Annotated in this window: 108 protein-coding genes, 7 tRNA genes, 2 pseudogenes and 1 riboswitch (2 of these 118 running past the window's edge); of the genes and pseudogenes, 83 read left to right on the forward strand and 34 right to left on the reverse strand. The window is 55.3% G+C overall.

All coding sequences use genetic code 11. From position 1 onward, the window contains the following. From nagB to AC1RKC_RS16530, 12 genes are all read left to right on the forward strand, one after another. Window positions 1-350, forward strand: partial view of a glucosamine-6-phosphate deaminase gene (gene nagB, locus AC1RKC_RS16475; protein ID WP_020825640.1) — the final stretch only. The gene continues 451 nt to the left of window position 1, outside the view; only the last 350 of its 801 coding nucleotides appear in the window; its start codon lies off the left edge, out of view; its stop codon occupies window positions 348-350. Window positions 351-368: 18 nt separating this feature from the next. Continuing rightward, a complete protein-coding gene (gene nagA, locus AC1RKC_RS16480) occupies window positions 369-1508 on the forward strand; it encodes an N-acetylglucosamine-6-phosphate deacetylase (protein WP_020825639.1) in 1140 nt (379 codons plus the stop codon). 27 nt (window positions 1509-1535) lie between these two features. Continuing rightward, window positions 1536-2756, forward strand: coding sequence for a DNA-binding transcriptional regulator NagC (gene nagC / locus AC1RKC_RS16485; RefSeq protein ID WP_020825638.1), 1221 nt, complete (start codon window positions 1536-1538; stop codon window positions 2754-2756). Window positions 2757-2823: 67 nt separating this feature from the next. Next, a complete protein-coding gene (locus AC1RKC_RS16490; RefSeq protein WP_020825637.1) occupies window positions 2824-3576 on the forward strand; it encodes an HAD-IIA family hydrolase in 753 nt (250 codons plus the stop codon). Window positions 3577-3755: 179 nt separating this feature from the next. Next, window positions 3756-5210, forward strand: a complete 1455-nt coding sequence (chiC, locus tag AC1RKC_RS16495) for a chitinase ChiC (protein ID WP_493092541.1) — start codon at window positions 3756-3758, stop codon at window positions 5208-5210. Window positions 5211-5614: 404 nt separating this feature from the next. Then, window positions 5615-7279, forward strand: coding sequence for an asparagine synthase B (gene asnB / locus AC1RKC_RS16500; RefSeq protein WP_261135024.1), 1665 nt, complete (start codon window positions 5615-5617; stop codon window positions 7277-7279). 221 nt (window positions 7280-7500) lie between these two features. Beyond that, window positions 7501-7577, forward strand: a tRNA-Met gene (locus tag AC1RKC_RS16505). Window positions 7578-7585: 8 nt separating this feature from the next. Then, window positions 7586-7670: transfer RNA gene (locus tag AC1RKC_RS16510), tRNA-Leu, on the forward strand. 29 nt (window positions 7671-7699) lie between these two features. Next, window positions 7700-7774, forward strand: a tRNA-Gln gene (locus tag AC1RKC_RS16515). Window positions 7775-7819: 45 nt separating this feature from the next. After that, window positions 7820-7894, forward strand: a tRNA-Gln gene (locus tag AC1RKC_RS16520). A 40-nt stretch (window positions 7895-7934) separates the two neighbouring features. Further along, a tRNA-Met gene (locus AC1RKC_RS16525) sits at window positions 7935-8011 on the forward strand. 19 nt (window positions 8012-8030) lie between these two features. Then, window positions 8031-8105 (forward strand) — tRNA-Gln (locus AC1RKC_RS16530). Between the two features lie 104 nt (window positions 8106-8209). Here the strand turns inward: AC1RKC_RS16530 and ubiF are convergent. Further along, window positions 8210-9391 carry a 3-demethoxyubiquinol 3-hydroxylase gene (ubiF, locus tag AC1RKC_RS16535; RefSeq protein WP_046374283.1) on the reverse strand — a complete coding sequence of 394 codons (1182 nt, stop codon included), beginning with the start codon at window positions 9389-9391 and terminating at the stop codon, window positions 8210-8212. 196 nt (window positions 9392-9587) lie between these two features. Between ubiF and miaB the strand changes: the two genes are divergently transcribed. The 12 genes from miaB (at window position 9588) to AC1RKC_RS16595 (ending at window position 21274) form a co-directional block, all read left to right on the forward strand. Further along, entirely contained in the window at window positions 9588-11012 is a 1425-nt protein-coding gene (gene miaB / locus AC1RKC_RS16540; protein ID WP_046374284.1) for a tRNA (N6-isopentenyl adenosine(37)-C2)-methylthiotransferase MiaB, read from the forward strand. 133 nt (window positions 11013-11145) lie between these two features. Next, window positions 11146-11481 carry a zinc ribbon domain-containing protein YjdM gene (locus AC1RKC_RS16545; RefSeq protein ID WP_020825632.1) on the forward strand — a complete coding sequence of 112 codons (336 nt, stop codon included), beginning with the start codon at window positions 11146-11148 and terminating at the stop codon, window positions 11479-11481. A gap of 215 nt (window positions 11482-11696) precedes the next feature. Next, window positions 11697-12752: a PhoH family protein gene (locus AC1RKC_RS16550; protein ID WP_046374285.1), complete on the forward strand. Its 1056-nt coding sequence runs from the start codon at window positions 11697-11699 to the stop codon at window positions 12750-12752. Next, window positions 12749-13222, forward strand: coding sequence for an rRNA maturation RNase YbeY (gene ybeY / locus AC1RKC_RS16555; RefSeq protein ID WP_020825630.1), 474 nt, complete (start codon window positions 12749-12751; stop codon window positions 13220-13222). Before AC1RKC_RS16550 ends, ybeY begins: the two co-directional genes overlap by 4 nt. An 84-nt stretch (window positions 13223-13306) precedes the next feature. After that, on the forward strand, window positions 13307-14185 hold the full coding sequence (gene corC, locus AC1RKC_RS16560) for a CNNM family magnesium/cobalt transport protein CorC (RefSeq protein ID WP_012005653.1): 879 nt from the start codon (window positions 13307-13309) through the stop codon (window positions 14183-14185). Window positions 14186-14192: 7 nt separating this feature from the next. Further along, complete coding sequence (gene lnt / locus AC1RKC_RS16565; RefSeq protein WP_046374286.1) at window positions 14193-15722, forward strand: apolipoprotein N-acyltransferase; 1530 nt, start codon at window positions 14193-14195, stop codon at window positions 15720-15722. A 415-nt stretch (window positions 15723-16137) separates the two neighbouring features. Continuing rightward, on the forward strand, window positions 16138-17034 hold the full coding sequence (locus AC1RKC_RS16570) for an amino acid ABC transporter substrate-binding protein (RefSeq protein WP_020825628.1): 897 nt from the start codon (window positions 16138-16140) through the stop codon (window positions 17032-17034). A gap of 211 nt (window positions 17035-17245) precedes the next feature. Continuing rightward, complete coding sequence (locus AC1RKC_RS16575; protein ID WP_017891917.1) at window positions 17246-17986, forward strand: amino acid ABC transporter permease; 741 nt, start codon at window positions 17246-17248, stop codon at window positions 17984-17986. Next, window positions 17986-18660 (forward strand): glutamate/aspartate ABC transporter permease GltK, encoded by a 675-nt coding sequence (gltK, locus tag AC1RKC_RS16580; protein WP_020825627.1) that lies wholly within the window; start codon window positions 17986-17988, stop codon window positions 18658-18660. The genes AC1RKC_RS16575 and gltK overlap by 1 nt, the downstream gene beginning before the upstream one ends. Next, window positions 18660-19385, forward strand: coding sequence for an amino acid ABC transporter ATP-binding protein (locus tag AC1RKC_RS16585; protein WP_020825626.1), 726 nt, complete (start codon window positions 18660-18662; stop codon window positions 19383-19385). The genes gltK and AC1RKC_RS16585 overlap by 1 nt, the downstream gene beginning before the upstream one ends. A gap of 117 nt (window positions 19386-19502) precedes the next feature. Further along, entirely contained in the window at window positions 19503-20435 is a 933-nt protein-coding gene (gene rihA / locus AC1RKC_RS16590; protein WP_308529949.1) for a pyrimidine-specific ribonucleoside hydrolase RihA, read from the forward strand. Between the two features lie 146 nt (window positions 20436-20581). Then, the gene (locus tag AC1RKC_RS16595; protein ID WP_234530528.1) at window positions 20582-21274 is read left to right on the forward strand and encodes an FMN-dependent NADH-azoreductase; all 693 of its coding nucleotides are present in this window, start codon (window positions 20582-20584) and stop codon (window positions 21272-21274) included. Window positions 21275-21328: 54 nt separating this feature from the next. On the opposite strand, the gene AC1RKC_RS16600 is transcribed toward AC1RKC_RS16595, so the two are convergent. Further along, a complete protein-coding gene (locus AC1RKC_RS16600; protein WP_020825623.1) occupies window positions 21329-21811 on the reverse strand; it encodes a zinc ribbon-containing protein in 483 nt (160 codons plus the stop codon). Between the two features lie 388 nt (window positions 21812-22199). On the opposite strand from AC1RKC_RS16600, the gene leuS reads away from it, so the two are divergent. The 13 genes from leuS (at window position 22200) to lipA (ending at window position 35812) form a co-directional block, all read left to right on the forward strand. Continuing rightward, a complete protein-coding gene (gene leuS / locus AC1RKC_RS16605) occupies window positions 22200-24782 on the forward strand; it encodes a leucine--tRNA ligase (RefSeq protein ID WP_493092539.1) in 2583 nt (860 codons plus the stop codon). 14 nt (window positions 24783-24796) lie between these two features. After that, window positions 24797-25357: an LPS assembly lipoprotein LptE gene (gene lptE / locus AC1RKC_RS16610; protein ID WP_046374290.1), complete on the forward strand. Its 561-nt coding sequence runs from the start codon at window positions 24797-24799 to the stop codon at window positions 25355-25357. Next, entirely contained in the window at window positions 25354-26388 is a 1035-nt protein-coding gene (gene holA, locus AC1RKC_RS16615) for a DNA polymerase III subunit delta (RefSeq protein ID WP_130015901.1), read from the forward strand. Before lptE ends, holA begins: the two co-directional genes overlap by 4 nt. After that, complete coding sequence (gene nadD, locus AC1RKC_RS16620) at window positions 26378-27040, forward strand: nicotinate-nucleotide adenylyltransferase (RefSeq protein WP_048759491.1); 663 nt, start codon at window positions 26378-26380, stop codon at window positions 27038-27040. The genes holA and nadD overlap by 11 nt, the downstream gene beginning before the upstream one ends. Window positions 27041-27229: 189 nt before the next feature. Continuing rightward, window positions 27230-27547, forward strand: a complete 318-nt coding sequence (rsfS, locus tag AC1RKC_RS16625) for a ribosome silencing factor (RefSeq protein WP_020825618.1) — start codon at window positions 27230-27232, stop codon at window positions 27545-27547. Between the two features lie 3 nt (window positions 27548-27550). Continuing rightward, window positions 27551-28021 carry a 23S rRNA (pseudouridine(1915)-N(3))-methyltransferase RlmH gene (gene rlmH / locus AC1RKC_RS16630; RefSeq protein ID WP_004949595.1) on the forward strand — a complete coding sequence of 157 codons (471 nt, stop codon included), beginning with the start codon at window positions 27551-27553 and terminating at the stop codon, window positions 28019-28021. Between the two features lie 38 nt (window positions 28022-28059). Next, window positions 28060-29955 (forward strand): peptidoglycan DD-transpeptidase MrdA, encoded by a 1896-nt coding sequence (mrdA, locus tag AC1RKC_RS16635; protein WP_115059646.1) that lies wholly within the window; start codon window positions 28060-28062, stop codon window positions 29953-29955. Between the two features lie 8 nt (window positions 29956-29963). Further along, a complete protein-coding gene (mrdB, locus tag AC1RKC_RS16640) occupies window positions 29964-31076 on the forward strand; it encodes a peptidoglycan glycosyltransferase MrdB (RefSeq protein WP_020825616.1) in 1113 nt (370 codons plus the stop codon). Window positions 31077-31086: 10 nt separating this feature from the next. Beyond that, window positions 31087-32163 (forward strand): endolytic peptidoglycan transglycosylase RlpA, encoded by a 1077-nt coding sequence (gene rlpA / locus AC1RKC_RS16645; RefSeq protein WP_187962438.1) that lies wholly within the window; start codon window positions 31087-31089, stop codon window positions 32161-32163. Between the two features lie 177 nt (window positions 32164-32340). Beyond that, a complete protein-coding gene (gene dacA, locus AC1RKC_RS16650) occupies window positions 32341-33552 on the forward strand; it encodes a D-alanyl-D-alanine carboxypeptidase DacA (protein ID WP_020825614.1) in 1212 nt (403 codons plus the stop codon). A 111-nt stretch (window positions 33553-33663) separates the two neighbouring features. Further along, window positions 33664-33927, forward strand: a complete 264-nt coding sequence (gene ybeD, locus AC1RKC_RS16655; protein ID WP_020825613.1) for a DUF493 family protein YbeD — start codon at window positions 33664-33666, stop codon at window positions 33925-33927. A gap of 258 nt (window positions 33928-34185) precedes the next feature. Beyond that, window positions 34186-34854: a lipoyl(octanoyl) transferase LipB gene (lipB, locus tag AC1RKC_RS16660; protein WP_020825612.1), complete on the forward strand. Its 669-nt coding sequence runs from the start codon at window positions 34186-34188 to the stop codon at window positions 34852-34854. Next, complete coding sequence (gene lipA / locus AC1RKC_RS16665) at window positions 34847-35812, forward strand: lipoyl synthase (protein ID WP_020825611.1); 966 nt, start codon at window positions 34847-34849, stop codon at window positions 35810-35812. The genes lipB and lipA overlap by 8 nt, the downstream gene beginning before the upstream one ends. Window positions 35813-35907: 95 nt before the next feature. On the opposite strand, the gene tatA is transcribed toward lipA, so the two are convergent. Next, on the reverse strand, window positions 35908-36117 hold the full coding sequence (gene tatA, locus AC1RKC_RS16670) for a Sec-independent protein translocase subunit TatA (protein WP_020825610.1): 210 nt from the start codon (window positions 36115-36117) through the stop codon (window positions 35908-35910). Window positions 36118-36366: 249 nt separating this feature from the next. Between tatA and AC1RKC_RS16675 the strand changes: the two genes are divergently transcribed. From AC1RKC_RS16675 to AC1RKC_RS16690, 4 genes are all read left to right on the forward strand, one after another. Then, complete coding sequence (locus AC1RKC_RS16675) at window positions 36367-37428, forward strand: diguanylate cyclase (RefSeq protein ID WP_409324740.1); 1062 nt, start codon at window positions 36367-36369, stop codon at window positions 37426-37428. Between the two features lie 98 nt (window positions 37429-37526). Continuing rightward, window positions 37527-37589, forward strand: a riboswitch (Fluoride riboswitch). A 76-nt stretch (window positions 37590-37665) separates the two neighbouring features. Next, a complete protein-coding gene (gene crcB / locus AC1RKC_RS16680) occupies window positions 37666-38049 on the forward strand; it encodes a fluoride efflux transporter CrcB (RefSeq protein WP_046374295.1) in 384 nt (127 codons plus the stop codon). Between the two features lie 298 nt (window positions 38050-38347). Next, a complete protein-coding gene (locus tag AC1RKC_RS16685; protein ID WP_020825607.1) occupies window positions 38348-38944 on the forward strand; it encodes a TetR/AcrR family transcriptional regulator in 597 nt (198 codons plus the stop codon). Between the two features lie 5 nt (window positions 38945-38949). Further along, complete coding sequence (locus AC1RKC_RS16690; RefSeq protein WP_046374296.1) at window positions 38950-40140, forward strand: multidrug effflux MFS transporter; 1191 nt, start codon at window positions 38950-38952, stop codon at window positions 40138-40140. 67 nt (window positions 40141-40207) lie between these two features. Here AC1RKC_RS16690 and cspE read toward each other — a convergent pair whose 3' ends face one another. Continuing rightward, window positions 40208-40417: a transcription antiterminator/RNA stability regulator CspE gene (gene cspE, locus AC1RKC_RS16695; RefSeq protein ID WP_002210315.1), complete on the reverse strand. Its 210-nt coding sequence runs from the start codon at window positions 40415-40417 to the stop codon at window positions 40208-40210. 346 nt (window positions 40418-40763) lie between these two features. On the opposite strand from cspE, the gene AC1RKC_RS16700 reads away from it, so the two are divergent. The 6 genes from AC1RKC_RS16700 to AC1RKC_RS16725 all read left to right on the forward strand — a co-directional run bounded on the left by AC1RKC_RS16700 (window position 40764) and on the right by AC1RKC_RS16725 (window position 46711). Next, window positions 40764-41927, forward strand: a complete 1164-nt coding sequence (locus tag AC1RKC_RS16700) for a M20 peptidase aminoacylase family protein (protein ID WP_115059652.1) — start codon at window positions 40764-40766, stop codon at window positions 41925-41927. Between the two features lie 184 nt (window positions 41928-42111). Beyond that, on the forward strand, window positions 42112-43437 hold the full coding sequence (locus AC1RKC_RS16705; RefSeq protein WP_020825604.1) for an LLM class flavin-dependent oxidoreductase: 1326 nt from the start codon (window positions 42112-42114) through the stop codon (window positions 43435-43437). A gap of 29 nt (window positions 43438-43466) precedes the next feature. Further along, on the forward strand, window positions 43467-44399 hold the full coding sequence (locus AC1RKC_RS16710; RefSeq protein ID WP_048759511.1) for an ABC transporter substrate-binding protein: 933 nt from the start codon (window positions 43467-43469) through the stop codon (window positions 44397-44399). A 10-nt stretch (window positions 44400-44409) separates the two neighbouring features. Further along, window positions 44410-44937 (forward strand): GNAT family N-acetyltransferase, encoded by a 528-nt coding sequence (locus tag AC1RKC_RS16715; protein WP_046374299.1) that lies wholly within the window; start codon window positions 44410-44412, stop codon window positions 44935-44937. A gap of 49 nt (window positions 44938-44986) precedes the next feature. Next, window positions 44987-45874, forward strand: coding sequence for an amino acid ABC transporter permease (locus AC1RKC_RS16720; RefSeq protein WP_020825601.1), 888 nt, complete (start codon window positions 44987-44989; stop codon window positions 45872-45874). Between the two features lie 9 nt (window positions 45875-45883). Next, complete coding sequence (locus AC1RKC_RS16725; protein ID WP_020825600.1) at window positions 45884-46711, forward strand: amino acid ABC transporter ATP-binding protein; 828 nt, start codon at window positions 45884-45886, stop codon at window positions 46709-46711. A gap of 30 nt (window positions 46712-46741) precedes the next feature. Here AC1RKC_RS16725 and AC1RKC_RS16730 read toward each other — a convergent pair whose 3' ends face one another. Next, the gene (locus AC1RKC_RS16730) at window positions 46742-47251 is read right to left on the reverse strand and encodes a VOC family protein (protein ID WP_046374300.1); all 510 of its coding nucleotides are present in this window, start codon (window positions 47249-47251) and stop codon (window positions 46742-46744) included. A 166-nt stretch (window positions 47252-47417) separates the two neighbouring features. Here AC1RKC_RS16730 and AC1RKC_RS16735 point away from each other — a divergent pair, with 166 nt between their 5' ends. After that, on the forward strand, window positions 47418-47897 hold the full coding sequence (locus tag AC1RKC_RS16735) for a cold-shock protein (RefSeq protein WP_041415242.1): 480 nt from the start codon (window positions 47418-47420) through the stop codon (window positions 47895-47897). Between the two features lie 87 nt (window positions 47898-47984). Further along, window positions 47985-48146, forward strand: coding sequence for a YnfU family zinc-binding protein (locus tag AC1RKC_RS16740; protein WP_020825597.1), 162 nt, complete (start codon window positions 47985-47987; stop codon window positions 48144-48146). Window positions 48147-48151: 5 nt separating this feature from the next. On the opposite strand, the gene AC1RKC_RS16745 is transcribed toward AC1RKC_RS16740, so the two are convergent. The 3 genes from AC1RKC_RS16745 to AC1RKC_RS16755 all read right to left on the reverse strand — a co-directional run bounded on the left by AC1RKC_RS16745 (window position 48152) and on the right by AC1RKC_RS16755 (window position 51857). Further along, window positions 48152-49600: a GGDEF domain-containing protein gene (locus tag AC1RKC_RS16745; RefSeq protein WP_020825596.1), complete on the reverse strand. Its 1449-nt coding sequence runs from the start codon at window positions 49598-49600 to the stop codon at window positions 48152-48154. Between the two features lie 663 nt (window positions 49601-50263). Then, the gene (locus tag AC1RKC_RS16750) at window positions 50264-50815 is read right to left on the reverse strand and encodes a flavodoxin family protein (RefSeq protein ID WP_020825595.1); all 552 of its coding nucleotides are present in this window, start codon (window positions 50813-50815) and stop codon (window positions 50264-50266) included. Between the two features lie 148 nt (window positions 50816-50963). Further along, window positions 50964-51857: a LysR family transcriptional regulator gene (locus tag AC1RKC_RS16755; protein WP_046374301.1), complete on the reverse strand. Its 894-nt coding sequence runs from the start codon at window positions 51855-51857 to the stop codon at window positions 50964-50966. Window positions 51858-51953: 96 nt separating this feature from the next. Between AC1RKC_RS16755 and AC1RKC_RS16760 the strand changes: the two genes are divergently transcribed. Beyond that, window positions 51954-53015 carry an aldo/keto reductase gene (locus AC1RKC_RS16760; protein ID WP_493092538.1) on the forward strand — a complete coding sequence of 354 codons (1062 nt, stop codon included), beginning with the start codon at window positions 51954-51956 and terminating at the stop codon, window positions 53013-53015. A 315-nt stretch (window positions 53016-53330) separates the two neighbouring features. Continuing rightward, window positions 53331-53492: a YnfU family zinc-binding protein gene (locus AC1RKC_RS16765; RefSeq protein WP_216641657.1), complete on the forward strand. Its 162-nt coding sequence runs from the start codon at window positions 53331-53333 to the stop codon at window positions 53490-53492. Window positions 53493-53536: 44 nt separating this feature from the next. On the opposite strand, the gene AC1RKC_RS16770 is transcribed toward AC1RKC_RS16765, so the two are convergent. From AC1RKC_RS16770 to AC1RKC_RS16780, 3 genes are all read right to left on the reverse strand, one after another. Next, window positions 53537-54901: an MFS transporter gene (locus tag AC1RKC_RS16770; protein WP_176983650.1), complete on the reverse strand. Its 1365-nt coding sequence runs from the start codon at window positions 54899-54901 to the stop codon at window positions 53537-53539. Window positions 54902-54973: 72 nt separating this feature from the next. Then, window positions 54974-56446, reverse strand: coding sequence for a 2-hydroxymuconic semialdehyde dehydrogenase (locus AC1RKC_RS16775; protein WP_235437180.1), 1473 nt, complete (start codon window positions 56444-56446; stop codon window positions 54974-54976). Between the two features lie 150 nt (window positions 56447-56596). After that, window positions 56597-57586, reverse strand: a complete 990-nt coding sequence (locus AC1RKC_RS16780) for a LysR substrate-binding domain-containing protein (protein WP_046374304.1) — start codon at window positions 57584-57586, stop codon at window positions 56597-56599. A gap of 297 nt (window positions 57587-57883) precedes the next feature. Here AC1RKC_RS16780 and AC1RKC_RS16785 point away from each other — a divergent pair, with 297 nt between their 5' ends. Genes AC1RKC_RS16785 through AC1RKC_RS16815 form a run of 7 tightly spaced genes read left to right on the forward strand, consistent with a single transcriptional unit; the run spans window position 57884 to window position 63431 of the window. After that, window positions 57884-58654, forward strand: a complete 771-nt coding sequence (locus AC1RKC_RS16785; protein ID WP_493092553.1) for a 2-keto-4-pentenoate hydratase — start codon at window positions 57884-57886, stop codon at window positions 58652-58654. Next, the gene (locus tag AC1RKC_RS16790) at window positions 58651-59598 is read left to right on the forward strand and encodes an acetaldehyde dehydrogenase (acetylating) (RefSeq protein WP_493092537.1); all 948 of its coding nucleotides are present in this window, start codon (window positions 58651-58653) and stop codon (window positions 59596-59598) included. Before AC1RKC_RS16785 ends, AC1RKC_RS16790 begins: the two co-directional genes overlap by 4 nt. After that, window positions 59595-60632 carry a 4-hydroxy-2-oxovalerate aldolase gene (gene dmpG, locus AC1RKC_RS16795; RefSeq protein WP_046374306.1) on the forward strand — a complete coding sequence of 346 codons (1038 nt, stop codon included), beginning with the start codon at window positions 59595-59597 and terminating at the stop codon, window positions 60630-60632. The genes AC1RKC_RS16790 and dmpG overlap by 4 nt, the downstream gene beginning before the upstream one ends. Next, a complete protein-coding gene (locus tag AC1RKC_RS16800; protein ID WP_020825586.1) occupies window positions 60629-61411 on the forward strand; it encodes a 2-keto-4-pentenoate hydratase in 783 nt (260 codons plus the stop codon). The genes dmpG and AC1RKC_RS16800 overlap by 4 nt, the downstream gene beginning before the upstream one ends. After that, the gene (locus tag AC1RKC_RS16805) at window positions 61408-61827 is read left to right on the forward strand and encodes a RidA family protein (protein WP_020825585.1); all 420 of its coding nucleotides are present in this window, start codon (window positions 61408-61410) and stop codon (window positions 61825-61827) included. Before AC1RKC_RS16800 ends, AC1RKC_RS16805 begins: the two co-directional genes overlap by 4 nt. 39 nt (window positions 61828-61866) lie before the next feature. Then, on the forward strand, window positions 61867-62439 hold the full coding sequence (locus tag AC1RKC_RS16810) for a 3-hydroxyanthranilate 3,4-dioxygenase (protein WP_046374308.1): 573 nt from the start codon (window positions 61867-61869) through the stop codon (window positions 62437-62439). Then, a complete protein-coding gene (locus tag AC1RKC_RS16815) occupies window positions 62436-63431 on the forward strand; it encodes an amidohydrolase family protein (RefSeq protein WP_258090322.1) in 996 nt (331 codons plus the stop codon). Before AC1RKC_RS16810 ends, AC1RKC_RS16815 begins: the two co-directional genes overlap by 4 nt. Before the next feature lie 56 nt (window positions 63432-63487). On the opposite strand, the gene AC1RKC_RS16820 is transcribed toward AC1RKC_RS16815, so the two are convergent. After that, a complete protein-coding gene (locus AC1RKC_RS16820; protein WP_041414293.1) occupies window positions 63488-63814 on the reverse strand; it encodes a gamma-glutamylcyclotransferase family protein in 327 nt (108 codons plus the stop codon). Between the two features lie 205 nt (window positions 63815-64019). Beyond that, a complete protein-coding gene (locus AC1RKC_RS16825) occupies window positions 64020-64907 on the reverse strand; it encodes a LysR family transcriptional regulator (RefSeq protein ID WP_234529959.1) in 888 nt (295 codons plus the stop codon). A 96-nt stretch (window positions 64908-65003) separates the two neighbouring features. On the opposite strand from AC1RKC_RS16825, the gene AC1RKC_RS16830 reads away from it, so the two are divergent. From AC1RKC_RS16830 to AC1RKC_RS16845, 4 genes are all read left to right on the forward strand, one after another. Next, window positions 65004-65939, forward strand: coding sequence for an NADP-dependent oxidoreductase (locus AC1RKC_RS16830; protein ID WP_046374310.1), 936 nt, complete (start codon window positions 65004-65006; stop codon window positions 65937-65939). 92 nt (window positions 65940-66031) lie between these two features. After that, window positions 66032-67021 (forward strand): zinc-dependent alcohol dehydrogenase family protein, encoded by a 990-nt coding sequence (locus AC1RKC_RS16835; protein ID WP_493092536.1) that lies wholly within the window; start codon window positions 66032-66034, stop codon window positions 67019-67021. Between the two features lie 41 nt (window positions 67022-67062). Continuing rightward, a complete protein-coding gene (locus AC1RKC_RS16840) occupies window positions 67063-67947 on the forward strand; it encodes an SDR family NAD(P)-dependent oxidoreductase (RefSeq protein ID WP_493092535.1) in 885 nt (294 codons plus the stop codon). 200 nt (window positions 67948-68147) lie between these two features. Beyond that, window positions 68148-68567, forward strand: a complete 420-nt coding sequence (locus AC1RKC_RS16845) for a DoxX family protein (RefSeq protein WP_020825577.1) — start codon at window positions 68148-68150, stop codon at window positions 68565-68567. 1455 nt (window positions 68568-70022) lie between these two features. Here the strand turns inward: AC1RKC_RS16845 and AC1RKC_RS16850 are convergent. Beyond that, entirely contained in the window at window positions 70023-70277 is a 255-nt protein-coding gene (locus AC1RKC_RS16850; protein ID WP_493092534.1) for a hypothetical protein, read from the reverse strand. A gap of 149 nt (window positions 70278-70426) precedes the next feature. Beyond that, a complete protein-coding gene (locus tag AC1RKC_RS16855) occupies window positions 70427-70585 on the reverse strand; it encodes a hypothetical protein (RefSeq protein ID WP_493092533.1) in 159 nt (52 codons plus the stop codon). 536 nt (window positions 70586-71121) lie between these two features. Between AC1RKC_RS16855 and AC1RKC_RS16860 the strand changes: the two are divergent. Next, window positions 71122-71244 (forward strand): annotated as a pseudogene (locus AC1RKC_RS16860) (IS3-like element ISKpn37 family transposase); the annotation flags it as partial. A 98-nt stretch (window positions 71245-71342) separates the two neighbouring features. Here AC1RKC_RS16860 and AC1RKC_RS16865 read toward each other — a convergent pair. Then, window positions 71343-72644: a M20 family metallopeptidase gene (locus AC1RKC_RS16865; protein ID WP_046374315.1), complete on the reverse strand. Its 1302-nt coding sequence runs from the start codon at window positions 72642-72644 to the stop codon at window positions 71343-71345. Window positions 72645-72718: 74 nt separating this feature from the next. Then, a pseudogene (locus AC1RKC_RS16870) lies at window positions 72719-73082 on the reverse strand (DDE-type integrase/transposase/recombinase); the annotation flags it as partial. A gap of 222 nt (window positions 73083-73304) precedes the next feature. Between AC1RKC_RS16870 and AC1RKC_RS16875 the strand changes: the two are divergent. Together AC1RKC_RS16875 and AC1RKC_RS16880 are read left to right on the forward strand one after the other, a co-directional pair. Next, window positions 73305-74300 (forward strand): zinc-dependent alcohol dehydrogenase family protein, encoded by a 996-nt coding sequence (locus AC1RKC_RS16875; RefSeq protein ID WP_046374317.1) that lies wholly within the window; start codon window positions 73305-73307, stop codon window positions 74298-74300. Next, window positions 74290-75309, forward strand: a complete 1020-nt coding sequence (locus tag AC1RKC_RS16880; protein WP_129940030.1) for a zinc-dependent alcohol dehydrogenase family protein — start codon at window positions 74290-74292, stop codon at window positions 75307-75309. The genes AC1RKC_RS16875 and AC1RKC_RS16880 overlap by 11 nt, the downstream gene beginning before the upstream one ends. Window positions 75310-75336: 27 nt before the next feature. Here the strand turns inward: AC1RKC_RS16880 and AC1RKC_RS16885 are convergent, their stop codons facing one another. Further along, window positions 75337-76236, reverse strand: coding sequence for a LysR family transcriptional regulator (locus tag AC1RKC_RS16885; RefSeq protein WP_493092532.1), 900 nt, complete (start codon window positions 76234-76236; stop codon window positions 75337-75339). A 186-nt stretch (window positions 76237-76422) separates the two neighbouring features. Here AC1RKC_RS16885 and AC1RKC_RS16890 point away from each other — a divergent pair, with 186 nt between their 5' ends. Beyond that, complete coding sequence (locus tag AC1RKC_RS16890) at window positions 76423-76497, forward strand: ParE family toxin-like protein (RefSeq protein WP_455710787.1); 75 nt, start codon at window positions 76423-76425, stop codon at window positions 76495-76497. A gap of 31 nt (window positions 76498-76528) precedes the next feature. Further along, window positions 76529-77742 (forward strand): IS3 family transposase gene (locus AC1RKC_RS16895; protein WP_493092531.1). Its coding sequence is split into 2 segments (ribosomal slippage): window positions 76529-76823 and window positions 76823-77742, totalling 1215 coding nucleotides; the frame shifts between segments, so codons are not numbered across the junction. Between the two features lie 203 nt (window positions 77743-77945). On the opposite strand, the gene AC1RKC_RS16900 is transcribed toward AC1RKC_RS16895, so the two are convergent. Together AC1RKC_RS16900 and AC1RKC_RS16905 are read right to left on the reverse strand one after the other, a co-directional pair. After that, window positions 77946-78022: transfer RNA gene (locus tag AC1RKC_RS16900), tRNA-Arg, on the reverse strand. A 145-nt stretch (window positions 78023-78167) separates the two neighbouring features. Next, window positions 78168-78464 (reverse strand): hypothetical protein, encoded by a 297-nt coding sequence (locus AC1RKC_RS16905; RefSeq protein WP_261138668.1) that lies wholly within the window; start codon window positions 78462-78464, stop codon window positions 78168-78170. Window positions 78465-78878: 414 nt separating this feature from the next. Between AC1RKC_RS16905 and folD the strand changes: the two genes are divergently transcribed. Beyond that, window positions 78879-79745 carry a bifunctional methylenetetrahydrofolate dehydrogenase/methenyltetrahydrofolate cyclohydrolase FolD gene (gene folD, locus AC1RKC_RS16910; RefSeq protein WP_020825565.1) on the forward strand — a complete coding sequence of 289 codons (867 nt, stop codon included), beginning with the start codon at window positions 78879-78881 and terminating at the stop codon, window positions 79743-79745. 10 nt (window positions 79746-79755) lie between these two features. After that, window positions 79756-79968: a ribosome-associated protein YbcJ gene (gene ybcJ, locus AC1RKC_RS16915; RefSeq protein ID WP_012005606.1), complete on the forward strand. Its 213-nt coding sequence runs from the start codon at window positions 79756-79758 to the stop codon at window positions 79966-79968. A gap of 68 nt (window positions 79969-80036) precedes the next feature. On the opposite strand, the gene cysS is transcribed toward ybcJ, so the two are convergent. Next, on the reverse strand, window positions 80037-81422 hold the full coding sequence (cysS, locus tag AC1RKC_RS16920) for a cysteine--tRNA ligase (RefSeq protein WP_046374321.1): 1386 nt from the start codon (window positions 81420-81422) through the stop codon (window positions 80037-80039). Between the two features lie 309 nt (window positions 81423-81731). On the opposite strand from cysS, the gene ppiB reads away from it, so the two are divergent. The 4 genes from ppiB (at window position 81732) to purK (ending at window position 84714) form a co-directional block, all read left to right on the forward strand. Next, window positions 81732-82226 carry a peptidylprolyl isomerase B gene (ppiB, locus tag AC1RKC_RS16925; protein WP_020825563.1) on the forward strand — a complete coding sequence of 165 codons (495 nt, stop codon included), beginning with the start codon at window positions 81732-81734 and terminating at the stop codon, window positions 82224-82226. 10 nt (window positions 82227-82236) lie between these two features. Next, complete coding sequence (gene lpxH / locus AC1RKC_RS16930; RefSeq protein ID WP_198639715.1) at window positions 82237-82959, forward strand: UDP-2,3-diacylglucosamine diphosphatase; 723 nt, start codon at window positions 82237-82239, stop codon at window positions 82957-82959. Window positions 82960-83125: 166 nt separating this feature from the next. Further along, complete coding sequence (gene purE / locus AC1RKC_RS16935; protein WP_261138672.1) at window positions 83126-83650, forward strand: 5-(carboxyamino)imidazole ribonucleotide mutase; 525 nt, start codon at window positions 83126-83128, stop codon at window positions 83648-83650. Further along, on the forward strand, window positions 83647-84714 hold the full coding sequence (gene purK, locus AC1RKC_RS16940; RefSeq protein WP_197820172.1) for a 5-(carboxyamino)imidazole ribonucleotide synthase: 1068 nt from the start codon (window positions 83647-83649) through the stop codon (window positions 84712-84714). The genes purE and purK overlap by 4 nt, the downstream gene beginning before the upstream one ends. A gap of 65 nt (window positions 84715-84779) precedes the next feature. On the opposite strand, the gene galE is transcribed toward purK, so the two are convergent. From galE to ybbA, 4 genes are all read right to left on the reverse strand, one after another. Further along, the gene (gene galE, locus AC1RKC_RS16945) at window positions 84780-85796 is read right to left on the reverse strand and encodes a UDP-glucose 4-epimerase GalE (protein WP_261138676.1); all 1017 of its coding nucleotides are present in this window, start codon (window positions 85794-85796) and stop codon (window positions 84780-84782) included. 73 nt (window positions 85797-85869) lie between these two features. Beyond that, on the reverse strand, window positions 85870-87276 hold the full coding sequence (locus tag AC1RKC_RS16950; RefSeq protein WP_020825558.1) for a sugar porter family MFS transporter: 1407 nt from the start codon (window positions 87274-87276) through the stop codon (window positions 85870-85872). A 406-nt stretch (window positions 87277-87682) separates the two neighbouring features. Next, window positions 87683-90115 (reverse strand): putative ABC transporter permease subunit YbbP, encoded by a 2433-nt coding sequence (ybbP, locus tag AC1RKC_RS16955; RefSeq protein WP_046374325.1) that lies wholly within the window; start codon window positions 90113-90115, stop codon window positions 87683-87685. Beyond that, window positions 90112-90798, reverse strand: coding sequence for a putative ABC transporter ATP-binding protein YbbA (gene ybbA / locus AC1RKC_RS16960; protein ID WP_116691039.1), 687 nt, complete (start codon window positions 90796-90798; stop codon window positions 90112-90114). The genes ybbP and ybbA overlap by 4 nt, the downstream gene beginning before the upstream one ends. On the opposite strand from ybbA, the gene tesA reads away from it, so the two are divergent. The 3 genes from tesA to AC1RKC_RS16975 all read left to right on the forward strand — a co-directional run bounded on the left by tesA (window position 90769) and on the right by AC1RKC_RS16975 (window position 93142). Next, a complete protein-coding gene (tesA, locus tag AC1RKC_RS16965) occupies window positions 90769-91407 on the forward strand; it encodes a multifunctional acyl-CoA thioesterase I/protease I/lysophospholipase L1 (protein ID WP_044548763.1) in 639 nt (212 codons plus the stop codon). The two genes, ybbA and tesA, sit on opposite strands and share 30 nt — an antisense overlap. Window positions 91408-91432: 25 nt before the next feature. Continuing rightward, window positions 91433-92209 (forward strand): SDR family oxidoreductase, encoded by a 777-nt coding sequence (locus tag AC1RKC_RS16970; protein WP_020825554.1) that lies wholly within the window; start codon window positions 91433-91435, stop codon window positions 92207-92209. A 78-nt stretch (window positions 92210-92287) separates the two neighbouring features. Continuing rightward, window positions 92288-93142 (forward strand): co-chaperone YbbN, encoded by an 855-nt coding sequence (locus AC1RKC_RS16975; RefSeq protein ID WP_041414284.1) that lies wholly within the window; start codon window positions 92288-92290, stop codon window positions 93140-93142. Between the two features lie 271 nt (window positions 93143-93413). On the opposite strand, the gene cfa is transcribed toward AC1RKC_RS16975, so the two are convergent. Beyond that, window positions 93414-94565 carry a cyclopropane fatty acyl phospholipid synthase gene (gene cfa / locus AC1RKC_RS16980; RefSeq protein WP_046374327.1) on the reverse strand — a complete coding sequence of 384 codons (1152 nt, stop codon included), beginning with the start codon at window positions 94563-94565 and terminating at the stop codon, window positions 93414-93416. A gap of 242 nt (window positions 94566-94807) precedes the next feature. Between cfa and AC1RKC_RS16985 the strand changes: the two genes are divergently transcribed. Together AC1RKC_RS16985 and AC1RKC_RS16990 are read left to right on the forward strand one after the other, a co-directional pair. Continuing rightward, a complete protein-coding gene (locus tag AC1RKC_RS16985; protein WP_020825551.1) occupies window positions 94808-95713 on the forward strand; it encodes an SPFH domain-containing protein in 906 nt (301 codons plus the stop codon). 2 nt (window positions 95714-95715) lie between these two features. Next, a complete protein-coding gene (locus AC1RKC_RS16990; RefSeq protein WP_020825550.1) occupies window positions 95716-96177 on the forward strand; it encodes an NfeD family protein in 462 nt (153 codons plus the stop codon). On the opposite strand, the gene cueR is transcribed toward AC1RKC_RS16990, so the two are convergent. After that, on the reverse strand, window positions 96174-96575 hold the full coding sequence (gene cueR, locus AC1RKC_RS16995; protein ID WP_020825549.1) for a Cu(I)-responsive transcriptional regulator: 402 nt from the start codon (window positions 96573-96575) through the stop codon (window positions 96174-96176). The two genes, AC1RKC_RS16990 and cueR, sit on opposite strands and share 4 nt — an antisense overlap. 107 nt (window positions 96576-96682) lie before the next feature. Here cueR and copA point away from each other — a divergent pair, with 107 nt between their 5' ends. The 3 genes from copA to ybaK all read left to right on the forward strand — a co-directional run bounded on the left by copA (window position 96683) and on the right by ybaK (window position 101061). Continuing rightward, entirely contained in the window at window positions 96683-99403 is a 2721-nt protein-coding gene (copA, locus tag AC1RKC_RS17000; RefSeq protein ID WP_046374328.1) for a copper-exporting P-type ATPase CopA, read from the forward strand. A gap of 149 nt (window positions 99404-99552) precedes the next feature. Then, the gene (locus AC1RKC_RS17005; RefSeq protein ID WP_046374329.1) at window positions 99553-100356 is read left to right on the forward strand and encodes a TraB/GumN family protein; all 804 of its coding nucleotides are present in this window, start codon (window positions 99553-99555) and stop codon (window positions 100354-100356) included. Window positions 100357-100581: 225 nt separating this feature from the next. Next, window positions 100582-101061 (forward strand): Cys-tRNA(Pro)/Cys-tRNA(Cys) deacylase YbaK, encoded by a 480-nt coding sequence (gene ybaK, locus AC1RKC_RS17010; protein ID WP_020825546.1) that lies wholly within the window; start codon window positions 100582-100584, stop codon window positions 101059-101061. 47 nt (window positions 101062-101108) lie between these two features. Here the strand turns inward: ybaK and AC1RKC_RS17015 are convergent, their stop codons facing one another. Both AC1RKC_RS17015 and ushA read right to left on the reverse strand, forming a co-directional pair. After that, window positions 101109-101849, reverse strand: coding sequence for a methyltransferase family protein (locus AC1RKC_RS17015; protein WP_493092530.1), 741 nt, complete (start codon window positions 101847-101849; stop codon window positions 101109-101111). A gap of 236 nt (window positions 101850-102085) precedes the next feature. Next, window positions 102086-103738: a bifunctional UDP-sugar hydrolase/5'-nucleotidase UshA gene (ushA, locus tag AC1RKC_RS17020; RefSeq protein ID WP_020825544.1), complete on the reverse strand. Its 1653-nt coding sequence runs from the start codon at window positions 103736-103738 to the stop codon at window positions 102086-102088. Between the two features lie 180 nt (window positions 103739-103918). On the opposite strand from ushA, the gene AC1RKC_RS17025 reads away from it, so the two are divergent. Further along, window positions 103919-105136, forward strand: coding sequence for an MFS transporter (locus AC1RKC_RS17025; RefSeq protein ID WP_493092529.1), 1218 nt, complete (start codon window positions 103919-103921; stop codon window positions 105134-105136). A gap of 247 nt (window positions 105137-105383) precedes the next feature. Beyond that, window positions 105384-107075 (forward strand): YbaL family putative K(+) efflux transporter, encoded by a 1692-nt coding sequence (gene ybaL / locus AC1RKC_RS17030; RefSeq protein ID WP_041414282.1) that lies wholly within the window; start codon window positions 105384-105386, stop codon window positions 107073-107075. A gap of 48 nt (window positions 107076-107123) precedes the next feature. Here ybaL and AC1RKC_RS17035 read toward each other — a convergent pair whose 3' ends face one another. The 5 genes from AC1RKC_RS17035 to AC1RKC_RS17055 form a co-directional block, all read right to left on the reverse strand. Then, the gene (locus tag AC1RKC_RS17035; protein WP_020825541.1) at window positions 107124-108428 is read right to left on the reverse strand and encodes an inosine/guanosine kinase; all 1305 of its coding nucleotides are present in this window, start codon (window positions 108426-108428) and stop codon (window positions 107124-107126) included. Window positions 108429-108519: 91 nt separating this feature from the next. After that, window positions 108520-109482 carry a ferrochelatase gene (hemH, locus tag AC1RKC_RS17040; protein ID WP_020825540.1) on the reverse strand — a complete coding sequence of 321 codons (963 nt, stop codon included), beginning with the start codon at window positions 109480-109482 and terminating at the stop codon, window positions 108520-108522. Between the two features lie 146 nt (window positions 109483-109628). Further along, complete coding sequence (locus tag AC1RKC_RS17045; RefSeq protein WP_129983108.1) at window positions 109629-110777, reverse strand: glycerate kinase; 1149 nt, start codon at window positions 110775-110777, stop codon at window positions 109629-109631. A 9-nt stretch (window positions 110778-110786) separates the two neighbouring features. After that, complete coding sequence (locus tag AC1RKC_RS17050) at window positions 110787-112052, reverse strand: GntP family permease (protein WP_020825538.1); 1266 nt, start codon at window positions 112050-112052, stop codon at window positions 110787-110789. A gap of 118 nt (window positions 112053-112170) precedes the next feature. Further along, window positions 112171-112725, reverse strand: the final stretch of a protein-coding gene (locus AC1RKC_RS17055) for a sugar diacid recognition domain-containing protein (RefSeq protein ID WP_020825537.1). It continues 579 nt past the right edge of the window; 555 of the gene's 1134 nt are visible here — the last part of the coding sequence; its start codon lies beyond the right edge, outside the window; the stop codon is at window positions 112171-112173.

The following is a 112725-nucleotide window of genomic DNA, read 5'->3' on the forward strand; positions in this document are numbered from 1 at the left end:
CATCTCTGGCCTCGCGCACTCGCATCAAAACCCTGACCGAAGATACCCGCATCGCCAACTCCCGCTTCTTTGGCGGCGACGTTAGCCTGGTACCGAAGTTTGCACTGACCGTGGGCGTGGGCACGCTGCTCGACGCTGAGGAAGTGATGATTTTGGTGACCGGCCACGCCAAGGCTCAGGCGCTGGAAGCCGCTGTGGAGGGCAACATCAACCACATGTGGACCATCAGTTGCCTGCAGTTGCATGCCAAAGCCGTTGTGGTGTGCGATGAGCCATCCACCATGGAGCTGAAAGTCAAAACCGTTAAGTATTTCCGCGAATTAGAAGCGGAAAGCGTGAAGAGTCTTTAATTCCTGCAGGGGGCTACGATGTTCGCTTTAACCCACGGCCGTATTTTTACCGGCCACGACGTACTTGACGACCATGCAGTGGTAATCGCTGATGGGCTGATTGAACGAGTTTGCCCGCTGGCTGAACTGCCGGCCGGCATTGAAACGCGCGATCTGGGTGGCGCTATCCTGGCCCCCGGTTTGATCGACGTGCAGCTTAACGGCTGCGGCGGCGTGCAATTTAACGATTCGCTGGACGCCATTTCGGAAGAGACGCTGGAAATTATGCAGCGTGCCAACGAAAAATCCGGCTGCACCAGCTATCTGCCGACGCTGATCACCAGCAGCGACGAATTTATGAAGCACAGCATCGAAGTGATGCGCGCTTATCTGAAAAAACACCAGAATCAGGCGTTGGGTCTGCACCTTGAAGGGCCGTACCTTAGCCCGTTGAAAAAAGGCACCCATAACCCGGCGTTTATCCGCAAGCCAACCAGCGAGATGATCGATTACCTGTGCGCGAATGCCGATGTGATCACCAAGGTGACGCTGGCGCCGGAAATGGTAGAGCCACACTTTATCAAGCAACTGACCGACGCCGGCATCGTGGTGTCCGCCGGTCACTCGAATGCGACTTACGAACAGGCCCGCACCGGTTTTGCTGCCGGCATCACTTTCGCCACGCACCTGTATAACGCCATGCCGTATATCACCGGGCGCGAACCGGGGCTGATGGGGGCAATTTTCGACACGCCTGAAGTCTACACCGGCATTATCGCCGACGGCCATCACGTGGCCTGGGCGAGTATCCGTAACGCCAAACGCATGAAAGGTGATAAATTGGTGCTGGTCACCGACGCCACCGCCCCGGCGGGTGCCGATATTGACCAATTTATTTTTGCCGGTAAAACAATATACTATCGCGATGGGCTGTGCGTGGACGAGAACGGCACCCTGAGCGGCTCTGCGCTGACCATGATTGACGCGTTGAAAAACAGCGTTGAACACGTCGGCATCGCGTTGGATGAAGCGCTGCGTATGGCGACACTCTATCCGGCGCGTGCTATCGGCGTGGACGATCGTTTAGGCACGATCGAAGCCGGTAAGGTGGCAAACCTGACCGCGTTTACCCGCGACTTTAGCATCACCAAAACGCTCGTTAACGGTAACGAGGTTTAATTTCATGAACAGCGAGTAAAATTATTGATGAGTACTGGCGGACAGGCACAGATAGGGAACGTTGACTTAGTCAAACAACTCAACGGCGCGGCAGTTTACCGCCTGATCGACCAACAGGGTCCGATCTCGCGCATTCAAATAGCCGAACTGAGCCAGCTAGCGCCCGCCAGCGTCACTAAAATTACTCGCCAGCTGTTGGAGCGCGGGCTGATCAAAGAAGTCGATCAGCAAGCCTCCACCGGCGGCCGCCGCGCCATTTCCATTGTCTCCGAAACCCGGCATTTCCACACCGTGGCCGTTCGCCTCGGGCGTCATGATGCCACCATCACCCTGTACGACATGAGCGGAAAATCGCTCGGTGAAGAGCACTATCCGCTGCCGGAAAGAACCCAGGAAACACTGGAAAATGCGTTGTTCACCGCCATTGCGCAATTTATCGAAGACTACCAGCGCAAGCTGCGCGAACTGATCGCCATCGCGGTGATCCTGCCAGGTCTGGTTGACCCGGCGCTCGGTGTGGTGCGCTATATGCCACACATCAGCGTCAGCAACTGGCCGCTGGTAGACAACCTGCAGCAACGTTTTAACGTCACCAGCTTTGTCGGCCATGACATCCGCAGCCTGGCTTTGGCCGAGCACTATTTTGGCGCCACACGCGACTGCGAAGACTCCATTCTGGTGCGTCTGCACCGCGGCACCGGCGCCGGCATTATCGTCAACGGTCAGATTTTCCTGGGTAATAACGGCAACGTCGGCGAAATCGGCCATATTCAAATCGACCCGCTGGGTGAACGCTGCCACTGCGGCAACTTCGGCTGTCTGGAAACCGTCGCCGCCAATGCCGCGATTGAACACCGCGTGCGCCAGTTACTGACTCAGGGCTACCCGAGCAAGCTGACACTCGACGACTGCAGCATCTCCGCCATCTGCAAGGCCGCCAACCGCGGCGATCTGCTGGCCAGCGAAGTGATCGAACACGTCGGCCGCTACCTCGGCAAAGCCGTGGCCATTGCCATTAACCTGTTTAATCCGCAGAAAGTGGTGATCGCCGGTGAAATTACCGAGGCGGAAAAAGTGCTGCTGCCGGCAATCCAAAGCTGCATCAATACTCAGGTGCTGAAGGACTTCCGCAAGAACCTGCCGGTGGTCACCTCCGAACTCAATCATCGCTCGGCGATCGGGGCTTTCGCCCTGGCCAAGCGAGCAATGCTCAACGGCGTGCTATTGCAGCGATTGCTGGAAAGCTGATCCGCCGCCTAAGGCAGGTGTGTTATCTTCGCGTTTTGCCTGCCGCCAATCATGAGAAACAGCAACAATGACAATCAAAAACGTTATATGTGATATCGACGGCGTGCTGCTGCATGACAACACGCCAGTTCCCGGCGCCGATCTTTTCCTGGCGCGGATTCAGGAACAGGGCATGCCGCTGGTGGTGCTGACCAACTACCCATCGCAGACGGCGCAGGATCTGGCGAACCGCTTCTCCGCCGCCGGGCTTGAAGTCCCGGAAAGCGCGTTTTATACCTCCGCCATGGCCACCGCCGATTTCCTGCGCCGTCAGGAAGGCAAAAAGGCCTACGTGGTGGGCGAAGGCGCGCTGATCCATGAATTGTATAAAGCCGGTTTCACCATTACCGACATCAACCCGGACTTCGTGATTGTCGGGGAAACCCGCTCCTACAACTGGGACATGATGCATAAGGCCGCCTACTTCGTGAATAACGGTGCGCGCTTTATCGCGACCAACCCGGATACTCACGGCCATGGCTTTGTGCCTGCCTGCGGCGCGCTGTGCGCCCCGATCGAGAAAATCACCGGCCGCAAGCCATTCTACGTCGGCAAACCCAGCCCGTGGATCATCCGCGCCGCGCTCAACAAAATGCAGGCGCATTCGGAAGAAACGGTGATCGTCGGCGACAACCTGCGCACCGATATCCTGGCGGGCTTCCAGGCCGGTCTGGAAACCGTGCTGGTGTTGTCCGGCGTCTCGACGTTGAACGACGTGGAAACCATGCCGTTCCGCCCGAGCTACATCTTCCCTTCCGTTGCCGATATCAATATTTTCTAATCGCTGAGGTGGCCATCGCGGCCACCCTTATTTTCGCGCCAATTTGAATTTAATTTATTATTGTCGCGAAAAGGTTTCACCCCGCCCTCGTTAAAAATCCGCACTATGTATTTACGCCCCGCCAATAATCCCTATTGACGGCGTGTGGAATTAATCTTACCTAAAATAACGAGGTTACTATGAGCTCCGATAACATTATCAATGCACAAGTTGCAGATGACGCAGCCGCCATGCCGGATATGTCGAATAAAAAAATCATGATGGGTTTTTGGCACAACTGGGCCGCCGGCGCCAGTGACGGTTATCAACAGGGCCAATTCGCCAATATGAACCTGACCGACATCCCGGCCGAATATAACGTAGTGGCCGTAGCCTTTATGAAGGGCGTGGGTATCCCAACCTTCAAGCCTTACAACCTGTCCGATGCCGAGTTCCGTCGCCAGGTCGGCGTTCTGAACAGTCAGGGCCGCGCGGTACTGATTTCTCTGGGCGGCGCCGACGCGCATATCGAATTGAAAACCGGCGACGAAGACAAACTGAGCAATGAAATTATCCGTCTGGTGGAAACCTACGGTTTTGACGGTCTGGATATCGATCTGGAACAGGCGGCTATCGGTGCAGCCAATAATAAAACCGTTTTGCCTGCCGCACTGAAAAAAGTAAAAGCGCATTATGCCGCCGAAGGTAAAAACTTTATTGTCAGCATGGCGCCAGAATTCCCTTATTTGCGGACTAATGGGACTTACCTGGATTATATTACCGCTCTCGAAGGGTTTTATGACTTTATTGCACCGCAATATTATAACCAGGGCGGTGACGGTATTTGGGTCGATGAAGCCAATGGCGGCAAAGGCGCCTGGATCACCCAGAATAATGACGCGATGAAAGAAGACTTTCTGTATTACCTGACCGAAAGCCTGGTTACCGGCACCCGCGGCTACACCAAAATCCCGACATCCAAATTTGTGATCGGTTTACCTACCAACAATGATGCCGCCGCCACCGGTTATGTGGTCGACAAACAGGCGGTCTATAACGCTTTCGCGCGCCTTGACGCCAAAAACTTGTCGATCAAGGGCCTGATGACCTGGTCGGTGAACTGGGACAATGGCAAGAGTAAGGCTGGCGTGGCCTATAACTGGGAATTCAAAACTCGTTATGCCGCGCTTATTCAGGGAGGAGTCACCCCGCCGCCGGGAAAGCCTGAAGCGCCTACCGCGCTGAACGCCAGTGCGATTACCGCAACGTCGCTGACGTTGAACTGGGCTGCGGCAAGCAGCGTCAAACCGATTAGCCATTATACGGTTTACCGTAACGGCAGCGCCATTGGCCAAACCGGTGGCCTGTCGCTGCAGGACAGCGGCCTGATGGCAGCCACTCAGTACAGCTATTTTGTCACCGCCACCGACAACCAAGGCAATACGTCGCTGCCAAGCAGTGCGCTGGCAGTTAAAACCTCGGACGGCGGTACGCCTCCCGATCCGGGCGTGGCCGAGTGGCAGAACAACCACAGCTATAAGGCCGGTGACGTGGTGACGTATAAAGGCAAGAAATACACCTGCCTGCAGGCGCACACCTCCAATGCGGGATGGACGCCGGATGTGGCCTTCACCCTGTGGCAGTTGATCGCCTGATAGTCGGCAATGAGTTGCCGGTAAAATTACCCGGCAACTCATCCATTGATATAAAAAATGAATATTCATCAATTTTTATATCATTTAACTGAACATCCGCTAATTTTCGACCTCCCCCAAACAACTATTTTTCGGCGCAGCGCTAAAACGCTTGCATCCCCTGCCGGTTTTGACGCATTTTCATAAACACAACGCAGCAAAACCGCGCCATCGCTGATGCAGCGGCCATGCTGCCTATAACAGCAAATACAACATCACAGTCTATGCCCAAAATAATTCGAGTTGCTTGTAGGCGGCAACTGAGCGAAGCCCCAGGAGCTTACTCAAGGGGTGAGTGAAGGCAGCCAACACCCAAGCCACTTGAAGTATGACAGGTATAAAAAAGTCGTTAGGAGAGTCGGTATATGTGTTCTATTTTCGGTGTGCTCGATCTGAAGTCCGATCCCGTTGAATTGCGTAAGAAAGCGCTGGAGCTGTCCCGTCTGATGCGCCACCGCGGCCCGGATTGGTCCGGTGTTTACGCCAGCGATAAAGCCATCCTGGTGCATGAGCGCCTGTCGATTGTCGACGTCAACAATGGCGCCCAACCGCTGTACAACGCTGCGCACACCCACGTTCTGGCCGTTAACGGCGAGATCTACAACCATCAGGCGCTGCGCCAGCAGTTTAGCGATCGCTACCAATTCCAGACCGGCTCCGACTGTGAAGTGATTCTGGCGATGTACCAGGAGAAAGGCCCTGACTTCCTCGACGAACTGCAAGGGATGTTCGCCTTCGCGCTGTACGATTCAGAGAAAGACGCTTACCTGATTGGCCGCGACCATCTGGGCATTATCCCGCTGTACATGGGCCATGACGAATTCGGCAACCTGTATGTCGCCTCTGAAATGAAAGCGTTGGTGCCGGTTTGCCGCACCATTAAAGAATTCCCGGCGGGCAGCTACCTGTGGAGCCAGAACGGCGAGATCCGCGAATATTATCAACGTGACTGGTTCGATTACGACAACGTTAAAGACAACGTGACCGACGCCAATGCCCTGCGCAACGCGCTGGAAGACTCGGTGAAAAGCCACCTGATGTCCGACGTACCCTATGGCGTCCTGCTGTCCGGCGGCCTGGATTCTTCGGTGATCTCCGCCATTACCAAAAAGTACGCGGCACGCCGTGTCGAAGATCAAGAGCGCAGCGAAGCCTGGTGGCCACAGCTGCACTCCTTCGCCGTGGGTCTGGAAGGTTCACCGGATCTGCGCGCCGCGCAGGAAGTGGCAAACCACCTGGGCACCGTGCACCATGAGATCCACTTCACCGTACAGGAAGGTCTGGACGCCATTCGCGACGTGATTTATCACATCGAAACCTATGACGTTACCACCATTCGCGCTTCCACCCCGATGTACCTGATGTCACGCAAGATCAAGGCGATGGGCATCAAGATGGTGCTGTCCGGCGAAGGCGCGGACGAAGTGTTCGGCGGCTACCTGTACTTCCATAAAGCGCCGGATGCCCGTGAGTTCCACGACGAAACCGTACGTAAACTGTTAGCACTGCATATGTTTGACTGCGCGCGTGCCAACAAGGCGATGTCCGCCTGGGGTGTGGAAGCCCGTGTGCCCTTCCTGGATAAAAAATTCCTCGACGTGGCTATGCGCATCAACCCCAAGGACAAAATGTGCGGCAATGGCAAAATGGAAAAACATATCCTGCGCGAATGTTTTGAATCCTATCTGCCGGCCAGCGTCGCCTGGCGCCAGAAAGAGCAGTTCTCCGACGGTGTGGGTTACAGCTGGATTGACACGCTGAAAGAGGTCGCTGCCAAGCAGATCAGCGATCAACAGCTCGAAACCGCACGTTTCCGTTTCCCGTACAACACGCCGAGCTCCAAAGAAGGCTACCTGTATCGCGAAATTTTCGAAGAGCTGTTCCCGCTGCCAAGCGCGGCAGAATGCGTGCCTGGCGGCCCGTCAGTGGCCTGTTCCTCAGCCAAAGCCATCGAATGGGACGAGTCATTCAAGAAAATGGACGATCCTTCTGGTCGTGCAGTCGGCGTTCACCAGTCCGCCTACAAATAATCACGCCGGGTTTTCTCCCCAAGGCGGGCCTCCGGGCCCGCCTTTTTGCTGATGTTTTCAACCATTAATTGCCTGAACTGATGCTTTTATCGCCATACTGTTCACAACCCAGACAAACGACACATCCAGCCGCTTTTTCGGGAAAAAACTTGTTGACGCAAAACGGCCATATACGCATAATGCGCCCCGCAACGCCGATGAAGGTTGCGCGAAAAAAGATGGGCTACGTAGCTCAGCTGGTTAGAGCACATCACTCATAATGATGGGGTCACAGGTTCAAATCCCGTCGTAGCCACCATCTTTTTTGCGGGAGTGGCGAAATTGGTAGACGCACTAGATTTAGGTTCTAGCGCCGCAAGGTGTGCGAGTTCAAGTCTCGCCTCCCGCACCATTTCTTTTCATCGAGTTGCAGGCAACAGGTGGGGTATCGCCAAGCGGTAAGGCACCGGTTTTTGATACCGGCATTCCCTGGTTCGAATCCAGGTACCCCAGCCATCTTTTTTAGGATGGGGATGTTGCAAAAAAAGTTAAACGTGTTGATGGGGTATCGCCAAGCGGTAAGGCACTGGTTTTTGATACCAGCATTCCCTGGTTCGAATCCAGGTACCCCAGCCATACCAATGCTGTTGACTTTTAAAGTAAAATATCGAAAAATGGCTACGTAGCTCAGCTGGTTAGAGCACATCACTCATAATGATGGGGTCACAGGTTCAAATCCCGTCGTAGCCACCATATTTTACTGTTACACCATTGGGGTGTCGCCAAGCGGTAAGGCTCTGGTTTCTGATACCAGCATACCCAGGTTCGAATCCTGGCACCCCAGCCACATTTAGAAAAGCCCGCTTCGGCGGGCTTTTTGCTATCTGGAATTTGGCGAGACCGGATGAATAAGGGCGCGACATTGAACTGCGCCCTTGTAGGAAGGGCCGCCTACAGCCCCAGCGCGTATTTCAGCGCATGTTCCTTCAACTTGCCCGCCCGCTGGGCCGCCATCAACGCAATATTGCGCGCCACGCAAAGCGGCGACAAATTATTGCTGAAAGCGGTATAAAACAGATCCATACCACTTTGCATCAGCAAGTTATCGGTGCGACGGCGACGCTGATAACGCATCAGCACCGCTTCGCTGCTCCAGTCTTCACCCAACTCGCGTGCATCACACAAAACCGCCAGCAAGGCTTCTACGTCACGATACCCCAGGTTTACTCCCTGCCCGGCTAACGGGTTGATGGTATGTGCCGCGTCACCGAGCAACACCAACCCCGGCAACACATAGCGTTGCGCATGGCGGCGCGCTAACGGGAAAGATCCGGCCGCATGCACCTTCACTTCCCCTAAGCGGGCAGGAAAGGCTTCGGCGATCTCTTTCTCAAGCTGCGCTGGCGGCATCGCCTGCAGCTGGCGGATGCGCTGCGGGCTGTCGTACCACACCAGCGAGGCCCATTGATCATACAACGGCAGGAAAGCCCGGGGACCGGAAGGGAAAAACTGCTGCCAGGTCGTATCTTGCTGTGGCTCGCCGGTATCGACGGTGATCAGCATGCAGGACTGGCGGTACTGCCAGCCGCTGGTGCCGATAGCGGCCAAATTGCGCACCTGCGAGTTGGCTCCATCGGCCCCCACTACCAAACGCGCTTGTAGCGTCTGTGAAGAGTCCAGCGTCACTTGCCAGTGGTCGTCATTCCGCTGCAGCGAACGCAGCCTGGCGGGGCAATAGAGCGTCAGATTTTCGCACTGCTCCAGCTGTTGCCAGAGCGCCAGTTGCAAAATACGGTTTTCTACCATAAAACCCAGCTCCGGCAGGCCGAGCGAGGCGGCGTCAAACGCTACCCGTGAAGAGGCCCACTCCCAGGTTTCCAATCGGCGGTAAGGCGCCGAGCGCATCGCTTGCACCGCCGGCCAGGCGCCGAGTTGTTTCAGCAACCCCACCGAGGTGCAGCCGATGGCGGAAATACGCAGATCCGGCGGGCTTTGCGCATCGAACGCCTGCGGCGCCTGATGTTCCAGCAAGGCCACCGACCAACCGGCCTGCGCCAGCCCCAATGCGGCGGCCGCGCCGACCATTCCGCCGCCTACCACCACGGCGTCATACCGTTTTTGAGATACGTTCATATTGGCTATGTTTTCTTAGTGAATTATCGCCATTCCCACCGGCATGGCGTTTGGCTCCAGTGTAACGGATTTTTAATTTGGCTTCAGGTCGCATGGTGTTTTCCCCGCGCTGGTCACAACGGCGTCAAATGTTTACAATAAGCGCCCTGCATGTCGCGTATCGCAACTTTCGTCCGCACTGAGTAATGGCAAGTCAATGACCAAAAAACTACATATCAAAACCTGGGGCTGCCAGATGAATGAATATGATTCATCGAAAATGGCGGACTTACTGGGAAGCACACACGGTTACCAATGGACCGACAACGCTGAAGAAGCGGACGTGCTGCTGCTGAATACCTGCTCGATCCGCGAGAAAGCGCAGGAAAAAGTTTTCGCCATGTTAGGGCGTTGGAAACTGCTGAAAGAAAAGAACCCGGCGCTGATCATCGGCGTCGGTGGCTGTGTGGCCTCACAGGAAGGCGAACACATTCGCAGCCGCGCGCCTTGCGTCGACGTCGTGTTCGGGCCGCAGACCCTGCACCGCCTGCCGGAAATGCTCAACCACGTGCAGGGCACCCGCAGCCCCATCGTCGACATCAGCTTTCCGGAAATCGAAAAATTCGATCGCCTGCCGGAACCGCGTGCCGAAGGCCCTACCGCCTTCGTCTCCATCATGGAAGGCTGCAACAAGTACTGTACCTTCTGCGTGGTGCCTTATACCCGCGGTGAAGAAGTCAGCCGCCCAAGCGATGACGTCCTGTTTGAAGTCGCCCAACTGGCGGCGCAGGGCGTACGCGAAGTCAACCTGCTCGGCCAGAACGTCAACGCCTATCGCGGCGCGACTTACGACGGCGAAATTTGCTCGTTTGCCGAACTGCTGCGCCTGGTGGCGGCCATCGACGGTATCGACCGCATCCGTTTCACCACCAGCCATCCGATTGAATTCACCGACGATATCATCGCGGTTTATGAAGACACGCCGGAGCTGGTGAGCTTCCTGCATCTGCCGGTACAAAGCGGCTCAGACCGTATACTGACCATGATGAAGCGCGCGCATACCGCGTTGGAATACAAAGCGATCATTCGCAAGCTGCGCAAGGCGCGGCCGGACATCCAGCTCAGCTCCGATTTTATTATCGGCTTCCCGGGTGAAACCCAGGCCGATTTCGAACAGACCATGAATCTGATTGCCGAGATCAACTTTGATACCAGCTTCAGCTTTATCTACTCGTCTCGCCCTGGCACACCGGCGGCCGATATGGTCGATGACGTCAGCGAAGACGAAAAGAAACAGCGTCTGTATATCCTGCAGGATCGCATCAACCAGCAGGTGCTGCAGTTCAGCCGCCGGATGCTCGGAACCGTACAGCGTATTTTGGTGGAAGGCACTTCCCGCAAAAGCGTGATGGAACTGGCGGGCCGGACAGCCTGCAACCGCGTGGTGAACTTTGAAGGCACGCCGGATATGATCGGTCAGTTTGTTGATGTGGAAATCACCGAGGTTTTGACCAACACACTGCGTGGCGCAGTGGTGCGTACCGAACAGCAGATGGACCTGCGCGTGCATGAATCCCCGCAGTCAGTCATCGCCCGAACCCGAAAAGAGAACGCGCTGGGCGTCGGCATTTATCAGCCCTGACGCCCTCTCCGCAGTGTTGTAAGCCGTGGCGCCCGACGCCACGTCAGCGATTATCCTTATGACTTATCAGCCGGGTCTCGATGCCCGGCTATTTTCTTTTTTTTTTATTTTTTTGATTAAGAGGCGACATAACATGCAACTCCCACACTGCCCAAAGTGCAACTCCGAATACACCTACCAGGATAACAACCTGTTTATCTGCCCTGAGTGCGCCCACGAGTGGAGCGACAGCGCGCCGGCAGACGACAGCGATACGCTGATTGTCAAAGACGCCAACGGCAACCTGCTGGCCGACGGCGACGCCGTGACCGTAGTGAAAGACCTCAAGGTCAAAGGCAGCTCTTCCATGCTGAAAATCGGCACCAAAGTGAAGAACATCCGCCTGGTGGAAGGCGACCACAACATCGACTGCAAGATCGATGGCTTTGGCCCGATGAAGCTGAAATCCGAATTCGTGAAAAAGAACTGATCGCCAGCCCTGAATCTCCAAAGCATTACGCGGCTGTTTTGGCCGCGTTTTTCCTCCTTCGGCCCTTGAATTTTGCCGCCGACGCACAGATAGATCATGGGTAAACTTGCGCCAGTGCGGCGCACCATGAATAATTCAAGGTAGAGAGTTCAGGCTTGGCCCTGGACGCGCGTACCGAAAACCAACCAGGCCCGATATGAGCCTTGAGGAATAGTTTGAACGTCGCAACACAAGAAATTTTGTTAGAGCCGGCAGACAATAAGCGATTGCTCAGCCTGTGCGGCCCGTTTGATGACAATATCAAACAACTCGAACGCCGGTTGGGCATTGAGATCAACCGCCGTGACAACCGTTTCAAGCTGGTCGGCAAGAACCCGTGCGTGGTTGCCGCCGCCGATATCTTGCGCCATCTGTATGTGGACACCGCCCCCATTCGCGGCGTGATCCCGGATATCGACCCGGAGCAGATCCATTTAGCGATCAAAGAAAGCCGGGTGCTGGAACAGGTTGCCGACAGCGTGCCGGATTACGGCAAGGCGGTGACCATCAAAACCAAACGCGGCATGGTGAAACCGCGCACGCCGAATCAGGCGCAATACATTGCCAATATTCTCGATCACGACATCACCTTCGGCATCGGCCCGGCCGGTACCGGCAAGACCTACCTGGCGGTCGCCGCTGCGGTGGACGCATTGGAACGCCAGGAGATCCGCCGCATTCTGCTGACCCGTCCAGCGGTTGAAGCCGGTGAAAAACTGGGCTTCCTGCCGGGGGATCTGAGCCAGAAGGTCGATCCTTACCTGCGCCCGCTGTATGACGCCCTGTTCGAAATGCTGGGCTTTGAGCGCGTGGAGAAGCTGATCGAACGTAACGTGATAGAAGTCGCGCCGCTGGCCTATATGCGCGGCCGTACGTTGAACGACGCGTTTATCATCCTCGACGAGAGCCAGAACACCACCATCGAACAGATGAAGATGTTCCTGACACGTATTGGCTTCAACTCCAAGGCGGTCATCACCGGTGACGTGACGCAGATAGACCTGCCGCGCAACCAAAAATCCGGCCTGCGCCACGCGGTGGAAGTGCTGTCTGACGTCGAAGAACTGAGCTTCAATTTCTTCCATAGCGAAGACGTGGTACGCCATCCGGTGGTGGCCCGCGTGGTCATCGCTTATGAAGCCTGGGAAGCCGCCGAACAAAAACGCAAAGATGCGATTGCCGAACAACGTAAACGCGAGGCGAGCATCGCCTCCGAGCAGGAGACACCATGAGTCAGGTGATTTTGGATCTGCAGATTGCCTGTGCAGACAGCAACGGCCTGCCGGATGAAGCCACCTTCCAGCGCTGGCTGGAAGGCGTGCTGCCGCAGTTTCAGGAGGAGGCCGAGGTCACCATTCGCCTGGTGGATGAAGCGGAAAGTAACGAGTTGAACCTGACCTATCGCGGCAAGGACAAACCGACCAACGTGCTGTCTTTCCCGTTCGAAGCTCCCCCGGGTATCGAGCTACCGCTGCTGGGCGATCTGATCATCTGCCGTCAGGTGGTTGAACAGGAAGCCGTCGAGCAAGAGAAGGCGCTGGAGGCCCACTGGGCGCATATGGTTGTCCATGGCAGCCTTCATCTGCTAGGGTATGACCACATCGAAGACGATGAAGCCGAAGAAATGGAGTCTTTGGAAACCGAAATCATGCACGGACTGGGTTACCCGGACCCGTACCTGGCGGAAAAAGACCCCCTCTGACGTCAGCTGATTTCCCCGCAGCCCCCGTATGGGGCTGCCGCTGACTCCCCTAACTCTGACATGAGTGATATTAACTAAAACGCCATGAGCGACGACCATTCACAAAGCAATGACAGCCCCAGTCCCAAGAAGGGGTTCTTTACTCTTATCCTTAACCAGCTGTTCCACGGCGAACCCAAAAACCGTGGCGATCTGGTAGAGCTGATCCGTGATTCCGAGCAAAACGACCTGATCGATCCCGATACCCGAGACATGCTGGAAGGCGTGATGGATATCGCCGAGCAGCGCGTGCGCGATATCATGATCCCGCGCTCCCAGATGGTGACGCTCAAGCGTAACCAAACGCTGGAAGAGTGCCTGGACGTGATCATTGAATCCGCCCACTCGCGCTTCCCGGTGATCAGCGAAGATAAAGATCACATCGAAGGCATTCTGATGGCCAAGGATCTGCTGCCGTTTATGCGCGCGGAATCCGAGGAATTCAGCATCGACAAGGTGCTGCGCACCGCCGTGGTGGTGCCTGAAAGCAAGCGAGTAGACCGGATGCTGAAGGAGTTCCGCTCCCAGCGTTATCACATGGCGATTGTCATTGACGAGTTCGGCGGCGTGTCCGGCCTGGTCACCATCGAAGATATTCTGGAACTGATTGTCGGCGAAATCGAAGACGAATATGACGACGAAGACGATCTGGATATCCGCCAGCTCAGCCGCCATATGTATACCGTGCGAGCGCTGGCGCCGATTGAAGACTTCAACGAAGCCTTCGGCACCCACTTCAGCGACGACGAGGTCGACACCATCGGCGGCCTGGTGATGCAAGCCTTCGGTCACCTGCCTGCACGCGGGGAAACCATTGAAATCGAAGGTTACCTATTTAAAGTTGCGATGGCGGACAGTCGACGTATCATCCAGGTTCATGTAAAAATTCCGGACGATTCTCCGCAACCGAAACTGGAAGAATAAATCAAACATGGCTAAAGCCTCTTTCCTTGAACGCCAGTGGGTTCGCGCCCTGCTGGCGCTGTTGACCGGCGCCAGCGGCACGCTGGCGTTTTCTCCTTACGATATCTGGCCGGCGGCCCTTGTCTCTCTGTTCGGCCTGTTGGCCGTAACCCTGAACCGCACCACCAAACAGTCTGCCTTGCTCGGTTTTTGCTGGGGTTTCGGTCTGTTCGGGACGGGAATCAACTGGGTTTACGTCAGCATTGCCGACTTCGGCGGCATGCCTTTCTCCATCAACATTTTCCTGGTTGTGCTGCTGGCGGCTTACCTGTCGCTGTATACCGGGCTGTTCGCCGGGTTACTGGCACGTCTGTGGCCGACCACCAGTTGGTACCGTTTAGCGATTGCCGCCCCCGTGTTGTGGCAAGTCACCGAGTTTTTACGTGGCTGGGTGCTGACCGGTTTCCCCTGGCTGCAGTTTGGTTACAGCCAGATTAACGGCCCGCTGAAAGGCGTGGCGCCGTTGCTCGGGGTAGATACCATCACCTTTATGCTGATGGCGATCGCCGGGCTGTTGGTGTACGCCGTCAATCAGCGTCGGATCGCCGCGGCTGGGGTTGCCGTCGCACTACTGTTGCTGCCGTGGCCGTTGCGCCAGCTGCACTGGTTTACCCCGCAACCGGACAAGGCGGTCAACGTCGCGATGGTGCAGGGCAATATCGCTCAGTCGATGAAGTGGGATCCGAAAGCGTTGGTCAGCACCTTGCAAACCTATTTGGACGAAACGCGTCCTTATATGGGCAAAGCGCCGATCATCATCTGGCCGGAGTCTGCCATTCCGGATTACGAAGCCAGCCAGAACGGCTTCCTGACCATGATGGATGACCTGATGCGCGCCAAAAACAGCAGCCTGATCACCGGTATCGTTGATGTGCGTGCCACGCCGCAGGGCCAGCAAATCTACAACAGCGCCATCGTGCTGGGCGAGCCGACGCCTTACGTTTATCCGGCCAAGGACCGCTATAACAAGCACCATCTGGTGCCGTTTGGCGAGTTTGTACCGCTGGAAACGCTGCTGCGCCCGCTGGCACCGTTCTTCGATTTACCGATGTCTTCATTCAGTCGTGGCGACTACGTCCAGCCACAGCTCAGCGTGAAAGGCTATAACCTGACGGCGGCGATCTGTTATGAGATTGTTCTCGGCCAGCAGGTTCGCGACAACTTCCGGCCGGACACCAACTTCCTGCTGACCATCTCCAACGACGCCTGGTTCGGCCATTCCATCGGCCCATGGCAGCACTTCCAGATGGCGCGCATGCGTGCTCTGGAGCTGGGTCGCCCTCTGTTGCGCAGCACCAATAACGGCGTCACCGCCGCGGTAGACGCCAACGGTGAGGTGATCGCAGAGATCCCTCAGTTCACCCGCAAGGTGCTGGAGGTGAAAGTCACACCAACCACCGGCATAACGCCTTATGCCCGTTTTGGCGCCACGCCGTTGTGGATAATCACCCTGCTGCTTGGCGGCCTGGCGTTGATCCTCGGCCTGCGCCGTAAATAAGCCCCCGGGGTGCTGCCCGTCAGCGCCCCGCTTCCCTCATCCACCATGCAGCTTGCCACGCCGCACTCTCCCACGCGGCTAGCATAAAGCGTCGCCAAATCAATGCTTCTGGCACACTCCTTGCTTTAATTACTCTGTTATAGAGAGCCGATTTACTTTTACTGACGTTTTGTCGCACCTGTGCACAACTCAAGAGCATGACCGGCACCACAAAGGTGCATTGGGGTTTTGTTGCATTAATTTGGTGCGCGTGGCGTCTCAAAAAAAGAAACATTTTAGTTTCAATCCATTCACAATCGGCTATTTTCTAACGGTTATGTGTTCTAAGACTATCTTTATACTTGAGCAATAAATCTCCATTTAGAATCTGATGCTCTTTGAATTTGAGCCACCACAACAGCAAAGGAGTTGGACCATGCAAATGCGTAAATTGGCGTTATCGTTACTGCTGATCGGTATGGCAGGTAACGTAGCCCATGCGGAAGAACTGACCGGTACGCTGAAGAAAATCAAAGACAACGGCGTGATCGTTGTCGGCCACCGCGAATCGTCAGTGCCGTTCTCCTACTACGACAACCAGCAAAAAGTTGTGGGTTACTCCCAGGACTACTCCAACCAAATCGTTGAAGCGGTTAAGAAAAAATTGAACGCTCCTGATCTGCAGGTCAAAATGCTGCCGATCACCTCACAGAACCGTATCCCGCTGCTGCAAAACGGCACTTTTGACTTCGAATGCGGCTCGACCACCAACAACCTCGAACGCCAAAAACAGGCGGCCTTCTCCGATACCATCTTCGTGGTCGGTACCCGTCTGCTGGTGAAAAAAGGCTCTGACGTCAAAGACTTCAAGGATCTGGCGGGCAAACCGGTCGTGGTGACCTCAGGCACCACCTCTGAAGTGCTGCTCAATAAACTGAACGACAGCGGCAAGATGAACATGCGCATCATCAGCGCCAAAGACCACGGCGACTCCTTCCGTACCCTGGAAAGCGGTCGTGCAGTAGCCTTTATGATGGATGACGCCCTGCTGGCGGGTGAACGCGCGAAAGCGAAGAAGCCGGACCAATGGGAAATTCTGGGCACACCGCAGTCGAAAGAAGCCTACGGCTGTATGCTGCGTAAAGACGATCCTGAGTTCAAGAAACTGGTCGATGACACCATCGCTCAGGCTCAAACTTCAGGCGAAGCAACAAAATGGTTTGATAAGTGGTTCAAACAGCCTATTCCACCGAAGAACCTCAACATGAACTTCGAACTGTCCGACGACATGAAGCAACTGTTCAAAGAGCCTAACGATAAAGCATTGAACTAATAGAACAAGAGCTGGGGCGGCCGCCAGGCCAAACCAGCCCTGTTGATGGCTGGGACAGACAGGAATACGGGAGGCCGTTCCCCTCCCGTATTTTTCCCATAACGCATTACCGATGCCCGCACACATAAGTCAGCCCGACTGGCCGCGGCGCCCTCGGCGTTGAATAGTCATCAATCTTTAGGCGCTCTGCGCCCGCTTAACGGAGTTTGTTATGTCAATAGATTGGAACTGGGGTATCTTCCTGCAGCAGGCCCCGTTTGGGAATACCACCTACCTCGGCTGGATTTGGTCCGGCTTTCAGGTCACGGTAGCCCTCTCCGTCTGTGCATGGATTATCGCTTTCTTTGTCGGTTCGCTATTCGGTATTTTGCGTACCGTGCCCAACCGCTTTCTTTCCACGCTCGGTACCTGTTACGTCGAACTGTTCCGTAATGTGCCGCTGATCGTCCAATTCTTTACCTGGTATCTGGTGATCCCGGAACTGCTGCCGGCGAATATCGGCATGTGGTTCAAAACCGAACTCGACCCTAACGTGCAATTCTTTGTTTCCTCGATGCTGTGCCTCGGGCTGTTTACCGCCGCTCGCGTCTGCGAGCAGGTACGTGCTGCCATTCAGTCACTGCCACGCGGTCAAAGAGCGGCCGGGTTGGCGATGGGTCTGACGCTGCCGCAAACCTACCGCTACGTGCTGTTGCCGAATGCCTACCGGGTGATTGTGCCGCCGATGACCTCGGAAATGCTCAACCTGGTCAAAAACTCTGCCATCGCTTCCACTATCGGGTTGGTCGACATGGCTGCCCAGGCCGGCAAACTGCTGGACTACTCTGCGCATGCCTATGAATCCTTTACCGCGATTACGCTGGCCTATATCGCCATCAACGCCGTGATCATGCTGTTTATGCGGTTGGTTGAGAGAAAAGTGCAGTTGCCCGGCAACTTGGGGAGTAAATAATGTACGAATTTGACTGGGCATCGATTGTCCCAAGTTTCCCTTATCTGCTGCAGGGCCTGTTGATCACGCTGAAGATCACCGTGACCGCCATCGTCGTCGGTATTCTGTGGGGAACCGTTCTGGCGGTAATGCGCTTGTCGCCCATCAAACCGATCAGCTGGTTCGCTGCCGTTTACGTCAACCTGTTCCGCTCCGTCCCGCTGGTGATGGTGCTGCTGTGGTTCTATCTGGTGGTTCCAAGCTTATTACAACAGGTTCTAGGGCTGTCGCCGAAAACCGATATTCGCCTGATCTCGGCTATGGTAGCCTTTTCCCTGTTTGAAGCGGCTTATTACTCGGAAATTATCCGCGCCGGTATCATCAGCATCTCACGCGGCCAGTCCTCCGCCGCGCTGGCACTGGGCATGACCCAATGGCAGTCAATGAAGCTGGTGATCCTGCCGCAGGCGTTCCGCGCCATGGTGCCGCTGCTGCTGACCCAGGGCATCGTACTGTTCCAGGATACCTCCCTGGTGTACGTACTGAGCCTGGCTGACTTCTTCCGTACCGCCTCGACCATTGGCGAGCGCGACGGCACCCAGGTTGAAATGATCCTGTTTGCCGGCTTTGTCTACTTTGTTATCAGTCTCGCCGCCTCGGCGCTGGTAAGCTATTTGAAGAAAAGGACTGTTTGATGATATCCCTGAAAAATGTTTCTAAGTGGTACGGTCACTTTCAGGTTCTGACCGATTGCACCACCGAAGTAAAAAAAGGCGAGGTGGTGGTGGTCTGCGGTCCTTCAGGCTCGGGCAAGTCTACCCTGATCAAAACCGTCAACGGTCTGGAGCCGATCCAGCAGGGCAATATCCTGGTGAACGGTACCCCGGTCAACGACAAGAAAACCAATCTGGCGCAGCTGCGTTCCAAGGTCGGTATGGTATTCCAACACTTCGAGCTTTTTCCACACCTGTCGATCATCGATAACCTGACGCTGGCGCAGGTGAAAGTGCTCAAACGCGACAAAGACGCCTCGCGCGAGAAAGGCCTGAAACTGCTGGAGCGCGTCGGCCTGACCGCACACGCCAACAAGTTCCCCGGCCAGCTTTCCGGCGGCCAGCAGCAACGCGTGGCTATCGCCCGAGCGCTGTGCATGGATCCTATCGCCATGCTGTTCGATGAGCCCACTTCGGCGCTCGATCCGGAAATGATCAACGAAGTGCTGGACGTTATGGTCGAACTGGCCAATGAAGGCATGACCATGATGGTGGTAACCCACGAGATGGGCTTTGCCCGTAAAGTGGCGAACCGGGTGATCTTTATGGATGAAGGCAAAATCGTCGAAGACCGCAATAAAGACGACTTCTTCAACAATCCGGAGTCCGAACGCGCGAAGGACTTCCTGGCGAAAATCCTGCACTGATCCCTCGCCTGCGCCCCGCCCGGGGCGCAGTTTCATTCCCTCTTTCCGGCACTAAAAGCACTTGTTTCTCTCCGATTTTGATCCGATGCTCACTGGATAACAAATAAGGAGATAAACATGCCCCGCCCTATCATTATCGATTGCGACCCTGGTCTGGACGATGCCATCGCCCTTGCCATGGCGCTGAGTTCACCAGAATTGGACGTTAAAGCCATTACCACCTCCGCCGGTAACCAGACGCCGGAAAAAACCCTGCACAATGCGCTGGGTCTGTTGACGTTGATGAAGCGTGAAGATATTCCCGTCGCTGCCGGTGCTGCCGCGCCGTTGATGCGAGACCTAGTGATTGCCGACTACGTTCACGGCAAAACCGGCATGGGCAATACCCATCTGCCAACGCCCGCCATCCAGCCGGTGGCGCAAACTGCCGTAGAGCTGATCGCCAGCCTGCTACGCAGCAGTCCGCAGCCGATCACGCTGGTGGTCACCGGCCCCATGACCAATATCGCGCTGCTGCTGGCCCAACACCCAGAGCTGAAAGGTAACATTGAACGCATCGTGTTTATGGGGGGAGGTATGAATGCCGGCAACACCACCCCGGTGGCAGAGTTCAACATCTTTGTCGATCCCGAAGCCGCCGAAATGGTGCTCAAATCCGGCGTACCGCTGACCATGGCCGGGCTGAACGTAACCCACCAGGCGCTGGTGCTGCCACAGGATATCGAACGCATCCGCCAGATAAACAACCCGGTGGCGCAGGCGGTGGCCGAAATGCTCGACTTCTACCTGCCGCTGTACCTTAGCCATCCCCGTGGGATGCCCGGTGCCGCGATGCACGACCCCTGCACCATCGCCTGGCTGCTGGCACCACAGCTGTTTGACAGTATCGAACGCTGGGTCGGCGTGGAAACCAAAGGGGAATATACCCTCGGCATGACCGTGGTGGATATCTTTGGCCAGAACGGCAAGCCGGCCAACGTTGAAGTGCTGACCGATATCGATCGCGAAGGCTTTATCGATCTGTTGGCCGAGCGCGTAGCCCGCTATTGACCACCGGGCGGGAAACCGCCCTAACATTCAATATTTTTGATTTAACTCAGCGAATTTTTACGCTATCACTGGGCCAGGCTTGCCTCTAAGATGCTGTTAAACGCACAGCATCGCTGATACCTTAGACCAAGCCTGGAGATAGCCCAATGAGTCGTATACTGGTCCTGAAATCAAGTATCCTGGGTGATTACTCCCAGTCTGGAAAATTAGTCGATTTTTTTGTTCAACAGTGGCATGAAGCACACCCCAATGACAGCTTTACGGTTCGCGATTTAGCCAACCCGACACTGCCGGAGCTGGATGGTGAAGTGATTGGCGGGTTTAGCGCTGGTGACAAACCTTTAACACCGCATCAGCAAAAGACGCTGGCACTTTCCGATGAACTGATCGCCGAGCTGAAATCGCACGACACCATTATCATCAGCGCGCCGATGTACAACTTCAACATCCCGACGCAGTTGAAAATCTATTTCGATCTGGTGGCGCGCGCTGGCCAAACCTTCCGCTACACCTCTGAAGGCTCTGAAGGTCTGGTCACCGGCAAGAAAGCGATTGTGATCTCGAGCCGCGGCGGTATCCACGCGGATACGCCAACCGATCTGATCACGCCATATCTGAAGCTGTTCCTGGCGTTTATCGGCATTACCGACGTCGAGTTCGTGCTGGCGGAAGGCTTTGCTTACGGCCCTGAAGCAGCAGAAAAAGCCGCTCAGGAAAGCCGGGTTGCGGTGGCACAGAAAGTGCCCGCCAAAATCGAAACAGCCCCGCAGGCTGAAGTGGCTACGGCCTCGGCTGGCGGAAGCTTTCTTGGCAACCTGATGAAAAAACTGTTTGGCTAAGAGCAGCGCCTGCCCTGACCTTTTCTAGCGGAGAGGCCAGGGCGCGCAGCAAGCTTAAGGTTCGAAAGGCCGACGCTGGAACTGGTCATGACCGCATTTCGGGCACAGCGGCAGCACTTCCGGCGTGTAAAACGCCAAATGATGGTGGCATTTTTCGCACACCAGATTACCCAGCCCGACAACCTCACCGCTGTGGTAAACGCCATGGTGGCTGACGTCCTTGAACACCTCGCGCCATTCCAACTGAGTTTTGTCGGTAATATCCGCCAGCTCCTGCCACAGGCTTTCCTTGATAACCCGCATGAAAACGCTGTCGGTGAACTCGTCCCGGCTCTCCTGATAACTGCGAGCGAACTCTTCCAGATCGCGCCGTACCGCCTGTGTAACCTGCTCAACTTCGTCGCGCGTCAGTTCACCCGCTTCGTTTAGCCGTTTTTCTGCGCTCGCGACCAGCGAGTCAATATCACGCTCGCCATTTTTCAGGCGTTCTGTCAGGGATGCCACCAATTCGCGGTAGTACTGAGCAACCTTGTTCATAATCTCTCCTCGATGAACTTACGTGACTGGGCCTACCTCCTAAACTATCCCTTATCATTTTAGCCGTAAATTGCTGATGTCACTTGGCAAGACATGGTTTCCTCAAGATGTGAGTCTTGTCATGGCCGGTATTTTTTAAATACGTCGAGTCGGGCGCTTGGTGTTGTTGCCGGGAGGTCTTATCAGCTATGCTATGCGGATCTATAAGTACTCAACAGAATGCTACAGAAATCCCCCCGATAGGTTTCGAGTCACGGCCAGGCGGCCAGTACGTGAAACCCAAGAGCTTACAAAGGTAAGTGACTGGGTTGAGTGTACGCAGCCAACAACGCTGTGGCTTGAAAGATGAAGGGGGAGCTGTTTTACACCTACAGGACCACCAGCCGCCATGCAAGAGCAATACCGTCCAGAAGACATAGAATCGAACGTACAGCTTCACTGGGAAGAGAAGCAAACTTTCAAAGTTACCGAAGATGCGAGCAAGGAAAAGTATTACTGCCTATCCATGCTGCCGTACCCATCAGGCCGTCTGCACATGGGGCACGTTCGTAACTACACTATCGGCGACGTGATCTCGCGCTACCAGCGCATGCTAGGTAAAAACGTGCTACAGCCTATTGGCTGGGATGCGTTCGGCCTGCCGGCGGAAGGCGCTGCGGTTAAAAACAACACCGCACCGGCTCCGTGGACCTACGACAATATCGAATACATGAAGAACCAGCTGAAACTGCTGGGCTTCGGCTATGACTGGGATCGCGAGATCGCCACCTGCGATCCGGACTACTACCGTTGGGAACAGTGGTTCTTCACCAAGCTGTACGAAAAAGGCCTGGTCTACAAGAAGACTTCCGCGGTGAACTGGTGCCCACACGATCTGACCGTGCTGGCCAACGAACAGGTGATCGACGGCTGCTGCTGGCGCTGCGACACCAAGGTTGAGCGTAAAGAGATCCCACAGTGGTTTATCAAAATCACCGACTACGCCGATCAGCTGCTCAACGATCTGGACACGCTGGAAAGCTGGCCAGAACAGGTGAAAACCATGCAGCGCAACTGGATTGGCCGTTCCGAAGGGGTGGATATCACCTTTGACGTAGCGGGCAGCGACGAAAAGCTGACGGTTTACACCACCCGTCCTGACACCTTTATGGGCGCGACCTACGTGGCCGTAGCCGCAGGTCACCCATTGGCGCAGCAAGGCGCGGTGAACAACCCGGCGCTGGCTGAATTTATCGAAGAGTGCCGCAACACCAAAGTGGCCGAAGCCGAAATGGCGACGATGGAGAAAAAGGGCATGCCGACCGGCCTGTTCGCCATCCATCCGCTGTCCGGCGAACAAGTGCCAATTTGGGTCGCCAACTTTGTGCTGATGGAATACGGTACCGGCGCGGTGATGGCGGTTCCGGCTCACGATCAGCGCGACTGGGAGTTTGCCACCAAATACGGCCTGCCAATCAAACCGGTCGTTCTGGCCCTCGACGGCAGCCAGCCGGATGTACAAGCCGAAGCGATGACCGAGAAAGGCACGCTGTTCAACTCCGGCGAGTTTGACGGTCTGGATCACCAAGACGGTTTCAACGCCATTGCCGAAAAACTGGTCGCCAAAGGCGTTGGTCAGCGCAAGGTTAACTACCGTCTGCGCGACTGGGGCGTTTCCCGCCAACGTTATTGGGGCGCACCAATCCCGATGGTCACGCTGGAAGACGGTACCGTGATGCCAACTCCAGAAGACCAGCTGCCGGTGATCCTGCCGGAAGACGTGGTGATGGACGGCATTACCAGCCCGATCAAAGCCGATCCCGAGTGGGCGAAAACCACCGTTAACGGCCAACCGGCGCTGCGCGAAACCGACACCTTCGACACCTTTATGGAGTCGTCCTGGTACTACGCGCGCTATACCTGCCCGCAGTACGACCAGGGGATGCTGGATCCAGCCGCTGCCAACTACTGGCTGCCGGTCGATCAGTATGTCGGCGGCATCGAACACGCCATCATGCACCTGATGTATTTCCGCTTCTTCCACAAGCTGCTGCGTGACGCTGGCCTGGTCGACTCCGACGAGCCGGCAAAACGCCTGCTGTGCCAGGGCATGGTGCTGGCAGACGCCTTCTATTACACCGGCAACAGCGGCGAACGCGTCTGGGTTTCCCCGGTCGACGCCAACGTTGAACGTGATGACAAAGGCCGCATTATCAAAGCCACCGATCCACAAGGTCGTGAACTGGTCTATGCTGGCATGAGCAAAATGTCGAAGTCGAAAAACAACGGCATCGACCCGCAGGTGATGGTTGAGAAATACGGCGCAGATACCGTCCGTCTGTTCATGATGTTTGCTTCACCGGCAGAAATGACGCTGGAATGGCAGGAATCCGGCGTAGAAGGGGCAAACCGCTTCCTGAAACGCGTGTGGAAACTGGCCTACGAACACCTGGAAAAAGGCGCCGTTCAGCCGCTGAACGTGGCAACGCTGAGCGAAGATCAGAAAGCGCTGCGCCGCGATCTGCACAAAACCATTGCCAAAGTGACCGACGATATCGGCCGTCGTCAGACCTTCAACACCGCGATTGCCGCCGTGATGGAACTGATGAACAAGCTGGCCCGAGCACCGCAAGAGAGCGAGCAAGATCGCGCCCTGCTGCAGGAAGCGCTGTTGGCAGTCGTTCGCATGCTGTATCCGTTCACTCCGCACGTGTGCTTCTCACTGTGGCAGGCGCTGGGCGGTGAAGGCGATGTGGATACCGCAGCCTGGCCGCAAGCCGACGAGCAGGCCATGGTCGAAGACTCCAAGCTGGTGGTGGTGCAGGTCAACGGTAAGGTTCGCGCTAAAATCACCGTGGCTGCCGATGCAACCGAAGAGCAGGTACGTGCGCGTGCCGCTGAGGAGCATCTGGTCGCTAAATATCTGGACGGGGTCACGGTTCGTAAAGTGATCTATGTTCCGGGCAAATTGCTTAACCTGGTTGTGGGTTAACACAAGGAGGCGTTGTGCGACATCGTATTCTGACGTTGTTGCTGGGGTTGGCGGTGCTGGTCACCGCCGGCTGCGGTTTTCACCTGCGTGGTACCACGCAGGTCCCTTCGGAAATGAAGACGCTGCTGCTGGACAGCTCGGACCCTTATGGTCCGCTGACCCGCGCGGTGCGTGAGCAGTTACGTCTCAGCGACGTGACCATCGTCAAGGATGCCAAGCGTAAGGATCTCCCTTCCCTGCGCATCATTGGCGCCACGGAGAGCCAGGATACCGCCTCTATCTTCCAGGACGGTAAAACCGCTGAGTACCAAATGGTACTGACCGTTCAGGCACAGGTGCTGATCCCGGGTCACGATCTGTATCCGCTAAACGTTAAAGTTTTCCGTTCGTTCTTCGATAACCCGTTGACCGCATTGGCAAAAGATTCCGAACAGGAAATTATTCGCCAGGAAATGCGCGAGCAGGCCGCCCAACAGCTGGTACGTAAGCTGCTGACGGTGCACGCTGCGGAAGAAGAAACCCAACAGAAAGCCGCTGCCGCCGGTGAAAAAGCGGCCAGTCGCGTAGATCAATGATTCGTATTTACCCTGAACAACTTGCCGCGCAGCTCCGAGAGGGGCTGCGCGCTTGTTATTTATTGACTGGCAACGAGCCGCTGCTGCTGCAGGAAAGCCAGGATCTTATCCGCCACGCGGCCCAAGAGCAGCAGTTCACCGAGCATTACAGCATTTCGCTCGACGCCCATACCGATTGGGATGCCATCTTCAGCATCTGTCAGGCCATGAGCCTGTTCGCCAGCCGTCAGACGCTGCTGCTGATCTTCCCTGAGAACGGGCCGACGGCACCGATCGGCGAACAGCTGATCAAACTGGCCGCACTGCTGCATGACGACATTTTGCTGATGCTGCGTGGGCCACGCCTGACCAAAGCGCAAGAAAACAGTGCCTGGTTCAAGGCGCTCAGCCCGCACGGCGCTTACGTCAGTTGCCAGACGCCGGAACAGGCGCAGCTCCCCCGCTGGGTCGCTCAACGAGCCAAAACCCTGAAGCTGGAACTGGACGACGCGGCAAACCAACTGCTGTGTTACTGCTACGAAGGCAACCTGCTGGCGCTGTCGCAGGCGCTGGAGCGGCTGTCGTTGCTGCATCCGGATGGCAAACTCACGCTGCCGCGCGTTGAACTGGCGGTAAATGATGCAGCCCACTTCACGCCATTCCACTGGCTGGACGCCCTGTTGGCCGGAAAAAGCAAACGCGCCTGGCATATCCTGCAGCAGATGCAGCAGGAAGATGTCGAGCCGGTGATCCTGCTGCGAACCCTGCAACGGGAACTGCTGCAGTTGCTCAACCTGCAACGCCGCATGGCGACAGTGCCTTTGCGTACGCTGTTCGACCAATACAAGGTTTGGCAAAACCGCCGTAACCTGGTAACTCAGGCATTGCAACGGCTGTCCGGCGCCCAGCTGCGGCAAGCGGTTCATCTGCTGGCGCAGATAGAAATCACCCTTAAGCAGGATTACGGCCAGTCGGTCTGGTCTGAATTGGAAACCCTGTCGATGCTGTTGTGCGGCAAACCTCTGGCCACGAGTTTTTCAGATGTCCACTAATCCGCAAGGCACTCCCGTCCTGCACGCCCTGTTTGGCGGCACCTTCGACCCTATCCATTACGGGCATCTGCGGCCGGTGGAAGCGCTGGCCGCAGAGGTTGGTCTGAACCGGGTCACGCTGCTGCCGAACCATGTTCCGCCGCACCGCCCTCAGCCCGAAGCGAACGCTCAGCAACGGTTGAAAATGGTGGAATTGGCCATTGCCGGTAACCCGCTGTTTGCTGTTGACGATCGTGAACTGCATCGCACCACCCCTTCCTATACCATCGAGACGCTGGAAGCCATTCGTAAAGAACGTGGCGCCGCCTTGCCTCTGGCGTTTATCATTGGCCAGGACTCGCTGTTGACGCTGCACAAATGGCACCGCTGGCAGTCGCTGCTGGATACCTGTCATCTGCTGGTGCTCGCTCGCCCTGGTTACAACGATCGCATGGATACGCCTGAGCTACAGCAGTGGCTGGAGCAACATCAGGTGAGCGATCCCGCCCAGCTCAGCCGGCATCCTCACGGATTTATTTATCTGGCCGATACGCCACAGCTGGAGATTTCGGCCACGGAAATTCGTCAGCGCCGCCATCAGGGACTCAACTGTGACGACCTGTTGCCGCGTTCAGTACAGCGCTATATCGAGTTACAGGGTTTATATCGCTAGCAACAGCCGCGTGATATACTGCGCCGCTATTTTTCAGGTATTCGCTGAAAACCCCGGAATCCTTAGCTGGCCGGGCAGTCACCAGCTGGCTTTCAGCGGCATCCTGCCGACTTATCATTGATTCAGGCCGCAAAACGGGCAAGTTGCCCGCCGCAGTCGAATGAACAGAACACACCCGAGGGGGAACCTTTGCAAGGTAAAGCGCTCCAAGATTTCGTCATCGATAAAATTGATGACCTGAAAGGCCAAGACATTATCGCTCTGGATGTACAAGACAAATCCAGCATCACCGATTGCATGATCATCTGCACCGGGACCTCTACCCGTCACGTGATGTCGATCGCCAACCACCTGGTGCAGGAAGCCCGCACCGCCGGTATGGAACTGTTCGGCATGAAAGGCCAGGAAGCCTCCGACTGGATCGTTGTCGACCTGGGTGACGTGATCGTTCACGTGATGCAGGAAGAGAGCCGTCAGTTGTACGAGCTGGAAAAACTCTGGAGCTAAGCGGTGAAACTGCAACTGGTAGCCGTCGGCACTAAAATGCCAGACTGGGTGCAGACCGGCTTTATGGATTATCTGCACCGCTTTCCGAAAGACATGCCGTTTGAGCTGACCGAAATCCCGGCGGGCAAGCGCGGCAAGAATGCCGATATCAAACGCATTCTGGAAAAGGAAGGCGAGCAGATGCTGGCTGCGGTAGGCAAAGGCAATCGCATTGTCACGCTGGATATTCCCGGTACGCCGTGGGAAACGCCGCAGTTGGCGCAACAACTCGAACGCTGGAAGCAGGACGGCCGCAACGTCAGCCTGCTGATTGGCGGCCCGGAAGGGCTGGCCCCGGCGTGTAAGGCCGCCGCCGAACAGAGTTGGTCGCTCTCACCGTTGACATTACCGCATCCTTTAGTGCGCGTGCTGGTGGCTGAAAGCCTCTATCGCGCCTGGAGCATTACAACAAATCATCCTTACCACCGGGAATAACCGGTGGTAATAGTGACAGAGTGAAATAAAGCAGCGGGATGAAAATAGAACGTAACCCTTTTCGCGACTATACGGCCGAATCCGCCCTGTTTGTACGCCGCGCCCTGGTGGCGTTCTTGGTCATCCTGGTGCTGACCGGCACCCTCATCGCCAATCTGTATAACCTGCAAATCGTCCGCTTTGAGGATTACCGCACCCGCTCCAACGAAAACCGCATCAAACTGGTGCCGATCGCGCCCAGCCGCGGCATTATTTACGATCGCAACGGCACTCCGCTGGCGCTCAACCGCACCATCTACCAACTGGAGTTGATGCCGGAAAAGGTCGATGACCTGAAAGCCACGCTACAGGCGCTGCGTTCAGTGGTCGATTTGACCGATGATGACATCACCAACTTCGAAAAAGAGCGCAAGCGCTCGCGCCGTTTCGTCTCTATCCCGGTGAAAACCGCCCTGAGTGAAGTGCAGGTGGCGCGTTTTGCGGTTAACCAGTTCCGCTTCCCCGGCGTAGAGGTCAAAGGCTACCAGCGTCGCTATTACCCTTATGGTTCCGCCCTGACCCATGTGATCGGCTACGTGTCGAAGATCAACGACCGTGACGTCGAACGCCTGGATAAAGACGGCAAGCTGGCCAACTACGCTGCGACGCATGACATCGGCAAGCTGGGCATCGAACGCTATTACGAAGAAACCCTGCATGGCAAAACCGGCTACGAAGAGGTTGAAGTCAACAACCGTGGCCGGGTGATCCGCCAATTGCATGAGCAACCGCCTTCCGCCGGCAAAGACGTCTATCTGACGCTGGATCTCAACCTGCAGCGCTATATCGAGCAGTTGCTGGTGGGCAGCCGTGCGGCAGTGGTGGTGAGCGATCCGCGCACCGGCGGCATTCTGGCTATGGTGTCCAACCCCAGCTATGACCCGAACCTGTTCGTCGACGGTATCTCCAGCAAGGATTATCAGGGGCTGCTCAACGATCCGAACCGGCCGCTGATCAACCGTGCCACGCAAGGGCTCTACCCACCTGCCTCCACGGTGAAGCCGTATATTTCCGTTTCGGCGCTCAGCGCCGGGGTGATTACCAAGAACACCGTCGTCTTCGATCCCGGCTGGTGGCAATTGCCCGGCTCGGAAAAACGCTTCCGCGACTGGAAAAAATGGGGCCACGGCCGCCTGAACGTCACCAAAGCGTTGGAAGAGTCCGCGGATACCTTCTTCTATCAGGTCGCTTACGACATGGGCATCGATCGCCTTTCAACCTGGCTGACCAAGTTCGGTTACGGCGAATATACCGGCATCGATCTGTCGGAAGAGCGTTCCGGCCTGATGCCGACTCGTGACTGGAAATTCAAGCGCTATAAAAAACCCTGGTATCAGGGGGACACCATTCCGGTAGGTATCGGCCAGGGTTATTGGACGGCGACGCCGATCCAGATGGCCAAGGCGCTGACCACCCTGATTAACGACGGCAACGTCAAAACGCCGCACCTGCTGCAGAGCACCCGTATCAATGGCGTGCTGGTGCCTTTCCAGCAGGAAGAGAGCACGCAGATCGGCGATATTCATTCCGGCTTCTGGGAAATTGCCAAAGACGGCATGTATGGCGTGGCCAACCGCCCAAATGGAACGGCACGCAAGTACTTTGCAGGTACGCCATACAAAGCCGCGGCGAAATCGGGGACCGCACAGGTATTCGGTTACGAAACCTATAACGCCCACAAACTCGCAGAGCACCTGCGTGACCACAAACTGATGACGGCCTTCGCTCCCTTCGATAATCCGACGGTTTCGGTCGCCATCATTCTGGAAAACGGCGGTGCCGGTCCAGCGGTCGGGACGATCACTCGTCAGATCCTCGACCATATCTTGCTGGGCGACAACAATACGCAATTACCGGACGCGGCTCCGCTGCCGCCTGGTGTAGAAGGTGATTAAGGTAGAACATGACTGAAAGCCAACAAAAAGCGTCGATCTGGACCAAAATCCATATCGACCCCACATTCCTGCTGTTAATTCTGGCCCTGCTGGTCTACAGCGCTTTCGTGATGTGGAGCGCCAGCGGCCAGGACATCGGCATGATGGAGCGCAAGATCGGCCAGATTGTCATGGGGTTGATCGTCATGGCCGTCATGGCGCAAATCCCGCCGCGGGTCTATGAAAGCTGGGCACCGTATCTGTATATTTTCTGCGTGATACTGCTGATTTTGGTGGATGCTTTCGGCCAGATCAGTAAAGGCGCCCAGCGCTGGCTGGATCTCGGCTTCGTGCGTTTCCAGCCGTCAGAGATCGCCAAAATCGCGGTACCGCTGATGGTAGCGCGCTTTATGAACCGCGACGTCTGCCCCCCTTCGCTGAAGAATACGGCGATTGCGCTGGTACTGATTTTCCTGCCTACGCTGCTGGTTGCCGCACAGCCGGATTTGGGTACCTCGATTCTGATCGCCGCCTCCGGCCTGTTCGTGCTATTCCTGTCCGGCATGAGCTGGAAGCTGATCGCCGTAGCCGCCGTGCTGCTGGCAGCCTTTATCCCGGTGCTGTGGTTCTTCCTGATGCACGGCTATCAGCGCGACCGCGTTATGATGCTGCTCGATCCGGAAACCGACCCCCTTGGCGCCGGCTACCACATTATTCAGTCGAAAATTGCCATCGGCTCAGGCGGTCTGTCCGGTAAAGGCTGGCTGCATGGCACTCAGTCACAGCTGGAATTTCTGCCGGAACGCCACACCGACTTTATCTTTGCGGTGCTGGCCGAGGAGCTGGGGCTGGTCGGAGTACTGGTGCTGCTGGCGCTATACCTGCTGGTGATCATCCGCGGTTTGATGATCGCCGCCAAGGCGCAAACCACCTTCGGCCGAGTGATGGTCGGCGGGCTGATGCTGATTTTGTTCGTTTATGTGTTTGTTAACATTGGTATGGTCAGTGGTATTTTACCGGTAGTTGGCGTACCTTTGCCTCTGGTCAGTTACGGGGGTTCGGCGCTGATTGTGCTTATGGCTGGGTTCGGCATTATCATGTCGATCCACACGCATCGGAAAATGATGTCTAAAAGTTTATAAGAGGTGAGTAATGCGTAAGGAATGGCTTTGGGTCGGCGTAGTCGCGGTATTGCTTTCCGCCTGTACCGCCCCGACCACGGAACAGCAAGCGCCGCCGCAGCAGCCGTATAACGGACCGGTGGTGGAAATCGGTGGCGTAGAGCCTCAATATGAACCCTATAACCCTAATAACCTGCAGGATTATAAGGTTAATGGCGACACTTACCGCATTGTAAAAGATCCTCAGAACTTCTCGCAGACCGGTCTGGCCAGTTCCTATGGCGAAGAAGCCAGGGGGAATACCACCGCGCTGGGGGAACAGTTTGATCCTAACGGCCTGACCGCCGCACACCCGACGCTGCCGATCCCAAGCTACGTACGCGTGACCAACCTGGCCAACGGTCGCCAACTGGTAGTGCGTGTTAACGATCGCGGGCCTTACACCAAAGGTCGCATCATTGATTTGTCGCGAGCCGTCGCCGATCGTCTGAACCTGTCCAACAACACCAAGGTCAAGGTTGATTTCATCAACGTTGCCCCGGATGGCACCCTCAGTGGCCCTGGCACCATCGGCACTACCGTCGCCAAACAAAGCTATGCCCTGCCCGCTCGCCCGGATCTGGGCTCCAGCAGCATGGGAACTCCCATCCAACAGGACGTCCCAGTAGCCAGCGGTGCCGCAGTACGCCCGATTGACAACAGCAGCCTGAACACCGGCGACGCGGCTCCGGCAAGCAGCGCCGGCAATAGCCGCAGCGGCTTCCTCGGCGCGCCAAGCGCCGTACCGGCCGGCGTGTTGGAAGGCTCAGAACCGGAACCCGCCGCCATTGCCGCACCGGTCGCCGCGACCGCCGCCGTTGCAGCAAGCAGTACCTCTTCAACAGGCGGCTATGTGGTGCAGGTCGGCGCGCTGAGCAGTGCCGAGCGCGCGCAAAGCTGGCAGCAAAGCCTGAGCCAAAAATTCGGCGTACCGGGTAAGGTTGCCGCCAACGGCAGCGTCTACCGCGTACAGCTCGGCCCGTTCAGCGACCGTCAGCAAGCAGCTCAGCTGCAGCAGCGTCTGGCCACTGAAGCGCAGCAACAATCTTTTGTCACTGCCGCACCCTAAACATAGACCGGCGGGCAATCGCGACCGATAAGCTGATTTTTAGCTGAAACATTTTCTTTCAGCAAAAGCTTGTAAAGCGTGATAAGTCAGAGGATTGACTAATGCCTGCCAGGATCTCATCTGTTATAGTGTGGCTCGTTTTTTAACTTTACCCTCATGGATGTTGTAGTCTCGATCATGAAACAAGTAACTTCTTTTCGCTTAATCAAGAGCATAGCGCTCGGCACCGTTATCGCGATGAGTGCAACCACCGTTGCGCATGCCGATGACGTTAATATCAAGACCATGATCCCAGGCGTGCCGCAGATCGATGCGGAATCCTACGTCCTGATTGATTACAATTCCGGTAAAGTTTTGGCGGAAATGAACGCCGATGCGCGCCGTGATCCTGCCAGCCTGACAAAAATGATGACCAGCTACGTCATCGGTCAAGCGCTGAAAGCAGGCAAAATCGGCCAGGAAGATCTGGTGACCGTAGGTCAAGACGCCTGGGCAACCGGCAACCCGGTATTCAAAGGCTCTTCCCTGATGTTCCTCAAGCCTGGCGACCGCGTACCGGTCTCCAAGCTGACCCGCGGCATCAACCTGCAGTCAGGTAACGACGCCTGTGTGGCCATGGCCGACTACGTGGCCGGCAGCCAGGACGCATTCGTTAACCTGATGAACACCTACGTCAGCAAGCTGGGCCTGCAGAACACCCACTTCCAAACGGTACACGGCCTGGACGCACAGGGTCAGTACAGCTCCGCACGCGATATGGCGTTGATCGGCCAGGCGCTGATCCGCGACGTGCCGGACGAATACGCGATTTATAAAGAAAAAGAGTTCACCTTCAACAATATCCGCCAGATGAACCGTAACGGTCTGCTGTGGGATACCAGCCTGAACGTGGACGGCATCAAAACCGGCCATACCGACGCCGCGGGCTATAACCTGGTGGCTTCTGCGACCGAAGGCCAGATGCGTCTGATCTCCGCAGTGCTGGGCGGTCGTACTTACAAGGGCCGCGAAACCGAGAGCAAGAAACTGCTGACCTGGGGCTTCCGCTTCTTCGAAACCGTTGCGCCACTGAAAGTAGGCAAAGAGTTTGCGTCTGAGCCAGTCTGGTTCGGCGATGCAGATCGCGTTGAGTTGGGCGTAGACAAAGACGTTTACCTGACCATCCCACGCGGCCGCATGAAAGATCTTAAAGCCAGCTACGTGCTGAACACCCCGGAAATTCATGCGCCACTGGCTAAAAACCAGGTTGTCGGCAGCATCAACTTCCAGCTGGACGGTAAAACCATCGACCAGCGTCCGCTGGTAGTGATGAACGAAGTGAAAGAAGGCGGTTTCTTCAGCCGTATCGTCGATTACATCAAACTGATGTTCCACCACTGGTTCGGTTAACAGTTGAAATGGGCAAAATTGCCCCCATATACTGATTAACATTAACTCCCGCTCCGGCGGGAGTTATAATTTATAGACTCGCTATATCGATAGCCGCACTCTGGAGCGCACATGAAAACTAAACTGAACGAACTGCTCGAATTCCCTTGCTCATTTACCTACAAGGTAATGGGCCTGGCACAACCCGAGCTGGTAGACCAGGTGGTTGAAGTGGTGCAGCGCCACGCTCCTGGGGACTATAACCCGCAGGTTAAACCTAGCAGCAAAGGCAATTACCACTCCGTGTCCATCACCATCAATGCCACCCATATTGACCAGGTGGAAACCTTATATGATGAGTTGGGCAACCTTGAAATTGTCCGCATGGTGCTGTAATTCCAGCACAATCCTCTGCTTTTCAACCCGGGCCAGAGCATCCTCTGCCCGGGTTGCGCATTTTGGGTCAGCTATCCCAAAATGATTGGAGCTGCATCAAGGCGGCAAGCGGCCGAATCCCGCTGAGCTTACTTAAGTAAGTGATTCGGGTGAGAAAGCGTGGCCAACACAGAGGCAGCTTCAAGCATGAAGGGTATAAATGCTGGTCGCGGGCCAGAGCGCCCGGTATAATGGCTTTACCACTTCTGTAACCTGACGATGACTCTTTTGCAACCAGACAAGATCATTTTGCGTCAGCTGGGGTTGCAGCCCTACGAGCCTGTATCCCAAGCCATGCACAACTTCACCGATCGCCGAACCGAAGCCACGCCCGATGAGCTGTGGTTGGTTCAGCATCAGCCCGTATTTACTCAGGGCCAGGCCGGTAAAGCGGAGCATCTGTTAATGCCGGGTGACATTCCGGTGATCCAGAGCGATCGCGGTGGCCAGGTAACCTACCACGGGCCGGGGCAACAGGTGATGTACGTGATGGTCGATCTGAAACGCAGCAAGGTTGGCGTTCGCCAACTGGTCACGGCTATCGAAGATACCGTTATTAATACCCTCGCCCACTTTCACATTGAATCGCGTGCCCGTCCGGATGCGCCCGGTGTTTACGTGGGGGAGCAAAAGATCTGTTCGTTGGGTTTGCGGATCCGCAAAGGCAGTTCATTCCACGGCCTGGCCCTGAATGTGGCCATGGATCTCACCCCTTTCCAGCGTATCAACCCTTGCGGTTACGCCGGCATGCAGATGGCGCAGGTCAGCGCGCTGGCGCCCGGCGTCGGCATAGAAGACGTACACCCCGTCCTGGTACAGGAATTTGTTCATTTACTCGGCTACCCGAAGGTCGAGCTTCGTAACTGGAACCTGCACGATTATGAGTAAACCAATTCAGATGGAACGCGGCGTCAAATACCGCGATGCAGACAAAATGGCGTTGATCCCGATTAAAACGGTGGTCACCGAACGGCAGGAGCTGTTGCGTAAACCCGAGTGGATGAAAATCAAACTCCCTGCCGACTCTACGCGCATTCAGGGCATTAAAGCCGCAATGCGTAAAAACGGTCTGCATTCGGTGTGCGAAGAAGCTTCCTGCCCGAACCTGTCTGAGTGTTTCAACCACGGCACCGCGACCTTTATGATCCTGGGCGCAATCTGTACTCGTCGCTGCCCGTTCTGCGACGTAGCGCACGGTCGTCCGGTAGCCCCGGATGCCAACGAGCCGGAGAAACTGGCTCAGACCATCGCCGATATGGGCCTGCGCTATGTGGTGATCACCTCGGTTGACCGCGACGACCTGCGTGACGGCGGTGCCCAGCACTTTGCCGACTGCATCGCTGCCATCCGCGCGAAAAACCCAACCATCAAGATTGAAACCCTGGTGCCTGACTTCCGCGGCCGTATGGATCGCGCACTGGAAATTCTGACCGAAACGCCGCCGGATGTGTTTAACCACAATCTGGAAAACGTGCCGCGTGTTTATCGCCAGGTGCGTCCGGGCGCTAACTACGAGTGGTCACTGAAGCTGCTGGAGCGGTTCAAGGAAGCGCATCCGCATATCCCAACCAAGTCTGGCCTGATGGTCGGCCTGGGGGAAACCAATGCGGAAATCGTTGAGGTCATGCGCGATCTGCGTCGCCATGGCGTCACCATGTTGACCTTAGGCCAGTATTTGCAGCCAAGCCGTCATCACCTGCCGGTGCAGCGTTACGTCAGCCCTGCCGAATTCGATGAAATGAAAGAAGAAGCGATGGCAATGGGCTTTACCCATGCAGCCTGCGGTCCGTTTGTTCGTTCCTCCTACCATGCCGATTTGCAGGCAAAAGGGATGGAAGTGAAGTAATCGCAGCAATGATTTGTTACGTTTCCCTCGGCGGAAACGGCAAAAAACGGATGTCCTCGCGGCATCCGTTTTTTATTGCCTGGCAGAAAGCGTGATTAAACGTCTTTCTTTTCGACGCTCTGCGGGTTGGCCTGGCTTTCTGCGGTGTTGGCTGGCGGTGGGGTGGTATCGTCGCCCACGGCCTTTTTAAAGCCCTTCAGCGCCGCACCTAAATCCGCGCCCAACGTGCGCAGTTTGCTGGTACCGAACAGCAAGATGATCAACACCGCAATCACCAGAAGTTTGGTAATACTGATCCCTTCCATACTCACCTTCTTATTCATATAGCGCTGCGAATGCAGCGAGAAAATTCATATAGCGCTGCGAATGCAGCGAGAAAACAAACCTTGCCTGCGGGTATTTACCTACTTTCTCTGGAGCAAGACAACAGCAACATGTAACAGAGTAAGATCCCCACCACGGCTCGATTTTATCCGCATTGGGCGTTAATCAGACTATTCTGAGTTTAGAAGCCGCGTGGTACGCTGTCACCCTGCTCATTATGGAGTTGCCGGATGTACAAGCCATCAGTCATAGATACCCGAAAATCCGGCCTTAGCTTTGCCAGACGCACCTATCTGCCGCGCATCGTCGGCCTGGGCATAGGTTCTCTGTGCGTATTTTCAGTTTTCTACACCCAAAACACCGCCCCATGGTTGTGGGTCCTGCTGATTTTGCACGGCTTTATCTGGCCACACCTCGCCTATCAATGGGCACGACGATCCTCCCAGCCGTTCAAGGCCGAAATCCGTAATCTGCTGATCGATTCGTTTTTCGGCGGCCTGTGGGTGGCGATGATGGCCTTCAACGCCTTGCCGTCGGTAGTAATCTTATCGATGATGGGAATGAACAACATAGCCGCTGCGGGTAAGCCGCTGTTCTTCAAAGGCCTGGGGGCACAGCTGGCCGGCGCTCTGACGATCGGCGCCCTGATGGGCTTTCCCTTTCAGCCGGAAAGTACGGCGTCGCAGGTCTACCTGTGCCTGCCAATGATCTACCTCTATCCGATACTGCTGGGGTTAGTCACCTACCGCACCGCCAAACGGCTGGCGGAAAAGAAACAGGAGCTGCTGCGCATCAGCATGCGTGACGGGCTTACCGGGTTGTACAACCGCCGCCACTGGGAGCATTTGCTGCATCATCAATTTGACAGCTGTCGCCGTTATCAGCACACCGCAACCCTGATCCTGATGGATATCGATCGCTTTAAAACCATCAACGACACCTTCGGCCATGCGTTGGGAGACGAAGCGCTGGCGGTGCTGGCGGAAGAACTGTTAATTGGTCTGCGCGCCGTAGATATTGTCGGACGCTACGGCGGCGACGAATTTGGCGCAGTGCTGCCCAACACCAGCGCCGAGCAGGCCAGCATTGCGTTATTGCGCATTCAGGAACGGCTCAATGAAGTCATTTTTCGCGAAGCCCCGCAACTGCGACTCAACATCAGCGCCGGCATTGCGGATTATCACGGCGAGATGAGCGGCTATCTGGACTGGCTGAAAGCCGCAGACAATGCGTTGTACCGCGCCAAGAACAACGGCCGCAATCGCCTGGAGCTGGCCGTACCCGGCCATTGACGCCCAGAGTGACGACTTCCGCTTTTTCTGTCACTTTTGCTACTACAAAACGGGCTGCGCTGGGTGTAACATCCCCTATGCACAGCCAAACAGCCGTGCCGAACAACGGAGATGACATTCCTCCATAACCGCCCTCACAGGCTGATGATGTCTACGTAACCTCTCAGAGGGGTGCGTAGCGTTACGCCTGAACCTTTCTGAGTTTTATTTCCCCTTGAATGAAAGGTAGTTTCGACCATGTTGAGTTCTTTACTGGCAGTTTTTATTGGCGGCGGTCTCGGCAGCGTGCTGCGCTGGGCCATTAGCATGAAGATGAACCCGCTAAACGCACACATCCCGCTGGGTACGCTGGCGGTGAACCTGCTGGGCGGTTTTATCATCGGCCTGGCTATGGCAATATTCACCCGGATGACACACCTGGATCCGACCTGGAAACTGCTGATCACCACCGGTTTTTGCGGCGGCCTGACCACCTTTTCCACCTTTTCTCTGGAAGTGGTGTATTTGCTGCAGGATGGTCGTTTCGCCTGGGCGTTGGGCAATATGCTGCTCAACCTGGCGGGATCGCTGGCGATGACCCTGTTGGCGTTTATGCTGGTCATCTGGATCAACGGGCAATAAGTGATTTCGTTGCCTTAATGTTTCCTTAATCTCCCGTGCGCATAATCTCATCCAGTCACCCCAACTGGATGAGAACTCAGATGCCAAGCCTGCCAAGAACCGTCACTGAAGTTGCCGCAACCCTGCTGTGCCTGCTGGTTGTTGTCGCCTTTATCAAGGTATATCTGTTCGCCTAAACCACAGCGCTTCCCCACCTTTACCCTTGCCCTATTGCCTATTGCCGTTGTTGCATTACAATTGAGAATGAACGTTCACACCCAGAAGATGAACAACACATTTCTTGGCAAAGGATCGGGACATGATATCCACCAGCGACAGCAAGCAGGCTAAAGTACAGGCCCGCCGCGATCAGATTGTCGACGCCGCAAAACTCTGCTTTCGCCAGCACGGTTTCCACGCCGCCAGTATGGCGGAAATCGCGCATGCCTCGCAGCTGAGCGTTGGCCAGATCTACCGCTATTTCGACAATAAAGACGCCATCATCGAAGAGATCGTCAACCGCATCATCGCCAGTAAAATGCGCCGCCTGGAAGATCTCGGCGACCATATCAACCTGATCGCCGGCACTCTGGCGGCACGCAGCCTGTTTCAGCAGCCGGGCGAAACTGAAACCGATCACATGCTGATGCTGGAAGTGACCGCTGAAGCCACCCGTAACCCGACGGTGGCGAAAATGCTCAGCGATGCGGAAACGCGCTTGTTTCATCATGTTTGCCAAAGCCTGCGTCGGCTCTACCCGTATTTCAGCGAGCAGGAAATTGCCGCCAGGGTGGAATTTATTGCCGTATTAAGCGAAGGCACCGGCTATCGCATACTCACCACACAAAAAGCCGACGTCAGCTTGCTGAACGGCTTATACCAACAAGCTATCTCTCACCTGTTCAGGAAACCTTAATCCTTATGACCAGACCATTAGCCAGACAACGTCTGGTGTACGCGCTCGTGCTTGGCCTGCTCGCCTCACTGGGGCCGCTGTGCATCGATCTCTACCTGCCCGCTCTGCCGGAGATGGCCGGAGAGCTGAATACCTCTACCGCCACGGCACAGCTCAGCCTGACCGCCGGCCTGCTGGGGTTAGGCGTCGGCCAGCTGATTTTCGGCCCTTACAGCGACAAGCTCGGCCGTATGCGTCCGCTGCTGGTGTCGTTAGCGCTGCTGCTGTTCGCGTCACTGTGGTGCGCGTTGGCGCCGAATATCGACCAGTTGTTGATTGCCCGCCTGTTGCAAGGGCTGGCCGGTGCCGGTGGTGCCGTCATTTCGCGCGCTATAGCCCGCGATCTCTATTCCGGGCATGAACTGACACGGTTCTTCGCCCTGCTGATGTTGGTTAACGGCCTGGCGCCGATCGTTGCGCCAGTGCTGGGGGGAGCCATGTTGCAGTTCATGGACTGGCGAGGAATTTTCGGCGTACTGGCAGGTATCGCAGTGCTGCTGTTTACGCTAGCCAGTCTGAAGCTCAGCGAGTCACTGCCCGCGGAACGTCGCAGCCAGGGCGGGATTTTGGCGATGTTGCAGTCGCTGGGCGGCTTGCTGACCCAACGCCAATTTATGGGCCTGTGTCTGACGCAAGGTTTCGTCATGGCCGGGATGTTCGCCTACATCGGCGCCTCTCCTTTCGTGCTGCAACAGATTTACGGCCTCAGCCCGCAGATGTTCAGCCTGTGCTTCGCCATCAACGGCGTCGGGCTGATTATTTCGGCGCAAATCTCCAGTCGCCTGAGCATACATTGGGGAGAAAGAAAGGTGTTGAAAGGCGGCTTAACGCTGGCTGCGGTTTCCTCGCTGCTGCTGTTGCTGGCTGCCAGCCTGCACGCCCCGCTGGTGCTATTGCTGGTGCCGCTGTTCTTCTCGGTAGCGGTGATCGGCATCGTGGGCCCTACGGCGTCATCTTTGGCGATGCAAAGCCAAGGGGACAAAGCCGGCAGCGCCTCCGCATTGATTGGCGTGAGCATGTTTGCTCTGGGTGCCTGCAGCGTGCCGCTTACCGGCCTGGGCGGTACCTCCAGCGTGTCGATGGCGCTAACCATCGTCGGCTGTTATGCCATCGCCATCGTGCTGTTTAAGCTGCTGGTACGTAAACCGCAGGCGTAAATCGTCGTAAAAAGGCAATAAAAAACCCGCTCTGAGAGCGGGTTTTAAGAATTTCGGCTACTGTAGCTTAGATAGCGATAACGTTAGCAGCAGATGGCCCTTTGGCACCGTTCGTGATTTCAAATTCTACACGCTGGCCTTCAGCAAGAGTTTTGAAACCATTGCTAGCGATGGCAGAGAAGTGAACGAAAACGTCCTTGCTACCATCTTCCGGAGTAATGAAGCCGAAGCCTTTGGATTCATTAAACCACTTAACGCTACCTTTAATCTTAGACATCAAACTTACCTTTAACGTGAATGTAAGACACAAAACGTGTGTCCAGTACAGTACAGCAATTAGACGGGATTTTGTCCACAACCTGGATCACATAAAAACGATAAAAAGTGAAAAAATCCGTCTCCGACGCTGTAAACCGCCTCCCCCCTTGGCCATTGCCGCCACGGGCAGTCCAATCCTCTCTAAACCCCAGCGAACAGCGGTCGAACGCCTGTTTGATGGGACGTCAACGCGTATTGACGGCGTGATGCAGACACAATCGCTATGAAATATAACCATATAGTCTTTTTGCTTCCGGCCGCGCTGCACTAGGGTTAAAACTTGTTAACCACTGTGAGCCAAGACTATGACCAGCCAACTGGCCGAAAAAATCATCGCCTATCGCCGTGAACTGCATCAGAACCCTGAGCTGTCCAACCATGAGTTTGCCACGACCGCCCGCCTCACCCGTTGGCTGGAAGAGGCCGGTATCCGTATTTTGCCGCTCGGGCTGAAGACTGGCGTAGTGGCCGAAATCGGCAGTGGCAAGGGGCCGATCATTGCGCTGCGTGGCGATATTGACGCCTTGCCGATCGAAGAAATTTCCGGCGTGCCGTTCAGCTCGCAAAACAGCGGCGTGATGCACGCCTGCGGACATGATTTTCACACGTCGGTCATGCTCGGCGCCGCGCACTTGTTGAAAGCGCGTGAGGCGACTCTGCCCGGTACGGTGCGTATTTTCTTCCAGCCAGCAGAAGAAACCTTCAACGGTGCCCAACACCTGATCGACGCCGGTGCGCTGGATAACGTGGCGGCAGTGTTCGGTTTGCACAATGCCCCCGAATTGCCGACCGGCACCTTTGCCACCCGAGCAGGCCCGTTTTACGCCAACGTCGATCGTTTCCAAATTCTGATCACCGGCAAGGGCGCGCACGCTGCCAAGCCGGAGCAAGGGGTCGACACCATCGTCACCGCCAGCCAGATCGTTACCGCATTGCAAACCCTGCCCAGCCGCAGCTTCAGTTCGCTGGAATCCCTGGTGGTGAGCGTCACGCGTATCGAGGGCGGCAATACCTGGAACGTTCTGCCGCAGACCGTAGAGCTGGAGGGCACGGTGCGCACCCACAGTGATGCGGTTCGCCGTCAGGTACCGGATAAAATCCGCCAGGTGATTAACGGCGTGGCCGCCTCGCTTGGCGCAGAAGCAGAATTGCGCTGGCAGGCTGGGCCACCGGCGGTCATCAACGACCCACGCTGGGCAGCGTTCAGCAAAACAGTCGCCGCCGAAGCGGGTTACCGGGTGGAAGAAGCCGAGTTACAAATGGGCGGCGAAGACTTCGCGCTTTATCTGCATCATGTCCCGGGCGTGTTCGTCAGCATCGGTTCGGCAAGCGAGTTCGGCCTGCACCATCCGCGTTTCAATCCGGATGAACAGGCGATTTTCCCCGCTTCGCAATATTTCGAACTGTTGGCGGAGCGCACGCTGCAACAATTAACCACGGTGCCGGAAAAAGCCACCAGCAACGTGTAAACCTGTCTGATTATTATTTCGCGGCGTAGAGTATTCTGCGCTGCGATTTATTATTTCCCTCACCGTTATATTTGCTATTTTCAACATTTGAATATGCTGTTTTGTTGTTTTACATCCTGATGACGCTAATCAATAGTGGAGCTCTAAAGAGAGCGCCACACCGGCATTTAACAGGGTGAAAGCAATGAGCAACAGTGCGAATAATCAACGGCAATTGCGTCTCGGCGCCATTTTGCATGGCGCGTCGGGAAATATGTCTGCCTGGCGGCATCCGGATGCCACCGCCGACGCCAGTATTAATCTCGATTTTAATATTGCCACGGCAAAAAAAGCCGAACAGGGTAAATTGGATTTCGTGTTTGTTGCCGACGGCTTATATATCAATGAGAAGTCCATCCCGCACTTTCTCAATCGTTTTGAACCGCTAACCCTGCTTGCCGCCCTGTCCGCAGCGACCGACAAAATCGGCCTGGTGGGCACATTATCCACCTCCTACAGCGATCCCTTTACCGTGGCTCGCCAGTTCGCCAGCCTCGATCATCTGAGCAAAGGCCGGGCGGGCTGGAACGTTGTCACCTCGCCGTTAGAAGGTTCCGCGAAAAATTTCTCGCGCGCCGAACATCCGGAACACAGCCTGCGTTACCGCATTGCCAGCGAATACCTCGACGTAACCAAAGGGCTGTGGGACTCGTGGGAAGCCGACGCCTTCGTGCGCAACAAGCAGAGCGGCGAATTTTTCAGCGCCGGAAAACTGCATACCCTAAACCATCAGGGAGAGTTCTTCTCTGTTCAGGGGCCACTGAATATTGGCCGTACGCCGCAGGGCCGTCCGATCCTGTTCCAGGCGGGCGCTTCGGAAGACGGCAAGCAATTGGCGGCCAAACACGCCGATGCCATCTTCACTCATCATGAATCGCAACAACAGGCACAAGCATTTTATCAGGACGTCAAAAAACAGTTGGTGGAACAAGGGCGCGAACCGGATGACCTGCGGATCTTCCAGGGCGTCAGCGTGATCGTCGGTGACGATAATGAAGACGTGGAGCGTCAGTATTGGGAAACCGCGCGCCTGGTCAGCATCGAAAATGCGCTCAATTATCTGGGCCGCTACTTTGAGCACTATGACTTTTCGCGTCACCCGCTGGATGAACCCTTCCCAGACATTGGCGACCTGGGGCAAAACAGCTTTCGCAGCACCACCGACGCCATCAAACGCAACGCCCGTGAGCGCAATCTGACGCTGCGTGAAGTGGCGCTGGAGGCGGCCTCACCACGTCCGGTATTCGGCGGTACGCCGGAAGCGGTGGCCGACGGCCTGCAAAACTGGTTCGATACCCAGGCCGCCGACGGTTTCATCATCAGCGGCGGTACGCCAAATTCTTTCAGCCACTTTGTCGACCGCGTAGTGCCCATTTTGCAACAACGCGGCCTGTTCCGCAGCGATTACAACGGCGACACGCTGCGCGATCACCTTGGCTTGAAGCAGCCACTGAACCAATTTACCCAATAACAATAATATTATTTTCAGGGATAGCTGCTATGCGAAACACCTTTACCGTCACCGCCGTTGCCGCACTCCTGGCTTCGTTAAGCCTGGCCGGCACGGCGCTGGCAGCCGGCACCGGCATCGATTTAAAAGCCAATGAAACCCGCATTCATGTGGCTAAAAACCCGCAGGCGATCGCCAAACTGCCGCAAGGTTTCCATTTCGTGCAACCGGGCAAGTTCACCGTGGCGATTGCCGCGCTCAATACCCCGCCGCTGGCGCTGTTCGCCTCGGACAATAAAACGTTGATTGGCAGCGAATCCGACATCGCACAGTTGGTCGCCGACAGTCTGGGCCTGGAACTGAACGTGGTGCAAACCTCGTGGGAAGACTGGCCGCTGGGCGTCGCCTCTGGCAAATACGACGCCGCCATCACCAACGTCACCGTGACCAAAGAGCGTAAGACACGCTTTGATTTCGCCACCTATCGCATCGATTCCCTCGGCTTCTACGTGAAATCGGGCGGCAAGATCACTTCGATTAAAGAGGCCAAAGACATCGCCGGGTTGAAGATCATCGTCGGCTCAGGCACTAACCAGGAAGCCATCCTGCTGGACTGGGACAAACAGAACCAACAACAAGGGCTGAAACCGCTGCAGCCTGTCTACGTCACCGATGATGCAGCCGCCACACTGGCTCTCCAGTCCGGCCGCGCCGACGCTTATTTCGGTCCCAATGTGATGGGGGCCTACAAGGCTGCGCTCAATGGCCGTACCAAACTGGCGGGCACGGTAGACGGCGGCTGGCCAAAAGTGGCGCACATTGCCGTCACCACCAAAAAAGGCAATGGCCTGGTGTACGCAGTGAACGAAGCGCTGAACGGGGTGATCCAGGGGGGGCAATACGATCAGGTATTGAATCGTTGGGGTGAGAGCGTCGAACGTATTCCGCACTCGGAGATCAACCCACAGGGCTTGGGCGATTAGGAGCATACAGATGGCAAATGACGTTTTTATCCAAACGCTGCCGGACGATCCGCTGATCGAACCGGTGATCGCAGGGTTGTTCGACGAGTACCGCCGACGCTACGGCAACTATTTTGGTGACCAGGAGCAGGAAACGCTGGATCTGTACGCCCCACCACAGGGTGCCTTTATCGTGCTGCTGCGGGCCGGAGAGCCCATCGCCATGGGGGCTTTCAAACGCTACGATCCGCAAACTGCCGAGCTCAAGCGTATCTGGACCCGAACAGACCTGCGCCGACAGGGGCTGGCGCAGCGGGTATTGCAACAGTTGGAAACGCTGGCGCTGGAACAGGGTTATCGTCAGCTCTATCTGACCACCGGCTTTCGCCAGCCGGAGGCCGTGGGCCTGTATTTGAGCAACGGCTATCAGCCACAGTTCGATCCCAGCGTCGACAGTGAGGTCTACAGCCGCCCGCCCTACGACGGCCGACTGCCGTTTCGCAAAAGCCTGACAACAGCGGACGCACTCTGTTGCGCGCCGGAAAGGAAGATTGCCTAGGGGGCAGCCCCCTTCTTAACCCTTTTTTATCTGTTTCAGGAGATCTGCAATGTCCAAACAAGAAGTGTTAAAAGTGGTTCCCGCACGCTACCCGCTACGGCTGGTGGGCGCGCTGTTTTCAGTCTTTATTCTGGCGGCCATCGTCCAGTCGGTGGCGGCTAACGAACGTTGGGAATGGGGCGTATTCGCCGAGTGGTTCTTTGCACCGGCGGTGCTGTCGGGGTTGGGGCAGACCCTGCTGCTGACGCTGCTTGGCACCCTGTTCAGCATCATCTTCGGCACCCTGCTGGCGCTGGCGCGGCTGTCACGCTCTTATCTGCTGGCCTCGCTGGCGTGGGGGTATATCTGGCTGTTCCGCTCACTGCCGCTGATTCTGGTGCTGATTATTTTGTATAACTTTTCATACCTGTACGATGCGATTTCGTTAGGTATTCCCTTTACTTCGGTGGTGTTCGCCAGCTATCCGACCATCGATATTCTCAGCCAGTTCTCCGTGGCGGTGCTGGGGCTGACGCTGGTGCAATCGGCCTATACCGCAGAAATCATCCGCGGCGGCATTCTCGGCGTGGAATACGGCCAGCATGAGGCCGCGGCGGCGCTCGGTCTGCCGGGTTATCGGCGCACCTTTCGTATCATTCTGCCGCAGGCGCTGCGCTCCATCGTTCCGACCGGTTTCAACGAAATCATCAGCCTGGCGAAAGGCACTTCCATCGTTTACGTATTGGCGCTGCCTGAGCTGTTTTACACCATTCAGGTGATCTATAACCGCACTCAGCAGGTGATCCCACTGCTGATGGTCGCCACGATTTGGTACCTGTTCATCACCACCGCACTGTCGGTCATTCAGTATTACATTGAGCGCTATTTCGCCCGGGGCGCGGTCCGCGAACTGCCGCCAACGCCATGGCAGAAACTGGCCGGCTGGTTAAAACGTTAGGAGGATCCCATGTCCGAAGCCATTGATTATTATGCCCTGCGCGAAGCGCCGGTGCGCAACATTGTCCCGGTACCGGCCCGCGGCCTGATTGAGATCAGCAACGTGAGCAAATATTTCGGCAAGCATAAAGCGCTGGACGACGTCAGCCTGACGCTGCAGCCGGGAACCGTCACGGTCATTCTTGGTCCCTCAGGTTCCGGCAAGTCCACCCTGCTGCGGGCCATCAATCATCTCGAGCGCGTCGACGAAGGTTTTATCCGTATCGACGGCGACTACGTCGGCTACCGACGCAAGGGTGACAAGCTGTATGAGCTGAAAGAAAACGCCATTCTCAAGCAGCGCATCAACGTTGGCTATGTGTTCCAGAACTTCAACCTGTTCCCTCACCTGACGGTCCTGGAAAACATCGTTGAAGCGCCGGTGGTACATAAGATTTACTCGCGAGCCCAGGCCAAAGAGGTCGCTTATCAACTGTTGGATACCGTCGGCCTGCGGCACAAGGCGGATGCCTACCCGCGTCACCTGTCCGGTGGTCAGCAACAGCGTATCGCCATTGCTCGTGCTCTGGCGCTGAATCCAAAGGTGATTTTGTTCGATGAACCGACTTCGGCGCTGGATCCTGAACTGGTTGGTGAAGTGTTGGACGTCATCAAAGGACTGGCGGATCTGGGAGTTACGCTGGTGGTGGTAACCCATGAAATTGGCTTTGCGCGCGAAGCGGCGGATCAGATTGTCTTTATGGTCGATGGGCAAATCGTCGAACAGGGCAATGCGCGACAGGTACTGAACCATCCGCAGCATCACCGCACCGTCAACTTTCTCAATAAGGTTCTGTAACTGCAGGGCGCCCTACGGCGCCCCGTTCTATCATGCCTGCGCGAAACGGCGTTTTTCGGCGACGAAATCCAGCGGTTTGATGCCGCGCTGGTTGCGATCTTCTTCTGTCTGCAACGCCGACGGAATAAACCAGGTCACTTCAAACAACAGCCCATCCGGATCGTGACCGTAAATGCTCTTGTGCACGCCATGGTCTTCCTCCAGCCCAAGAATGCCCCGCTGCGCCAATTGATCGCGAATGCGCTCCAGTTCGTCCAGGCTATCGACTTCCCAGGCCAGATGATACAACCCGGCCGGAGGTTCGTTTTCCGCCGGCGGCTCACCGTTAGCGCGAAAAACACCGGCCCGCTGCTGCCCCAGGTTCTTGCTGAACAGCGCCAAATCGTGATCATTATCCGAATCGGCCGCCTGGGTAAACACCGCTTTATCGGGGCTGCCTGAAGGTTTGAGCTTGAATCCCAGCACCTGATGATAAAAGTCCGCGCTGTGCTGCACGTCACTGACATACAACACCGCGTGGTTAAGCCGTTTAATTCCCATCGATTTTCCCTTTCAGAAATGAATAAAGTCAGGCTGAAAATAGCATGCGGCCACCACGCGGCTAAATGCCGTTATCGCATTATCAAATGCCGGGCACGCAATCTGTCACTGCAAGGCATTCCGCGCTATCATAAGCACTGTATTGAACGACTTTATGAGAATGATGATGAACGGCAAGATAACGACTTTTTTTGAAGACAAAGGCTTCGGCTTTATTACCGATGAGAACGGGGAAAATCGTTATTTTCACGTGATTAAAGTGCAAAACCCGGAGCTGATTAAGAAAAACGCGGCGGTGACTTTCGAACCGACCAACAACACCAAAGGCCCGTCGGCATTTGCGGTCAAGGTGCTGGCGTCGAGCAAGTACATCATCATCGCCAACGAAAGAATCAAAATCACCAGCATCAAATCCTTTAATACTTTCACCAAGGAAGTGCCGGTGAAAGCGGACGTGGATAAAGAAAATACCGTGCTGTCGGTTGGCCTGCTGATGAACCGCATCCGCCCGCAGTCTGAGGACGCGTCCCAGACCATGCAAACGCTGCGCATGCTGACCATCACCACCTTCCAGAACGACACCCATACCTTCTCCGAGCACGAGATCGACATGGACGAAACGCTGAAAGTGCTTAAAAGCCTGTAATCCCTTTCCAGGCGTATAAAAAACATTCAAAGCAATTTGATATCACCTGTGTTAGCGTGGGTTTTCACCTGACACAGGCCATTTATTATGTCTGATACCAGCAGTGTTAAAGGTTTCATCAACCGCTCAACCCAAATCGCCTGCCCGAAATGCGCCTATGTGACGACTCAAAAGTGCTCGATGCTGCGGCAAAAAGTCATGCTGATCTGCCCAAACTGCGGCACCGAGTTTGAACCCAAGCAGAACTGACGCCTTTATTTAAACAGAATGTGGTCCACGCTGTTGCCACTGATCACATTAAACGACTCCACCCTGTTACGCCCCTGCGACTTGGCGCGATAAAGCGCGATATCAGCCATATTCATCAGCTGTTCCAGCGATTTCACCTCATTCATCGCCAGATTGGCGACGCCAACGCTGATAGTGATTTTTAACGGAACCTTGCCACCAGGATACAACTCGGTTTTTTGCACCAATTGCCGTAAATGCTCCGCCAACGCCACACCCTGCGCCGCCAGCGCGCGCGGCAACATAATGGCAAACTCTTCTCCACCCAAGCGACCAAATAGCTGATCGTGGCGCAGCTCACGCCTAATGATATGGGCGAACGAAGCCAATACCTGATCGCCGGCCAAATGGCCGTGGGTATCATTGATCTGTTTAAAGTGATCAATATCGATCAACAGCAGCGACACCGCTTCTTTCGATTTATATTTGTGCTCCAGCATTTCACCGGCCTTACGCGTCAGTGCATTACGCGCCAAGACGCCCGTAAGGAAATCATGATTGGCACTGTGCTCCAGGCGCCGCAGCAACTTACGGTTAACCGCGATTGAGCTGGAAAGGATCAGCGGCCCCATGACCAACATGGCGATGCCCAGACGGGCTGACATCAGCGTATCGAGGTAGGCATTATGGTTGTTCGGCGTTTCATACAGCATCAGGTTAGCCGAAATGCTGCTGATCTCGGTCATGCCGGTTAGCAATGTCAGCAGCGTCACGGTGAACAACTGATAGCGGACCGCGCACCACAGCAACGCAGGGATCGGAAAAGCAATCGCCCCCGGCCCGCCGATATACACGCTAAATACCAGTGAAAACAGCAGCGCCAATAGCGGCATACTGGCACGCAGCTGCCAATTGATCTGCAGGCGCAGCAGTTGTTTCAGCCGTGGGGCGGCCAGCAATACCGGCAGCAACAGCAGGTTGGTCGAGAACTGTTCGCTGAACCACGCCAGCCAGGCGATAATCGCCGTGTTGTTGTACAGGCTGTCATTGCGCAGTATCGACAGTGTCGATGCCACTGCCGCACCGCTCAGGCTGGCGGTGAACATATAGAGGATTGCTTGGGGTTTGCCCATCCGGCGCTGCGACTGCGGCAACAGCAGCATCACACCGTAACCGGTAGCAATCAGGGACATGTTGCAGGCATTCAACCACAGCGCCAGCGACAGGCTTTCACCGTTGGTCAAATCGGCGGCGATCATCCCCAGATAGGTGATCAACCACCCCGCAGGGCTGGCATAGGCCGGTTTGCGTAATAATAGACCGAGTAAAATCGCATTCACCGGCCAAAACAGAGAAAGCGAACCTATTGGACGTGTAAAAATACCCAGCAGGGAAAGTAAATAGGCCAGCAGAAAAAGCGTGATCAACTGGATGGCGACCGGCAATCCCTGCTTGGCGTTTATTCTGGCGTTCATCGCCTTATCCATATATTTATAATCACCAGAGCAATTCTATGCATATTCCCTCGCCCGACATGATGAGGAAGACATAACAATCAGAGTTAAAATTAAAAAATACAGACAGATCAGCAACAAAGATAGATTCGTTTTTAATTAACAGAATGCTCTTAACGCCATCGCTCACCGGTATCCTGCAATGCGAAACGGATTTTCACCCGCCCGAAAATAATGTTCAAGGATATCTAACAGCATAGCGTAAACCATCACCGATGATCACAACGCCAAAACCATAATAATAAAATGGGTATTTTACCTACCGCTCAAGCCATGCTGCCGGTTATTATTTTCCGGTAAGACGCAACGAAGCGCAATTCATAAAAAAAGCCCGCGCAATGCGGGCTCGCTTGAAGAGCAGCTAATTGACAGTTACGACACGATCATTGCATGACCCTGTTGCCGCTCATTGTATCGCCGGAAGCTTAAGCCCACCTTAGCAACAAAAAACCCGGCCTAGGAACCGGGAATATTTGTACGAAATGCAGTGTTAGCCCAAGCAGGCTAATAACGCACACTAATTTACGCCCCAATTGTGTAGAAAAAATGAGCGCCTCAAAGCGTGCGTATGAATAAAAGCGTACCTGGCTAATCTCCCCCCCTGCGCGTGCAAGGGGATAATGCTTACGCCAATTTGGCGGCAAATGCCGCAACGCGCTGGCCGTACAGCGTAGCCGTTTCCAGATCGCCCGACAGCATTTCATCCACGCCGGCGTCTGCAGGGGTCTGCACCAGCAGACCAACGGACCCGCCGAGGTTGTTCACATCGGTACGTTGCGCCGCCTTGGTATTGGCCGGCATCAGCCCCAGACTGACCCACAGACCACCATGCTGAGAGGCCAGCGTTTGCAGCGCGATCAGCGTCACCTGCTTGTCGCCGTTCAGGCTGGCGCTGTTAGTGAAGCCACCAAAAACCTTGTCCTGCCATTTGCGGGTAAACCAGGCTTTTGAACTGGCATCGGCGAATTTTTTGAATTGCCAGGACGGGCCCCCCATATAGGTCGGCGAACCAAAGATAATGGCATCCGCCTCATCCAGTTTTTGCCAGGCTTCATCGCTGATATTGCCTTCCTGATCGATAGCGATCAGTTCAGCTTCGGCACCTTGCGCAACCACGTTTGCCAAACGTTCGGTGTGGCCGTAGCCGGAGTGAAAAATTACCACTGTCTTCGCCATTAGAAACTCCCTGATCGTTGTATAAGGGTGCCTATGGCACCCGGGGATACTCTGATCCAATCTAATCAACTGTCTCCGAAGTGAATACCAAATTTATCTGACAGAGTTATTCAAAAAAACCGGATACTCGTCAGCTCACCACCACCAGCTAGCCCTGCTGCCGGGCGAAGTCAATAAACACACGCAGCGGCCGCGGCATTTGCCGATTAGCGGGATAATAAAGGTAAAATCCGGGGAAAGGCGGCGTCCAGCCCGTGAGCAACGAAAGCAACCGGCCGTCCCTAAGGGCCTCAGCCACCTGGCTCTCGAACAAGTAGGCAATCCCCAGCCCATCCATAGCAGCACGCACCAGAACCTGCGGTTCATCCACGATCAAGGGCCCCTCCACTGCAATCTCCAGCTTTTCGCCACCGCGCTCGAACTCCCAGCGATAGAGACTGCCGTTGGTCGGCCAGCGAGTATTTAGGCAACGATGCTGCCGTAGCGCCTCCGGCGTCTGTGGTACGCCGTAACGAGCCAGGTATGTCGGCGAGGCGACCACGCACATGCGTTGCTCGCCTCCCAGCGCAACCGCCACCATGTCTTTTTCCAGCCGCTCATGCAGACGTACGCCCGCGTCGAAACCGGCGGCAACAATATCCACCAGCCGATCGTCCACGCTTAGATCCACCACAATATCGGGATAATGTGCATTGAACGGCGCTAACAACGGGGCCAGATAATAAATCGCCGCCAAACCGGACGCGTTAAGGCGTAGCGTGCCCGCCGGTTGTAAACGCAGCGCAGCCGTCTGGGTGACCGCGGCCTCAATTTCGGCCAAGGCCGGCGAAAGGCGCGCTAACAGCTGCTCCCCCGCTTGGGTGAGGGCCACGCTGCGAGTGGTGCGATTCAACAGCCGAACACCAAGCCGGGTCTCCAGATTACGCTGAGTCTGGCTGAGCGCGGAAGCGGACATACCCAGTTGCGCTGCGGCACGGGCAAAACCGCCATGTTCCACAATGGCAGCAAAAGCGCGCAGCTCTGCAAAGTCACTTCCTCTCATTATGCCTCCTGCGCTTAATAATTCATGAAGATTATAGCGTATTCAATCAGAGTATCGCAGGGCCTATTCTGGGGAAAAACCACAGAGGAATGCACGATGCATACATCACTGGCCCTAAACCACTACCGTCTACTGGGCCGTTCCGGCCTGCGCGTCTCGCCGCTGGCACTCGGCACCATGACCTTCGGCACCGACTGGGGCTGGGGGGCGGAACAGGCGGAGGCCCGCCGTTTGTTTGACGTTTACGTCGAGCGCGGCGGCAATTTCATCGATACCGCCAACCGCTACACCGAAGGCAGCGCCGAGCGTTTTGTCGGGGAGTTCGCCGCCAGACGCCGCGATCGGTTGGTAATCGCCACTAAATACACGCTGCCCATGCAACCTGATAATCCCAACTCCGGCGGCAACCATCGCAAGAGCATGGTGCGCTCAGTGGAAGACAGCCTGCAGCGCCTTAATACCGATTATATCGACCTGCTGTATCTGCACGCCTGGGATTTCACCACACCGGTGGAAGAGATCATGCGCGCCATGGATGACCTGGTGCGCGCCGGCAAGGTGCTGTACCTGGCCGTTTCGGATCTGCCCGCCTGGCAGGCCGCCAGAATGCAAACCCTGGCAGAGTTGCGCGGCTGGTCACCGCTGATTGGCCTGCAGATCGAATACAGCCTGCTGGAACGCACCGTAGAGCGTGAGCTGATCCCGATGGCACAGGAAATGGGCCTCGGTGTGATCCCTTGGTCACCGCTGTCCGGCGGTATCTTGAGCGGCAAATACAGCCGACGTGATTTGCAGCCCATGGGGGAAGAGAACGGGACAAGGCGCGCAATGGTACGCAATAAGGGCGTGCTGACCGAACGCAATCTTGTGATTGCCGAACAGGCACAGGCGCTGGCCGACGAATCCGGCTTCAGCGCTTCGCAAGTGGCCCTGGCCTGGACGCTGCGTAACCCGGCGGTGACCGCCCCCATTATTGGCGCACGTACGCTGGCGCAATTGGAAGATAATCTGGGGGCATTAGACGTCCGGCTCACAGAAGAGCAATGGCAACGGCTGGAAACTGCCAGTGCCATCGAGCTCGGTTTCCCTCATGATTTTCTGGCGTTGCAGGCCACGCGCGACATTATGTTTGGCGGGCAAATGATTGAGCGCAGGTAAAAAAAATCCCGCACAAGGCGGGATAAACTTAACAGGGATGGGGTAATACACTACAGGGAATGGATAACACACAACATCATCGGGTAGCTGTTAAATTACCAGCCACAATGTATAGAACTGTCATGCCTGCGTAAGGTTGCTCCGACAGATGTAACCTCGGATGGAAATGTGACATTTTTACTGCGGCGCCGCTTGTTCATCGGCGCCAAAGTCCCGGCACCGCCCTCGCAGAAATGATTAATAAACAATCAATAAAGGGCTATTAACCCCGAGCAATGCTAAACTGAGGCTCCTTACATCTACCCGGTGAAAGATATGTCTATCTTTGATGCCCTTAAGATGTTCAGCGACTCATCAGTAAAAGTGACCTGCCCGAAATGCGCTCACGTATCTGAACAAAACAGTCGCAAAATGCGTAAAAACATCACCATGATCTGCCCTAAATGCGGGCACTATTTCCTTCCTGACGACAAGTAACGCCTTTCTCTTTCTCTGCTGCAGTGTCAAACGCAAGCGTAACGTCACTGTTTATCCGGCAAGCGAGCCAACAGCAGTTCTCGCCGCCGTCCGCTGAAATACTTCAGCATCAACGCCAGGCAAACCAACCAGGCAGGGATCAGCAACAGGCTAAAAATGGCCGCGGCGGGATACTGGTAACGCAGCAGTTCCGCACCGGCGAGCACGCCGAATATAGCGCCAAAACGCCCTACTCCATACATGCTGCCCACCCCGGTGGCGCGGCAGCTGGTGGGATAATACGAAGCAGACAGTGACGCCAGCGCAGATTGCCCGCCACCGGAAGCAAATCCCATAAAGAACACCAGTGAACCCAACAGCAGTGTATGAGTGACGTTACCAACCGCCAGGCCCACGCCATAGGCCAATACCCCGGCGGCCAGATAGGTCAGCGCCAGGACCTTATTGGGTTCACGGCGATCCATCACCCAACCTATCACTATTGACCCCACCCCACCGCCTAACGGGAACAGCGCACTGATATGGGAAAATTGCAGCACCGACAGCCCCGCCTCTTTTAGCAACAGCGGCATCCAGCTAACAATCATGTAAAACACCAGCATGCTCATAAAACAGCTCAGCCACAGCAACCCTGTGACGGTGCGATGCGGCGAAGTCAGAATGGCACGGATAGCGGAATGTCCGTCGGCTATTTTTTCCGCAATGACGAAGTGCTCAGCCCGCTCGGCCCCTTCCTTCTTTATGCGCTGTAAAACGGCGCGAATACGGGCGCTGGGATAGCGCTTAAGCACCATATAACGCACCGATTCGGGCAATAACCAAGGTAAGGCTACGCACAGCAGGATAGGCACCACGCCCCCTACCACCAACACTGAACGCCAGCCAAATGAAGGGATAAGGTAACCGGCCAGCAGGCCACCGACGGCCGCTCCCAGCGGGAAACCGCACAGCATGGCACTGACTATCATGGTGCGCCGTTTGCTGGGGCAGTATTCGGACAGCAGCGTGATGCTATTGGGCATCGCAGCCCCTAACCCTAATCCGGTAATAAAACGCAGCAGGGTCAATGATCCTATCGAAGTTGACCAGGCGGTTGCCAGACTGAACACCCCAAACAACAATACGGAATAGATCACCGCCGGTTTGCGGCCCACCCTGTCTGCCAGCGGCCCGGACAGCAGCGAACCAAACGCCAGGCCAAACAACGCCGCGCTCATGGCGGGCCCCAGTTCGGCTTTCTGCACTCCCCATTCGTCCAGCAGTGAAGGGGCCACGTAGGCAATCGCAGCCATGTCGTAACCGTCCATGAAAATCACCAAAAAACACAGCAGAAGCAGTAGCCATTGGAACGGGGAAAATGGCGATTGATCGATAAAGGCTTCAATATCCAGAGATGCACCATGAGACATGAGGTCAGGCTCCTGTCAGCGAAGAGGGGGGACTCTGCGGGCTGCCACGGGCTGTCGGCAGCCGGTGAGCGATTATAGTTTTATGCAGACATTGCTGATTTCAGAATAAAAGTCCAAAGAGTGACGCCCGCCCTCGCGCCCCATACCGGACAGTTTGCTGCCGCCAAACGGGGTGCGCAGATCGCGGGCATACCAGCTGTTAACCCAGACGATGCCGGTATGAACACGCCGAGCCAGGCGATGCGCCCGCCCTACCTGACTGGTCCATAACGCGCAGGCCAGACCATATTGGCTGTCGTTGACCCGCGCCAGCACTTCCTCTTCGTTATCGAAAGGCGATATGTGACATACCGGTCCAAAAATCTCTTCGCGCACGCAGCGTGCGTCGTCGCCCAGGCCGGTCCAAATGGTTGGGCGGATCCAGGAGCCGTTATCGCGCTCGTCACCGAATACCGGTACCTCACCGCCGGTGATCAGGGTGGCTCCTTCGCTACGCGCCAGCGCGAAATAGGAAAGCACTTTATCCCGGTGCTTTTGCGACACCAGCGGACCGAGATCCACGCCCTCCTCATCGGGATAACCTATTTTCAAGGCTTCGGCCCGTTCTTTTAATGCCGCGACGAAACGATCGAAGATCGGGCGCTCGACATAGACACGTTCAGAGCACAAACACACTTGCCCAGTGTTGAAAAATGAGGAGCGTGCTACGCCGGCGACCGCCGCCTCAAAGTCAGCATCGGCAAACACCACCGCGGCATTTTTCCCGCCCAATTCGAAAGAGACTTCTTTTACGCCATCCGCCACCGCTTTCATGATGGCGCTGCCCGTACGAGATTCGCCGGTAAAGGAAACGGCGGCAATCTCCGGCTGGCGGGTAAGGTACTCGCCTGCGGAACCCGGTCCGAAACCGTGGATCAGGTTAAATACCCCGGCAGGCAAACCGGCCTCATGCATTACATGCGCCAGCAGCGTTGCTGAAGAGGGCGTTTCTTCCGACGGTTTGCACACCACGGTGTTACCCATGGCCAACGCTGGCCCGAGTTTCCAGGTCAGCAGCAGCAGCGGCAAGTTCCAGGGAGAAATCACGGCCACCACCCCAAGTGGTTTGCGGACCGTATAGTTGAACAGCAGGCCACCATCGGCCTGTGGCGTTTCGCAGCATTCATTGACCGAGGTTGCAGCCAGATCGGCGAAGGTACGGAAGTTGGCAATGGCGCGGGGAACGTCCAGCGTACGCGCCAGACTCTCGGGGCGTCCAGTGTCCGCCACTTCTGCCGCGACAAATTCGTCAAAACGGGCTTCGATACCCTCGGCCACCCGGTGCAATAGCGCCACACGTTCCGGCACGCTCAGTTGCCCCCAGGGCCCGGAGAGTGCGGCATGGGCGGCCTTGACCGCTGCCGCTACCTGCGCTTCCCCCGCTTCGGCAACTCGCGAAACGAGGTGTCCATCAACGGGGCTGATATTGTCGAACTGCCGGATCCCATCGACAAACTGGCCGTCGATATACAAGGGTAAATCCGGCGCGGATTGATAAATTGCCACGGCACTGTTCCTCCTGAGTCACAAAGCGGCACGAAGAAACCTGCCATTGGCGTCTGAAAGCAACGCCGTTGGAGAGGAGCTTCGACCGGGTATCGTTACGCAGTGTAGGGAGCCGTAGAAATAAGGTGAAAATGAATAAAGCGGGCTTTGCTATGCCGTTTGGTTATAGCCAGGCAACGCATTGTCTTCCTGAACCGCCAATTTCAGGCATTCAATCAGTTGCCTGCTCGCCGGCGTCAAAGGCTTATCTTCACGGATGGAAAACCCGACCTCGGTGGAAGGGCCCACGTCGCCAAGCGGCAGTTGGAACAGCAGACCGGCCGCAATAAAGCGCCGCGCCGCGGCGGTCGGCATCAGGCCAAGGAATGAAGAATCCACCAGCAGGTTGACGTTGGTCAGCAGCGACAATGACTCCACGATATTTTCAGGGGCCGGCAGCCCGGACTCCTTGAAGAATTGATCGGCCACACGCCGGGCCGGCGAGTCGAGCGGCGGCAGGATCCACGGCCATGACGCAAGGTGTTGAAGGTTAAGATTGGCTTCTTGCACCAGCGGATGGCGGCTGCCGGCCACCACGCAAAGGCTGTTGCAATATAATGCCCGGTGACTCAGCGCCATGCGTGCAGTCAGAGGCGCATCGGGCTCGGGCAAACGCCCTACCACCACATCCAGCTCACCGGTTGCTAATGCAGGAAATAAGTAATCCTGCGGCCCTTCCCGTACGGTGACCAGAATTTTGGGTGCTCGTTCTTTCAGCAACAAGATGGCGCGCGGCAACAAACGGGCGCTGGCCGAGATCTGCGTTCCCACCACAACATGGCCGGTAACGCCGCCCTTGAAGGTGTTCAGCTCATCGGTCAGGTAGCGCAGCTCGGCAATCACCGATTTAACCCGCTCTCCCAGCAAGACACCACAGTCCGTTGGGGTCACGCCCCGATTATTACGATCGAACAGGATGGTATCCAGCTGTTGTTCCAGTTCGCGGATCGCTTTGGTCACGGCGGGCTGGGTCAGATTCAGCTCCCGAGCCGCACGCGCAATCGACTGATTGCGTAATACCCGGTCAAAAATCAGCAGTGGACGCAGCTTGAGCCGGTTCAGGATCATATCGCTAACGTTAAAAGGGGAACGTTCATTCATTGCCGTTTACTCCCAAAAATCGTCTGGCCCAGGCACCAAGTCTGGCGACTATGGCATAACTTTAAGGAATAGCAAAAGCCACTTTATTCATTTTTCGCTTATTGGCCATCTGATTAGACTGCCCTGTATCCACTCTCGCCGGCTGGCTAAATCGTGTTCGCCAACGCTCTCTTTCTTCAAGGGCATGACTCACGACAATACCCAGCCGCAGGGAAAACGGCCACGTTCACGCGTGGCGCATAACAGGAGAGTCATGTGTCAAATTCACTGAAGCCTGAACACCATGAAGCGGCCAAAATGCTCAGGCAGGCCGCCGAGAGTGGCCGCCCCTGCGCGCCGGTTCGCCACCTGGTGGGTTCACAGGATATCGATGCCGCCTATGCCGTACAGCGGGTCAATAACCAAGAGCGGATCCAAAAGGGACACCGGCCGGTGGGCAGCAAAATCGGGCTGACGTCGACGGCGGTACAGCGCCAACTGGGGGTCAATCAACCGGATTTCGGCCAGCTGTTCGCCGACATGGCGCTGTGTGACGGTGAAGAGATTGCCGCCGGTCGGCTGATTCAGCCCAAGGTGGAAGCCGAGATCGCCTTGGTACTTGAACGGGATCTGCCCCATGAAAAAAACACGCTCGCCGACCTGATCCGCGCCACCGCCTATCTGCTGCCCGCTCTCGAAGTGGTTGATAGCCGCATCGCCGGCTGGGATATCTCGCTGGCGGACACCATTGCCGATAACGCCTCCTGCGGTCTGTTCGTGCTGGGTAATCGCCCGGTGCTGTTGAAGGACGTCGATCTGCTGGGCTGCGGCATGGTGCTGGAGCGCGCTGGCGAACCGGTTTCGGTGGGTGCCGGAGCGGCCTGTCTGGGCAATCCGCTGCTTGCCGCCTTGTGGTTGGCGGACACGCTGGCGCAACGCGGCAACGCATTGCGAGCCGGCGATATCATCCTCACTGGCGCATTGGGGCCGATGGTAGCGGCCTGCGCTGGGGATGTGTTTAGCGCCCGCATTGAGGGCCTCGGTCAGGTCAGCGGCCGCTTCGCTCCTGCCGCAGGAGGCGATCAATGAGCAACTCAGCGCAAATTGCCGCTGCAATCATCGGTTCGGGCAACATCGGCACCGATCTGATGATTAAGATCCTGCGCCACGGTCAGCACCTGAAAATGGCTGCGATGGTCGGAATCGATCCTGCCTCCGACGGCCTGGCCCGTGCGAATCGGCTGGGTGTGGCGACGACGTCTGAAGGCATTGATGGCCTGCTCGCGCTGCCCGATTTCAGCGAAATCAAAGTGGTTTTTGACGCCACTTCGGCCGGGGCGCACGCGCACCACAATAAGTTGTTGCAACAGTACGGTGTACGGGTAATCGACCTGACTCCGGCAGCCATCGGCCCCTACGTGGTGCCGGTAGTCAACCTGGCAACTCAGGGCGACGCCCCCAATCTGAATATGGTCACCTGCGGCGGACAAGCCACCATTCCGATGGTGGCCGCCGTCGCCACCGTCACCGATGTTTACTATGCCGAGATCGTCGCGTCGGTCTCCAGCCGTTCTGCCGGGCCCGGCACTCGCGCAAACATCGACGAATTTACCGAAACCACCGCGCTGGCACTGCAAAGCGTAGGCGGCGCAAGGCGCGGCAAGGCCATCATTATCCTCAACCCGGCCGAACCGCCCTTGATGATGCGCGATACCGTTTTCTGCCTGACGCCACCGAGCGATCGGCAAGCAATCACCGAGGCGGTGGTTGCCATGGTCGCCAAAGTGCAAGAGTACGTTCCCGGCTATCGGCTCAAGCAGGAAGTCCAGTTTGAAACCATCGCCCCGGCCGATGCGCACCTTTACCCGGATCTGGGGCCGCAGGGTGGCCTGAAAGTCTCCATCTTCCTGGAGGTCGAAGGGGCCGCTCACTATTTACCGGCCTACGCCGGCAACCTCGACATCATGACGTCAGCCGCACTGGCCTGCGGTGAGCATATCGCAAGGCGTTTGCTGCAAGGTCAGGGAGCATGAAGATGAAAAAACTCTATATCTCCGACGTCACTCTGCGTGACGGTTCCCACGCGGTACGCCACCGTTACTCGCTGCCACAGGTCAGACAAATCGCCACCGCGTTGGATCGCGCTGGGGTCGACTCGATCGAAGTGGCCCACGGTGATGGGCTATCCGGCTCCAGCTTCAACTACGGCTTCGGCGCGCACAGCGACGTCGAGTGGATTGCCGCTGCCGCAGAGTCGGTCAGCCATGCCCGGATCGCGACGCTGCTGTTGCCGGGTATCGGTACCGTTCACGATTTGCGTAATGCCTATGATGCCGGCGCACGGGTAGTGCGCGTCGCCACTCACTGCATCGAAGCGGATATTTCGCGCCAACACATTAGCTATGCGCGTGAGCTGGGGATGGATACCGTCGGTTTTCTGATGATGTCCCACATGGCTGAACCCAAACATCTGGCACAGCAGGCGAAACTGATGGAGTCCTACGGGGCCACCTGCGTGTACGTGGTCGATTCTGGCGGCGCCATGCTGATGCAGGATATCCGCGATCGCTTCCGTGCTCTGCGCGAGGTGCTCGATGAAAACACGGAAATTGGCATGCACGCTCACCATAATTTAGCGCTTGGGGTCGCCAACTCGATTGTCGCAGTGGAGGAAGGCTGTCAGCGGGTCGACGCTTCGCTGGCCGGTCAGGGCGCCGGTGCCGGCAATGCGCCGCTTGAGGTCTTTATCGCCACCGCCGAACGTTTGGGCTGGAACCACGGTTGCGACCTGCTGCAACTGATGGACGCGGCAGACGATCTGGTGCGTCCATTGCAGGATCGTCCGGTACGCGTCGATCGTGAGAGCCTGTCGCTGGGGTATGCCGGCGTCTACTCCAGTTTTCTGCGCCATGCCGAAAAGGCGGCGGAGCAGTATCAACTTAAAACCGCCGATATCTTATTGGAGGTCGGCCGTCGGCGTATGGTCGGCGGCCAGGAAGATATGATCGTTGACGTCGCCCTGGATTTGCTGGCCCAGCGAAACAGGCTTCAGGAGAACATTGCATGAGCAAAATCATGGATCTTACCGCACTGGCCACTCAGCTAGACCAGGCCACACTCAGCCAGCAAGCCACCGCACAGTTAACCGGACAGCAGGCTCTGGATCTTCCCACGGCCTATCGGATTCAGGCTGAAGGGATCCGGCTGCGCGAGCAGCGTGGAGAGCGTCGCGTCGGCCTGAAGCTGGGTTTCACCAGCCGCGCCAAAATGCAGCAGATGGGCGTTGACCATCTTATTTGGGGAGAACTGACCGATGCCATGCAGATTGAAGAAGGAGGAACACTGGATCTGCGCGAGTTGATCCACCCGCGCGTGGAACCTGAACTCTGTTTTATCACCGGCAAAGAGATCAATGGCCCGCTGTCCCTGGCCGAAGCCGGCCGGGTGCTTGAAGGGGTATGCCCTGCGCTGGAGATTATCGATTCCCGTTACCGCGATTTCCGCTTCACCCTTGAGGACGTGATTGCCGACAACTGCTCATCCGCCAAATTCGTCGTGGGGGCCTTGCAGAACCCGCAGCGCGCCATCGATAACCTTGGTGTGGTGATGAACTTTCATGGGCGTCCGGTGCAGGTTGGCAGCACCGCAGCTATTCTTGGGCATCCATTGCGTGCACTGGTACAGATCGCCAGCCTGCTGCATCAACAAGAACGCGTACTGCCTGCCGGTTCGGTGATCCTCGCTGGCGCGGCAACCGCAGCAGAAGCTTTACGCCCCGGGCTACATGTCAGCGTCGATATTTCCGGTTTTGGGCGAACGGCATTTCATACCGAGGGCCAGCTATGACTAACCAGGCTGTGGTTGTTAAGGGAAAAGCCGCCCCGCGCGGACGTTTTCCACACGTGAAACGGGCCGGCGACTTTCTGTTTGTCTCCGGCACCAGTGCCAGATTGCCGGACAACAGTATTGCCGGGGCCGAAGCCGATGCCATGGGTGCAACCCGCCTGGCTATCGACGTTCAGACTCGCGCGGTGCTCGATAATATTCGCGACATCCTGCGCAGTGTCGGAGCCGACCTGAATGATGTTGTCGAGATCAGCGCTTTTCTCGTCAATATGAACGATTTTGCTGGCTATAACGCGGTTTATGCCGACTATTTTGACTACGACGGCCCAACCCGCACCACCGTGGCGGTGCATCAACTGCCCCACCCGCACTTGTTAATTGAAATCAAGGCCATCGCCTATAAGCCCCAAAAATAACCTGTGCATATCCTCTGCCCTACGAATCGGAGAATAACAATGTCTAACTTCAAATATGGATTTCCGCTCAACTTCAATACTTGGCTAGACAGTAACGCGCATCGGCTCAAGCCTCCGGTCAATAACCAACAGATCTGGCAGGACAGCGATTACATGGTCACCGTCGTCGGCGGGCCGAACCAGCGCACCGATTTTCACGATAACCCGGTAGAGGAGTTCTTCTACCAGTTTAAAGGGAATGCCTATCTGAACATCTGGGATGACGGCCGTTATGACCGCATCGACCTGCGTGAAGGGGACATTTTCCTGATGGCACCCCATGTGCTTCATTCTCCTCAACGCCCGGAAGAGGGCAGCCTTTGCCTGGTGCTGGAACGGATGCGCCCGGAAAATGAGCCGGACGCCATACAGTGGTCATGCGCGGCCTGCGGCAACCTGATCAAAAGATATGAAATGAACCTCAAGAGCATCGTGGCGGATCTCCCCCCGGTTTATGAACAATTTTATGCAACCAGCGATGAAGAACGCCGCTGCAGCCAGTGCGGCGAGATCCACCCAAGCCGCGATGCACAAACCTGGCATCGCACACTGAAGGCAACAGAAACCCGATGAAAATAGATATCCACTCGCATTTTTTCCCTAAAATCAGCCAACAAGAGGCTGCCAGGCTGGATGTTGAGCGGGCTCCCTGGTTGGCAATCCACGGGCGCGAAGGCCAGATCATGCTCAATGATAAGCCTTTCCGGCCGGTCTATGACGCCCTGTGGGATGCCGAACGCCGCCTGGAACAGCTGGATGAACAGCAGATCGATATTCAGATCATGTGCGCCACGCCGGTCATGTTTGCCTATGACGTCGCTCTCGATCGCGCCCTGCCCTGGGTCCAATTGATGAACGATCGGGCGCTGGAGATGGCGTCTGCCAATCCGCGACGGCTGAAGGTGCTGGCGCAGGTTCCCCTGCAGGACAGCGAGGCCGCCTGCCGCGAAGCCAGCCGGGCAAAAGAGTGTGGTCATATTGGCGTGCAAATAGGTAATCACGTAGGAGCAAAGGATCTGGACCATGAATCGCTGATCGTCTTTCTGACCCACTGCGCCCACGAGGGTATCCCGGTGCTGGTACATCCCTGGGATATGATGGGCGGCGCGGAGCGTATGAAGAAATGGATGCTGCCCTGGCTGGTGGCAATGCCGGCGGAAACGCAATTGGCGATCCTCTCTTTGATCCTCTCAGGCGCCTTCGAACGCTTGCCGCGCAGCCTGAAACTCTGCTTTGCCCACGGGGGCGGCAGCTTTGCTTACCTGATGGGGAGGGTTGATAACGCCTGGGAGCAGCGCGATATCGTGCGAGAAGATTGCCCGCATAAACCGTCAAGCTATCTGGATCGCTTCTCCGTCGACTCCGCGGTGTTCGATCCACGGGCGCTAGAGCTTCTGGTGGATACCCTGGGTGCGGAACGGGTCATGCTGGGCTCCGATGCTCCCTTCCCGCTGGGGGAACAACAGATTGGCCATTTGGTCAGCAGCTCTGCCTTGCCGGAGAAAAGTAAGCGTCAGATTTTGGGTGAGAACGCGCAGTCGTTTTTCTGTTTGCCGAACCGGTAACCGCCGCATTTCGGGAACGAGATGGCTCGTTCCCGAGCTAAACAACGGCAGCGGCGTTATTGCTTCAGCATGTAGATAAACGAATCGACGACGTCGCCACTTGCTGTAGTCACACTGACGGCCACCCGCTCATAACCTTCTCCCTCAAATTCATCGAGGGTTTGCCAGTGGGCGGCAAGATTGTCGGAACGAAACAGAAAACCCTGAACCCGGCTGCCGCTGTTATCCAGCACGATGCCCGGATAGCCCATTTCGGCGCCCCACCCTGCATTCAGCAGCGTTCCCCCCACACTGCCCTCTTCCCAACTTCCGCCGATGCTTTCCATGATGTGCGCGTTTGGCCGCCCTGGCCCTAACGTCCCGTAAACAAACAAACTCAACATGTTATGTCCTGCATTCTGATGATTTGCTACAGAAACTAGCACAGCGTCGGCAGCCAACATAGTCGTTAGCCGGGTAATTAAATGGATTTTCGAGCCAGGGACTGGAGGACAGCGTTGCAGGCGGTTCAATGGCTGCTTGCACGCTTAAGTGCAGCCATCATTCACTGCTTACCCGACAGGATCGCCGGTTTTGTTTTTCGAACCGTTAATGATGAATACTGCTTTCCTGTGAAAATGTTTCCTTCAATAAATCAATAAAGGCTCTTAATCTTCCGGTGACATAGCGCCTACTCGGATAAAGGCACCATAAAATCAGCTCTGGCTGTTCACTTACCCCCAGGTGAAGCAACCTGCCGGCTTTGATGTCATCGGCGACCAAAGCTTCCGGTAGCAGTGCGGAACCGACTCCCGAAATGAGGGTGGAACGGGTGATAAACGGAGAGGAGATATATAACTCCGTGTTCACATTGAAATGTCGTGGTTCCCCATCCAAAACGGTACTAATTTGATTCGGTTTCCAGTGCGTTCCAATACTGATGAAAGGAAGTTCCGTGAGCGGGTCTCCCAAAGCCAGTTGTTCCCTATATTGCGGTGACGCAACAAATATTAATGTCTCTTTGAATATTTTTATACCTATCATCTCTTCATCCGCCATCGGATTTACACGAATAACGGCATCGAAACCTTCTCGAATAGGATCAACCAATCTGCTGTCAGCAATAAGTTCAAGTTCGACCAATGGGTAAAGCGCTCTATAACGAGCAGCCAGTTTACCCAAGGTATCAAATGCGATAACGGGAGGAACGCTAATCCGTAATTTTCCTGAGGGGCTACCGGTCTGTTCCATCATGTCAGTTTTGATGTCGTTGAGCTCGTTAACCAAAGGCTTTATCCGTTCGAATAGCAGGGTTCCTTCGGCGGTCAAGGTGAAACCGGTATTCGTACGTTCAAACAAGCGCGTTTGCAGTTCATCTTCCAACTGACGGATCCGCCGTGAAATAGAGGCTTTAGGCGTCATCGTTGCGCGACTTGCCGCGCTGAAGCTGCCGTGTGTAATCACACTTATGAAGTCCTGCAATGCATTCATATTCATGAGCTGTCTCATTTTTGGTCCTCGGCGTCCATAATTTAGCATCTTATTAATTATTATTGGTACGGATATAGTGAAAAAATAGCTTAGGAGATCAACATGAATCAGCAATTAGCAGCAGTTATGTATAGTTATGGCGCTGAGGGCACGATCAAAATTCAGCCCATCAACAGGCCCCAAGTCTCACCGGGCAAGGTCATTGTGGAGATCGCCGCCGCAGGGGTTAATCCATTAGACTGGAAACTGCGTGATGGCCTGCTTAAACATATATTCCCATTAACTTTTCCCTGTATTTTGGGTGGCGAGTTCGCAGGAAAGATTGTTGAAGTGGGGGCTGGCGTCACCACCTTCAACGTCGGCGATCGCGTGATAGGGAAGCCTGTGAACCGTGGGGCATTTGCCGAAACGATAGAAATTGAGCCGGAACTGTTAATCCCCATTCCCGATGATCTGGACGAAACCGTCGCAGCAACCCTGCCGGTTGCTGGCTCGACGGCGTGGACGGGGTTATTTGATATCGGGGAATTAACGGCTGGGCAAACCGTATTGATCCAGGGTGCGGCTGGCGGAGTAGGCTCTTTGGCTATTCCTTTGGCTCATCGCGCAGGGGCAAAGGTCATCGCTACGGCTTCGCAAAAAAACAGAGATTATGTCAAGTCATTGGGTGCCACAGATGTCGTTGACTATAACGACGCTCATGCCTTATCGATGATAAAGGGAGTTGACCTCGTTCTTGACTTGGTAGGTGGAGGTTCCCTGGAAGCACTCTGGAACACTCTGGCGCCAAACGGTCGAATTGTAAGTTCAGTTGCCGTTGATATCGCAGAAAAAACACCTGATAGCCAACCAGGAAAAGGGACATTTTTTCAAATGAAATTTGACCCTGCCAAATTGAATTCTATTGCGAAAGAGATTGCCAAAGGTGAGATTCCCTTCACGCCTCCGCGAGTATTTTATTTAAAGGATACTTCGTTAGCGCTGGACTCCGTCAAGAGCGGAGGATATCGGGGGAAAACCGTGATACGCATGAAATAATGGAACAGGCATAAAATTACACTTATTTTTGTGTCAAAAACTCCAGTCATAAATTCGTATTAGTTTACGTGTTTTATATAAAGGGGAACAAAATGGCGCGGGTTATCCAGTTTGATCGTGTCGGTGAACCAGATGTATTAAAAATTGTGGACGTGGCTCTCCCTGCCTTAGCCGCCGATGAAGTCAGTATTAAGGTGAAAGCTATCGGTTTAAATCGGGCGGAGGCGCTACTGCGTCGCGGTAAGTATGCATTTCCTCCGGTATTTCCGCAGCGAATGGGCTATGAAGCGGCCGGGATTATCGAGGCCGTTGGTGCACAAGTGCAAGGCCTTATCCCTGGCGACGCGGTGAGTGTTATCCCTTCACTGGCTATGGATCGGTGGCCCACCTATGGTGAAACTATTCACTACCCAGCCCGTTACGTGGTTAAGCATCCGGAAAATTTATCCTGGGAGCAAGCGGCCTCGGCGTGGATGCAGTACATCACGGCATATGGGGCACTGATTGACGTTGCAGAAGTGACCTCTGACGACTATGTCATGGTCACTGCCGCTTCCAGTAGCGTTGGTATCGCCGCGATTCAAATTGCCAACATGCTTGGCGCTCGGGTGATAGCAACCTCAAGAACCGAATCCAAACGCCAGGCGTTACTCGATATCGGTGCATCATGGGTTGTCACTTCCCAGGGTGAGAAAAGCGTAGCTGAAGTTAAAGAAATCACCGGCGATAGGCCGCCGCGAGTTATCTTCGATTGTATTGGGGGGGAAGGTGTGCCCACGCTATGCGAGATCTTGGCGCCCGGAGGCACGCTGATAGCGTACGGCAATCTGAGCGGTGAAAACACCCCTTTCCCGGCAAGTTTGGCGATCCCGAAAGGCCTGACGATCAGGGGATTTGCTTACAGCGAAATTGTAGGAAATGCGGCGCGCCTCGCCAAAGCTAAAACCTTTATTTTGGCGGCGCTTAGTCGTGGCGAATTAAAGCCGGTTATAGCGAAATCCTTTGTGTTTGATCAGATAGTTGCGGCACATCAATATCTAGAAGCGAACACCCAGCTAGGCAAAATTGTTGTCACCGTTTAAGCGAAGATGAAGGCCCTGGCCCTTGTCATCAGGAGCAAATAATGCAAACAGAAAAAGATGTCATCGCCGTTATTACAGGATCAAGCAAGGGAATAGGTAAGGGAATAGCAAAGGAACTGGGACGGCAAGGTGCGATTGTCTATGTTACGGGTCGTGACCAGGAGTCAGTCGAAAAGGTGGTCAGTGAAATAACCCACGCGGGGGGGCAAGGAGTAGCGGTTGTTTGCGATATGTCTGACGATGCACAGATAGCACGCCTATTTAAACAGGTGGAGCAGAAGCACGGTTATCTCAATATCCTCGTCAATAATGCCACCACGCTTAACAGCCAAATGGGAGTGAAACCCTTTTGGGAAGCCACCATCCATCTTGCCGATATACTGGATGTTGGCTTACGTTCCCATCATGTTGCGACTTGGCATGCGGCGCGCTTGTTGCTTGCCAGTGGGCGCGGGTTAATCGTCAACGTATCTTTCTATGCCGATGCGAAGGTGCATGATCCAGCCTATTACGCTTCAAAGGCAGGCCAGGATAAATTGGCCGCTTCCTACGCCGAGCACTTCGCCCCCTTTAACGTTTCCGCCGTATCCCTATGGCCAGGTTTCGTAGCCACAGAGACGATGGTTGAGCTTGCCAACTCAGACCCGAAAACGCGCGCGCTCCGTGACACATTAGGATTTGAGAGCCCTGAATTCTGTGGACGCGTGGTTTGGGCGCTATTTAGCGACCCTAACTTAAAGGCCTTATCCGGCAGTACATTACTGACGGCTGAAGTGGGTGAGCATTATAATATAATCGATAACAATGGGCATATACCAAAATCCTTACGTCAATTATATGGTAACCCTCCCGCTGAGCACGATATCATGAATAAGCAGGCGAGCCCTGAGAATAAGCAGGCGAGCACTGAGAATAAGAAGATGTGAGCGTAATGCGGGGGGTAATAACGTCGTTAGTTTGTTGTTTAAGCACTCTTTACTTTTATTCAGGCCACAACTATTACTCCCCCAGCCCAGGGTTTAGCCACCACCATCAGCGAGCCATTGAATACGCGGCCCGGTGTGTAATTACAAACTGGCCGTTGATTTTTAATGTGTATATTATTTAATATTTTGAGGAAGCGTTAATGTCTATAAAAGGCAAAATTGACAATATCATCGACAACAAATTATTCTTCGGTTTAGTGTCAGTTTTAATGAGAGTACTTCTTTCATCTGTATTCATTATTGCTGGAATAGGTAAAATTTCGGCTTATAACGCGACAGCTGAGTATATGGCGTCGATGGGCGTACCAGCAATATTATTGCCTTTGGTGATATTAACCGAGCTAGGCGGCGGTGTGGCTCTTTTACTGGGCTTTCAGACGAGGATTGTCGCCATTCTGTTCTTCGGATTCTGTATCATCTCAGGACTGATTTTTCACAGTGGTCCCGACCTACAAAGTCAGTTGATGCTGATGAAAAACATCACGATGTCCGGTGGTTTTATCGCCCTGTTTCTCTTAGGGGCTGGCGGGTTTAGTCTGGATAATAGAAAAAACCCTTAGTCAGTATTCTCCGGCAAACCGCAGGCAAGCGTCTGAATGCACTAACACATCATGAGCCGCTCAGGGGGCCATTATAGATTCATTTTCTGTGGATCATATTGGCTAGCGTTTGTGCGAGAAGTCTAGGGGACTGAACACTTGCAGCAAGGTTCATGCTGCCAAGGCTGGTGCTCAGAGGGTAGCAAATCTGGCCGCGCGATAGTTGTCGCTCTCAACGACACCTATCGCGCAATTCTGCAGCGACAGGTTGGCAATCATCATATATGGTTATTTGTACCTAAAGATCCGGTGAAAAATACAGCAACGTATTACGCCGTTCCCTTCGTAACCGACCACTCTGTTAACCACCACTGAACAACGGCTCAACTATCGCTGAAGAATTATCGTTGCCCCCACTCACGTACCTTGTTCGTAGGAATCTGGCCGATATATGAGTAAGCTGATGGCCTTCAATAAACTGCAGTGGAGGATATGGCCCTTTCATGGCTTTCATCCTTTTCTTTTTTTCCATGAATTGCTCCCATTTAAAAACCCGCCGTAGCGGGTTCTGTTATTTATTATGGTTGGCTTCTGCCATTTTCTGATAAATCGGCTCGGATCCTATTGATAGCCTTATACTCACCTCTAAGTAGTCCAATGTGCCACACGCTCAAGAAAGTATTGATGCAGATCTCTAGGCTGCTCTCTCTCCACCTAATAGCTATCACTGGCTGGTTAATACGCTCTTTTTTCGCTAAACCTGGCGCCGTAAGATCCAGGTTCACCTTGTCTATATTCTTCTTTTGGTTAATTTCCGAGATTGTATGACATAGGATCCTACTATTGAGCAGGATTATACGTCAGCATTGTCGATGACACGCACTGAATGCCCCTGCAATACCATCAGGCTAATCGCAGAACGTCGTGCAAATGCAAGTAATTGTTTATGCTAAATTTAAATTCTAAATCAAGTCTTTTCCCAAAATCATCTTTAACTTATAAGTCGCCGAGCAAATGTATACAGGGATGAACTTATTTTTTATTTTTAAACACGAAGCCCCTTCCCCACCAAATGAAAGAGTGATCAACCCTGCCGATGCAAGAGATAGAGCTAACCTATAATCCTCTTCTGTTTTCACTTCATAGTTATTTGAGCTCTTTAGTTCACAAACAATGCATCCCACGATCCCCTCCTTACAGAAGCTAATTATTCATATTCGTATAATTCATATTGGCAAGTGCAGAGAAATCATATTGCAATTTAATAGAACGCTCTTTTCAATGTGTGCGATTCTCACACCATTGGATCAGACTGGATACTGGGTTGGTGAGATTGATAAAGCTGGTTTCAATTCCAACGTATAACTGCCGATATTACCCTGATATCACCTTGCAACGCTGATTGTTCGTAAGGCTGAATAGTGATTCAGGGAGCAGAAAGACGATTGGCGCTGGCGACGTTTATATCCGTTCCACTCAATCATCAGGGATGCGCTCAGCAGCGCATTTATTGTTTTTGATCGCATCCTGATATTTCCGCTGATAGATTTCACTCTGCTGATGTTTTGCCATGATTGCGCAAGTTCGAGTGTCTTCCGTGTGCAAGATGGTGATCGATCCTGACTGCTGCACAAACATATTTCCCTGCTCGGCGTTTTGTTGGCAAGCCAGTTCCCGCCGGTGAGAAAGCTGCGAGAATGTCACTGATGTCATCCCGGCTATGGTGACCATTTGGCATTTCCATAACTTCCCCTCCCGGGACTCTGCCCCGATGCAGGGTGATAGAAATGAAAAAGGCCGCTTATGCGGCCTTGAATTATATTTTGGGAAATTTTATGCATTCTTCCTTCAGTTGCACGCAGCCCCTGACTCTGGGTTGCTTACAGCCCAATCGGATTCTGAAGAACCAACGCCTGCACGACTGTCAGCAAATTACCTTGCTTGGTGCTTTCCAGTTGGAGTTTCACTGCTGTTTCGCGGCTTACACCAAATACCTCGGCCAAGATTTTAGCGTCAAAACCAGAAAAGATATTATTCATGTTGAGCCTCACTAGGATTAGTTATTAAACTATGTTTGATAATTCATTGTTAACTTGCATTTTTAAGTTAAACAAACCCTAGTCTTCCTACCATTTAGTTGAGTTGTGCCCTCTCTGATACAAAAACAAGATCATAATGCCATGACAATAGGGTTCGGCCCCAGGGTCAAAGCTTTGCAGATGGAGTAGCCCCTACTAAAGCCATCGCTACGGGGTAAACGCAGATAGCAGCCCTGCATTACCAAACGTCTTGAATCGGCATTTTAACCCCGTAGGGCCAAACCGCATCTGGTGTGGCGACATCAGTTTTTTCGCCTACAGGACAAATGGTGCTATTTCGCGCTCACGCTTGTCGTTGACTAAAATCACGCTGGGTTATCAGTTCAACCTTCTCTTTTTAACAGCGGATGAGGATTTGGTGTTAATGCTCTGAAACATACCCGCGTGATGGCTGCCTGCGGTCAAGCGGAGATAAATAAAAGCAATAGATACATAAACTTACCATAATATTATGGAGTAATGTAAAGTCTGGGGCGCGGGGGAGTTGCCTGGATAATTCACCGATGGAAAGAGTCTTTCGTAGTCTTAAAAGTGAATGGCTTCCCAAAGGCAGTTATGGTGATTTTAGCCATGCGGAACGCGATATAAACCAGTACATACACCCTTTGCACAAGAGTTAATCAGGCGCATAGTCAGGAGAAGTCCCTTCCATTCGTTAAGCTCTTTTTTAACCAAATCACGGAACTTTGTTAAATGACTAATTCAATTGGCGGCTGATAAAAATAGCCGCTCTTTTAGTCACTTCAGAGAGAGACGTGACTTCCAGTGTCTCATTCTGGCTATGAGCTCCCTTGCCCCAGGGGCCAAGGCCATCAATACTGGCGACAACATATTGTGCAATATAAGAAATATCTGCTCCCCCGCGTTCAGCGGCCGGCACAGCCTGTAAGCTCGCTCCCCCCAAAGCCACACTAATATCGCTGAACTCAGTTAAAAGCTGCCTGTTAGCATTTGTCTCTGGCATAGCAGGCATTATGTTGTTGAATATTAACTGGCTTGAGGTTAGTGGTAACGGGGTCATCGTAATTTCACGCATCTTTTGTTCAGCCATGCGTTTCTGCTCATCCGATAAAAACCGCAAATCACCATGCACAAGTGTTTGAGCTGCAATGATTGTCTTCTGCCCGCTGGCGTTACCGATGTTTTTCTGCGTATCTTCGTTAACACTCTGCCCTCCCAGGATAATCCCTGGATTCAGCGTTAACCCCGGTATATTCGAAAGGGTGGTACGAAAACTGTTCAGTACCCGTGCCGCTTCATAAATGGCACCATCACCTGATGCAGTCTGGAATATTTGGGAAGAATGTCCTGATTTACCACTGCCAGAAAGGTACCATTCGCTCAGTCCTCTTCTTCCTGTCACCAGTTGATTTTCGGCCAGCGAGAATTCGAATCCCAGTGCAATGTCGCTGCCTTGAGCGGCTTCACGCAGGGCTTTACGTGAGATGGAGGTCGGTTTTGCTGCCTGTTCCTCATCCCCGGTAAGGACTATCGTTATATTGGCATTCTTCAGTTTTCCTCCTTGATTCAGTGCTTTGAGTACATATAAAATCGCAACGATGCCACCTTTATCATCAATGACTCCCGGTCCTGTTGCTGATAGTTGATCTGGCGAAATCGTGAATGACTGAAAAGGGCTACTGGAAGGGAAAACGGTATCGAGGTGGCCAATTATCAAAATTTTCTTTCCCGGACCGCTATGCGTAGCGACTAAACTACCGGCATGTTTCATTGAGACGGGGAGATTCACCCACTGTGTTTTGAAACCCAAGTCATCTAACTCAGTTCTGACCCGCTCCCCAACTTTTTCAACTCCGGGGCTGTTTCCCGTGCCGCTATTGATATTGACCAGGTTCTCTAATAATTTAAGTTGGTCTTTTTTATGCTTATCAATGTAATTTACTAAAACGTTTTCATTGGGACTTAACATTTTATTTGCTGCCGGAGCGTTGTTGATGCAGGACAGCGTTAATACCAAAAATAATATTTTAGCTTTCATTCTTACTCTCCGCTCTGTACAGAGCTCTGTCGCATTAACCACATGAGGTCAGCAAAGGTCAGACTACTCTTATTTCAGACAGTCAGCAGATAAAATTGTTCCGCCGGGGACAAGACATCCCCGTACGGATGCTGATACTGCCCTTTGCGTATCATGTAAAGCAGTTCGATGCCGTCCAGCAGCGTCTGTGCTCGGCGAAACGATTTGAATACCAGCATCTGTTTACTCCGGCGTTTTATATTATGGTTATCTTGCTCAACCAGATTGTTCAGGTATTTGCTTTGCCTGAGAGTGATGCTTTCCTTAGCGGGTTTGTCGATATTGAGCCGCCGCTTTCATCGATAGACTCCATCTCAGGTTCATCGTGATAATGGATAGTCTACAAAAGAAGGGCAACATAGCGCCGACATTCCGGTTGGAGATCAACAAAACGTCTATAGCCTACCCCATATCCCTGCATGTTGATTGCTAGTTTTTGGTGGTGGCAATCGGATCTGCTGTTTTAAGAATTAACAAGCAGGGCTGTGTTTGTTGGTCAGCCATTTACACATCTACTTGTTTATGCCATTTTATGGAATTATCAAATCCATAATGTTTCATTTTTTAAAATCATCGCCGTTGATATAGTGCATTGCATCTTCTATTTCAGGGATTAACTTTATGAATACGATGATGACAGCGCTCATGCTGGAAAATTTTACTGACGAACAATTTATCCTGGCTCAGTTGCCTGTACCAACCGCCGGAGCAGGTCAGGTTCTGGTACAGATACATGCGAGTGGTGTTAACCCTATTGATTATAAAATTCGCCTCGGTGAAGCCCCTTATGCTATGCCAGATCTACCGGCTGTGCTGGGTACTGATATGGCGGGAGTTGTTGTTGCCGTTGGTGAAGGCGTCAAGCGATTTATCGTCGGAGATGAAGTTTATGGCTTGACCGGTGGTGTTCGTGGACTGCAGGGCTCTCTTGCTCAATATACTGTGGTTGATGTCGATTTACTGGCACTTAAACCCCGTAATTTATCCATGCGTGAAGCCGCTGCCATCCCGTTAACCTTTTTAACCGCTTGGGAAGGTCTGGTCGATAATGCGAAGGTAAAAGCGGGGCAGAATGTGCTGGTTCAGGGTGGCGCAGGTGGTGTTGGTTGCATGGTTGTTCAACTGGCAAAAACCATGGGTGCCAATGTCTGGGCCACAGGTTCAACGGCTAAACAATCCCTGATCGATAAATTGGGTGCAACGCCGCTGGATTACACAATGCTTTCAGCGGAAGATATTGTGAACAACTGCACCGAAGGCCTGGGTTTTGACATTGTTTATGACACTGTAGGTGGCCAGGTTCTGCAAGATTCGCTGGGCATGGCCCGACATTACGGGCATATCACCAGTTGTGCAGCGTTCGCTGAACATAATCTGGCAGTATCGTCGTTACGTTGTGCCACACTGTCCGCCGTATTTGTACTGATGCCAATGCTATCCGGAGAAGCTCGCGCTCATCATGGTGAGATACTGGCAGCCGCTACCCGCCTGATTGAAGACGGTAAAATTCACCCTATTATCGACGTCCGTCATTTCAATCTCGATCAGGCAATCGACGCACACCATGCGGTGCAAGATGGTTCAGCATTCATCAAGGTGGTCATTGATGTTGAATAAGCAGTTACAGGCACGAACCTGGCGTTTTCAACGCCCGGGTAATGTCGATGTTCTGGAACTGGAAAATCTTCCCCTTGATGAACCAGCCCAAGGGGAAGTATTGATTCAGATGAAAACTATTGGCCTCAACAGGGCAGATGTTATGTTTCGTCGCGGGACGTACATTGAGAAAGCGGAATTTCCTTCACGCCTTGGTTATGAAGGTGCAGGCGTTGTTGTATCGACAGGAGAAGGTGTCGAACACTTTTCTCCCGGCGATCATGTGTCTATTTTGCCATCATCCAGCCTTGCACGTTTTGGAACCTGTGCCGATAAACTTGTTCTCCCCGCATCTCTACTGGTCCATAAACCGGTCAATCTCAGTTGGGAACAGTCCTCATCAATCTGGATGCAATATCTCACCGCCTATGGAGGGATAATACATGCTGCCGGGTTGAAAAAAGGCGAAACGCTGTTAGTTACTGCGGCATCAAGTAGTGTGGGTCTGGCTGCCATTCAGATTGCACAATCCGCGGGTGCCAGAGTGATTGCCAGCACACTCACCGTAGAGAAAAAACAGCATTTATTAGCTCTCGGAGTTGATGATGTTATTTCCAGTGAAGATGAGCCAGACTTGTACCAGGCAATTGTATCGAGATTGGGGGGTGAATATCTCAATGCTGCGTTTGATGCCGTCGGTGGGCCACAGGTTGAACAGATTGCCAAAGCGATGGCTGTGAGAGGTCGGTTGGTAATACATGGTGCACTGAGCCCCGAAGCAACACCGTTTCCGCTTAAGATTGCACTACGTAGAAGTCTGACAATTCGGGGATTCCTGTTCCTCGAAGTGCTGCATGAAACCATCATTCGGGAAAAGGCAATACGTTTCATCCTAAGAGGTATTGAGGCCGGGTATCTCAAACCTCAGTTGGATAAAATATTTAACTTCGGGCAGATGCAGGAGGCTCATCGTTATCTGGAGTCGAATCAGCAGATCGGTAAGATCATTGTTCGTGTGGATACCCCTTAAAAAGCCCCCTACCTGGCCGGTGTAAGGTCAGGTTTCCATATTTGCTAAAACGTCTGCCAGATAATCGAATAACGTCCGGATCCGTAATGATGTCGGTCCGCGCTGTGGTAGGTAAAGATAGAGCCCCCAGCTTGAGGATGAATTTTTTTCCAGAATCTGAATCAAGCGGCCGCTTTTTAAGTAGGGCAGCGCCAGAAAACCTGGCATGTGTCCAAAACCGACGCCATCTAGCACAGCCTGAAACTCAGCCTCCAGATCATCGGTAATAAAGCGTGGGTTCGACGGCGTAAAAGTTCGCGAGTCTTTGAAACTCCATGACCAGTAACGCCCTGTTTTATGATCAATCAATGCTGTCAGGGGAAATGAATCAAGCTCATCAACATGCTTTGGCATTCCTGTCTGGCTTATCAATTCAGGCGTGCCGACGGAGAAGAATTGGATTTTGGCCAGCTCGCGAGCCACATAACGGTTATCGGGTAAAAAACCGAAGCGAATACCAATGTCTATCCGCTCGTCAATCACATCACTGTGTGTGTCCGTCAGAATACAGTCCACGACAATATCCGGGTAACGGCGGGAAAATTGCGTTAATGCCGGAATAATAAACTTACGGCCAAACACGGAGGACACCGTCAGCCGAACGGTTCCCCGCATCTCATCAGACTTTGGCTGCTTTTTTACCGTCAACAACCTATCGACAGCATTAACGGCTTTCCGGGCATATTGCGCCAGACGCTCACCATCGGCAGTAATTTTCATCTGCCGGGTGCTCCTGTAAAACAAAATCTCACCGCGCTGCTGTTCGAGTTCTTTCACCGCACGAGTCACCACCTGAGGTGAAATGCCCAGAAGTATCGCGGCATCTTTGAAGTTTCTTGATTCTGCGGCAGTACAAAATATACGCAGCACTTCCAGTTTATTTTGCATAGCAGACCTGAGCAGTTGATTGGGTTAATTCCATAATAAAGAATTCTGAAAGGGAATATAGCAATAAGCAGTTATGTTTCTCAGGCTATGAAACTCTGATGACCAGTTTGCCTATGTGCTGCCCCTTTATAAGGCTGGCAAAAAGACACCTGCACGAACATACCAGCATAACAACTTAACACTGCAGTGGCCCGCTGCTGGCGTTTGCTTTCAAAAGACAACGGCCATTCATGGGTAGTTATGAGTCATGAGCGGTTGTAGTGGCACAGTAAATTTGGCCACCTGATTAAAGGTGATATCCTCACCTCAACACAAAACAGGTGACTTAATGAACAAAAAAACTAAGCGTACTTTCACCCCTGAGTTCAGGCTGGAATGTGCGCAGTTGGTTGTTGATAAGGGCTACTCATATCGACAAGCCAGTGAAGCGATGAATGTCGGCTCTACCACCCTTGAGAGCTGGGTACGCCAGCTCCGGCGAGAGCGCCAGGGCATCACGCCCTCTGCGACGCCTATCTCCACAAAGCAGCAACGAATCCGAGAGCTGGAAAAGCAGATTCGCCGTCTGGAGGAACAGAATACGATATTAAAAAAGGCTACCGCGCTCTTGATGTCCGACTCGCTGAACGGTTCACGATAGTTGCCAGACTGAGTGACAGCCACACGGTTGTCAGCCTTTGTTCCGCTCTGGAAATACACCGCAGTAGTTACCGGTACTGGCGAAAGCGACGCGATACCGTTAATCCGGCGCAGGTCAGGTTGTGCAGCGAAATACGCCGGGCGTGGAACCAGAGTCGGGGCTCTGCAGGCGCACGCACGCTTGCGGAAATGCTGACTCAAAACGGTGTCCCGATGAGCCGTTACCGGGCCGGGCGTCTGATGAAATACCTGAGCCTGAGCAGCTGTCAGCCCGGAAAACATCAGTACAAAAATGCCCGACAGGAGCATACATGCCTGCCGAATCTGCTCGAACGTCAGTTCGCTGTGCCGGAGCCTGACAGGGCATGGTGCGGAGATATTACGTATATCTGGGCAGGAAATCGCTGGTGCTATCTGGCGGTCGTCATGGATCTTTTTGCCCGCAGAGTGGTTGGCTGGAGCCTGTCAGAAAATGCTGATACAGCGCTGATAAGCAGCGCCCTGCGGATGGCATATGAGACGCGAGGCCAGCCGCGTGATGTGATGTTCCACAGCGATCAGGGAAGCCAGTATACAGGCCTGAAATATCAACAACTTCTCTGGCGTTACAGAATAAAGCAAAGCGTCAGTCGGCGGGGAAACTGCTGGGATAACAGCCCTATGGAGCGCTTCTTCCGCAGTCTGAAAACAGAATGGGTACCGGCGAATGGTTACGCAGGCAAGGACGAGGCCCGGCGACAAATCAGTGATTATATATTGAACTACTACAATAGTGTCAGGCCTCACCATTACAACGGTGGACTGACGCCGGAAGAATCAGAGAACAGATACCGTTTTTACTGTAAAACCGTGGCCAATATTACTTGACCACTACATACGGGGAGCGGGTCAGCATAAAGGGGCCCCTAATTTCCATTGAACGAGATGAGCCCCCGCAAAGGCCCCCAGATACCACTTGATTTGGGTATAACTGAGTTGACCTCGATAGAGCTCGTGACAGAAAAATTCAGTAATTTCAGGGAGTATAAAGGATAAAAAGCGAATTCAGTAGAGGTGTGTTGACTTCAAAATGGTACGCCCTACAGGGCTCGAACCTGTGACCTACGGCTTAGAAGGCCGTTGCTCTATCCAACTGAGCTAAGGGCGCATTGGGATGCGGCAACCGGGAGTTGCGGGTTGGATTATACGGTCAGAGATCATTGAGTCAATGCCTTTTCATGACGTTACGTCAGCAGCCGTGCTTTATGATGAATTTTCAGTCATTACCGCCGCCCCGCATTGAGTTAACCGCGTCATTTCCCTTGGGTTAAGTCCGGTAACAGGCTGCTGTTACGCTGTACCAGGCCGGCATCAGCCTGTTCTGGCATACGATCCGACTGTTGCTGTTCTGCCGGACGCTGCAGGCAAACGCGAGCCGAGCGCACCATCGCGTTGATGTTTCCCCAATCGGCATGCTGGGCCGCCAACAGGTTGCAAGCCGCCGATAACGGCTGCAGTAAAGCTGCGCTAATCGGTGCGGCATTTAACGAAGCCTGCGCCATTGGCCCCCATACCAGCAGCATAAAACCCATCCCTTTGATGTTTCTCATGCACGCAGCCTCCGGCACAATGCGCCCAGGCGCGTTCTCCATGAGGGCGGCGTTTTGTGTGCGGCAAGCTGATGCAGGGCAATCAGCTGCGCAACGTCAGCCGGATGCAAGGACGAATCGAATACCGTTTCCCCCACGTGTCTTGGTTGGCATGCCTGGCTATCAACAGGCAGGTGTAAAAAGTGCAACCGGGTAATGAGCATCATGATTTTGACTCCCGCCCTCAGTGTGAGTAGCCACAGCTTACGCAGCGAGCGGTAAAAAAGGCGTAGAGGATCCTGCCGTTGGCATAAAAAAAGCGTAAATCACACCAGGCAAACACCGTCGATCGCGATTCAGCGCCTGACAGCGCGCTCCGCTTCTGACAAAATAGCGTCATCCCCCGCTTTTCTTAATTGATGGATTTCCTCACTGATGTCAGCAAAGATTATTGATGGTAAAACGATTGCGCAGCAGGTTAGAAACGAAGTGGCTGAGCAAGTTAAACAACGTCTGGCCGCCGGAAAACGCGCTCCGGGCCTGGCTGTCGTATTGGTTGGCGAGAACCCCGCCTCACAGATTTACGTCGCCAGCAAGCGCCGCGCCTGTGATGAAGTGGGCTTCCTCTCCCGCTCTTACGATCTGCCTGCCACCACCAGTGAGGCTGAACTGCTGGCGCTGATCGATCGGCTGAACGCCGACGGTGAGATCGACGGCATTTTAGTGCAGCTGCCGCTGCCGGCCGGTATCGACAACGTCAAGGTGCTGGAGCGTATTCATCCGGATAAAGACGTCGACGGTTTCCATCCGTACAACGTTGGCCGCCTGTGCCAACGTGCGCCAAAACTGCGCCCTTGCACCCCACGCGGTATCGTCACCCTGCTCGAGCGTTACAATATCGATACCTATGGCCTGAATGCCGTCGTGGTTGGCGCGTCCAACATCGTTGGCCGCCCAATGAGCATGGAGCTGCTACTGGCCGGGTGCACCACCACCGTGACCCACCGTTTCACCAAGAACCTGCGCCACCACGTTGAAAACGCCGATCTGCTGGTCGTGGCGGTCGGCAAACCAGGCTTTATTCCGGGCGACTGGATAAAACCTGGCGCTATCGTGGTGGACGTCGGCATTAACCGTCTGGAAAGTGGTAAAGTGGTCGGCGACGTGGATTTTGACGCCGCAAGCGAACGCGCCGCCTACATTACTCCGGTTCCGGGTGGCGTGGGTCCAATGACCGTTGCTACACTGATCCAAAATACCTTGCAGGCCTGCGAGGAATATCACGACGTTCAACCTAAATAAGTAAGGCAGTATGGAAACTTTTAATCTGGATAATCACCCGCACGTCGAACTGTGCGACCTGCTCAAATTCCAGGGCTGGTGTGAAAGCGGCGGCGCCGCCAAAGAAGTCATCGCCGATGGGCAGGTGAAAGTGAACGGCAAAGTCGAAACGCGCAAACGCTGCAAAATCGTTGCCGATCAGGTCGTGGAGTTTAACGGCGGTAAGGTTGTAGTTAAGCCGTAATCCCCGCTCCATAGAAAAAGGCGCTGAAGATTAACTCAGCGCCTTTTTTGTTTGTAGCCTAAAGCGGATTACTTACGGCGCCAGGTGGTTCCCTGCGGGCCATCTTCCAGCACGATGTTCATCTCGTTCAAGCGATCGCGCGCGGCATCCGCCAACGCCCAATCTTTGGCTTTACGCGCATCGTTACGCTGCTTGATCAAGGCTTCGATCTCCGCCACTTCACCATCATCGACCTGTGCGCCGCTCTGCAGGAACTGTTCAGGTTCCTGCTGCAGCAGACCGAGCACCTTCGCCAGCTTGCGCAGCTCTGCAGCCATGCCGTTCGCCGCCGTCATGTCTTCAGCTTTCAGACGGTTAACCTCACGCGCCAAATCAAACAGCGCCGAGTAAGCTTCCGGCGTGTTGAAGTCGTCGTCCATGGCTTCACGGAAACGGGCTTCAAACACGTCGCCGCCGGCCGGTTGGGCGTTGGCATCTGTGCCACGCAGCGCAGTGTACAGGCGTTCCAGAGCGGTACGGGCCTGCTTCAGATTCTCTTCGCTATAGTTCAACTGGCTGCGATAGTGGCCGGACATCAGGAAGTAACGCACGGTTTCAGCGTCGTAGTAACCCAGTACGTCGCGAATAGTGAAGAAGTTATCCAGGGATTTCGACATTTTTTCTTTGTCGATCATCACCATGCCGGAATGCATCCAGTAATTGACGTACGGGCCGTCGTGGGCGCAGCTCGACTGGGCAATTTCGTTCTCGTGGTGCGGGAACATCAGATCGGAACCGCCACCGTGGATATCAAAATGGGTACCAAGCTGCTTGCAGTTCATGGCAGAACATTCAATGTGCCAACCCGGACGCCCTGCGCCCCAAGGCGACGCCCAGCTCGGTTCGCCCGGCTTGGACATCTTCCACAGCACGAAGTCCATCGGGTTGCGTTTCACGTCGTCGATTTCTACGCGCGCACCGGCCTGCAGCTGATCCAGATCCTGGCGTGACAGCAAACCGTATTGCGGATCGCTGTCGATGGAGAACATCACGTCGCCGTTGCTGGCCACATACGCGTGATCGCGATCGATCAGGCGCTGGGTGATCTCAATGATCTCGGCGATATGCTGGGTCGCACGCGGTTCAATGTCCGGGCGTTCGATCAGCAGAGAATCGAAGTCGGCGTGCATCTCCGCCAGCATGCGTGCGGTCAGTTGATCGCAGCTTTCGCCATTTTCAGTCGCGCGGCGGATAATTTTGTCGTCAACGTCGGTGACGTTACGCACATAGTTCAGCGAGTAGCCGAGATAGCGCAGATAACGTGCCACCACGTCGAAAGCAACGAAGGTACGCCCATGCCCGATATGACACAGGTCATAGATGGTTACCCCGCACACGTACATGCCCACTTTACCGGCATGAATGGGTTTAAATTCCTCTTTTTGACGACTCAGGGTATTAAAAATCTTTAGCATCGGGACATTCCGTGGTGTGCGTGATAACAAAAATGATAACCAGGGTTAAGGTTGTTCACCCAGCAGCGTATTGAAACCCGAAGCCTGATCTAATGCAAGGTTAAGGCCGCGCTTTGCTGAGCTCAGAGGTGGAAAACGGTGATAAATCAGCGATTGCCACTAATGTTATAATATAACAAGTCACCATTTACCACAGCCTGAGCACGGTTTAGCCGCTGCTGACTCATTACAGGAGATATGTTATAACGGCGGTCTGATAGTTCACTCGCTCCATGTGACATCTCACTTCATCTTGTTAGGACTAAAACTATGGTTACTTTCCACACTAATCACGGCGACATCGTTATCAACACCTTCGCGGACAAAGCACCGGTTACCGTTGAAAACTTCCTGAACTACTGCCGTGACGGTTTCTACAACAACACCATTTTCCACCGTGTTATCAATGGCTTCATGATTCAGGGCGGCGGTTTTGAGCCAGGTATGAGCCAGAAAGACACCAAAGCCACCATCAAGAACGAAGCCAACAACGGTCTGAAAAACACCATCGGTACCCTGGCAATGGCGCGTACCAACGATCCACACTCCGCGACCGCACAGTTCTTCATCAACGTAGCAGACAACGACTTCCTGAACTTCCGCGGCGAAAACGCCCAGGGTTGGGGCTACTGCGTGTTTGCTGAAGTGGTTGAAGGCATGGACGTGGTTAACAAGATCAAAGCCGTGAAAACTGGCCGCAGCGGCATGCACCAGGACGTACCGGTAGAAGACGTGATCGTCACCAGCGTTACCGTCAGCGAGTAATCGCAGCTGAATGAACACGCTGTTCATTGCAGATCTGCACTTAAGCGCACAGGAACCGGCAATTACTGCCGGTTTTCTGCGTTTTTTGCGGCAAGATGCCATACACGCCGAAGCCCTGTACATACTCGGCGATCTGTTCGAAGCCTGGATCGGCGATGACGATCCCGAACCGCTGCATGCTGAAATCGCCGCGGCGCTGAAGACGCTGCAACAGGCAGGCGTGCCCTGTTACTTTATCCACGGCAACCGTGATTTTCTGGTGGGCAAGCGCTATGCCCGTGCCAGCGGCATGCAACTGCTGCCGGAAGAAAAGGTGCTGGACCTGTATGGCCGCAAAATCCTGATCCTGCACGGTGACACGCTGTGTACCGACGATCAGGCCTACCAACAGTTCCGCCGAAAAGTGCACAACCCACTGATTCAAAAATTGTTCCTAGCAATGCCTTTACGCTGGCGCCTTAAGATCGCCGCTAAAATGCGTGCCCGCAGCCGGCAAAGCAACCAATACAAATCGGACGCCATCATGGACGTCAACCCGCAGGCGGTTGAGCAAACCATGCTGAACCACCAGGTTCACTGGATGATCCATGGCCACACGCATCGTCCGGCCGTGCATGAGCTGACGCTGAGCAACGGCAAAGCTCACCGTTTAGTGCTGGGTGCCTGGCATGAAGAAGGCTCGATGATCAAAGTCAGCGCCGACGCCGTCGAACTGATCCAATTCCCTTTCTAAGCTTCTGACTTCACGCGCGGGTATAAAAATTCGCGCTTTTGACGATCAAAACCGGCGACGCAACCGTTTTCCTTGCCGTTCGCTCATGGTATGCTCTACGCCCTCATTCGGCCTCCCGCCGCAGGCAATCGGCCGTCGTTTGTACAATTACAGGAGCCTTACACCCATGGGAGCCAACGCCGCTTCAGCCACTCACGCTGAGGTTAAAATCGCAATTGTAATGGGATCGAAAAGTGACTGGGCCGCCATGCAGTTTGCGGCCGAAGTCCTGACCTCACTCGACGTCCCGTTCCATGTCGAAGTCGTTTCCGCTCATCGCACGCCAGACAAGCTGTTCAGCTTTGCCGAACAGGCAAGCGCCAAGGGTATCGACGTGATCATTGCCGGTGCGGGCGGTGCTGCGCACCTGCCGGGCATGCTGGCGGCGAAAACCCTGGTGCCGGTGCTGGGTGTGCCGGTGCAAAGCGCTGCCTTGAGCGGCGTGGACAGCCTGTATTCCATCGTGCAAATGCCGCGCGGTATTCCGGTAGGCACCCTGGCGATCGGCAAGGCCGGCGCCGCCAATGCTGCACTGCTGGCAGCGCAAATTCTGGCGTTGCATGACGCTGAGTTGGCGCAACGCCTGGCCGATTGGCGTCAGGCGCAGACTGACGAGGTGCTGAATAACCCGGACCCGCGGGAGGAAGCATGAAGCCGGTTTGCGTACTGGGTAACGGTCAATTGGGGCGTATGCTGCGCCAGGCCGGTGAGCCGCTGGGGATCGCCGTCTATCCGGTTGGCCTCGACGCCGAGCCGGAAGCGGTACCTTATCAAAACAGCGTGATCACCGCCGAAATCGAGCGTTGGCCGGAAACCGCGCTGACGCGTGAGCTGGCGACCCACAACAGCTTCGTTAACCGCGATATTTTCCCCCGTCTGGCGGACCGCCTGACGCAAAAACAGTTACTCGATCAGCTCGGCCTGGCCACTGCCCCCTGGCAGTTGCTGACCGACGTCGCCGAGTGGCCGCAGGTTTTCGCGACCCTGGGCGAACTGGCTATCGTTAAACGTCGCGTCGGCGGTTACGACGGCCGGGGTCAGTGGCGTCTGCGCCCAGGTCAGGAAGCCGAACTGCCGGCCGATGCCTATGGCGAATGCATCGTCGAACAGGGGATTAACTTCTCCGGCGAGGTCTCATTGGTCGGCGCACGCGGACACGACGGTAAATCGGTGTTCTATCCGCTGACCCATAACCTGCATGAAGAAGGCATTCTGCGCACCAGCGTGGCGTTGCCGCAGCCCAATCCTGCGCTGCAACAGCAAGCTGAACAGATGCTGACGGCGATCCTTGATGAACTGAACTACGTCGGCGTCATGGCGATGGAGTGTTTTATCGTTGGCGATCGTCTGTTGATTAACGAACTGGCTCCTCGGGTACACAACAGCGGCCACTGGACGCAAAACGGCGCGTCTATCAGCCAGTTCGAACTGCACCTGCGTGCCATTCTCGCCCTGCCGCTGCCGAAGCCGGTCGTGAGCACCCCGTCGGTGATGGTCAACCTGATCGGTACCGCGGTAAATCAGCAGTGGCTGGCGTTACCGCTGGTGCATCTGCACTGGTACGAGAAAGAGGTGCGCGAGGGCCGCAAGGTTGGGCATCTCAACCTGAACGATCCCGACGCCGGTGCGTTGCAACAGGCATTGCAGGCTTTGGCACCGCTGTTACCGGCCGAATACCAAAGCGGTTTGGCCTGGGCGCAGCAAAAGCTGACTTAAGCGTTACGCCGCACTAAAAACAAAGGGTTCAGCAAGCTGAACCCTTTTTTACTGTCGATGAAAAACTATTGGCGGTAGCCCTGCGGGTTTTTACTTTGCCAGTTCCAGGTATCGCGCATCATCAGATCAAGGCCGCGTTGCACTTGCCAGCCCAGCTCCAGTTTCGCCAGGCTGGCATCGGCCCAGAAGGCAGGCAGATCGCCCGCACGGCGCGGTAAAATCTGGTAGGGAATGGTTACCCCCGAGGCTTTCTCAAAAGCCTGCACCATTTCCAACACCGAATACCCTACCCCCGAGCCCAAATTATAGGCTTTGAAACCGGCGATCTGTTTTAAGTGGTCCATCGCCGCCAGGTGGCCCTGAGCAACATCCATCACGTGAATGTAATCACGCACGCCGGTGCCGTCTTTGGTCGGGTAATCGCCGCCGAACACGCTCAGGCTTTCACGCTGGCCAATAGCGACCTGCGCGATATACGGCAGCAGGTTATTGGGAATGCCGCTGGGATCTTCACCAATCAGCCCCGACTCATGGGCGCCTACCGGGTTGAAGTAGCGTAGCGCGATAATCGAAAATGTCGGTTCGGCCTTGGCAAAATCTTGCAGGATCTGCTCCACCATCCATTTTGAGGTACCGTAAGGGCTGGTAGTGCCGCCAATCGGCATATCCTCGCGATAAGGCACCGGCGCATTTTCACCGTACACCGTGGCGGAGGAGCTAAAGATAAACCGGTGAACGCCGGCCTGACGCATCGCTTCCAGCAGTACCAACGTGCCCGTCACGTTGTTTTGATAATACTCCAGGGGTTTCTGGGTCGACTCCCCTACCGCCTTCAGACCGGCGAAGTGGATCACCGAAGCAATCTGCTGCTCGTTAAAGATCCGCTGCAAGCAGCCTGCGTCCTGTACATCACCCCGATAGAACTTTGCGGCTTTGCCCGTCAGCTGCGCTACGCGTCGCAAGGACTCCTCAGACGCATTGACCAAATTGTCCAGCACCACCACATCTTCACCCCGTTCCAGCAGCGCCAATACGGTGTGCGAACCAATGTATCCGGCACCGCCGGTCACCAAAATCGCCATAATATCCTCCTGTCGTCAGCATCTGGCGTTAACGCCAGATGCCTGAACGAATATCCTATGCCCAGCCTGTCGGCTAGCGCGAACCAATGTTGCGTAACGGTTTACCGGCCATCAGATTGCGTTCGATATGCTCCAGCGAGATATTTTTGGTTTCCGGAATCAACGCCAGCGTGATGAAGATAAATACCAGGTTAAGCGCTGCGTACACCCAGAAAGTGTGCGCGCTACCCAGCGAATTGAGCATGGTCAGGAACGTCGCCCCGACGATCATGTTGGCAATCCAGTTGGTGGCGGTAGAACAGGTTATGCCAAAATCGCGGCCTTTCAGCGGCTGGATCTCTGAACACAGCACCCAAATCAGCGGGCCGGCGCTCATGGCAAAACCGACAATAAACATCAGCAGCATGATGATGGCAAAGTATTGCTCGGCCGGCGAGGTCATGCCCACATTCATCATGGTCCCCAGCGCGCCCATGCCCACCGCCATGACGACAAAGCCCAGCGTCAGCGTCGGTTTGCGCCCCCAGCGGTCAACCAACCCGATGGCAATAAAGGTCGCCAGCACGTTAACCAGGCCGACAATCACCGTCCCCCACATCTGCTGTGCGGTACTGGCAAAGCCCGCCAGGCCAAAAATTTTCGGTGCGTAGTACATGATGACGTTCATCCCGGTGAACTGTTGCATCACCTGCAGCAGGACGCCAAGGAACACGGCGCGGCGGAAGTTTTTATTGTCTTTAAACAGCGCCCAGCCGCTCTGTTTCAGCTTAAGGCTTTCGCGAATTTCGTTCAGTTCGTGCTGCGCCTGAGCGCTGGTGTCACGCAGCTTTTCCAATACCTGGCGCGCCTGCTCATGGCGGTTGCGCGAAGCCAGCCAGCGCGGGCTATCCGGCAAGAAGAACACGCCGATCAACAGCAATACCGCAGGGATGGTGATCACGCCCAGCATCCAGCGCCAGGCGCCGGTATAGCTGAATGCGGTATCCGACAGGTAGGCCGCCAGAATGCCGATGGTAATCATCAACTGATACATCGAGATCATGCTGCCGCGAATTTTCTCCGGGGCAATTTCAGACAGATAAATCGGCGCGGTATAAGAAGCCACCCCCACCGCCAGCCCAAGCAGCACGCGAGAAATCAGCAAGATTTCCACGTTGGGAGCCGCTGCTGAGCACAGTGAACCAACGACAAACAACACGGCGCCAATCATCAGGCTGTATTTACGCCCGATACGGAAGTTCATCCAGCCACTCCCCACGGCGCCAACCGCCGCCCCAAACATCATTGAGCTGACCACCCACTCCTGCTGGGAGCTGGTGATGTTAAACGAGTCGGTGATAAACGGCAGAGCACCCGCAATAACCCCGATATCCAGACCGAATAGTAACCCAGCCAGTGCGGCCAGAAAACAGACGAAAAAAGTCATCCCTGCATTGCTCTGGCTCTTTTCAGCCGCCGACACTTTGACGGTAGTACTCATACAGCCTCCAAACGATAACGTGCTTAAGTTGCCCGTATGATAGGAGGCAATTCGCCAGAGAGAAGTGAGTGCGATCACATTAGTGGAAACGATTACATTTATTATTTGTTTAGATAAAAACAGAAACACAACCTTAAAACCAACACTTACCACTGATTTTAAAGGCTAAACATAAGCATTCATGCCCTAATATGGCGATGACAGCAATATCATTTTACCTTGGCCGCTCCCAATAAATTGAGTAACCCGAAGCAAAATTGTAACCGATTTCACTCAGGGTTCGGCCAAGAGAATGGCCGACAGATCAAGGCAGGGATTGAAAGCGGTAGTGTTAACGAGAAACGGGTCGTGCGGAGAGTAACGTCGACCGGCCCCTGACAATGGGCCGGTCGATAACCTGAAGGAACTAGCCGTCGTAGCTGCGGAACAGCGCCTGACCACGTAGCAAACGCACGCCCAGCCAACCGCCACACAGCGACAGCAACAGCGCGCTGAGCAACGGCAGTGCCCACCACAGCACCGGTGTCGGTGCCCACGGGAAGTCAAACACCTGGCTTTGCAACAGCCACAGTGCCGCCTCAGCGCCCACCGCAGCGGCGATGCCCGCCACCAGCCCCAGCAGGGCAAATTCACACCACAGCGTACTGCGCAACAGGCGCTTGCCTGCGCCCAGCGTGCGATACACCACCAACTCCTGACGTCGCTGACGCATCCCCACCTGCACCTGGGCCATCAGCAACAGGCCGCCACACAACACCACCAGCACCACCATCACTTCCAGTGCGCGGCTGACCTGCTGCAGCACGCCGCCCACCTGTTTGAGGATCGAGCCGATATCCAGCAGGCTGAGCGTCGGGAACTGACGGTTGAGCTGGGTTAACATCTGGCCGTCCCCGTCATAGCGGAAACTGGTGAGCCAGGTTTGCGGCTGACCGTCCAGCGCACCCGGCGGGAAGATAAAGTAAAAGTTCGGCTTCAGACTTTCCCAATCCACCTGCCGCAGGCTGGTCACCTTGGCGCTGAACGACTGGGTATCGCCACTGAAGGTCAGCGTATCGCCCAGCTTGATCTTGAGCCGCCCGGCAATACCCTGATCCATCGACACTTCGCCGGTCTTAGGCGGCCAACTGCCCGCCAGCAAAGGATTGTGCGCAGGCAAATCCGCCAGCCAGGTCAGGTTCAGTTCGCGATTCACCGCTTCACCGCCAGGATCGTCCTCGTGCACCCGTTCGGTCGCCACCTGCTGGTTAATCTCGGTCAGGCGAACACGGACAATCGGATAGTAGGTCTCAGGTGCAATTTGATGCTGTTGCAGGAAAGTCTTCACCTGCGGCACCTGCGCTTCGGTCAGGTTCAACAGGAAGTAGTTTGGGCTGTCCGGCGGCAGTTGTTGTTGCCAGCGTTCGAGCAGATCGCCACGCAACACCAGCAATAACGCCAACAGCATAAACGACAGCGAAAAGGCCGCCAGTTGGCTCACCGTCACCCAAGGCTGATGCAACAGACGGTTGACCGCCAGACGCAGCGCCAGGTTTTTAAGCGTAATACGACGCAGCAGCAGCAGGCTGCCCCAACCGATAGCGCCCAACAGCAAGGCCAGCACCAGAATACCGGCCAGGATCGACCACAGCAGCGTGCTGGCGCCCATCAGCGCGGTCAGCAACGCTACCACAATCACCGCCGTCACCGGCAGGAAGTAGCGCAGCGGCCAGACGTTAGCCACCACATCGCGGCGTAGCACCCGCAGCGGCTGAGTCGCCAACAGCTGCCGGTATGGCCGCAGCCCCACCAGCAGCGAAATCATCAGCAACGCGCCGATCGCCCACAGCCACGGCCAGGTCCCGGCGGCAGGCAGCTCCCCCGGCAACACCGGAGCCAGCAGACGGATCAACACCGCCTCAAATCCCAACCCGATAATCCCCCCGCATACCGCAGCCAGCAGGATCACCGCCAGCCACTGGCCGACAATCAGCTTACGCAACGCACTACGACCGGCACCCAGCGTTTTCAGCACCGCGATCAGATCGTAACGACTGCGGCAATAGTGGCTCATCGCCACCGCTACGGCGGCAATCGACAGCAGCAAAGTCAGCAATGCGGACAACAGCAAGAACTGCTGCGAACGCTGCAGCGATTTGCCTAATGCGCTGCCGGATTCCTGCAGTCCGAACCAGCGTTGATCCGGGCCGAGCTGCGGCGTCAGGCGATCTTCATAACGCTGAATATCCTGCGCAGCTCCGGCAAACATATAACGGTAGGTCAGGCGACTGCCCGGCTGCACAGCCCCGGTTTTATCCACATCCGCCAGATTGATCATGATACGCGGCGCGGTCTGGAACGGGTTAAAGCCGGAATCCGGCTCCTGAATGATTTCACCGGCAATACGCAGTTGGGTGTCGCCCACGTCCAACGTATCCCCCACCTTTACGTTCAACAGCGCCAGCAAACGCGGTGCGACCAATACGCTGCCCGGCGTCAGCTTGGCATTAGCCGGACGGGTCTCCAGCTTGCCGTACAGCGGATAGGCCAGATCGGTGGCCTTCACGTCCGCCAACTGCGGCCGGTCTCCGGCGTAGGTCATGGTGGTGAACGACAGCTGCCGGCTGACCTTCAGCCCCTGCTGCTGCGCATCCAGCAGCCAGCCTTCCGGTACCGGCCGGGCGCTGCGCAGCACACGATCACCGGCGATAAAATCGCGGCTCTGTTGGCTCAGGCCCTTGTCCATACGATCGCTGATGCTGCCCAATGCCAGTACGCAGGCCATCGACAGCGTCAGCGCCAGCCAAACGATCAGCAGCGACGGCGAGCGCCACTCGCGCCAGAACCAGCGCCAGATCATGCTTCCTCCCACAGCTTGCCTTCGCGCAGGCGCAGCCGCCGCTGGCAGCGCGCCGCCAGGGTTTCATCATGGGTGACCAGGATTAAGGTGGTGGAGAAATCGCGGTTGAGTGAAAACAGTAAATCGGCGATGCGCTCGCCGGTCTGGCGATCGAGATTGCCGGTCGGCTCATCGGCGAACAGCACCCGTGGCCGCCCGCTAAACGCCCGCGCCAGCGCCACCCGCTGCTGTTCGCCACCGGAGAGCTGCGCCGGCAAATGATCAAGGCGCTTGCCCAAACCCAACTGTTCCAACAGTTGCATCGCCTGCTCACGGCTCTGGCGGTCACTTTCACCGCGCAGCAGCGCCGGCAACTGCACGTTTTCCAGCGCATTGAGCGTCGGCACCAGCATAAATGATTGAAAGACAAAGCCGACATTTTTGGCACGCAGCGCGGCGCGGCCCTCTTCGTCCAGCGCGGTCAGCGATTCGCCCAACAAATGCACCTCCCCTTCGCTGCCGTCATCCAGCCCGGCGAGGATCCCCAGCAGCGTTGACTTGCCCGAACCGGACTCGCCAATCAGGGCAATTGTCTGCGCGGGTTTGACAACCAGCTCGACTCCGGTAAGGATGGAGAGCTGATGCTCACCCTGACCAACGTGTTTACTAAGATGATGAACTTCAAGAACGTTTTCCGCTGGCATCTTCCCTTCCTTTTGCTGTTGGGATTATTCAGTTTACGCGCTGTCGCCGCCGATACCCTGTTGATTTTAGGCGACAGTTTAAGCGCCGGTTATCGCTTGCCGGTGGCGCAGGCCTGGCCGACGCTGTTGGCCGATCAATGGCAGAAAAAGCCGGGCGATCCGCAACTGGTCAACGCCAGTATCAGCGGCGACACCGCTGCACAGGGGCTGGCCCGCCTGCCCGAATTGCTAAAACAGCACCAGCCGCGCTGGGTGCTGATTGAATTGGGCGCCAACGATGGTCTGCGAGGTTTCCCGGCACAGGACCTGCAGCGCGATCTCGGCCAAATCATCACCTTGGTACAGCAGGCCGGCGCACAGCCGCTGCTGATGCAGATCCGCATCCCGCCCAACTATGGCCGCCGTTATACCGAGGCCTTCAGCGCGGTTTACCCTCAGTTGGCCAAACAGTTCAACATTCCGCTGCTGCCGTTCTATATGGAACAGGTGGTGGTAAAAGCGGAATGGATGCAGGATGACGGATTGCATCCCAATAAGGATGCCCAACCGTTTATCGCCACCTGGATGGCGGAACGTCTGGAACCTCTAGTAAAACATGAGTCTAACTAAATAGCGTTGTACACTAGGTAAAGTTATGCAAAAAGCAGTGTTGATAACCGGCTGTTCCAGCGGGATTGGATTGATTGCAGCACAGGATCTGCGTAACCGTGGCTACCGCGTGCTGGCCGCCTGCCGCAAACCGCAGGACGTGGAAAACATGCGCCAGCTTGGGCTGGAAGGCATTGAGCTGGATCTGGACGACAGCGCCAGCGTCGAACGTGCCGCCGCACAGGTGATCGAACTGACCGACAATCGGCTGTACGGCCTGTTCAACAACGGCGGCTTTGGCGTTTATGGGCCGCTGAGCAGCATTTCGCGCCAGCAGCTGGAACGCCAATTCGCCACCAACCTGTTTGGCACCCATCAGTTAACCCAGTTGCTGTTGCCGGCGATGCTGCCGCACGGCGAGGGGCGCATTATTCAGACCAGTTCGGTGATGGGGCTGGTTTCCAGCGCCGGACGCGGTGCCTATGCCGCCAGCAAGTTTGCGCTGGAAGCCTGGTCCGATGCTCTGCGTATGGAGCTGCACGGTACCGGCATTCAGGTCAGCCTGATTGAGCCCGGCCCCATCTCCACCCACTTTACCCAGAACGTCAATCAGGCGCAGAGCGACAAACCGGTGCATAACCCCGGTATTGCCAAGCGCCTGACGCTGCCGCCGGAAGCCATTTTGCCCAAATTGCGCCACGCGCTGGAAAGTCCAAGGGCTAAACTGCGTTACCCGGTGACCCTGCTGGCGCACGCGCTCAGCGTATTGCGTCGCATCCTGCCGGGCCGCTGCCTGGACTGGCTGCTGCGCAGCAACGGTTAATTGGGTCGGCGGGGTTGAAGAACGCCACTCCGCCCCCATTTAAAAGCCAATGGCTCCGCAAGATCAGAGAGAAAATACATGCTAGCTCAAGCTGTTGTTGATATTAACGAAACTAACCTGCACCAGACGCTGGAACAGTCAATGTCCCTGCCGGTGGTGTTCTACTTCTGGTCGGATCGCAGCCAACACTGTCTGCAGCTCACCCCGATACTGGACAAACTGGCGGCGGAATATGCCGGTCAGTTCGTGCTGGCAAAAGTGGATTGCGACGCCGAACAGGCCATCGCGGCCCAGTTTGGCCTGCGTTCTTTGCCGACGGTGTACCTGTTCAAAGACGGCCAGCCGGTCGACGGATTCCAGGGCCCGCAGCCGGAAGAGATGATCCGCGAATTCCTGCAGCGTTTCCTGCCCAAAGAAGAAGATTTGAAGCTGGCGCAGGCGACTGAATTGCTGGCCGAAGGCAATGCCACTGAGGCGTTACCGCTGTTGAAAGACGCCTGGCAAGCCAGCCAGCAACGCAGCGATATTGGCCTGACACTGGCAGAAACCCAGATAGCGCTGAACCGCACTGAAGATGCCGAAACCGTGCTGGCGACCATTCCGCTGCAGGATCGTGATACCCGCTATCAGGGTCTGGTGGCGCAGATTGAGCTGCTGAAGCAGGCTGCCGACACGCCGGAAATTCAACAGTTGCAACAGCAGGTGGAACAGCAACCGGAGAACGTCGATTTAGCCGTGCAGCTGGCGCTGCAACTGCATCAGGTCGGGCGTAATGAAGAAGCGCTGGAGCTGCTGATGGGGCATCTGAAGAAAGATCTCGCCGCCGCCAATGGCAACGCGCGCAAGACGCTGATGGATATTCTGGCCGCGCTGGGCACCGGTGACGCATTAGCAGCTAAATACCGCCGTCAGTTGTATTCATTACTGTATTAATACCCGTCATACTTGAAGCTGCATCTGTGTTGGCTGCGTTTGCTCACCCCAGTCACTTACTTAAGTAAGCTCCTGGGGACTTACAAACTTGCCGCCGTGATGCAACTCCAATTATTTAGGGTATGGCCTTAGTTATTTGGGACAGATCCCCAATGGATTTCCCGCCACATCTAGGCGGCAAACGCGAGAAGCCCTGGGAGCTTAGATAACTAAGTGACCAGGGCTCGAGCGTGCAGCCAACAACGATGTGGCTGGAAAGACGAAGGGGATATCAGCGGTAAACACGAACCCCACCGTCCACCCCCTTCGGGCTGAACAACACCTGCCATAGCTGAATATCCCGTGCACGGAACGCGCCGGCGCAGGCATTCAGGTAATAGGTGAACATCCGTTCGAACCGCTCGGAATACTCTTCGGCCAGCTGCGGCCACGCCCGTTTGAAATTCTCATACCAGGCCATCAGCGTTCGATCGTAATCGGCGCCAATATTGTGCCAATCCTCCATTACAAAACGCCCTTCGCTGGCCTCGGAAATATGCCGTACCGATGGCAAGCAGCCGTTGGGGAAAATGTATTTGTCTATCCAGGCGTCGACGTGCAAATTGGTTTGGTTAGCACCTATGGTGTGCAGCAGGAACAGCCCATCGGGCTTGAGGTTGCGCGCCGCCACGCGGAAATACGTGTCGTAGTTCTTCGGCCCCACGTGTTCGAACATGCCGACGGAGACAATGCGGTCAAACTGACGGTCAAGATCGCGATAATCCTGCAGTTGTATCTCCACGTCCAATCCCTGACAGCGTTCCTGCGCCAGCTTTTGCTGCTCGGCGGAAATCGTCACGCCATACACGGACACGCCGTAGTTTTCTGCCGCATATTGAGCCAATCCGCCCCAGCCACAGCCGATGTCCAGCAGCGACATACCGGGTTTCAGCTGCAACTTCTCGCAGATCATTTTCAACTTGGCCTGCTGCGCCTGCTCCAGCGTGTCAGCGTCTTTCCAATAGCCGCAGGAATATTGCATATAGGGATCGAGCATCGCGCGGAACAGATCGTTACCGATATCGTAATGCTCCTTACCCACCTGCCAGGCGCGTTTACGCGACTGACGGTTAAACAGCCGGGCATAGGCGATGCGCGCAATGTCGCTCAGGTTTTTAGGCAAACGCTCATCGACGCCCGCCTGCAGAATGCGGGTAAATAGCACATCCAGTCGCTCACAGTCCCACCAGCCATCCATGTAGCTTTCGCCGAACCCGAGCGATCCCTCCTGCAAAATGCGTTTAAACAACGCCGGATTATGTACCTTGATATCGCAGGCGCGGTTGCCGTTGATGGCCACATCAGCGGAGGACAACAATTCTTCCACAATGCGATACCAACGATCTTTTTTCGGGGCGAGTTCATCAACACTGATTGAGTCCATAACAATCCTTGGCGCTAGATGTCATTTCAAAAAGCATAGTCGCAAATATAAATGACAAATATTTGAAGTGAAAAACGGCAATGCTTTTTACTCTAGCCAAGGCGGACAACGTCATGAAATGAATTAAAATTATTGGAAACATGCCAATTTGGAATGTTAATGGCACAACGCCCCTGATTTATTAGTCTTTGCACGGTAGCTGGCGTAATATTCGTTTACATATGTCCGACAGGAGGTTTGCCATGTTTACCCTTATTCCCATCGTGATTGTCGTCGCGCTAATCATCGTATTTGCCGGCGTCAAAATTGTTCCGCAGGGGTTCCAATGGACGGTGGAACGCTTCGGCCGCTACACCAAAACGCTGATGCCAGGTTTAAACCTGGTGGTGCCATTTATGGACCGCATCGGCAGAAAAATCAATATGATGGAACAGGTACTGGATATTCCATCTCAGGAAATCATCTCGCGCGATAACGCCAATGTGGCCATCGATGCGGTGTGTTTTATCCAGGTGGTGGATCCGGCCCGTGCCGCTTATGAGGTCAGCAACCTGGAACTGGCGATCGTCAACCTGACCATGACCAACTTCCGTACCGTGCTCGGCTCAATGGAGCTGGACGAAATTCTCTCGCAGCGTGACAGCATCAACAGTCGCCTGCTGCACATTGTCGATGAGGCCACCAACCCCTGGGGTATTAAAATCACCCGTATCGAGATCCGTGACGTACGTCCACCGGCAGAGTTAATCTCGGCAATGAACGCCCAGATGAAGGCCGAGCGAACCAAGCGTGCGGATATTCTGGAGGCCGAAGGCGTGCGCCAGGCCGCTATCCTGCGTGCCGAAGGCGACAAACAGTCGCAAATCCTCAAGGCGGAAGGTGAGCGTCAGTCGGCGTTCCTGCAGGCGGAAGCCCGTGAACGTGCCGCGGAAGCCGAAGCTCGTGCGACTCAACTGGTTTCCGATGCTATCGCCAGCGGCAATATCCAGGCGGTGAACTACTTTGTGGCGCAGAAATACACCGATGCGCTGCAGAAGATCGGCTCCGCCAATAACAGTAAAGTCATCATGATGCCGCTGGATGCCAGCAGCCTGCTCGGCTCAATTGGTGGCATTGCCGAGCTGTTGAAAGACACCAAAGGCAAATAATCATGCTCGAACAAATTGCAGCAAACCCGCACTGGTTCTGGCTCTCCCTTGGCGGGCTGCTGCTGGCGGCCGAAATGCTCGGCGCCAGCGGCTACCTGCTATGGAGCGGCGTATCCGCGGTGGTGGTCGGCGCGATCGTCTGGCTGTTGCCGCAGTTGGCCTGGGAATGGCAGGGGGTGATTTTTGCCGTGCTGACCGTGGTGGTGGCCTACCTGTGGTGGTATTGGCTGCGCCAACGTCCGGCGGCGGCCTCCAGCGGCTCTCAGGTGCTGAACCAGCGCAACCGCCAGCTGATTGGCACCCGCGCTACGCTGACGGAACCCATGCACAACGGCATGGGGCGCATTAACATCGGCGACAGCAGTTGGCGTGCGCAGGCCAGTGACGATCTGGCGGTGGGCACCGAGGTGGAAGTGATCGCCGTCGAAGGCATAACGCTGGTGATCCGCGCCGTTATTCGTTAATGGTTGTGGCAACACCCTGCCAGGTTATTAATGATCGGGCACTCTGCCCCGTCATCCCCCGGGCACTGATCCGCCAGCGCCAGTAAACGCTGGCGCATCTCACCCAACTCGGCGATGTGTTTTTCAATGTCCGCCACTTTTTGCAGGGTGCGTGCTTTCACATCGGCGCTGTGACGGGCCGGATCGTTGAACAACGCCACCAGTTCGCCGCATTCGTCCAGGTTAAACCCCACCTGCCGCGCCTGACGCAGCAACGTCAGCTCCTCAATGTGCTTCGGGCTGTAGCTGCGGTAGCCGTTATCGGTGCGGATCGGCGCGGTAACCAGCCCTTTCTCTTCATAGAAGCGGATTGCCTTGCTGGTTAAACCGGTTTTTTTCGCCACGTCGCTGATATTCATTTATCCCCCTTGACCTTCCCCTTGCTGGAAGGTTTAGACTCCATTCTTAGTGAAAATAGGCTAAGCGGTCAACCTTTAAACACCGCACCTGAGCGAGGAATCGAATCATGTCACAAACCACAGTGCTGGCATTGCAGGGACTGACCTGCATGAACTGCGCGCAGCGGGTGAAAAAAGCCCTGGAAAGCCGCGAAGATGTCGAACAGGCAGAGGTCAATGTCCACTATGCCAAAGTCACTGGCGAGGCGTCTAGCCAGGCGCTGATCGACAGCGTAGTCGCTGCCGGCTATCAGGCCGCCGTGGCGCAACAGCCGGATACCGAGCTGCAGTTGAACGGTCTGAGCTGCATGCACTGCGCTGCCAGCACCCGCAAAGCGCTGGAAGCGGTGCCGGGGGTGATTGCCGCCGACGTCAGTATCGACAGCGCCAAGGTTTACGGTGACGCTGCTCCCGAGGCGTTGATCGCCGCAGTTGAAGACGCGGGTTATCACGCCAGCCTTGCCGGAGCCGCTACCTCCCCAAAAACTGAGCCGTTGACTGAATCAGTCCCTGTATTGCCGGAAACCCAGGCAACGGCCTCGTCTCCCCTTCCGGCAACCTCTAATGGCGATGATGATGACAGCGTGCAGCTTTTGCTCAGTGGCATGAGCTGCGCCAGCTGCGTCAGTAAAGTGCAAAATGCACTACAAAGCGTATCCGGTGTAGATCAGGCGCGCGTCAATCTGGCGGAACGCAGCGCGCTGATCACCGGCAGCGCCGATCCGCAAGCGCTGGTCGCGGCGGTCGAGAAAGCCGGTTACGGCGCAGAAATGATCCAGGACGAAACCGAACGCCGCGAGCGCCAACAGCAAACTGCCCAGGCCAATATGAAGCGTTTTCGCTGGCAAGCCGCGCTTGGCCTGGCGCTGGGTATCCCCTTGATGGCCTGGGGGCTGTTTGGTGGCAGCATGTCACTGACGCCAGAAACTCAGCGTCCGTGGCTGCTGGTCGGCCTGCTCACGCTGGCGGTGATGGTGTTCGCCGGCGGGCATTTCTATCGTAATGCCTGGCGCGCGCTGATGAACGGCAGCGCCACCATGGACACCCTGGTCGCACTGGGCACCGGTGCCGCCTGGCTGTATTCAATCAGCGTCAACCTGTGGCCGGATTTCTTCCCGATGGCGGCGCGGCATCTGTACTACGAAGCCAGCGCAATGATCATCGGTCTGATAAACCTGGGCCATGCGCTGGAACAACGCGCTCGCCAGCGCTCATCACAGGCGCTGGAACGGCTGTTGGATCTGACGCCGCCGACGGCGCGCCTGGTGACCGACGATGGCGAGAAAAGCATCCCGTTGGCGCAGGTGCAGCTCGGCATGACGCTGCGGCTGACGACCGGCGATCGTATCCCGGTAGACGGTGAGATAATTCAGGGTGAAGTCTGGCTGGATGAAGCAATGCTGACCGGCGAGGCGGTACCGCAACAAAAAAGCGTGGGTGATACCGTACATGCCGGGACGGTGGTCGATGACGGCAGTGTGCTATTCCGTGCCGGCGCTATCGGCAGCAAAACCACCCTGGCACGCATCATCAAGCTGGTGCGTCAGGCGCAGAGCAGTAAGCCTGAGATCGGTAAGCTGGCGGATCGCATTTCTGCAGTATTCGTCCCGACGGTAGTGGCTATCGCCCTGTTCAGCGCCGCAATCTGGTATTTCTTCGGCCCGCAACCGCAGCTGGTTTATACGCTGGTGATTGCCACCACGGTCTTGATCATCGCCTGCCCTTGCGCACTGGGTTTGGCGACGCCGATGTCGATCATCTCCGGAGTGGGCCGCGCCGCCGAATTTGGCGTGTTGGTACGTGATGCCGATGCCTTGCAGCAGGCAAGCCAACTCGACACCCTGGTGTTTGATAAAACCGGCACCCTGACCGAAGGTCAGCCGCGGGTGGTAGAAATCCTCACGTTTAACCAGGTGAGCGAGCAGCAGGCACTGCGCTGGGCTGCCGCATTGGAACAGGGCGCCAGCCACCCGCTGGCCCGTGCCATCGTTGATCATGCCGAAGGACAAGCGCTGCCGCAGGTTAAGCAGTTCCGTACCCTGCGCGGTGCCGGCGTTAGCGGCGAAGTGGACGGCATGAAGTTGCTGCTGGGCAATGCTGCGTTATTACAACAGCATCAGGTGGCCACCACCGAGCTGGACACACAGATGCAGCAACAGGCAGAGCGCGGCATTACGCCGGTGCTGCTGGCCGTCGAGGGTAAGCCGGCCGCGCTGTTCGCCATCCGTGATCCGCTGCGCGCCGACAGCGTGGAAGCGCTACAGCGCTTGCACCGTCAGGGCTATCAGTTGGTGATGTTAACCGGCGATAACCCGGTGACCGCCAACGCCATTGCCAAAGAGGCCGGTATCGACCGGGTGATTGCCGGCGTGTTGCCGGAGGGCAAAGCCGAAGCGATCAAACAGCTGCAGGCGCAGGGTCACCGCGTAGCCATGATCGGCGACGGTATCAACGACGCGCCGGCGCTGGCGCAGGCCGATGTCGGCATTGCCATGGGAGGCGGCAGCGATATCGCCATTGAGACTGCCGCCATCACCCTGATGCGCCACAGCCTGAACGGCGTCGCCGATGCGCTTGAGCTGTCTAAAGCCACATTGCGCAATATGAAGCAGAACCTGCTGGGGGCCTTTGTTTACAACACGCTCGGCATCCCGATTGCCGCCGGGGTACTGTATCCGTTGACCGGCACCCTGCTCAGCCCGGTGGTGGCGGGCGCTGCTATGGCGCTGTCCTCCATTACCGTGGTCAGTAACGCCAACCGACTGCTGCGTTTTAAACCCAAACGCTAAATACCCAAGGGGCGCAAATAGTGCGCCCCTTTTTCTTTGGGATAATTCCTTCACTCTTCAGGCTTTCTTGTCCGGTGGATAGCGTTTAGCATGGGGAATCCTCACCTTGCCAAGCCAAGGGTGAACACGCTATTCAGGAGCCACGCTGTATGGGTCAACTGTTACGCCGAATCGCCGCCTTTCTCGGCCTGATATCCCCGATGACTTACGCCTACCCGGCGCTGGATATTCGGCTGCCCGGCGATCGTCAGTTCCATCTGGTGGGCAGCATTCATATGGGCACGGTGGATATGTCGCCGCTGCCGGCCAAGCTGGCAGCTCGCCTCAAACAGGCAGATGCCCTGATTGTTGAAGCCGACATCACCGGTTCCGCCTCGCCCTTTGACCACATCGAACAGCAACCGGAGCTTGAACAGCGGCTCTCAGAGTCAGAATTTCAGCAATTGCTGACGCTGTGCCAGGAGCTGGGTGCCGACGCCGACAGTTTTTCCACCCTGCCCGGCTGGCAGGTAGCGTTGATGATGCAAGCCCGTCAGGCTCAGCGATTGGGATTACGCGCCGAATACGGCGTGGATTATCAACTGTTGCAGGCGGCCAGAGACCAGCATAAAAAGGTGATTGAGCTGGAAGGGGCGGAACACCAGATGAATATGCTCGAACAGTTACCGGAGGGAGGAATAGCACTGCTGCGCGACACGCTGGAGCACTGGCACACCAACGCACGCTTGCTGCAAACCATGGTGAGTTGGTGGCTAGACGCAAAACCCAGCGGTATGCTCGAAACCCTGCCCGCCACATTCAGCGCCGATCTGTATGACGTGTTGATGCACCAACGAAATCGCGACTGGCAACAAAAGCTGGAGGCGTTACCGCCAGGAAATTACGTGGTGGCGGTAGGCGCACTGCATCTGTATGGCGAGGATAATCTGCCGGCGATGCTGCAGGCGCAGTAAAAAAGTGGCCAATATCGCTACTGGCCAGTCAAAGAGGAATTTCTTGTATTTTAGTTATACGCATAGCAACCGTGTTAACGGTTACAACAGACAGGGTAGCAACCCAGTGAACATCTTGGCAACCCGCTTTACGCGGCTGCCACTCAGGTTGCTGTTACCGTTATATTTTTGTAATTTTGTTGCATCCGTTTGCAACCTCCCGCTTAACAGGGAAGAGGAAAACACATGACGCCCGCAGTGATCCTGCTTGAGAAACAAAAAGTCGCTTTTACCCTTCATCCTTATCATCACGACAGTGCTGAAACCAACTTCGGCGATGAAGCAGTGAAAAAATTGGGGCTGGATGCAGACCGCGTCTATAAAACGTTACTGGTGGCGCTGAACGGCGACGCCAAACATCTGGCAGTGGCGGTCACGCCGGTAGCTACACAGTTGGATCTGAAAAAGGTCGCTCGTGCGCTCGGCGCCAAAAAGGCAGAGATGGCCGATCCGCTACTGGCGCAGCGCGTGACGGGTTATCTGGTCGGCGGCATCAGCCCGCTGGGGCAAAAAAAGCGGCTGCCAACGGTGATCGACAGCCCGGCACAGCAGTTCGCCACCATTTATGTCTCCGGCGGTAAACGCGGGCTGGACATCGAACTGGCGGCGCAAGATCTTTGCCGGCTGTTGGCCGGCAGCTTCGCCGATATCGCCAAGCGCGACTAGAAGCCTGATGACGCGGCCGCAGTCCCAACGTCGGCCGCGGGATCTGATTACTCCGTCGGCTTATTCCGTATACCCATTCGCGGCAACAACATGGGAACATGTCGGCAATACCGCTGATAATCCGCCCCTAAAGCTTTAAGCAGGCTACGTTCTTCGAAATAAACACCCACCAAAATATATAATGTCATACCTGAATTAAATAATAGACGCCCAGCGGTCATCTCTGGCGTGAACCAAAATGCCAGTAACATTCCCGTCATCATGGGATGCCGCGTCAACCGGTAAAATCCTCTTACCTGAAAAGGCAAATCGGTATATTGGCGTTCTCTCCATTGCAGCCAGGATTGTCGCAAGCCAAATAAGTCGGTGTGGCTGATCATGCAGGTTGACGCAAAGACCACGAGCCACCCTAGCGCACTAATACCGTTAAGCCCCCATGCGGCAACACTGTCTGGCGGTAACCGCCACAAGACGCCCGGCAGTGGTTGCCACACAAGCGCCAGTAGCGCCAACGACGCACCGGCAATTAACACATAGGAGCTTCTTTCCAATGCCGGAGACAGCGCCAAACGGGCCTTGAACCTCTCATGGGCCATAACGGAATGCACCAAGCCAAACAGCAAAAGCAAAACGATATTCACCAGCCAGGGCCATACGTCAGCATCCTCCCTAACGGCGACCATATTTCTCAGCCCCCAGCCGTTAAGTAATAAAATAAGCAAAACAAAGCCAACCACCCCTAAAAAATAGCCGACGACGCCATATAAAAGCACTGCTGTCCTGTACATTTCATTTCCTCTTCAATCACGATTATTTCGCTGATCTTTATTCCCTGGAAAAATTATGATTTAAGAAAGATAAAATCATTAACCCTAAAGGTATAGACAAAGAAAATAGAAATACAATTATGCAAGACAGGAAAAACAATATTGAAATTAATAATATTAGAATTCTTTTATACTAGAAGTGTGGTAATGCGGGGAAAATCGACGGCGGCTTTTAACCGGTAAAAGCCGCCATAATATTATTGATAAACGATCTCGCCTTTAGGCTCATAAGCCGCTGCGTCCAGCGGTGAGTGCTTCTCGATGTATTGCTTCAAGACTTCGGCATCGATAAACCCGGTGTTGACGTAGCTTGGCAGGGTATCCAGCTTCGGATAACCGTCGCCGCCCAACGCATTGAAGTTCAACGTGGCCATACGGTAGGTTTTGTCCGCCTGCAGCGGTTCCCCCTTGATCTTGACGTTGCTGACGCCCTGACCGTCCGCTGTTAGGCTAACGTTGGCAAACTGCGCATAGGCCCCGGAATCTACCTTCATGTTGGCGACTACAGCCAGGTATTTTTCCACGTCGCTGCCTTTCATCTCGACGTAGACCAGCGTATTGCCGAATGGCTGCACTTTCAGCACGTTTTTATAGGTGATATCGCCGCCTTCAATCGAGTCACGCACCCCGCCACCGCTCATCACCGCAAAGTCAGCCTCGGCACGTTCCATCTGCGCTGCCAGCAAGACGCGTGACAGGTTGGTCTGTACAAAGCGCACTTTGCTGCGGTCACCTTCCAGCTTGCCGTTGACACTGCCAATCTTGACGTCCAACTGCGCCTTACCTTTTTCCTGGAACGGCGTCAGCAGCTTCATCATGGAAGGATCTTCTGCGATCTGTTGGGTGTAAAACACGCGCTCACTGGTGCCGTCGGCTTTCTCCACCTTCTTCTTCAGGTTGACCGGGATCAGTTGGTAATGCACCAGCTTCAGCTCACCGTTACGGAACTGGAAATCGGCGCGGCCCACGTACTTGCCCCACTCATGCGCCTGCACAATCCAGGTGCCGTTCTGACGATCCGGCGCGCACGGCGTGCCCGGCACATAATCCACCTGCTTGTGGTTCTCGCCCGCCATACAGACCGGATCCTGCGAATGACCACCAACGATCATGTCCAGATAGCCGGCAGGCAGGCTGCGCGCCATCTCAACATCGCCCGGCGCGTTGGAGCCATGATTGCCGTCATCGTAATGGCCCATGTGCGTTGCTGCGATAATCACGTCCGGCTTTTCGTCCTTACGCAATTGCTCCACTACCTGTTTGGCTTCCTGTGCAGGCACACGGAACTCGATGTCGGTAAAATATTCGGGGTTGCCAATCTTGGCCGTGTCATCCGTCGTCAGGCCGATGACCGCAATCTTGATCCCCTGCTTGTCAAATAAGGCATAGGGCTTGAACAGACGCTGCTGGGTGCTTTTTTGATAAATGTTGGCCGACAGCAGAGGGAAAGTCGCCCATTTCTCCTGCTGACGCAGTACGCTGAGCGGGTTGTCGAATTCATGGTTGCCGATCGCCATTGCGTCGTAACCCACCAGATTCATGCCGCGGAAGTCCGGTTCGGCATCTTGCAGATCGGATTCCGGCACGCCGGTGTTGATATCACCGCCCGACAGCAGCAACAGACTGCCCCCCTGCGCTGCGACTTCCTGACGGATGCTGTCTACCAAGGTTTTCTGTGCACCCAAGCCATATTCGCCATGATCGTTCTGCCAGAAATGGCCGTGGTGATCGTTGGTGTGCAAAATGGTGATGTCGTAGGTCTTATCCTTTTCCCAGGCGCTGGCGGCTCCCGACAGGAAAGTCAGGGATACGGCCAGAGCGCATGCGGTGGTTTTTAGCGAAAAGCGCATGGCAGAACTCCATATGATCATTAACGGCTTTTTTGAGGTGACCGAAATTGTAACGCGAAACAAAGCCCTTTGATTTCAAATTTTTGCGATATACGTCAAATTATGTCGGATATGGCAAATATTGAACAACTTGCTAAGATATCTGCTCTGTCCTCTAAAACTTACCAGGCTAATAATAAAATGACCGACCGTAGCGATACTGCCATGCCACCGGCCAAGGGCAGCGCGGTTAAAGGGACTGCATTCTCGATTCTCGGTGCCATCAGCGTCTCTCACCTGCTTAACGACATGATTCAATCGCTGATCCTGGCGATTTACCCGATCCTGCAGGCTGACTTCAGCCTCAGCTTCGTGCAGATCGGCATGATTACTCTGACCTATCAGCTCACGGCTTCCTTATTGCAACCGTTAATCGGTTACTACACGGATAAACACCCGCAGCCCTATTCGTTGCCGATCGGCATGGGCTTTACGCTGTGTGGGCTGCTGCTGCTGTCCGTCGCCAATACCTTCCCGCTGGTGCTGCTGGCAGCGGCGCTGGTCGGCACCGGTTCCTCGGTGTTCCACCCTGAGTCCTCCCGCGTTGCGCGCATGGCCTCCGGTGGCCGACATGGCCTGGCTCAATCGTTGTTCCAGGTCGGCGGTAACTTTGGCAGCTCTCTCGGACCCCTGCTGGCCGCGCTGATTATTGCGCCTTATGGCAAAGGTAACGTGGCCTGGTTCTCACTGGCCGCGCTGTTGGCTATTGTGGTGCTGTTGCAAGTCAGCAAATGGTATCAACATCAGCACCGGGCAACAAAAGGTCAGCCAAAAGCGTCCTCGACGATGAAACCGCTGCCAAAACGTACTGTCACCTATGCGCTGGGCATCCTGCTGGTGCTGATTTTCTCCAAATACTTCTACTTGGCCAGTATCAGCAGCTATTACACCTTTTATTTGATACATAAGTTCGGCGTTTCCGTGCAGAATGCGCAGTTTCACCTGTTTGCATTCCTGTTTGCCGTAGCAGCAGGAACCATAATTGGCGGGCCTCTTGGCGACAAGATAGGGCGTAAATATGTCATTTGGGGCTCAATACTGGGTGCAGCGCCATTTACGCTGGCTTTACCCTATGCTTCTCTCTACTGGACCGGCATTTTAACCGTCATTATAGGGGTAATTCTCGCTTCGGCATTTTCGGCCATTCTGGTTTATGCACAGGAGCTGATCCCCGGGAAAGTGGGTATGGTTTCCGGTTTATTCTTCGGTTTTGCTTTTGGTATGGGGGGATTAGGCGCAGCCGTTCTTGGTTATGTCGCAGATTTGACCAGTATCGAATTGGTCTACCAAATCTGTGCTTTCTTGCCACTGATCGGCATTATTACCGCATTACTGCCTAATATGGACCATAACTCGTAATACCCCTGATAAAACCCGGCTGAATCATTGTGCTCAGTCGGGTTATCTCCCGAACAAACCAACGTTATTTGACTTATTTAGTGTTAAATCCCCTTACAGCCCTGCTCAAAGCGGAATCCTCTGCTTTTTCGCAAAAAAGCTCAATTTAGCTAAGCAAGACGCGAACAAATGCAATAAACTAAATGTATCTTTTCGTAACTTTGTTGCGTTTCCCCTCTGCTGCCATGCATAGCTAGAAGGAGTCTGGATGCATAATTCAACACCCTTAATCACCACCATTGTCGGAGGGTTAGTACTTGCCTTCCTCCTCGGAATGCTGGCGAATCGCCTGCGCATCTCCCCGCTGGTGGGGTATCTTGCCGCAGGCGTGCTCGCCGGCCCTTTTACTCCCGGTTTTGTTGCCGACACCTCGCTGGCACCGGAACTGGCGGAAATCGGCGTGATCCTGTTGATGTTCGGTGTTGGCCTCCATTTCTCGCTTAAAGACCTCCTGGCAGTTAAACATATCGCTATTCCCGGTGCCGTGGCACAGATTGCCGTCGCCACTCTGTTGGGTATGGGGCTGTCAAAGCTGCTCGGCTGGGATTTGATTTCCGGCCTGGTGTTCGGTCTCTGTCTTTCTACCGCCAGTACCGTGGTGCTGCTGCGTGCGCTGGAAGAACGCCAGTTGATCGACAGCCAGCGCGGGCAAATCGCCATTGGCTGGCTGATCGTTGAAGACCTGGCGATGGTGCTGACGCTGGTATTGCTGCCTGCGTTCGGCAACATGCTGGGCAATGACAACGCCAGCAGCGGCCAGTTGCTGACTGAGCTGGCAATCACCATTGGTAAAGTCATCGCCTTTATTGCGCTGATGATTGTGGTGGGCCGCCGGCTGGTGCCGTGGATCCTGGCGAAAACCGCCAGCACCGGCTCGCGCGAGCTGTTTACCCTTGCCGTGTTGGCACTGGCGCTTGGCATTGCCTATGGCGCGGTGAAGCTGTTCGACGTTTCCTTTGCCCTGGGAGCCTTCTTCGCCGGCATGGTGCTGAACGAGTCGGAGCTGAGCCATCGCGCGGCCCACGATACCTTACCGTTGCGCGATGCCTTCGCCGTGCTGTTCTTTGTGTCGGTCGGCATGCTGTTTGATCCGATGATCCTGATCAACGAGCCGCTGGCGGTGCTGGCAACGCTGGCGATTATCGTGTTCGGGAAATCGGCGGCAGCGTTCCTGCTGGTGAAAATGTTCGGCCACTCCAAACGCACCGCGCTGACCATTTCTGCCAGTCTGGCGCAGATTGGCGAGTTCGCCTTCATTCTGGCCGGCCTTGGGATCACGCTGGGCATGATGTCGGAGCACGGCCGCAATCTGGTGCTGGCCGGGGCCATCCTGTCGATTATGTTGAATCCGTTGCTGTTCACGCTGCTTGAGCGTTATCTGGCCAAAACCGAAACAATGGAAGACCAGATAATGGAAGAAGCGGTGGAAGAAGAGAAGCAGATCCCGGTCGATATGTGCAACCATGCGCTGGTGGTCGGCTATGGCCGCGTCGGTAGCCTGCTGGGGGCAAAGTTGGCCGAAGCCGGTATTCCGCTGGTGGTGATCGAGAACTCCCGCCCACGGGTGGAAGCCCTGCGTGAACAAGGCATCAAAACGGTGCTGGGCAACGCCGCCAATCCTGAAGTGATGGATCTGGCGCGACTCGACTGTGCACGCTGGCTGTTGCTGACCATTCCCAACGGTTACGAGGCCGGTGAAATCGTGGCTTCGGCACGTACCAAGCGGCCGAACATCGAGATCATCGCCCGTGCGCACTACGATGACGAAGTGTCTTATATCTCCGATCGCGGGGCGAATCAGGTGGTGATGGGCGAACGAGAAATTGCCAACAGCATGCTGAATATTCTCAAACTGGATACGCTGAGCGAAGAAGAGAAGATGGGCGGTTGCCCGATCTGATAGGCGATTCGATATAAAAAAGGTCCGGCTTGCCGGACCTTTTGCTTTTTAGCGTTCCCAGTAAGACTCTTCCAGACTGTCTTCCCGCTCCGGCAGGCCACGTGTCAGGCGCGGCGAATGCTGATTCAGCACCTGATAGCTGACACGGTTAGCGTATTTACACACCTGCGCCAGCGAGGAATAGGTCAGATAGCTGCGCACGTGCTTGCTGGAATTAGGCACGTTATTGCGGTGATAACCGTTGGCGGCGATATCATGCAGCAACGCCGACAGTGCGCCATCGCCGGCACCGTTAGTGTTCATGATTTTCTCCGGCCCGCCCATGTAAGGCGCGATGTGCGAATAGATGCGGAACGGATTTTCACAGCTTTCACGGCGCATGGCGCGGCTGAACTCATAGCGGTTGAATTCGGCAATATGCCCCGGCAGCAGCGGATGCTGGGTTTCCCGCTTATTCGACTCTTCGGTATAACCCGCCATATACAGACCGTTTGGCCCGGCGGTGCACAGCACCAGATCCACCCATTCAAGCGCCATGTCAGAGGCAGTCAATGGATCGCTCAACCCGGTCAACTCCAGCGCTTCATCTTCGTTCATCGCCAGGATCGACACGTGTTGTTGCAGGAAGTCGCGCCACCATTGCGGGTTATCGGCGATCACGTACTTGGTGCCCAGCGTCAGTACTACCGGTACGTCGTGCTTTTTGGCAAATTCAATTGCCTGCATGGTGGCAGCCGGCATCGGCTCCCCTTCCTTGCAGCGCACCAAATATGACGTCAGCACCAGCGCCGAAGCACCGGCAATCACTTCTTCCTTCACGCTTTCCGGCCGCAGTTGATTCATCTGCCCGGGGCTGATGGCAAAGGTCCGTTCGCCGCTTTCGCCGATCAGCGTAAAGCAGCGGCCAATAGCACCGTCAACCGCCTGTAGGTGGTTAAGATCGGTACGGCTGGAGGTGTTGCACAGATAGCGATAGGCGTAGCTGCCAATCTTGATATTGCTGCACATCACGCCGAGCAGAACGGAACGGTCGTCCGCCAGCACGGAGTAGTTGTGCAGAGTATTGCCGATGGTGCCGCCGGCAAATTGGTGGGTGATCAGATTATTGTCAATCAGTTCCTGATACAGCGCCTCGGCGACGTCATCCTCAATCACCAGGGAGTGCCCCAGGCTCAGACCGTAACGCTGGACAAAGGCATCGTCCACTTTGGCTTCGATATCCACCAGCGTCTGATCGATACCGACGATATAGGAGGTGCTGATTTCATTTTCAGGCTGAGCTTGCTGCAAGAGCGGATCGCGGGCGTTCACCGGAAAATAGTGTTTGGACTTACGTTTACCAGGAAATTTCATTTATTTGGCGGCAGTGGCAGTTAACAGGCAGAGAATGTTAGCACATTCCTGCCCGATTGATGATGACTGTCACTATTTTGCGCTCTGGGGATCAGAGGTGCTGCGCCACCAGTTGCTGCATCATATCAATGTGCGCCGGTTCGTCGTTCAGCGCAGAAATGTACTCAAACTTCTCGCCGCCCGCCTCGAGGAAGATTTCGCGGTTTTGCTCTTTGATTTCTTCCAGCGTTTCCAGACAGTCCGCCGAAAAACCTGGGCAGATAAGCTGAATATGTTTAACGCCTTGCGCAGGCAGGCCTTTGAGGGTTTCGTCGGTATACGGCGTCAACCAGGGTTCACGGCCAAAACGCGACTGGTAGGTCATCATGACCCGATCCGGCGCCAGCGGTAAGGTATCAGTCAAGGCACGTAACGTGTCTTCGCAGCGCTGCGGATAATCGTCGCCGAGGCGTGCATAGCGCTTGGGAATGCCGTGGAATGACAGCACCAGCCGGTCCGGTTGGCCATGCTCGGCAAACGAACGCTCCACGCTTTGACGCAATGCGGCGATGTAGGCCGGGTGTTCGGCATAGTCGCGGATAAAGCTGATCGACGGCAGGCGGCGATAGCCTTTCAATATGCGCGCCACGCCGTCCCACACGGCTGCACTGGTTGAACAGGAGTATTGCGGGTACAACGGCAGTACGACCAGATTGGTCACGCCCTGTGCCAACAGCTTGTCTATCGCTTCGCCCAGGCTCGGTGAACCGTAGCTCATGCCCAATTCAACCGGCGTGTTCGGCATACGTGCGGCCAATGCGCGCTGCTGACGGCGGCTGTAGACCAGCAGTGGTGAGCCTTCGTCCATCCATACCGACTTATACAGCTTGGCAACGCGCGGCGAACGGATCGGCAGGATCGCACCGTTGAGGATCGGCCACCAGATCAATGGGGCTGTATCCACTACGCGGTCGTCACTGAGGAATTCCTTCAGATAGCGTTTTACCGCCGACGAGGTCGGAGCATCCGGCGTGCCCAGGTTCACCAGCAATACTCCGTGTTTCTCTTGCTTCATCTCAGTTCCCCTTGATTCCTTGCAAGCTAACCCCCTGTTCTGGGTCAGGGGGTTAACGTCGATTAATGGCGCCTATTGTAACGGAAAAGCGCCTCGTCGGAACCGATATCAGCAACAGGCGTTGCCCATGATAAAGGGGAATGATATTAACTCTGCGCCAGTCGCCAGACCGCCGCCACATTACGCGCCGTCACCTCCAGGTTATCGGCCGCTTCCGCCAACGCTTCCTCCAGAGAGACAACGCGATCGAGCACCGAAAAAGCGGCGTCAATGCCGTGCTGGTGCACCACCTGATAATCTTTCGACAGGCTGCCGGCAATGCCGATCACCGGCAAACCAAAGCGTTTAGCCACCCGCGCCACGCCAATCGGCGTTTTGCCGTGGATAGACTGACTGTCCAGTCGCCCTTCGCCGGTGATCACCAGGTCGGCATCGCGCAACGCCTCTTCCAATTGAAGGGTTTCGATCACGATCTCAATGCCGGGGCGCAATCGGGCGTTTAGCATGCCAAGCAATGCCGCACCCATTCCCCCTGCCGCTCCTGCACCGGGCGCGTTGATAACCTCACGACCGGTAGCCTGTTCCAGCAATGTGCCGTAATGGCGCAGCGCCGCATCCAACTGCGTGACCATTTCCGGCGTGGCTCCCTTCTGCGGGCCAAACACCGCGGAGGCTCCGTTAGCACCACACAAAGGATTATCCACGTCGCAGGCCGCCGTGATGCTCACCTGCTGCAGACGCGGATCCACCCCGGAAAGATCGATATAGGCCAACTGCGCCAGCGCGGCCCCTCCAGGCGGCAAAGCCTGTCGATTATCGTCCAGCAGTCTGGCCCCAAGCGCCTGCATCATGCCGGCCCCGCCGTCATTGGTGGCGCTGCCGCCAATGCCAAGAATAATCGTCTTAACGCCGCGATCCAACGCAGCCTTGATCAGCTCACCGGTGCCATAACTGGTGGTCATGCGCGGATCTCGCTGCGCCTTGGGAGCCAGATGCAACCCGGAAGCCGCCGCCATCTCGATAACGGCAGTTTCTCCCTCTCCCAGCAAACCATAGAAGGCCTGTACCGGCTGGCCCAACGGCCCAGTGACCGCGACCGTGACGATTTCCCCGCCCGTAGCTGCCACCATCGAATCCACCGTGCCTTCGCCGCCGTCCGCCATGGGTAGCTTCACATACTGTACCTGCGGGAAGATCTGGCGGAAGCCGCGTTCGATGGCTTCCGCCACCTCCAACGCACTCAGGCTTTCTTTAAACGAATCCGGCGCAATCACCACTTTTTTCAGCGTTTTCATTACTCTTCCTTATCCCGCCAGATTAAATACGCCAAACATCAACGCTGAGACGGCCGCGATGGTAAAACCGACCAGTGTTTCATAAGGCAGTAGCTTCAACCGTTGATGCACGGCCATATTGACGCTGCCGCCGGTGGCATGGAAGAAGCTGCCGTGCGGCAGGTGATCCAGCACCGTCGCGCCGGCATGGATCATAGCCGCCCCCGCCAGCCCGCTGACGCCCAGCTCCAGCAGAGTGCTGCTGAAGACCCCGGATGCCACGGCGGTACCGGCGGTTGTCGAAGCGGTGGCCATCGACATTAATGCCCCGGAGAGTGGGGCCAGCAGCCAGGCCGGCATGCCGGTGCTGGTCAACCCGCTGATGAGCACGTCCTTCAGCGAAGAGTTGGCGATAATGCCTGCCAGCGTACCGGTGCCAAGCAGCATAATCGCCACCGGCGCCATACGGGACAGGCCGGAAACCATAAACTGGTTGCACTGGCGGATGCGGCCCATCAGCAATGCGCCCACCAGACCGCCCAGCGGCAGCGCTATCAGCGGATCGATGGCAATACCGGCGATCGGCCGCAGCGACAGCAGAACAATGGCAACCAAGGGTGCGCTGATCGCCGCCGCAAAGCCCGGACGAATGCCTTCGGCTTGCTGCGTCAGCTCTTCCGCCATCACCTTATCGCCCTTATCACTCAAACGGCGGGCCAGCAGATAGGCCACGATCAATCCGCACAATCCTGGCACGATACCGGCCATCATCACCGAGGTCAGCGGCACGTGGAAGTTGTCGGCTGCGGCAATGGTGTTGGGGTTTGGTGACATCACGTTACCGGCCTTGCCGCCGCCGATCATCGCCAGCAGTATCGCCGCACGCGAGATCCCGGCCTTCTGAGCGATGGAAAGGGCAATAGGCGCCACGGTGATCACCGCAACGTCGATAAATACGCCCACTGCCGTCAGGATCAGTGTAGCTACCGCCAGCGCTAACAGCGCACGGGTTTCCCCGACTTTGCGGACGATGGTTTCAGCGATGGTGTGCGCCGCGCCGGACTCGATCAACACCCCGGCCAGCACCCCCGCCGCCAAAATGCGCATCACGGCATTGGTAATGCCCTGCGCACCGGTGATCATCAGCGTCACGGTCTGCACCAGATCGGCGCCGCCGCATAATCCGCCCGCCAGCGCACCGGCAATCATGCCGTAGGCAGGCGGGACCTTGCGTAAAATCAGGACGATAGCGACGACCAATGCCACCAGCGCCCCAAGCGTGGATACCGTTGTCATTATTGTTTTCCCCGTTGTTGGTGTGGGGAAAACATATCCTGAGCGCCGGACATTGGCGTGAGAGAAAGCCACAAAAACATGCGTGCGCACACAGCGGAAAGTTGTGGTTTTACACAACTCAGCCGTGCATCAGCATGCCGATATACAGCTGCAAAGCGTCAGTTAACTGATTGATTTTTAATTCAGTAATGGCTTCAATACGCTGCAGGCGATAGCGCAAGGTATTGACGTGAATATGAAGCTCGGCGGCGGTCTGCGTCTGATCACAATTCCGCGAAAAATAGTGCCTCAGCGTGCTGCGTAATACCCCTTTCTCATCCTGTTCACCCAAAACCTGCCAGGGGCGGGAAAGCTCTTGAGCCCGCCAGTCTTCACCCAGATCGCACAGCAGTGACGGTAGCGGATAATCTTGGTAAAACAGCGTCTTGTGCCGTAACTTCAAGCGTTTCGCCATCGCCTGGGTGGCACGAGCCGTCAGGCTTGAACGGTGCAACCCTGCTTCGCCGCTAAAGAAACCACCGACAATCAACCGCAGGTTGAAACGCGACTGAAGCTGGCTCTGCAACTGCTGCGCCTGTTTGCGCTCCTGCTTCACATTCCACTCCCCCTGCACCAGACTGGCAGGACGCAGCAGGATCATTTCGTTGAACCCGGTGATGGCGATCAGCGCTTC

Source organism: Serratia sp. GW822-FHT06E05 (genome assembly GCF_058799445.1).

What these genes read in the sequence shown, in the direction of transcription:
- hemH (WP_020825540.1), bottom strand. Translation starts at nt 109,482, where the DNA reads ATGAAGCAAGAGAAACACGGAGTATTGCTGGTGAACCTGGGCACGCCG.
- AC1RKC_RS16885 (WP_493092532.1), bottom strand. Translation starts at nt 76,236, where the DNA reads ATGCAAAATAAACTGGAAGTGCTGCGTATATTTTGTACTGCCGCAGAA.
- AC1RKC_RS16855 (WP_493092533.1), bottom strand. Translation starts at nt 70,585, where the DNA reads ATGAATAATATCTTTTCTGGTTTTGACGCTAAAATCTTGGCCGAGGTA.
- ybbA (WP_116691039.1), bottom strand. Translation starts at nt 90,798, where the DNA reads ATGCCAGCGGAAAACGTTCTTGAAGTTCATCATCTTAGTAAACACGTT.
- AC1RKC_RS16905 (WP_261138668.1), bottom strand. Translation starts at nt 78,464, where the DNA reads ATGAGAAACATCAAAGGGATGGGTTTTATGCTGCTGGTATGGGGGCCA.
- AC1RKC_RS16760 (WP_493092538.1), top strand. Translation starts at nt 51,954, where the DNA reads ATGCATACATCACTGGCCCTAAACCACTACCGTCTACTGGGCCGTTCC.
- lipB (WP_020825612.1), top strand. Translation starts at nt 34,186, where the DNA reads ATGACTCTTTTGCAACCAGACAAGATCATTTTGCGTCAGCTGGGGTTG.
- AC1RKC_RS17035 (WP_020825541.1), bottom strand. Translation starts at nt 108,428, where the DNA reads ATGAAATTTCCTGGTAAACGTAAGTCCAAACACTATTTTCCGGTGAAC.
- AC1RKC_RS16720 (WP_020825601.1), top strand. Translation starts at nt 44,987, where the DNA reads ATGTCCAAACAAGAAGTGTTAAAAGTGGTTCCCGCACGCTACCCGCTA.
- AC1RKC_RS16730 (WP_046374300.1), bottom strand. Translation starts at nt 47,251, where the DNA reads ATGGGAATTAAACGGCTTAACCACGCGGTGTTGTATGTCAGTGACGTG.
- rlpA (WP_187962438.1), top strand. Translation starts at nt 31,087, where the DNA reads ATGCGTAAGGAATGGCTTTGGGTCGGCGTAGTCGCGGTATTGCTTTCC.
- AC1RKC_RS16990 (WP_020825550.1), top strand. Translation starts at nt 95,716, where the DNA reads ATGCTCGAACAAATTGCAGCAAACCCGCACTGGTTCTGGCTCTCCCTT.
- AC1RKC_RS16745 (WP_020825596.1), bottom strand. Translation starts at nt 49,600, where the DNA reads ATGAACGCCAGAATAAACGCCAAGCAGGGATTGCCGGTCGCCATCCAG.
- asnB (WP_261135024.1), top strand. Translation starts at nt 5,615, where the DNA reads ATGTGTTCTATTTTCGGTGTGCTCGATCTGAAGTCCGATCCCGTTGAA.
- miaB (WP_046374284.1), top strand. Translation starts at nt 9,588, where the DNA reads ATGACCAAAAAACTACATATCAAAACCTGGGGCTGCCAGATGAATGAA.
- AC1RKC_RS16570 (WP_020825628.1), top strand. Translation starts at nt 16,138, where the DNA reads ATGCAAATGCGTAAATTGGCGTTATCGTTACTGCTGATCGGTATGGCA.
- cfa (WP_046374327.1), bottom strand. Translation starts at nt 94,565, where the DNA reads ATGGACTCAATCAGTGTTGATGAACTCGCCCCGAAAAAAGATCGTTGG.
- AC1RKC_RS16845 (WP_020825577.1), top strand. Translation starts at nt 68,148, where the DNA reads ATGTCTATAAAAGGCAAAATTGACAATATCATCGACAACAAATTATTC.
- AC1RKC_RS17005 (WP_046374329.1), top strand. Translation starts at nt 99,553, where the DNA reads ATGGGTCAACTGTTACGCCGAATCGCCGCCTTTCTCGGCCTGATATCC.
- nadD (WP_048759491.1), top strand. Translation starts at nt 26,378, where the DNA reads ATGTCCACTAATCCGCAAGGCACTCCCGTCCTGCACGCCCTGTTTGGC.
- ubiF (WP_046374283.1), bottom strand. Translation starts at nt 9,391, where the DNA reads ATGAACGTATCTCAAAAACGGTATGACGCCGTGGTGGTAGGCGGCGGA.
- lipA (WP_020825611.1), top strand. Translation starts at nt 34,847, where the DNA reads ATGAGTAAACCAATTCAGATGGAACGCGGCGTCAAATACCGCGATGCA.
- AC1RKC_RS16600 (WP_020825623.1), bottom strand. Translation starts at nt 21,811, where the DNA reads ATGAACAAGGTTGCTCAGTACTACCGCGAATTGGTGGCATCCCTGACA.
- AC1RKC_RS16770 (WP_176983650.1), bottom strand. Translation starts at nt 54,901, where the DNA reads ATGTCTCATGGTGCATCTCTGGATATTGAAGCCTTTATCGATCAATCG.
- AC1RKC_RS16765 (WP_216641657.1), top strand. Translation starts at nt 53,331, where the DNA reads ATGTCTATCTTTGATGCCCTTAAGATGTTCAGCGACTCATCAGTAAAA.
- AC1RKC_RS16830 (WP_046374310.1), top strand. Translation starts at nt 65,004, where the DNA reads ATGAATCAGCAATTAGCAGCAGTTATGTATAGTTATGGCGCTGAGGGC.
- ushA (WP_020825544.1), bottom strand. Translation starts at nt 103,738, where the DNA reads ATGCGCTTTTCGCTAAAAACCACCGCATGCGCTCTGGCCGTATCCCTG.
- AC1RKC_RS16820 (WP_041414293.1), bottom strand. Translation starts at nt 63,814, where the DNA reads ATGTTGAGTTTGTTTGTTTACGGGACGTTAGGGCCAGGGCGGCCAAAC.
- AC1RKC_RS16835 (WP_493092536.1), top strand. Translation starts at nt 66,032, where the DNA reads ATGGCGCGGGTTATCCAGTTTGATCGTGTCGGTGAACCAGATGTATTA.
- AC1RKC_RS16735 (WP_041415242.1), top strand. Translation starts at nt 47,418, where the DNA reads ATGAACGGCAAGATAACGACTTTTTTTGAAGACAAAGGCTTCGGCTTT.
- AC1RKC_RS16675 (WP_409324740.1), top strand. Translation starts at nt 36,367, where the DNA reads ATGTACAAGCCATCAGTCATAGATACCCGAAAATCCGGCCTTAGCTTT.
- ybbP (WP_046374325.1), bottom strand. Translation starts at nt 90,115, where the DNA reads ATGATCTGGCGCTGGTTCTGGCGCGAGTGGCGCTCGCCGTCGCTGCTG.
- AC1RKC_RS16840 (WP_493092535.1), top strand. Translation starts at nt 67,063, where the DNA reads ATGCAAACAGAAAAAGATGTCATCGCCGTTATTACAGGATCAAGCAAG.
- ppiB (WP_020825563.1), top strand. Translation starts at nt 81,732, where the DNA reads ATGGTTACTTTCCACACTAATCACGGCGACATCGTTATCAACACCTTC.
- ybaK (WP_020825546.1), top strand. Translation starts at nt 100,582, where the DNA reads ATGACGCCCGCAGTGATCCTGCTTGAGAAACAAAAAGTCGCTTTTACC.
- AC1RKC_RS16690 (WP_046374296.1), top strand. Translation starts at nt 38,950, where the DNA reads ATGACCAGACCATTAGCCAGACAACGTCTGGTGTACGCGCTCGTGCTT.
- dmpG (WP_046374306.1), top strand. Translation starts at nt 59,595, where the DNA reads ATGAAGATGAAAAAACTCTATATCTCCGACGTCACTCTGCGTGACGGT.
- AC1RKC_RS16880 (WP_129940030.1), top strand. Translation starts at nt 74,290, where the DNA reads ATGTTGAATAAGCAGTTACAGGCACGAACCTGGCGTTTTCAACGCCCG.
- AC1RKC_RS17025 (WP_493092529.1), top strand. Translation starts at nt 103,919, where the DNA reads ATGACCGACCGTAGCGATACTGCCATGCCACCGGCCAAGGGCAGCGCG.
- crcB (WP_046374295.1), top strand. Translation starts at nt 37,666, where the DNA reads ATGTTGAGTTCTTTACTGGCAGTTTTTATTGGCGGCGGTCTCGGCAGC.
- AC1RKC_RS16865 (WP_046374315.1), bottom strand. Translation starts at nt 72,644, where the DNA reads ATGAAAGCTAAAATATTATTTTTGGTATTAACGCTGTCCTGCATCAAC.
- AC1RKC_RS16785 (WP_493092553.1), top strand. Translation starts at nt 57,884, where the DNA reads ATGCTCAGGCAGGCCGCCGAGAGTGGCCGCCCCTGCGCGCCGGTTCGC.
- AC1RKC_RS16950 (WP_020825558.1), bottom strand. Translation starts at nt 87,276, where the DNA reads ATGAGTACTACCGTCAAAGTGTCGGCGGCTGAAAAGAGCCAGAGCAAT.
- chiC (WP_493092541.1), top strand. Translation starts at nt 3,756, where the DNA reads ATGAGCTCCGATAACATTATCAATGCACAAGTTGCAGATGACGCAGCC.
- purE (WP_261138672.1), top strand. Translation starts at nt 83,126, where the DNA reads ATGGGAGCCAACGCCGCTTCAGCCACTCACGCTGAGGTTAAAATCGCA.
- folD (WP_020825565.1), top strand. Translation starts at nt 78,879, where the DNA reads ATGTCAGCAAAGATTATTGATGGTAAAACGATTGCGCAGCAGGTTAGA.
- AC1RKC_RS16850 (WP_493092534.1), bottom strand. Translation starts at nt 70,277, where the DNA reads ATGGTCACCATAGCCGGGATGACATCAGTGACATTCTCGCAGCTTTCT.
- corC (WP_012005653.1), top strand. Translation starts at nt 13,307, where the DNA reads ATGAGCGACGACCATTCACAAAGCAATGACAGCCCCAGTCCCAAGAAG.
- ybeY (WP_020825630.1), top strand. Translation starts at nt 12,749, where the DNA reads ATGAGTCAGGTGATTTTGGATCTGCAGATTGCCTGTGCAGACAGCAAC.
- AC1RKC_RS16575 (WP_017891917.1), top strand. Translation starts at nt 17,246, where the DNA reads ATGTCAATAGATTGGAACTGGGGTATCTTCCTGCAGCAGGCCCCGTTT.
- AC1RKC_RS16700 (WP_115059652.1), top strand. Translation starts at nt 40,764, where the DNA reads ATGACCAGCCAACTGGCCGAAAAAATCATCGCCTATCGCCGTGAACTG.
- AC1RKC_RS16815 (WP_258090322.1), top strand. Translation starts at nt 62,436, where the DNA reads ATGAAAATAGATATCCACTCGCATTTTTTCCCTAAAATCAGCCAACAA.
- AC1RKC_RS16755 (WP_046374301.1), bottom strand. Translation starts at nt 51,857, where the DNA reads ATGAGAGGAAGTGACTTTGCAGAGCTGCGCGCTTTTGCTGCCATTGTG.
- AC1RKC_RS17015 (WP_493092530.1), bottom strand. Translation starts at nt 101,849, where the DNA reads ATGTACAGGACAGCAGTGCTTTTATATGGCGTCGTCGGCTATTTTTTA.
- dacA (WP_020825614.1), top strand. Translation starts at nt 32,341, where the DNA reads ATGAAACAAGTAACTTCTTTTCGCTTAATCAAGAGCATAGCGCTCGGC.
- AC1RKC_RS16970 (WP_020825554.1), top strand. Translation starts at nt 91,433, where the DNA reads ATGCAAAAAGCAGTGTTGATAACCGGCTGTTCCAGCGGGATTGGATTG.
- AC1RKC_RS16790 (WP_493092537.1), top strand. Translation starts at nt 58,651, where the DNA reads ATGAGCAACTCAGCGCAAATTGCCGCTGCAATCATCGGTTCGGGCAAC.
- lnt (WP_046374286.1), top strand. Translation starts at nt 14,193, where the DNA reads ATGGCTAAAGCCTCTTTCCTTGAACGCCAGTGGGTTCGCGCCCTGCTG.
- mrdA (WP_115059646.1), top strand. Translation starts at nt 28,060, where the DNA reads ATGAAAATAGAACGTAACCCTTTTCGCGACTATACGGCCGAATCCGCC.
- tatA (WP_020825610.1), bottom strand. Translation starts at nt 36,117, where the DNA reads ATGGAAGGGATCAGTATTACCAAACTTCTGGTGATTGCGGTGTTGATC.
- AC1RKC_RS16800 (WP_020825586.1), top strand. Translation starts at nt 60,629, where the DNA reads ATGAGCAAAATCATGGATCTTACCGCACTGGCCACTCAGCTAGACCAG.
- AC1RKC_RS16985 (WP_020825551.1), top strand. Translation starts at nt 94,808, where the DNA reads ATGTTTACCCTTATTCCCATCGTGATTGTCGTCGCGCTAATCATCGTA.
- lpxH (WP_198639715.1), top strand. Translation starts at nt 82,237, where the DNA reads ATGAACACGCTGTTCATTGCAGATCTGCACTTAAGCGCACAGGAACCG.
- AC1RKC_RS16585 (WP_020825626.1), top strand. Translation starts at nt 18,660, where the DNA reads ATGATATCCCTGAAAAATGTTTCTAAGTGGTACGGTCACTTTCAGGTT.
- gltK (WP_020825627.1), top strand. Translation starts at nt 17,986, where the DNA reads ATGTACGAATTTGACTGGGCATCGATTGTCCCAAGTTTCCCTTATCTG.
- ybeD (WP_020825613.1), top strand. Translation starts at nt 33,664, where the DNA reads ATGAAAACTAAACTGAACGAACTGCTCGAATTCCCTTGCTCATTTACC.
- ybaL (WP_041414282.1), top strand. Translation starts at nt 105,384, where the DNA reads ATGCATAATTCAACACCCTTAATCACCACCATTGTCGGAGGGTTAGTA.
- cueR (WP_020825549.1), bottom strand. Translation starts at nt 96,575, where the DNA reads ATGAATATCAGCGACGTGGCGAAAAAAACCGGTTTAACCAGCAAGGCA.
- AC1RKC_RS16975 (WP_041414284.1), top strand. Translation starts at nt 92,288, where the DNA reads ATGCTAGCTCAAGCTGTTGTTGATATTAACGAAACTAACCTGCACCAG.
- AC1RKC_RS16595 (WP_234530528.1), top strand. Translation starts at nt 20,582, where the DNA reads ATGAGTCGTATACTGGTCCTGAAATCAAGTATCCTGGGTGATTACTCC.
- galE (WP_261138676.1), bottom strand. Translation starts at nt 85,796, where the DNA reads ATGGCGATTTTGGTGACCGGCGGTGCCGGATACATTGGTTCGCACACC.
- AC1RKC_RS16810 (WP_046374308.1), top strand. Translation starts at nt 61,867, where the DNA reads ATGTCTAACTTCAAATATGGATTTCCGCTCAACTTCAATACTTGGCTA.
- AC1RKC_RS16875 (WP_046374317.1), top strand. Translation starts at nt 73,305, where the DNA reads ATGAATACGATGATGACAGCGCTCATGCTGGAAAATTTTACTGACGAA.
- copA (WP_046374328.1), top strand. Translation starts at nt 96,683, where the DNA reads ATGTCACAAACCACAGTGCTGGCATTGCAGGGACTGACCTGCATGAAC.
- rihA (WP_308529949.1), top strand. Translation starts at nt 19,503, where the DNA reads ATGCCCCGCCCTATCATTATCGATTGCGACCCTGGTCTGGACGATGCC.
- AC1RKC_RS16825 (WP_234529959.1), bottom strand. Translation starts at nt 64,907, where the DNA reads ATGAATATGAATGCATTGCAGGACTTCATAAGTGTGATTACACACGGC.
- tesA (WP_044548763.1), top strand. Translation starts at nt 90,769, where the DNA reads ATGAACTTCAAGAACGTTTTCCGCTGGCATCTTCCCTTCCTTTTGCTG.
- ybcJ (WP_012005606.1), top strand. Translation starts at nt 79,756, where the DNA reads ATGGAAACTTTTAATCTGGATAATCACCCGCACGTCGAACTGTGCGAC.
- holA (WP_130015901.1), top strand. Translation starts at nt 25,354, where the DNA reads ATGATTCGTATTTACCCTGAACAACTTGCCGCGCAGCTCCGAGAGGGG.
- nagA (WP_020825639.1), top strand. Translation starts at nt 369, where the DNA reads ATGTTCGCTTTAACCCACGGCCGTATTTTTACCGGCCACGACGTACTT.
- cspE (WP_002210315.1), bottom strand. Translation starts at nt 40,417, where the DNA reads ATGTCTAAGATTAAAGGTAGCGTTAAGTGGTTTAATGAATCCAAAGGC.
- AC1RKC_RS17045 (WP_129983108.1), bottom strand. Translation starts at nt 110,777, where the DNA reads ATGAAAACGCTGAAAAAAGTGGTGATTGCGCCGGATTCGTTTAAAGAA.
- AC1RKC_RS16685 (WP_020825607.1), top strand. Translation starts at nt 38,348, where the DNA reads ATGATATCCACCAGCGACAGCAAGCAGGCTAAAGTACAGGCCCGCCGC.
- AC1RKC_RS16545 (WP_020825632.1), top strand. Translation starts at nt 11,146, where the DNA reads ATGCAACTCCCACACTGCCCAAAGTGCAACTCCGAATACACCTACCAG.
- cysS (WP_046374321.1), bottom strand. Translation starts at nt 81,422, where the DNA reads ATGCTAAAGATTTTTAATACCCTGAGTCGTCAAAAAGAGGAATTTAAA.
- leuS (WP_493092539.1), top strand. Translation starts at nt 22,200, where the DNA reads ATGCAAGAGCAATACCGTCCAGAAGACATAGAATCGAACGTACAGCTT.
- AC1RKC_RS16715 (WP_046374299.1), top strand. Translation starts at nt 44,410, where the DNA reads ATGGCAAATGACGTTTTTATCCAAACGCTGCCGGACGATCCGCTGATC.
- AC1RKC_RS17050 (WP_020825538.1), bottom strand. Translation starts at nt 112,052, where the DNA reads ATGACAACGGTATCCACGCTTGGGGCGCTGGTGGCATTGGTCGTCGCT.
- AC1RKC_RS16750 (WP_020825595.1), bottom strand. Translation starts at nt 50,815, where the DNA reads ATGGCGAAGACAGTGGTAATTTTTCACTCCGGCTACGGCCACACCGAA.
- AC1RKC_RS16490 (WP_020825637.1), top strand. Translation starts at nt 2,824, where the DNA reads ATGACAATCAAAAACGTTATATGTGATATCGACGGCGTGCTGCTGCAT.
- nagC (WP_020825638.1), top strand. Translation starts at nt 1,536, where the DNA reads ATGAGTACTGGCGGACAGGCACAGATAGGGAACGTTGACTTAGTCAAA.
- AC1RKC_RS16705 (WP_020825604.1), top strand. Translation starts at nt 42,112, where the DNA reads ATGAGCAACAGTGCGAATAATCAACGGCAATTGCGTCTCGGCGCCATT.
- AC1RKC_RS16725 (WP_020825600.1), top strand. Translation starts at nt 45,884, where the DNA reads ATGTCCGAAGCCATTGATTATTATGCCCTGCGCGAAGCGCCGGTGCGC.
- AC1RKC_RS16780 (WP_046374304.1), bottom strand. Translation starts at nt 57,586, where the DNA reads ATGAATGAACGTTCCCCTTTTAACGTTAGCGATATGATCCTGAACCGG.
- AC1RKC_RS16710 (WP_048759511.1), top strand. Translation starts at nt 43,467, where the DNA reads ATGCGAAACACCTTTACCGTCACCGCCGTTGCCGCACTCCTGGCTTCG.
- AC1RKC_RS16740 (WP_020825597.1), top strand. Translation starts at nt 47,985, where the DNA reads ATGTCTGATACCAGCAGTGTTAAAGGTTTCATCAACCGCTCAACCCAA.
- AC1RKC_RS16805 (WP_020825585.1), top strand. Translation starts at nt 61,408, where the DNA reads ATGACTAACCAGGCTGTGGTTGTTAAGGGAAAAGCCGCCCCGCGCGGA.
- purK (WP_197820172.1), top strand. Translation starts at nt 83,647, where the DNA reads ATGAAGCCGGTTTGCGTACTGGGTAACGGTCAATTGGGGCGTATGCTG.
- mrdB (WP_020825616.1), top strand. Translation starts at nt 29,964, where the DNA reads ATGACTGAAAGCCAACAAAAAGCGTCGATCTGGACCAAAATCCATATC.